The 110496-nt window shown below is 71.1% G+C and carries 89 protein-coding genes and 2 pseudogenes (1 of these 91 only partly in view); 47 read left to right on the forward strand and 44 right to left on the reverse strand.

Annotated elements, in window-relative coordinates; genetic code table 11:
• Positions 1-1939 carry the 5' portion of a S8 family peptidase gene (locus ACFOY2_RS16635; protein WP_379528923.1) on the reverse strand. 1895 nt of this gene lie to the left of the window's left edge, so 1939 of the gene's 3834 nt are visible here — the first part of the coding sequence; it begins with the start codon at positions 1937-1939; its stop codon lies off the left edge, out of view.
• A 115-nt stretch (positions 1940-2054) separates the two neighbouring features.
• Between ACFOY2_RS16635 and ACFOY2_RS16640 the strand changes: the two genes are divergently transcribed.
• The 3 genes from ACFOY2_RS16640 (at position 2055) to ACFOY2_RS16650 (ending at position 4875) form a co-directional block, all read left to right on the forward strand.
• On the forward strand, positions 2055-3002 hold the full coding sequence (locus tag ACFOY2_RS16640) for a helix-turn-helix domain-containing protein (RefSeq protein ID WP_379528924.1): 948 nt from the start codon (positions 2055-2057) through the stop codon (positions 3000-3002).
• Positions 2999-3946 (forward strand): hypothetical protein, encoded by a 948-nt coding sequence (locus tag ACFOY2_RS16645; RefSeq protein WP_379528925.1) that lies wholly within the window; start codon positions 2999-3001, stop codon positions 3944-3946. Before ACFOY2_RS16640 ends, ACFOY2_RS16645 begins: the two co-directional genes overlap by 4 nt.
• An 89-nt stretch (positions 3947-4035) precedes the next feature.
• Entirely contained in the window at positions 4036-4875 is an 840-nt protein-coding gene (locus ACFOY2_RS16650) for an SAM-dependent methyltransferase (protein ID WP_379528926.1), read from the forward strand.
• Positions 4876-4899: 24 nt separating this feature from the next.
• On the opposite strand, the gene ACFOY2_RS16655 is transcribed toward ACFOY2_RS16650, so the two are convergent.
• The gene (locus ACFOY2_RS16655; protein ID WP_379528927.1) at positions 4900-5934 is read right to left on the reverse strand and encodes a helix-turn-helix domain-containing protein; all 1035 of its coding nucleotides are present in this window, start codon (positions 5932-5934) and stop codon (positions 4900-4902) included.
• 414 nt (positions 5935-6348) lie between these two features.
• On the opposite strand from ACFOY2_RS16655, the gene ACFOY2_RS16660 reads away from it, so the two are divergent.
• Positions 6349-6891, forward strand: a complete 543-nt coding sequence (locus ACFOY2_RS16660) for an ATP-binding protein (RefSeq protein ID WP_379528928.1) — start codon at positions 6349-6351, stop codon at positions 6889-6891.
• Positions 6892-6948: 57 nt separating this feature from the next.
• Here ACFOY2_RS16660 and ACFOY2_RS16665 read toward each other — a convergent pair whose 3' ends face one another.
• On the reverse strand, positions 6949-7797 hold the full coding sequence (locus ACFOY2_RS16665) for a PaaX family transcriptional regulator (protein WP_379528929.1): 849 nt from the start codon (positions 7795-7797) through the stop codon (positions 6949-6951).
• Between the two features lie 163 nt (positions 7798-7960).
• On the opposite strand from ACFOY2_RS16665, the gene boxC reads away from it, so the two are divergent.
• The 7 genes from boxC to ACFOY2_RS16700 all read left to right on the forward strand — a co-directional run bounded on the left by boxC (position 7961) and on the right by ACFOY2_RS16700 (position 17249).
• Complete coding sequence (gene boxC / locus ACFOY2_RS16670) at positions 7961-9634, forward strand: 2,3-epoxybenzoyl-CoA dihydrolase (protein WP_379528930.1); 1674 nt, start codon at positions 7961-7963, stop codon at positions 9632-9634.
• A gap of 291 nt (positions 9635-9925) precedes the next feature.
• On the forward strand, positions 9926-10669 hold the full coding sequence (locus tag ACFOY2_RS16675; protein ID WP_379528931.1) for a hypothetical protein: 744 nt from the start codon (positions 9926-9928) through the stop codon (positions 10667-10669).
• A 676-nt stretch (positions 10670-11345) separates the two neighbouring features.
• On the forward strand, positions 11346-12386 hold the full coding sequence (locus ACFOY2_RS16680) for a TerC/Alx family metal homeostasis membrane protein (RefSeq protein ID WP_379528932.1): 1041 nt from the start codon (positions 11346-11348) through the stop codon (positions 12384-12386).
• 229 nt (positions 12387-12615) lie between these two features.
• Positions 12616-13974, forward strand: a complete 1359-nt coding sequence (locus tag ACFOY2_RS16685) for a cytochrome ubiquinol oxidase subunit I (protein WP_379528933.1) — start codon at positions 12616-12618, stop codon at positions 13972-13974.
• A 2-nt stretch (positions 13975-13976) separates the two neighbouring features.
• Positions 13977-14978, forward strand: coding sequence for a cytochrome d ubiquinol oxidase subunit II (locus ACFOY2_RS16690; protein ID WP_379528934.1), 1002 nt, complete (start codon positions 13977-13979; stop codon positions 14976-14978).
• A gap of 95 nt (positions 14979-15073) precedes the next feature.
• Entirely contained in the window at positions 15074-15523 is a 450-nt protein-coding gene (locus ACFOY2_RS16695; protein WP_379528935.1) for an Hsp20/alpha crystallin family protein, read from the forward strand.
• A 136-nt stretch (positions 15524-15659) separates the two neighbouring features.
• Positions 15660-17249, forward strand: coding sequence for an ABC-F family ATP-binding cassette domain-containing protein (locus ACFOY2_RS16700; protein ID WP_379528936.1), 1590 nt, complete (start codon positions 15660-15662; stop codon positions 17247-17249).
• Positions 17250-17296: 47 nt separating this feature from the next.
• Here ACFOY2_RS16700 and ACFOY2_RS16705 read toward each other — a convergent pair whose 3' ends face one another.
• The 5 genes from ACFOY2_RS16705 to ACFOY2_RS16725 are packed head-to-tail and all read right to left on the reverse strand — an operon-like array spanning position 17297 to position 24214.
• Positions 17297-19942, reverse strand: a complete 2646-nt coding sequence (locus tag ACFOY2_RS16705) for a sugar-binding protein (RefSeq protein WP_379528937.1) — start codon at positions 19940-19942, stop codon at positions 17297-17299.
• Between the two features lie 16 nt (positions 19943-19958).
• Complete coding sequence (locus ACFOY2_RS16710; protein ID WP_379528938.1) at positions 19959-20759, reverse strand: carbohydrate ABC transporter permease; 801 nt, start codon at positions 20757-20759, stop codon at positions 19959-19961.
• Positions 20756-21634, reverse strand: coding sequence for a carbohydrate ABC transporter permease (locus ACFOY2_RS16715; protein WP_379528939.1), 879 nt, complete (start codon positions 21632-21634; stop codon positions 20756-20758). Before ACFOY2_RS16715 ends, ACFOY2_RS16710 begins: the two co-directional genes overlap by 4 nt.
• 2 nt (positions 21635-21636) lie before the next feature.
• Complete coding sequence (locus ACFOY2_RS16720) at positions 21637-23007, reverse strand: ABC transporter substrate-binding protein (RefSeq protein WP_379528940.1); 1371 nt, start codon at positions 23005-23007, stop codon at positions 21637-21639.
• 4 nt (positions 23008-23011) lie between these two features.
• Complete coding sequence (locus ACFOY2_RS16725) at positions 23012-24214, reverse strand: carbohydrate kinase family protein (protein WP_379528941.1); 1203 nt, start codon at positions 24212-24214, stop codon at positions 23012-23014.
• A gap of 132 nt (positions 24215-24346) precedes the next feature.
• Between ACFOY2_RS16725 and ACFOY2_RS16730 the strand changes: the two genes are divergently transcribed.
• Complete coding sequence (locus ACFOY2_RS16730; protein ID WP_379528942.1) at positions 24347-25105, forward strand: DeoR/GlpR family DNA-binding transcription regulator; 759 nt, start codon at positions 24347-24349, stop codon at positions 25103-25105.
• Positions 25106-25115: 10 nt separating this feature from the next.
• A complete protein-coding gene (locus ACFOY2_RS16735) occupies positions 25116-26456 on the forward strand; it encodes a 6-phospho-beta-glucosidase (RefSeq protein ID WP_379528943.1) in 1341 nt (446 codons plus the stop codon).
• 16 nt (positions 26457-26472) lie between these two features.
• Here the strand turns inward: ACFOY2_RS16735 and ACFOY2_RS16740 are convergent, their stop codons facing one another.
• The 4 genes from ACFOY2_RS16740 to ACFOY2_RS16755 form a co-directional block, all read right to left on the reverse strand.
• The gene (locus ACFOY2_RS16740; RefSeq protein ID WP_379528944.1) at positions 26473-26787 is read right to left on the reverse strand and encodes a hypothetical protein; all 315 of its coding nucleotides are present in this window, start codon (positions 26785-26787) and stop codon (positions 26473-26475) included.
• A complete protein-coding gene (locus ACFOY2_RS16745; protein WP_379528945.1) occupies positions 26784-26930 on the reverse strand; it encodes a hypothetical protein in 147 nt (48 codons plus the stop codon). Before ACFOY2_RS16745 ends, ACFOY2_RS16740 begins: the two co-directional genes overlap by 4 nt.
• 80 nt (positions 26931-27010) lie before the next feature.
• Positions 27011-27547: a hypothetical protein gene (locus ACFOY2_RS16750; RefSeq protein ID WP_379528946.1), complete on the reverse strand. Its 537-nt coding sequence runs from the start codon at positions 27545-27547 to the stop codon at positions 27011-27013.
• Between the two features lie 147 nt (positions 27548-27694).
• Positions 27695-27973, reverse strand: coding sequence for a hypothetical protein (locus ACFOY2_RS16755; protein WP_379528947.1), 279 nt, complete (start codon positions 27971-27973; stop codon positions 27695-27697).
• 171 nt (positions 27974-28144) lie between these two features.
• Here ACFOY2_RS16755 and ACFOY2_RS16760 point away from each other — a divergent pair, with 171 nt between their 5' ends.
• Positions 28145-29146: a glutathione S-transferase C-terminal domain-containing protein gene (locus ACFOY2_RS16760; protein WP_379528948.1), complete on the forward strand. Its 1002-nt coding sequence runs from the start codon at positions 28145-28147 to the stop codon at positions 29144-29146.
• A gap of 23 nt (positions 29147-29169) precedes the next feature.
• Here the strand turns inward: ACFOY2_RS16760 and ACFOY2_RS16765 are convergent, their stop codons facing one another.
• The gene (locus ACFOY2_RS16765) at positions 29170-32022 is read right to left on the reverse strand and encodes a helix-turn-helix transcriptional regulator (protein ID WP_379528949.1); all 2853 of its coding nucleotides are present in this window, start codon (positions 32020-32022) and stop codon (positions 29170-29172) included.
• A gap of 262 nt (positions 32023-32284) precedes the next feature.
• On the opposite strand from ACFOY2_RS16765, the gene ACFOY2_RS16770 reads away from it, so the two are divergent.
• The 3 genes from ACFOY2_RS16770 to ACFOY2_RS16780 all read left to right on the forward strand — a co-directional run bounded on the left by ACFOY2_RS16770 (position 32285) and on the right by ACFOY2_RS16780 (position 38240).
• Positions 32285-36385: a HAMP domain-containing protein gene (locus ACFOY2_RS16770; protein WP_379528950.1), complete on the forward strand. Its 4101-nt coding sequence runs from the start codon at positions 32285-32287 to the stop codon at positions 36383-36385.
• Between the two features lie 165 nt (positions 36386-36550).
• Positions 36551-37456 carry a sensor histidine kinase gene (locus ACFOY2_RS16775; RefSeq protein ID WP_379528951.1) on the forward strand — a complete coding sequence of 302 codons (906 nt, stop codon included), beginning with the start codon at positions 36551-36553 and terminating at the stop codon, positions 37454-37456.
• A 64-nt stretch (positions 37457-37520) separates the two neighbouring features.
• Positions 37521-38240 (forward strand): SGNH/GDSL hydrolase family protein, encoded by a 720-nt coding sequence (locus ACFOY2_RS16780; protein WP_379528952.1) that lies wholly within the window; start codon positions 37521-37523, stop codon positions 38238-38240.
• Positions 38241-38250: 10 nt separating this feature from the next.
• Here the strand turns inward: ACFOY2_RS16780 and rhaS are convergent, their stop codons facing one another.
• From rhaS to ACFOY2_RS16805, 5 genes are all read right to left on the reverse strand, one after another.
• Positions 38251-39339, reverse strand: a complete 1089-nt coding sequence (rhaS, locus tag ACFOY2_RS16785) for a rhamnose ABC transporter substrate-binding protein (RefSeq protein WP_379528953.1) — start codon at positions 39337-39339, stop codon at positions 38251-38253.
• Positions 39336-40307: an ABC transporter permease gene (locus ACFOY2_RS16790; protein WP_379528954.1), complete on the reverse strand. Its 972-nt coding sequence runs from the start codon at positions 40305-40307 to the stop codon at positions 39336-39338. Before ACFOY2_RS16790 ends, rhaS begins: the two co-directional genes overlap by 4 nt.
• Complete coding sequence (locus ACFOY2_RS16795) at positions 40297-41331, reverse strand: ABC transporter permease (RefSeq protein WP_379528955.1); 1035 nt, start codon at positions 41329-41331, stop codon at positions 40297-40299. Before ACFOY2_RS16795 ends, ACFOY2_RS16790 begins: the two co-directional genes overlap by 11 nt.
• Positions 41332-41392: 61 nt before the next feature.
• On the reverse strand, positions 41393-42901 hold the full coding sequence (locus ACFOY2_RS16800; protein ID WP_379528956.1) for a sugar ABC transporter ATP-binding protein: 1509 nt from the start codon (positions 42899-42901) through the stop codon (positions 41393-41395).
• Between the two features lie 210 nt (positions 42902-43111).
• The gene (locus ACFOY2_RS16805) at positions 43112-44077 is read right to left on the reverse strand and encodes a hypothetical protein (RefSeq protein WP_379528957.1); all 966 of its coding nucleotides are present in this window, start codon (positions 44075-44077) and stop codon (positions 43112-43114) included.
• Positions 44078-44680: 603 nt separating this feature from the next.
• Here ACFOY2_RS16805 and ACFOY2_RS16810 point away from each other — a divergent pair.
• From ACFOY2_RS16810 to ACFOY2_RS16850, 9 genes are all read left to right on the forward strand, one after another.
• The gene (locus ACFOY2_RS16810; RefSeq protein ID WP_379528958.1) at positions 44681-46084 is read left to right on the forward strand and encodes a hypothetical protein; all 1404 of its coding nucleotides are present in this window, start codon (positions 44681-44683) and stop codon (positions 46082-46084) included.
• A 116-nt stretch (positions 46085-46200) separates the two neighbouring features.
• On the forward strand, positions 46201-47265 hold the full coding sequence (locus ACFOY2_RS16815) for a hypothetical protein (protein WP_379528959.1): 1065 nt from the start codon (positions 46201-46203) through the stop codon (positions 47263-47265).
• A gap of 126 nt (positions 47266-47391) precedes the next feature.
• The gene (locus tag ACFOY2_RS16820; RefSeq protein ID WP_379528960.1) at positions 47392-48159 is read left to right on the forward strand and encodes a GntR family transcriptional regulator; all 768 of its coding nucleotides are present in this window, start codon (positions 47392-47394) and stop codon (positions 48157-48159) included.
• A 99-nt stretch (positions 48160-48258) separates the two neighbouring features.
• The gene (locus ACFOY2_RS16825; RefSeq protein WP_379528961.1) at positions 48259-50364 is read left to right on the forward strand and encodes a GH36-type glycosyl hydrolase domain-containing protein; all 2106 of its coding nucleotides are present in this window, start codon (positions 48259-48261) and stop codon (positions 50362-50364) included.
• The gene (locus tag ACFOY2_RS16830) at positions 50361-51215 is read left to right on the forward strand and encodes an ROK family protein (protein ID WP_379528962.1); all 855 of its coding nucleotides are present in this window, start codon (positions 50361-50363) and stop codon (positions 51213-51215) included. The genes ACFOY2_RS16825 and ACFOY2_RS16830 overlap by 4 nt, the downstream gene beginning before the upstream one ends.
• Positions 51212-51976: a sugar isomerase domain-containing protein gene (locus ACFOY2_RS16835; RefSeq protein ID WP_379528963.1), complete on the forward strand. Its 765-nt coding sequence runs from the start codon at positions 51212-51214 to the stop codon at positions 51974-51976. The genes ACFOY2_RS16830 and ACFOY2_RS16835 overlap by 4 nt, the downstream gene beginning before the upstream one ends.
• Complete coding sequence (locus ACFOY2_RS16840) at positions 51973-52665, forward strand: SDR family NAD(P)-dependent oxidoreductase (RefSeq protein ID WP_379528964.1); 693 nt, start codon at positions 51973-51975, stop codon at positions 52663-52665. The genes ACFOY2_RS16835 and ACFOY2_RS16840 overlap by 4 nt, the downstream gene beginning before the upstream one ends.
• Positions 52662-53885 carry an FAD-dependent oxidoreductase gene (locus ACFOY2_RS16845; RefSeq protein WP_379528965.1) on the forward strand — a complete coding sequence of 408 codons (1224 nt, stop codon included), beginning with the start codon at positions 52662-52664 and terminating at the stop codon, positions 53883-53885. Before ACFOY2_RS16840 ends, ACFOY2_RS16845 begins: the two co-directional genes overlap by 4 nt.
• Positions 53885-54832 (forward strand): phosphotriesterase family protein, encoded by a 948-nt coding sequence (locus ACFOY2_RS16850; RefSeq protein ID WP_379529014.1) that lies wholly within the window; start codon positions 53885-53887, stop codon positions 54830-54832. Before ACFOY2_RS16845 ends, ACFOY2_RS16850 begins: the two co-directional genes overlap by 1 nt.
• A gap of 82 nt (positions 54833-54914) precedes the next feature.
• Here ACFOY2_RS16850 and ACFOY2_RS16855 read toward each other — a convergent pair whose 3' ends face one another.
• Positions 54915-55739 carry an alpha/beta hydrolase family protein gene (locus ACFOY2_RS16855; RefSeq protein WP_379528966.1) on the reverse strand — a complete coding sequence of 275 codons (825 nt, stop codon included), beginning with the start codon at positions 55737-55739 and terminating at the stop codon, positions 54915-54917.
• 76 nt (positions 55740-55815) lie between these two features.
• On the opposite strand from ACFOY2_RS16855, the gene ACFOY2_RS16860 reads away from it, so the two are divergent.
• The gene (locus tag ACFOY2_RS16860; protein ID WP_379528967.1) at positions 55816-57135 is read left to right on the forward strand and encodes a M28 family peptidase; all 1320 of its coding nucleotides are present in this window, start codon (positions 55816-55818) and stop codon (positions 57133-57135) included.
• 14 nt (positions 57136-57149) lie between these two features.
• Here ACFOY2_RS16860 and ACFOY2_RS16865 read toward each other — a convergent pair whose 3' ends face one another.
• A complete protein-coding gene (locus ACFOY2_RS16865; protein ID WP_379528968.1) occupies positions 57150-59282 on the reverse strand; it encodes a DEAD/DEAH box helicase in 2133 nt (710 codons plus the stop codon).
• A gap of 119 nt (positions 59283-59401) precedes the next feature.
• On the opposite strand from ACFOY2_RS16865, the gene ACFOY2_RS16870 reads away from it, so the two are divergent.
• From ACFOY2_RS16870 to ACFOY2_RS16890, 5 genes are read left to right on the forward strand one after another with little or no spacing between them, the layout of a single operon-like run.
• A complete protein-coding gene (locus ACFOY2_RS16870) occupies positions 59402-60946 on the forward strand; it encodes an ABC transporter substrate-binding protein (RefSeq protein WP_379528969.1) in 1545 nt (514 codons plus the stop codon).
• Positions 60943-61920: an ABC transporter permease gene (locus tag ACFOY2_RS16875; RefSeq protein ID WP_379528970.1), complete on the forward strand. Its 978-nt coding sequence runs from the start codon at positions 60943-60945 to the stop codon at positions 61918-61920. The genes ACFOY2_RS16870 and ACFOY2_RS16875 overlap by 4 nt, the downstream gene beginning before the upstream one ends.
• Positions 61920-62786 carry an ABC transporter permease gene (locus ACFOY2_RS16880; RefSeq protein ID WP_379528971.1) on the forward strand — a complete coding sequence of 289 codons (867 nt, stop codon included), beginning with the start codon at positions 61920-61922 and terminating at the stop codon, positions 62784-62786. Before ACFOY2_RS16875 ends, ACFOY2_RS16880 begins: the two co-directional genes overlap by 1 nt.
• Entirely contained in the window at positions 62783-63712 is a 930-nt protein-coding gene (locus ACFOY2_RS16885) for an ABC transporter ATP-binding protein (protein ID WP_379528972.1), read from the forward strand. The genes ACFOY2_RS16880 and ACFOY2_RS16885 overlap by 4 nt, the downstream gene beginning before the upstream one ends.
• Complete coding sequence (locus ACFOY2_RS16890) at positions 63705-64358, forward strand: ABC transporter ATP-binding protein (RefSeq protein ID WP_379528973.1); 654 nt, start codon at positions 63705-63707, stop codon at positions 64356-64358. Before ACFOY2_RS16885 ends, ACFOY2_RS16890 begins: the two co-directional genes overlap by 8 nt.
• Here ACFOY2_RS16890 and ACFOY2_RS16895 read toward each other — a convergent pair.
• From ACFOY2_RS16895 to ACFOY2_RS16915, 5 genes are all read right to left on the reverse strand, one after another.
• A complete protein-coding gene (locus tag ACFOY2_RS16895; protein ID WP_379528974.1) occupies positions 64355-64723 on the reverse strand; it encodes an STAS domain-containing protein in 369 nt (122 codons plus the stop codon). The two genes, ACFOY2_RS16890 and ACFOY2_RS16895, sit on opposite strands and share 4 nt — an antisense overlap.
• Before the next feature lie 112 nt (positions 64724-64835).
• A complete protein-coding gene (locus ACFOY2_RS16900; RefSeq protein WP_379528975.1) occupies positions 64836-66269 on the reverse strand; it encodes an MFS transporter in 1434 nt (477 codons plus the stop codon).
• Between the two features lie 151 nt (positions 66270-66420).
• Positions 66421-67152, reverse strand: a complete 732-nt coding sequence (locus tag ACFOY2_RS16905) for an alpha/beta hydrolase family protein (RefSeq protein WP_379528976.1) — start codon at positions 67150-67152, stop codon at positions 66421-66423.
• A gap of 151 nt (positions 67153-67303) precedes the next feature.
• Positions 67304-67915, reverse strand: coding sequence for a TetR/AcrR family transcriptional regulator (locus ACFOY2_RS16910; RefSeq protein ID WP_379528977.1), 612 nt, complete (start codon positions 67913-67915; stop codon positions 67304-67306).
• Between the two features lie 60 nt (positions 67916-67975).
• Positions 67976-68419 carry a CBS domain-containing protein gene (locus ACFOY2_RS16915; protein ID WP_379528978.1) on the reverse strand — a complete coding sequence of 148 codons (444 nt, stop codon included), beginning with the start codon at positions 68417-68419 and terminating at the stop codon, positions 67976-67978.
• 98 nt (positions 68420-68517) lie between these two features.
• Here ACFOY2_RS16915 and ACFOY2_RS16920 point away from each other — a divergent pair.
• From ACFOY2_RS16920 to ACFOY2_RS16930, 3 genes and pseudogenes are all read left to right on the forward strand, one after another.
• Positions 68518-69539, forward strand: a pseudogene (locus ACFOY2_RS16920) (IS5 family transposase).
• A 225-nt stretch (positions 69540-69764) separates the two neighbouring features.
• Positions 69765-70097, forward strand: coding sequence for a hypothetical protein (locus ACFOY2_RS16925; RefSeq protein WP_379528979.1), 333 nt, complete (start codon positions 69765-69767; stop codon positions 70095-70097).
• A 5-nt stretch (positions 70098-70102) separates the two neighbouring features.
• A pseudogene (locus ACFOY2_RS16930) lies at positions 70103-70875 on the forward strand (IS5 family transposase); the annotation flags it as partial.
• A 136-nt stretch (positions 70876-71011) separates the two neighbouring features.
• On the opposite strand, the gene ACFOY2_RS16935 reads toward ACFOY2_RS16930, so the two are convergent.
• Complete coding sequence (locus ACFOY2_RS16935; RefSeq protein WP_379528980.1) at positions 71012-71560, reverse strand: NADAR family protein; 549 nt, start codon at positions 71558-71560, stop codon at positions 71012-71014.
• 272 nt (positions 71561-71832) lie between these two features.
• Between ACFOY2_RS16935 and ACFOY2_RS16940 the strand changes: the two genes are divergently transcribed.
• Together ACFOY2_RS16940 and ACFOY2_RS16945 are read left to right on the forward strand one after the other, a co-directional pair.
• Entirely contained in the window at positions 71833-73167 is a 1335-nt protein-coding gene (locus ACFOY2_RS16940; protein ID WP_379528981.1) for a TrkH family potassium uptake protein, read from the forward strand.
• Positions 73160-73822, forward strand: a complete 663-nt coding sequence (locus ACFOY2_RS16945; protein ID WP_379528982.1) for a potassium channel family protein — start codon at positions 73160-73162, stop codon at positions 73820-73822. Before ACFOY2_RS16940 ends, ACFOY2_RS16945 begins: the two co-directional genes overlap by 8 nt.
• A gap of 107 nt (positions 73823-73929) precedes the next feature.
• Here the strand turns inward: ACFOY2_RS16945 and ACFOY2_RS16950 are convergent, their stop codons facing one another.
• Genes ACFOY2_RS16950 through ACFOY2_RS16960 form a run of 3 tightly spaced genes read right to left on the reverse strand, consistent with a single transcriptional unit; the run spans position 73930 to position 76411 of the window.
• Positions 73930-74472 (reverse strand): RNA 2'-phosphotransferase, encoded by a 543-nt coding sequence (locus ACFOY2_RS16950; protein ID WP_379528983.1) that lies wholly within the window; start codon positions 74470-74472, stop codon positions 73930-73932.
• 22 nt (positions 74473-74494) lie between these two features.
• A complete protein-coding gene (locus ACFOY2_RS16955) occupies positions 74495-75391 on the reverse strand; it encodes an ADP-ribosylglycohydrolase family protein (RefSeq protein ID WP_379528984.1) in 897 nt (298 codons plus the stop codon).
• Between the two features lie 6 nt (positions 75392-75397).
• Positions 75398-76411 (reverse strand): ArsR/SmtB family transcription factor, encoded by a 1014-nt coding sequence (locus ACFOY2_RS16960; protein WP_379528985.1) that lies wholly within the window; start codon positions 76409-76411, stop codon positions 75398-75400.
• Positions 76412-76481: 70 nt separating this feature from the next.
• Between ACFOY2_RS16960 and ACFOY2_RS16965 the strand changes: the two genes are divergently transcribed.
• Both ACFOY2_RS16965 and ACFOY2_RS16970 read left to right on the forward strand, forming a co-directional pair.
• A complete protein-coding gene (locus ACFOY2_RS16965) occupies positions 76482-77669 on the forward strand; it encodes an MFS transporter (protein WP_379528986.1) in 1188 nt (395 codons plus the stop codon).
• A gap of 77 nt (positions 77670-77746) precedes the next feature.
• The gene (locus ACFOY2_RS16970) at positions 77747-80671 is read left to right on the forward strand and encodes an FAD-binding and (Fe-S)-binding domain-containing protein (RefSeq protein ID WP_379528987.1); all 2925 of its coding nucleotides are present in this window, start codon (positions 77747-77749) and stop codon (positions 80669-80671) included.
• 55 nt (positions 80672-80726) lie between these two features.
• Here ACFOY2_RS16970 and ACFOY2_RS16975 read toward each other — a convergent pair whose 3' ends face one another.
• The 5 genes from ACFOY2_RS16975 to ACFOY2_RS16995 form a co-directional block, all read right to left on the reverse strand.
• Positions 80727-81467, reverse strand: coding sequence for a hypothetical protein (locus ACFOY2_RS16975; RefSeq protein ID WP_379528988.1), 741 nt, complete (start codon positions 81465-81467; stop codon positions 80727-80729).
• Positions 81468-81481: 14 nt separating this feature from the next.
• Positions 81482-82102, reverse strand: a complete 621-nt coding sequence (locus tag ACFOY2_RS16980; protein ID WP_379528989.1) for a hypothetical protein — start codon at positions 82100-82102, stop codon at positions 81482-81484.
• Between the two features lie 106 nt (positions 82103-82208).
• A complete protein-coding gene (gene recD2 / locus ACFOY2_RS16985) occupies positions 82209-84344 on the reverse strand; it encodes an SF1B family DNA helicase RecD2 (RefSeq protein ID WP_379528990.1) in 2136 nt (711 codons plus the stop codon).
• Positions 84345-84378: 34 nt separating this feature from the next.
• Positions 84379-85632 (reverse strand): erythromycin esterase family protein, encoded by a 1254-nt coding sequence (locus ACFOY2_RS16990; RefSeq protein ID WP_379528991.1) that lies wholly within the window; start codon positions 85630-85632, stop codon positions 84379-84381.
• The gene (locus ACFOY2_RS16995) at positions 85629-86795 is read right to left on the reverse strand and encodes an acetate/propionate family kinase (RefSeq protein ID WP_379528992.1); all 1167 of its coding nucleotides are present in this window, start codon (positions 86793-86795) and stop codon (positions 85629-85631) included. The genes ACFOY2_RS16990 and ACFOY2_RS16995 overlap by 4 nt, the downstream gene beginning before the upstream one ends.
• Before the next feature lie 88 nt (positions 86796-86883).
• Between ACFOY2_RS16995 and ACFOY2_RS17000 the strand changes: the two genes are divergently transcribed.
• From ACFOY2_RS17000 to ACFOY2_RS17015, 4 genes are read left to right on the forward strand one after another with little or no spacing between them, the layout of a single operon-like run.
• On the forward strand, positions 86884-87372 hold the full coding sequence (locus tag ACFOY2_RS17000; RefSeq protein WP_357809588.1) for a 2Fe-2S iron-sulfur cluster-binding protein: 489 nt from the start codon (positions 86884-86886) through the stop codon (positions 87370-87372).
• Positions 87369-88337: an FAD binding domain-containing protein gene (locus tag ACFOY2_RS17005; RefSeq protein WP_379528993.1), complete on the forward strand. Its 969-nt coding sequence runs from the start codon at positions 87369-87371 to the stop codon at positions 88335-88337. Before ACFOY2_RS17000 ends, ACFOY2_RS17005 begins: the two co-directional genes overlap by 4 nt.
• Positions 88334-90373, forward strand: coding sequence for a xanthine dehydrogenase family protein molybdopterin-binding subunit (locus tag ACFOY2_RS17010; RefSeq protein WP_379528994.1), 2040 nt, complete (start codon positions 88334-88336; stop codon positions 90371-90373). The genes ACFOY2_RS17005 and ACFOY2_RS17010 overlap by 4 nt, the downstream gene beginning before the upstream one ends.
• 44 nt (positions 90374-90417) lie before the next feature.
• Entirely contained in the window at positions 90418-90924 is a 507-nt protein-coding gene (locus ACFOY2_RS17015) for a DUF6328 family protein (RefSeq protein ID WP_379528995.1), read from the forward strand.
• Here the strand turns inward: ACFOY2_RS17015 and ACFOY2_RS17020 are convergent.
• The 8 genes from ACFOY2_RS17020 to ACFOY2_RS17055 form a co-directional block, all read right to left on the reverse strand.
• On the reverse strand, positions 90864-91193 hold the full coding sequence (locus ACFOY2_RS17020) for a cation:proton antiporter (protein WP_379528996.1): 330 nt from the start codon (positions 91191-91193) through the stop codon (positions 90864-90866). The genes ACFOY2_RS17015 and ACFOY2_RS17020 overlap by 61 nt on opposite strands.
• Positions 91190-91450 carry a monovalent cation/H+ antiporter complex subunit F gene (locus ACFOY2_RS17025; protein ID WP_379528997.1) on the reverse strand — a complete coding sequence of 87 codons (261 nt, stop codon included), beginning with the start codon at positions 91448-91450 and terminating at the stop codon, positions 91190-91192. The genes ACFOY2_RS17020 and ACFOY2_RS17025 overlap by 4 nt, the downstream gene beginning before the upstream one ends.
• Positions 91447-91977, reverse strand: a complete 531-nt coding sequence (locus ACFOY2_RS17030) for a Na+/H+ antiporter subunit E (protein WP_379528998.1) — start codon at positions 91975-91977, stop codon at positions 91447-91449. The genes ACFOY2_RS17025 and ACFOY2_RS17030 overlap by 4 nt, the downstream gene beginning before the upstream one ends.
• The gene (locus ACFOY2_RS17035; protein ID WP_379528999.1) at positions 91974-93533 is read right to left on the reverse strand and encodes a Na+/H+ antiporter subunit D; all 1560 of its coding nucleotides are present in this window, start codon (positions 93531-93533) and stop codon (positions 91974-91976) included. The genes ACFOY2_RS17030 and ACFOY2_RS17035 overlap by 4 nt, the downstream gene beginning before the upstream one ends.
• Entirely contained in the window at positions 93533-94378 is an 846-nt protein-coding gene (locus tag ACFOY2_RS17040; protein WP_379529000.1) for a Na(+)/H(+) antiporter subunit C, read from the reverse strand. The genes ACFOY2_RS17035 and ACFOY2_RS17040 overlap by 1 nt, the downstream gene beginning before the upstream one ends.
• On the reverse strand, positions 94375-97137 hold the full coding sequence (locus tag ACFOY2_RS17045) for a Na+/H+ antiporter subunit A (protein WP_379529001.1): 2763 nt from the start codon (positions 97135-97137) through the stop codon (positions 94375-94377). The genes ACFOY2_RS17040 and ACFOY2_RS17045 overlap by 4 nt, the downstream gene beginning before the upstream one ends.
• Before the next feature lie 295 nt (positions 97138-97432).
• Positions 97433-99814, reverse strand: coding sequence for an ATP-binding cassette domain-containing protein (locus ACFOY2_RS17050; RefSeq protein ID WP_379529002.1), 2382 nt, complete (start codon positions 99812-99814; stop codon positions 97433-97435).
• A 97-nt stretch (positions 99815-99911) separates the two neighbouring features.
• On the reverse strand, positions 99912-100259 hold the full coding sequence (locus tag ACFOY2_RS17055) for a VOC family protein (RefSeq protein ID WP_379529003.1): 348 nt from the start codon (positions 100257-100259) through the stop codon (positions 99912-99914).
• A 249-nt stretch (positions 100260-100508) separates the two neighbouring features.
• On the opposite strand from ACFOY2_RS17055, the gene ACFOY2_RS17060 reads away from it, so the two are divergent.
• Genes ACFOY2_RS17060 through ACFOY2_RS17075 form a run of 4 tightly spaced genes read left to right on the forward strand, consistent with a single transcriptional unit; the run spans position 100509 to position 108775 of the window.
• Positions 100509-102047 carry a TIGR02677 family protein gene (locus tag ACFOY2_RS17060; RefSeq protein WP_379529004.1) on the forward strand — a complete coding sequence of 513 codons (1539 nt, stop codon included), beginning with the start codon at positions 100509-100511 and terminating at the stop codon, positions 102045-102047.
• Positions 102044-103225, forward strand: a complete 1182-nt coding sequence (locus ACFOY2_RS17065; RefSeq protein WP_379529005.1) for a TIGR02678 family protein — start codon at positions 102044-102046, stop codon at positions 103223-103225. Before ACFOY2_RS17060 ends, ACFOY2_RS17065 begins: the two co-directional genes overlap by 4 nt.
• A 58-nt stretch (positions 103226-103283) precedes the next feature.
• Positions 103284-107618: a TIGR02680 family protein gene (locus tag ACFOY2_RS17070; protein ID WP_379529006.1), complete on the forward strand. Its 4335-nt coding sequence runs from the start codon at positions 103284-103286 to the stop codon at positions 107616-107618.
• Entirely contained in the window at positions 107615-108775 is a 1161-nt protein-coding gene (locus ACFOY2_RS17075; RefSeq protein ID WP_379529007.1) for a TIGR02679 family protein, read from the forward strand. Before ACFOY2_RS17070 ends, ACFOY2_RS17075 begins: the two co-directional genes overlap by 4 nt.
• A 102-nt stretch (positions 108776-108877) precedes the next feature.
• Here ACFOY2_RS17075 and ACFOY2_RS17080 read toward each other — a convergent pair whose 3' ends face one another.
• Complete coding sequence (locus ACFOY2_RS17080; protein WP_379529008.1) at positions 108878-109120, reverse strand: hypothetical protein; 243 nt, start codon at positions 109118-109120, stop codon at positions 108878-108880.
• Positions 109117-110169: a carbohydrate kinase family protein gene (locus ACFOY2_RS17085; protein WP_379529009.1), complete on the reverse strand. Its 1053-nt coding sequence runs from the start codon at positions 110167-110169 to the stop codon at positions 109117-109119. Before ACFOY2_RS17085 ends, ACFOY2_RS17080 begins: the two co-directional genes overlap by 4 nt.
• Between the last annotated feature and the right edge of the window lie 327 nt (positions 110170-110496).

Raw genomic sequence — 110496 nt, forward strand, 5'->3', positions numbered from 1 at the left:
CCAGCGCGGACATCACGCTGTAGGTGCCGGGGTAGACGACCGTCTCGCTCTCGGCGCCCGACGGCGGAAGGTAGACGGAGACGAGGTCGTCACGGTCGTCGGTCCGCAGCAGCATCCACGGGATCTCCGTCGGGCTGGTGGCCCCGTCCGGCAGCACCAGTCGCGTGCGCACGGTGAGCCTCTTCGGTTCGACGAACGCGCCGACGGCCGAACTCACCTGGGTCTGGCCGTCCGAGGCCTGGACGAAGCCCTCGTACCAGGTGTCGGGCCCCTTCGGGTCGAACGTGACCGTCACCTGCGCGCTCCCGCGCGCGGGGACGGTGACCGTGTTCCTGTCGACCGACAGCGTGCTCTTCGGGAGGGCGCCGCCGCGGTGGGCCGTGACGCCGGTGCTCAGCGTCAGCGTCACGGGCTGGTCGCCGTCGTTGACGTAGGTGAGCGGCCTGGTCACCGGGCCGCTCTGCGGCGAGGACAGGAAGCCGAAGTCGAGGCTGCCCTCCGCCCGTACCCGCTGCTTGACGGCGCGCGCCACGTCCACGCGCCCGGCGCCCTGCTCGTAGGCGCCCGCCTCGCTACGCTTGGCGGTGCTCGTCAGGGCGGCCTTGAGCTTGGCGTTGTTCCAGTCGGGATGCTGGCCTGCCAGCAGCGCGGCGGCGCCGGCGACATGCGGGGTGGCCATCGAGGTCCCCGAGGCGCTGGTGTGGGTGTCGTCCACCGGCGCGCCCATGGACGTGCCGCGCGCGCGGGCGGCGACGATGTCCACGCCGGGCGCGGAAAGGTCGGGCTTGAGGCCGTAGTTCACGGCCGTGGGCCCCCTGCTGGAGAAGGAGGCCGTCTTGTCGGCCCCGTCCACCGCGGCGACGGTCAGCGCGGACGGCGCCGTGCCGGGCGAGCCGATCGTCCGGCTGGCCGTGTCGTTGCCCGCGGCCACCACGAACAGCGCCCCCGACTCCTTGCTGAGCCGCTCCAGCGCCTGGTCGGTCGGGCTGTCAGGGCCGGGGCAGCAGCCGCCGAGGCTCATGTTGACCACCCGGGCCTGCTGGGAGACCGCCCACTCCATGCCGGAGATGATCTCGGACTCGTAGCCGCTGCCGCGGTTGTTGAGAACCTTGCCCACCAGCAGCGAGGCCTTGGGCGCGACGCCGGTGTAGCGGCCGCCGTTGCCCGCGATGATGGAGGCGACGTGCGTGCCGTGGCCGTGGCCGTCCTGCGCGCTCGTCTCCGAGGTGAAGTTGGCCGTGGCCGCGATCCGGCCCGCCAGGTCGGGGTGCTCGGCGTCCACGCCGGTGTCGAGCACGGCCACCTTGACGCCCTCGCCGCTCAGCCCGGCCGCCCACGCCTCCGGCGCGCCGATCTGCTTGACGCTCTCGTCGAGCGTGGCCCGTACCCTGCGGTCCAACCAGACCTTGCCCTTCCCCGCCCGAGCCAGGTCGAGCGCGGACAGGAACGTCCCGGCGTCCTTCTTGTCCACCTTCACGGCGGAGGCGTCGATGCTGGACAGCGGGCGCGCCGCGGCGCGAATGCGCTGCACGGACGCGCCCTGCACGATCACCGGCAGGCCGGCGCTCTCGGCGTCGTCGTATCCGTTGTCGGCCAGGTAGGCCACGTCGAACAGGCCGCGGTCCAGGCGGCCCGCCGACAGCAGGTCCATCACGTCGGTGGGGTAGACGAAGTAAGAGTTCCGTTCGCGGACGGACATGAAGGACACCGGCCTCCCGTCGGGCCGCTTGGCCGGCTCGACCTGGGGCTGCGGGCTGCCGTCCGGGCCGGTGGTGTAGGTCACCACGTCCCCGGTGATCAGGGTGATCTTCTTCGGGCCCTGGCCTCCGATGCCGGCGATCGGCGCGGCAGGTGGCGGGGCCGGAGGGGCAGTCGAGGTCGGAACGGCCATTCCGGTGGAAAGCAGCACGCCCAACGTGGCAAGCAACCGACGGATCATGGTTCTCCTCGGTGGTGATCAAATCCCCGGGAACCATGACAGATCGCAGTAAAGTCGCGGAAGGAGAAATCTTGTCCTATTCCCGTCATAGACGGAAAGAGGACATGCTGTGATCATGTTAGAGGTCATCGGGCTGTCATCCGCGGCACAGACCCTGTACGCGGCGCTGGTGGAACGCTCGCCCGCCACGCTCGCCGAGCTGGGACACGACACCGCCACCGCCGCCCGCCTGGAAGAGCTCGGACTGGTCACCCGGCTGCCCGGGGACCCGCCCCGGTACGTCGCCGTCTCCCCTGAACTCGCCCTGGACGTGCTGATCCAGGCCCGCACGCAGCAACTCACCGAGGCCAGGCACCGCATCGCCCAGCTCGCCGCGCGCTTCCACCGCTCCGCGCCCGAGCAGGATTCGGCCAACCTGGTCGAGGTGGTCATGGGCAGACAAGCCGTCAGCCGGCGGTTCGAACGGCTCCAGCGCGAGGCGCGGCGGCAGGTCAGGGTCTTCGACGCGCCCCCGTACGCGACCGGGGCCGCCGGCAACGCCGTCGAGTTCGAGCTGCTGGCGCGCGGCGTGGAGTACCGGGTCCTGTACGACCGGCGCGCCGTGGAGGCGCCGGGCACGCTGGCGACCATCATCGGCTACCTCGGCGCGGGCGAGCAGGCCAGGGTCGGCGAAGTCCCGGTCAAGCTGGTGCTCAGCGACCACCCCATGGCGATCCTGCCGCTGCGGCACGACGAGCACGCCGTGGAGTCCGCGCTGGTGGTGCACGACTCGACCCTGCTCGGCGCGTTGTCGGAGCTGTTCGAGATGTACTGGGAGCGGGCGGCGCCGCTGCACGTCAGGCGGGGCCGCCTGGCCGAGGCGACCGGCGCGGCCGAGGCCAGGCGCGACCTGCTCCCGCTGCTGGCCGCCGGGCTGAGCGACACGGCCATCGCCGCGCACCTCGGCTGGAGCGACCGGACGGTACGCCGCCACGTCCGCGCCATGATGACCCGGCTCGACGCGCAGACCAGGTTCCAGGCCGGCTACCAGGTGGTCATGCGCGGCTGGCTGGCCGAGCCGTGAGCGGGCTCGGCGCGATCGGGCTCGGCCCTGACGAGGAGGCCCTGTACGAGGTGCTGCTCGACCGCTCGCCGGCCACCCTCGACCGGCTCGCCGCGGCCTGGCCAAGGCCGGACCTGGTCCCCCTGCTCGCAGGCCTGGAGGCCAAGGGGCTGCTCGGCGTCACGCCGGGCCCGCCGCCCCGCTACACCGCCGTCGCCCCCGACGTCGCGCTCGACGTGCTCCTGCTCGCCGCGGAACGCGAGCTGATCAAGGCCAGGGAACGGGCCCGCGAGCTGGAAGAGGCGTTCCAGGAACGGGCGAGGGAGCGTACGCCGCCGGTCGTCGTCGAGGTCGTCACCGGTCAGCGGGCGGTCGAGCAGCGCCACGCGCAGATCCAGCGCGCGGCCCGGCGGCAGCTCCGCAGCCTGTCCAAACGGCCGTACTTCGACCGGCTGGGCAGCGTGGCCGCGCAGCGGGAGCTGCTGGAGCGCGGCATCTCCAGCCGCATGATCTACGAGCAGGACTTCGTGGCCAGCACCGGCGCGCTGCGGCTGATCGACGAGATGATCGAGGCCGGCCAGCAGGCCAGAGTGCTGCCGAGCCTGCCGATGAAGCTCTACATCGTGGACGACAAACTCGCGCTGCTGCTGCTCAGCCACGAGCCCGCCGACGCGGTCGCGGCGCTCGTCATCCACCCGTCGGGGCTGCTGGAGGCGCTGATCAGGCTCTTCGAGGGGTTCTGGCAGCGGGCTCTGCCCCTGGGCCTGACCTCGGCCCGCGACCCGGCCAGGGACGACGCCCGGTTGATCGCCCTGCTGCTGTCCGGGCTCACGGACGAGGCCATCGCCCGCCAGCTCGGGGTCGGCCATCGTACGGCCGAGCGGCGCATCGCGGAGCTGATGGGCCGGCTCGGCGCGCGCACGCGGTTCCAGGCCGGGCTGCTGGCCGCGCTGGCCAGGGAGTAGCCATGCCCGCCTCCTGAGCCCCGTTGACAAGGTCGGGGGCCGGGGAGCAGACTCCAAACAAAAGGAACATTCTTTTTTTGGAGGATCTCATGAACCCGACCTCCCTCGACGGCATCGGCGAGACCGCCGTCGTGGTCGCCGCGCTGCGCGCCCTGGAGAGCGCCCGCCCCGACCATCTCTTCCTCGACCCGTACGCCGAGCGCTTCGTGGAAGCCGTCGCCGGGGACGGCTACTGGGAGAAGGCGCCCTCCGGCTGGGCGGGCTTCGCCGAAGTGCTGGCAGGACAGGTGGCGGTACGCACCCGCTACCTCGACGAGGCGCTGCTGCGGGCCTCGGCCGAGGGGTGCGGGCAGGTCGTGCTGCTGGCCTCGGGGATGGACGCGCGCGCGTACCGGCTGGACTGGCCGGCCGGTACACGCGTCTACGAGATCGACTTCGCCGAGGTGCTGGCGTTCAAGGCGGGCGTGCTCAAGGGTGCCGAGCCGCTGTGCGAGCACGTGCAGGTCCCCGCCGACCTGCGCACCGACTGGCCGGGCGCGCTGCGCGAGGCCGGGTTCTCACCGGAGCGGCCGACGGCCTGGCTCGCCGAGGGCATGCTGTACGCCCTGCCGCCCGAGGCCGCCGACGTGCTGCTCGACCGGGTGAGCCGGCTCTCGGCCCCCGGCAGCGTCCTGGCCGCCGACCACGCCCCCGACAGTCCCGTGCTGCGCGAATCCAGGGCCGCGCTCTCCCCGGACCTGGTCGACCTCTGGCTGGGCGGGCCCCGCCAGGATCTCGGCGGCTGGCTGCGTGGGCGGGGATGGACGGCGGAGGTGCGGGAGGTGAACGAGGTGGCCGCGCAGTACGGCCGTCCGGCGCCGCCCGCCTTCGACCCGGCCAGGGACGGTTCGGGTCCCGGCTGGCTCTTCACCGCCCGCCTCACTTGTTGAGTCCGGCGCTCCCGGCCTGTCGCGCTAAAGGTCCAGGTCGTCCATGGCGCTGGTCCGCAGCGACTCGTTGATCGCCCTTGACAGCACCTGCGCGCGGAAGTCCCGTGGCGAGACCCCGTAGGCGATGCGGAAGGCCCGGCTGAAGGCCGAGGAATGGCTGAACCCCCAGCGTGAGGCGATGACGTGGATGGGGACCGTCGCGAGCGCCGGGTCGGCCAGGTCACGGCGGGCGCGACGCAGCCGGTGGTTCCTGATCCACGCCGACACCGTCTCGCCCCGGTCCTGGAAGAGCCGGTGCAGGTAGCTGACCGAGATGTGGTGGGCGGCGGCGATCGAGTGGGGCGTGAGCTCGGGGTCGTCCAGGTTCTGCAGGACGAACGTCTGGATGCTCACCGTCAACGCCTGCCGCCCGGCTCCCGGCAGGGGCATGGGATCGGTTTCGACGGTGGCGGAGAAGAACGCCGACACCAGATCGATGAGCACCATCCCCAGCCGCAGTCCGTCAGAAGGGCTGAGGGCCCGCCGCGCCTCGGCCAGGTCGCGCAGGAAGCCGTACAGCACGGCGCCCACCCCGTCGGCGGCGGGCAGCCCCCGGCCCAGGACCGCGTCCATCTGCCCGGCGGACATGGGAAGCAGCGGCTTGGGGATGGTGGCCAGGGCCATCACGACCGGTTCCGGCTCGCCGCCCCCGGGGATGGTGAGTTCCCGGATGCGGGCGAAGTCGTGCGCGTACAGGTCGCCGACGCCCATCTCGCTGTGCCTGCCGCCCCACACGACCCGCAGGGTGCCCCGCAACAGCGCGACGACCTGGACCACCTCGTGCTCCAGCAGCGGGGGCGGTTCGAGGGGGCGCGTGAGCGTCAGCGGTCGCAGCCGCTTGACCTCCAGCCGTACCAGCCCGAGGTCCATGCCGGCCTCGAGGGTGAACGGGCCCTCCTGGTGCTCGACCGCGACCTGGCACCTCATGGCCTTCCAGAGCTGCTCGTGCCAGCGGTCGTCGTTCAGCCCCCGGGACCCCTGGAAGGCCTTGCGCTCGACGAGACTGTCCACGTGATACACGCGGCTAGGTTCCTTCGCAATAAAAATGAATAAAGCCCACCTTGAACCCCCGATGTCATCTATTTCTGCATTTCTCACGCTATGTTCCCACTGAGCGCTGAAATGCCGCTGAAATGCCGCTGAAGCATTTTCCGGCTTGACTGAAGCAGGCCGCTGAAGGCACAGGAGACGTATGGCCGAACCGGGCGCTCACGCCCGACGGCCCCGCGCCGCGCTGAGCCGGGGACCGCGACTGTACGTGCCCCGGGTGAAGGACGGGGTGAAACACGCGCGGGCGGGGCGACTGCGGCCGGGGCCCGGTTTTTGTTACGCTTACCAGCGCGTTCGGGGTTCCGCTGTTTGCCGAGGTGACGGCGAGGGAAGCTGACAGGCGCCCGCGTACCCCTTCTCCGATTTCCGGCAGGCGAGACGGTCATGAGCGAGGAATTTCACCGGTGCTGTCCCATCAGCGCTGACCTCGCCCTGGTCCGGGAGCTGGTCGACACCTGCGGCCGGCGCGTCGGGCTGAGCGGCCGGCGGCTTGCGGACCTGGTGCTCGCCGTCAACGAGGCGGTCACCAACGTGCTCGACCACGGCGGCGCGGGCGGGCGGCTCGTCGTGCGCGGCGCCGGCGACGCGATCGACGTCGAGGTTCTCGACACCGCGGGCGGGCTGACCCGCGACCACCTGGCCGGCGCCACCCTCGACCCGACCGCCTCGCACGGCTTCGGGCTGTGGCTGGTCCAGCATCTGTGCGACGCGATCTGCCTGGAGCAGACCGACGCCGGGTCGCGGCTGACCCTGCACATGCACCGCCGGCCGGCGACCGTCGTGCCCGGCCGCTCCGCGTGCCGCATCTGCGACATGGCCGGCCACAACGGCGCCGGCGCGGACGGTCCCTGGTGCGAATACGGGTTCCAGGTGTCCGTGCGCGCCCTCACCTCACCCGGGCGGGAAGAGCGGGCGGCCGACGGCTGAGCGGATATTTCCGCTACATCTGGCGTGATGGCAGCGACGAGGTTGTGGTGGGAATTGTCAGTGGCGGGCGGCGGCTTCCTCGTCCATGCGGTCCCACTCGCTCTGGGCGCGGCGGTGCCAGCGGTTGTGCAGATCGTGGAAGACGGCCGCGGCCCGCGGGCCAGGCCAGGCGTGGTCGAGCAGCTCCGCGGGCAGGTCGGGGTCGAGGAAGGGGAAACGCCGCCACTCCTGGATGAGCAGCACCTGGTTGACGAACGCCTCCCGGCCGGAGGCCACCGCCAGGCCGTCGAAGCGCTCGATGAAGGTCGCGTAGCGTTTCTCGACGTCGTCGAGGTCCCAGGCGGCCGTGATGAGCTTGGTGGTATCGCCGACGTCCGCCGACGGGCCCGTCCACGCGAAGGCCCGGTCGGTGAGGTCGAGCTCGCGGACGACCTCGCGGACCGCGGCCTCCTTGGAGGCGTCGGGGACGACCCAGAGCGTGGGCGCGGGGGAGCCGAGGCCGAGCCAGGTGAGCCTGGTGCGCAGGCGGTGGCGGAGCCGGCGCTGGGTCTCGGGCACGCCGACGGTGAGGACGAGCCAGCGGCCGTCCCAGGCGTGCGGGCGGCGCATGAAGCCGTAGATGCGCTCCGTGCCCTCGCGCAGCAGCCGGTCGCCGGCCCCGGTCAGGTTCCATCGCACCTTGCGGCCGTGGCGTTCCGAGTCGAGCAGGCCCTCGGCGGCGGTGCGCGACAGCGCCTGCCTGGCGGACTTCTCCTCCACGCCGAGGGCCCCGAGAGCGTGGACGAGGGTGCCCGTCCACACCTCGCCCCTGCGCGGCAGCACGAACTCGCCGAGCACCGTGAGCAGGATCGAACGGGCGCCGGCGGACGTCTTCTCGCGCGGGCGCTGTGAGGGCTCGGCCGCCACGTCTGCTCTCCTGTCGTTCGACACGGTCGTGACGCGAATTCTGCCAGGCGGCGCACGTTCACCGTGCCATCCGCGCGCCCCATGAGACAAGCGCTACAAACTCTTGACGGTACACCGTAGTCGCGTCGAATAATAGGGAAGGTCGCAGCGATCGGAGCACGCCTTGACCATCACCGCACAAACCCCGCCCATGGTCCGCTTCGCGACCTCGCCCGATCGCTATCGCCACTGGAGCCTCGCGGTGGACGGGCCGGTGGCCACCCTCACGCTGCGCGTGGACGAGCAGGGCGGCCTGGTGCCCGGCTACGAGTTGAAGATGAACTCCTACGACCTGGGCGTGGACATCGAGCTGTACGACGTCGTCCAGCGGCTGCGCTTCGAGCACCCCGGCGTCAAGGCGGTCGTGCTGACCGGCGGCCTGGACCGGATGTTCTGCGCCGGGGCCAACATCCGCATGCTCGCCCAGTCCACGCACGCGTGGAAGGTGAACTTCTGCAAGTTCACCAACGAGACCCGCAACGCCATCGAGGAGGCCGCCGAGCACTCCGGCCAGACCTGGATCGCCGCGCTCAACGGCACCGCCGCCGGTGGCGGCTACGAGCTGGCGCTGGCCTGCGACCAGATCGTCCTGGTCGACGACGGCTCGACGGCCGTCTCGCTGCCCGAGGTGCCGCTGCTCGGCGTGCTGCCGGGCACCGGAGGGCTGACCCGGGTGGTGGACAAGCGGCACGTGCGCAAGGACCGCGCCGACGTGTTCGCGACCAGGCCGGAGGGCGTACGCGGCGCCACGGCCGTCGAGTGGGGGCTGGTGGACGCGGCCGTGCCGCGCAACGCCTTCGCCGCCGAGGTGGCCGGGCGCGCCGAGACGGCGGTGGCGGCGTCCCGGCGGCCTTCGGACGCCCAGGGGGTGAGCCTGACGCCGCTCGACCGCGTCGCCAAGGGCGATGTCATCACATATCCGTACGTGACGGCGCACCTCGACCGGACGAACCACCTGGTCGAGATCACCGTGTCGGGCCCCCGCGAAGGCCCGCCGAGCGACCCGGCGGCCCAGGGCGCCGCCTACTGGTCGCTCGCCATGACCCGCGCCCTCGACGACCTGATCCTGCACCTGCGCACGAACGAGCCCGACCTCGGCATCTGGGTCCTGCGCGCGATCGGCGACCCGGAACGGGTGCTGGCCCATGACGCCCAGCTCATGGAGTCGGCCGGCGACTGGTTCGTCAACGAGGTGCGCCACTACTACAAGCGCACGCTCAAACGCCTCGACGTCACCAGCCGCAGCCTCGTGGCCGTCATCGACCCCGGCACGGCCTTCGCCGGACTGCTGGCCGAGGTGGCCCTGGCCGCCGACCGGCAGTACATGCTGGAGGGCGTCTACGAGGACCGCGACGACGACGCCGCGCCCGCCGCGATCGTCCTCACCCCGTCCAACGACGGCCTCTTCCCGATGGGCAACGGCCTGTCCCGGCTGGGGTCACGGTTCTGGGGCCACGACGCGGACCTGGCGGCCGTGCGGGCCAGGCTGGGCGAGCCGCTGGAGGCCGCGGCCGCCGCCGGGCTCGGCCTGGTGACCATGGCGCTCGACGACATCGACTTCGAGGAGGAAGTGCGCATCGCGCTGGAAGAGCGCGCCTCGCTGTCGCCCGACGCGCTGACCGGCATGGAGGCCAACCACCGTTTCGCCGGCCCGGAAACCTTGGAGACGAAGATCTTCGGCCGGCTCACCGCCTGGCAGAACTGGATCTTCGTGCGCCCGAACGCCTCCGGCCCCGACGGCGCTCTGCGCCGCTACGGCACCGGTAGAAAGGGCGACTACGACCTCAAACGCGTCTGACGATAATTAACAGGACGCGACCCCGATATTGACACTTTTTCACCGGCTCTTGCCCCAGTAAGGGGAATTCGGGTTCGGCGTGGCGATGTGAAGAGAGTCGCGGTAACTGTAACCATCGTACCGATCTTGTCGGCTCGCTCGGCGGGCATGAGCGGGCCGCTCCCGGCCCGGCGCACAAGTCGCGAGCCACGCGTCGCCTTCGCAAAGGAACGGTATATGTCCACGTCCATTCGCCGCCCGGAGACAGGAACCCCGACCGCCCGGTCGAAGGCGTGCGCCACGATGAGAAGAATGGCCACGCTGACCCTGCGCGGCTCTCTTTCCGTCGCGATGGTCGCCTGCATGGTGCCGGGGGCGAGCGCGGACACCGACCCGGACACCAAGAACAAGACCAAAACCAAGACCGAGCCCGAGGCGGAGCCGGAGACCGAGCCCGAGGCCGAGAACGAGAACGAAGCCGAGAACGAGACCGAAAACAGGGAGCGCCGCCGCCGCCGTCACCACTTCCACCACCACGACATCGGTCACGGACGGTGCTCGCCGCGCACGTTCTTCAGGATCCATATGGTCTCGCCGCGCAACTTCTTCCTCCCCCGCACCCGCTACATCGACGGCCCCGGCGGCTCGATGACGGTGTCGGTCACGCGGGAACACGAGGTGGTGGCGTTCATCGAAACCGAGCGCGAGCAGCAGAGGGAGACCAGGTTCACCGCCGAGTCCACCCCCACCGCCGAGTTCACCCCCAGTGAGGTGGTCAGGCGGCTGAGGAGGCTGGGCCTGCCGCACCTGGAGGAGCGGCACATGGTCTTCAGCGGTCACGAATACACGCGGGAAGTCAAAAAGGGAATGTACGGCAACATGTGGTACCGCGTGTTCGGGTACCGCGTCGGCTGGTCGGCCTGGTCGGTGGTCGGCACGTGCCGGGAGGTCGAAGTCGCCAGGGGCATCGCCAACGTGCCCGCCCGGGTGGAGGGCTGGCGATACTGGGAGACCAAGCATCCGACCTTCAAGCGCCGTCTGCTGTCCCTCAAGTAAGACCTCAGGTCGCAAGTGGTTTAAAGGGGGTTTCCTGAAGAGGTTGGGGGTAAGTGGGGGTGGATGGCCCGCGCGCTGGGACGCGCAGCCGCCCGGCGCCCAACCCGAGGACATTCCATGAAGGGGGGCACCATGGCTATCGGTCTGCCCACCGCGTTGATCCGCCTGCCAACTCCTGAGCTTCCAGGATCGCCCAGGCCGGTGGACGGCAATGGCGACAGCGGTTCACGCGCGCGTCGCCGTCGGCGTCGCCGCACCTGAGCAAGGCTGATCTCGGCCTTTTACCGGGCCGGCCCTCCGCCCCGGCCCGCCCTTACGGGCGAGTCTGGGTACGGGGGCGCCTCATGTACGGCCCGGCCTCCCACGTACGCGGCGCTGTTCCGCAGGTTTCCCGAGCTGCGGCCGGCGGTCCTGGACGAGGTGCCGCTCCCTGCGGACGTGGCTGTTTACGGGGTTCACCGGCTGCCTGCCGCGTTCTGAGGCACGTCCGGGTGTGCCCAGATTTATGGTCATAGTGGAGTGATTTGCGGTTATCGCCTAGTCTGATCCCTGGCGAGGGGAGTACTTCCCAAGTGCCGATCCGGTCAGTACGGACGTACCGAGCGTCCCCGGACGGCCGCCCGTGATCCCCGGGTGAAGGAGACCTCGAACGACTAACTGCGTTCGAGGAGGTTTCATGTCCCTGGGGACATTTTTGTCTGCCCCTGAACAACAGGGGAGCATCGCCGACACCACTCTGTGGATCGTCACCGTCGCCGGCCTGGTCCTGTTGCTGGCGATCGACATCTTCCTGACCCGGCGCCCGCACGAGGTCCACATGCGCGAGGCCGTGGGCTGGTCGGTGTTCTACCTGCTGCTGCCCGTGGCGTTCGGCTTCTACCTGTGGGCCGCCTTCGGGGGGACCGCGTCTGTCGAGTTCTTCACCGGATACGTGGTGGAGAAGTCGCTGTCGGTGGACAACCTGTTCGTCTTCATGCTGCTGCTGACGGCCTTCGCGGTGCCGGCCGCGCTGGCCCAGCGGGTGCTCCTGTACGGCATCGTCGGCGCCCTGGTGCTTCGGGTGATCTTCATCGCGCTCGGGGCGGCGGCGCTCCGGAGCGGCACGTGGGCGTTCCTGCTGTTCGGGCTGGTTCTCGTGCTGACGGCCGCCAAAGTGCTCAAAGAAGCGCTCAAGGGTGACGAACAACACGTCGACATCGACTCCATGCGCAGCGTACGGCTGCTGCGCCGATTCGTCCCCGTCACCGGCGACTACCGGGGCTTCCGGCTGATCGTGCGGGAGCAGGGGAAACTGGCGATCACGCCGCTGGCCCTGGCCACCGTGGCCGTGTTCGCCACCGACATCGTCTTCGCCGTCGACTCGGTGCCCGCCGTCTACGGAGTCACCGAGGACCCCTTCCTCGTCTTCGCCACCAACGCCTTCGCCCTGCTGGGGCTGCGGGCGCTGTACTTCGTGCTCCAGGACGTCCTGGCCCGGCTGCGCCACCTCAACTTCGGGCTGGCCGTCATCCTGGCCTTCATCGGGGTCAAGCTGGTGCTGCACTGGGCGCACGGGGTCTGGACGTGGGTGCCGGAGATCCCGACGCTCGCGTCGCTCGGGGTCATCATCGCCGTCCTGGTCACGGTCACCCTCACCAGCCTGCGCGCAGAACGCCGCGACCGCGCCGCCTCCGAACCCCCTGATCCCCGCCCCACCGAACGCTCCGCCGACCACTGACGGGGGCGCCGCCCGGCCCGGGTGCACGGTGAGGACTCGCGATGTCGCCGCCGCCCGCACCCGAGCGGGCGGCGCTTCCGCGAGCAGGGGAAGGCCGGGTCTGCCGGTCGCGCGGGCCAGGAACTCGCGGATCACATGGTGTCGTCCCAGGTCGAGTGGGTACGGGCCGGACACGATCAGCTACGCTGGGTAATCGGCCGGGTCGTACACCGCGAGGAGCCGCACTTCCATGATCCTTCAGTTGGCGGCGAGCCCCGCCGACCTCATGGCGGCGCGCATGCAGATGGCGCTCTCGCTGGGCTGGCACATCGTCGTCGCCTGTCTCGGGGTGGGCATGCCGGCCGTCACCCTGCTCGCCGAATGGCGCGGCCACCGCACGGGCGACGTCCACTACCGGTTGCTGGCCCGCCGGTGGGCCAGGGCGCTGGGCGTGCTGTTCGCCGTCGGGGCGGTGTCGGGGACGATCCTGTCGTTCGAGATGGGGCTGCTGTGGCCGGGCCTGATGGGCGTGTACGGCGAGCTCATCGGCCTGCCGTTCTCGCTGGAGGGCATCGCGTTCTTCATCGAGGCGATCTTCCTGGGCGTCTACCTGTACGCCTGGGACCGGCTGCCGCCCAGGGCGCACCTGCTGTCGGGCCTGCCGATCGTGCTGGCCGGGGTGGCCAGCGCGTTCTTCGTCGTCTCGGCGAACGCCTGGATGCAGCGGCCCTCGGGCTTCGCGGTCGAGGGCGGCCGGGTCGTCGACGCGCGTCCGTGGGAGGCGATGTTCAACCCGGCCACCCCGGCGCTGACCGTCCACATGATCCTTGCCGCGTTCATGGTGAGCGGGTTTCTCATGGCCGGCGTGTACGCGGTGGCCATGCTGCGCGGCCGGCGTGACCGTTACCACCGGCTCGGCCTGCTGCTGCCGCTGACCGTCGCCGCGATCGTCACCCCGGTGCAGATCGGCGTCGGCGACTGGGCCGCCCACCGCGTGGCCGACAACCAGCCGGTCAAGCTCGCCGCCATGGAGGGGGTGTTCACCACCGCGCGCGCGGTGCCGCTGCACCTGGGCGGCATCGCGGTCGACGGCGAGCTGAGGTACGCGCTGGAGATCCCGTACGGGCTGTCGCTGCTGGCCCACTGGAACCCGAACGCGAAGATCATCGGCCTGGACGCGACCCCGCCGGCCGACTGGCCGCCCGTCAACATCGTGCACTGGGCCTTCCAGATCATGGTGGGGCTCGGCCTGGCCCTGCTCCTGCTGTCCATCTGGCTGGCGCTGGCCTGGAGACGACGGCGTGACCTGCCGCGCTCGCGCTGGTTCCTGCGGGGGACGGCGGCCTCCGGCGTGGCCGCGGTCGCGGCGCTGGAGGCCGGGTGGGTGGTCACCGAGGTCGGGCGGCAGCCGTGGATCGCGTTCGGCGTGCTGCGCACCGCGCAGGCCGTCAACCCGGTGCCCGGTCTGGTGTACGGGTTCGCGCTGGTGACGGCGGTCTACGTGGTGCTCACCGTGGCCACCGTCTACGTGCTGCGCCGCCTGGCCCGCGACGTCCCCGTGCCGGTCGCGCCGCAGGAGCCCGACGTCACCGGGTTCAAGGTCGTGTGACCATGTCGCTCGCGGAGATCCTGCTGGTCGTCCTGTGGGTCGGGCTGACCGCGTACGTATTGTTCGCCGGCGCGGACTTCGGCGGCGGCGTCTGGGACCTGCTCGCGGGCGGCGCCGAGGCGGGACGGCGGCAGCGGACGCTGGTGGAGCACTCCATCGGCCCGGTCTGGGAGGCCAACCACGTGTGGCTGATCTTCGTCATCGTGCTCATGTGGACCGGCATCCCGCCGGTGTTCGCGGCCGTCGCCTCGACCCTCTACATCCCGTTCACGCTGGTGGCGCTGGGCATCATCGGGCGCGGGGCCGCGTTCGCCTTCCGCAAGGTCACCACCCGGCTGTGGCAGCAGCGGCTGTTCGGCGCCACGTTCGCCTTCTCCTCCGTCGTCACCCCGTTCTTCCTCGGGACGGCGGCCGGCGCCATCGCCTCCGGCCGGGTGCCGCCCGGCATCGCCAAGGGCGACCTGGTACGAAGCTGGACCAACCCCACCTCGCTGGCGGCCGGCGCGCTGGCCGTCGGCACCGCCGCCTACCTGGCCGCCGTCTACCTGACCCGCGACGCCCAGCGCGCGGGGCAGCAGGACCTGGTCGACGCCTTCCGCAGGCGGGCCCTGATCTGCGGCGTCGTCGTCGGGGCGCTGTCCGCGATCGGCCTGCTCGTCCTGTGGGCCGACGCGCCCGCCCTGTTCACCGAGCTGACCTCGGGGCGGGCCCTGCCGTTGCTGGTGTTGTCGGTGGTGGCCGGGCTGGCCTCGCTGGTGCTGCTGTGGCGGCGCGCCTATGTGGCCGTGCGCGTCACCGCCGCGCTGGCCGTGACCGGGCTGTTGTGGGGGTGGGGCGTGGGCCAGTACCCGACGTTGCTGCCCGGCCTCACGCTCGCCCAGGCCGCCGCCACGGACGCGGTCCTGGCGGCCAGCCTGGGCTCGCTCGCCGTGGGCGCGATCCTGCTGATCCCGTCGCTGTGGTGGCTTTACGCCACCTTCCAGCGCGACAAGACGGCCTCCTGACCACGGCCCTGCTCAACTACACACTTGGGGGATGTGGCGCCCGTACCTCTGGACAAATGTGGTCAATGGGGAACGAGAATGCCAAGGAGGTCGTCATGACCATGCTCGCTCTGCACCGCAGAGGAGGAGAGACCTACCCGGCGCGCGAGTTCGAAGACGTCTACGACCGCCTCGGGCAGCTCATGAACGCGGCCCTCGGAGAGTTCGTCGAGGACGGGCGCATGGGGGCCTGGATGCCCATGGCGGACATCTCGGAGACCGAGGAATCCTACGTCGTGGAGATCGACGTCCCGGGCGCGTCCAAGAACCAGATCGACGTCCAGCTCTCGGAGCGCGAGCTGATCGTCACGGGGGAGATCGACGAGCAGGAGCGTGAGCGCCGCCACCGCAAGATGCGCAGGACCGGCCGTTTCGAGCTGCGCGCGATGCTTCCCGGCGACGTCGACGCCGACCGCGTGGACGCGCACCTGTGCGACGGCGTGTTGACCATCACCATTCCGAAGGCCGCCGCCGCCAAGCCCCGCCACATCGAGGTCAGCGTCTGAGACCGGGAGCGGAGCTGACGAAAACCGGTTGCGCCCCTTCGTACACTGAGATCATGCCTACGCTCCGAACTTCCTGAACAGGACACCCGCTTCCACGCCACCCGTGTGTCCTTCAGCCCTTCCGGAGCGTTCTCCCTTGATCACCCTTCGTGGTGTCGACGTGCGCGTCGACGCCCGCCTGCTGCTGTCCGACGTCACCGCCCACATCGCCGCCGGCGACCGCATCGGCCTGGTCGGCCGCAACGGCGCCGGCAAGACCACCCTCATGAAGATCCTCGCCGGGCAGGTCCTGCCCTCGGCCGGCGAGATCGTCCGCACCGGCCCCGTCGGCTACCTGCCGCAGGATCCGGCCGCCGCCGCCCCCGAGTCCGCCGTCATCGGACGCATCCTGTCCGCCCGCGGCCTCGACCGGGCGCTGCGCGCCCTGCGGGCCGCCGAGATCGCCCTCGGCGAGACGGGCGATGAGCGTTCCATGGCCCGGTACGTCACCGCCGAGGCCGAGTTCCAGGCCCGCGGCGGGTACGCGGCCGAGGCCGAGGGCGCCCGCGTCGCCGCCGGGCTCGGCCTGCCCGACCCGGTCCTGGCCCAGCCGCTCGGCACCCTGTCGGGCGGGCAGCGCCGCCGCGCCGAGCTGGCCAGGGTGCTCTTCGCCGAGCCGGGGATCATGCTGCTCGACGAGCCGACCAACCACCTCGACGGCGACTCCGTCGCCTGGCTGCGCTCGTTCCTGACCGGCTACTCCGGCGGCCTGGTCGTGATCAGCCATGACACCGGGCTGCTGGCCGACGTGGTCAACCGGGTCTGGCGCGTCGACGCCGACCTCGCCGCACTGGAGGTGCGCAACACCGGCTGGCACACCTACCTGGCCGACCGGGAGGCCGAGGACCGGCGCAGGACCCGGCAGCGGGCCGCCGCCGAGCGCAAGGCCGCCGCGCTGCACGCCCAGGCCGATCGCATGCGCTCCAAGGTGTCCACCGCGACCAGGGCCAGGGACATGGCCCGCCGCGCCGACCGCATGCTCGCCCAGGCACAGCCCGTACGCCGGGCGGAGAAGGTGGCCCGCTTCCGGCTGCCCGAACCCGCGCCCTGCGGCCGGATGCCGCTCGGCGCCATCAGCCTGACCAAGTCCTACGGCCCCCTGCCCGTGCTGACCGGCGTCGACCTGGCCGTCGATCGGGGAAGCCGGCTGGTGGTGCTCGGGCTCAACGGGGCCGGCAAGACCACGCTGCTGAAGCTGCTGGCCGGGCACGAACGGCCCGACTCAGGACGGGTCGTGCCCGGCCACGGGCTGCGATTGGGGTACTTCGCCCAGGAACACGACACCCTCGACCCGGCCCACACCGTCGGCGCTCACCTGGCCGCCGCCGCCCCGCACCTCGGCGACGGCGAGGCCAGGACGATCCTCGGGTCGTTCCTGTTCGGCGGCGACGACGTGGACAAACCCGTCGGGGTGCTGTCGGGCGGCGAGAAGACCCGGCTGGCGCTGGCGGGGCTGGTCAGCTCGCGCGCCAACGTGCTGCTGCTCGACGAGCCGACCAACAACCTCGACCCGGCCTCGAAGGCCGAGGTGCTGGCCGCCGTGGGGGCGTACCAGGGGGCCGTGGTGATGGTCACCCACGATCAGGAGGCCGTCGAGGCCCTGCGCCCCGACCGCGTCCTGCTGCTGCCGGACGGCGTGGAGGACCTGTGGAACGCCGGCTACGCCGACCTGATCACCCTGGTGTAGACGGTGACGGCCGTGGTGGTGCGCAACGTGGCGCACCACCCGGATCGTCAACGTACGGGCACCTGTGAGGCCGTCGTGCCCCCGCCGGAGGCCTCCCAGCCGGCGACCACGGCGGGGGAGGCCGTCAGGGCGCGGGTCAGCGGCACGGTGACGGTCGTGGTGCCCTTGGCCGGGACGGTGACGACCCGGCTGCCCGCCGTGCCCTGCCCGTCGCGGACGTACAGGTGCGCCTTGCCGGGCGCGCCCGCGTGCAGCGTCACCTTCACCCCGTCACGGGTGGGTTTGGCCGCGGTGACCCGGCCGCTCTCCGACGCCTTCGCCGCGGGCCCGCCGGCCAGTGGCACCCCCACGCGGACGGCCTGCTCCAGCGACTGCGGCGAGTCCAGGCTGGACAGGGCGGTGTCCGGGATCACCGGGTCGGGCGCGGGCCGGTCGGCGGGCGGCCGGTAGCCGTCCAGCCGGGCCACGCCCCACCGGTACGGGTCGCCCTGCACCCCGCCCCACGTGGACCACCCGATCCGGGTCTGGCCGGTCTTGTCCTGGGTGTCGGAGTCGTACACCAGGATGTTCAGGCCCAGGTGCTCGGGATCGACGCTCCCCGGCAGGGCCTGCATCGGGATGGACAGCTCCACGGTGTACTCGCCGGCCGAGACCTTGGAGGCGATCCGCACGCCCGTGGCGGCGCCCTGCCGGTTGTCGGCGTCACGCAGGGCGCACGGCGGCCCTTCGGCCGTCACCGGCAGCACCGCCGTCTTGAACGTCGTCGAGGTGTTCTCGGAGGCGCCGCGCGGATCGACGGCGATCTCCACCGCGTCCGTGCGCCAGTGCCGCTTGCAGTCGGAGGCGGGCAGCCGGGTGCCGAGCACGTCGTCCTTCACGTGGGCCAGCACGTAGAGCGTGTCGTCGTGCCAGGACAGCTTGGCCGTGCCCGAGCAGTCGGCCGCCGACGAGCACGCGGTGCCCTCCCACAGGCGGCCGATGTCCAGGGCGGGGCCCGGGTACTCGCCGCCGGACTCGGCGCCGTCGACCGAGGGCGCCGACGCGGCCTGGGGGATGGTCGTCGCCGGGACGAGTTCCAGCGCGGCCCGGCTCGTGCTCGTGCCGTCCACGGTGATCGTGTACGCGTAGTCGCCGCCCTCGTTGGACGTCTTCAGCGACGGGTCGGAATTGGTGACGGTGAACGGCACGGTCGTCGCGGCCCCGGCGGCCAGGTTCTGGTAGGGGGCCTCCGCGCGGTCGGCGGTGAAGCCCGCCGGCAGGTCCAGGCGCACGGTGCCGGACCGGGCGGCGTCGCTGACGTTGGTGACCACGACGCCGACCTGGCGGGCGCCGCCCGACGGGAGCGTGAGCACCGGGGTGACCAGGCCGCGAAGCTGCGGCACGCCGACGTCCGCGGTCCACTTCTCGTACTGGGCGACCTGGGGCAGGAGCTGCTGCCCACCGCGTACGGCGGGGCTGACCTCGACCTGCCTGTCGGTGTAGCCCCGGCCCTTCTCGGTGGTCAGGGTGGCCGCGACGCGGACCCGCGCGCCCGTTCCCGGCCTCACCTCGAACGTCGCCGACCCCGTCCGCCCGGCGGCGAGCCTGCCGAGGTCGCCGGACCCGCTGACCCGCCAGCCGTCCGGCACCCGCAGCGCCACCGACGAGCGGCCCAGCGCCTCGCTTGGCGGCGCCGTCGCGGTGACCTCGACGGTGAACGGCGTCCCAGGGCGCACGTCGAAGGTGCTGGTGCGCAGGCCGAACAGCGTGCCCAGCGGGACGGTGCCGTTCGGCCTGGTCAGCGCGCCGTCGAGGATCGCCGTCGGCGCGCCCGCGGCCGGTGTGCCCGGTTCGGGGAACGGCACCCGCGCGTCCACCTGGGTGAAGAAGTCGCAGCCGAGCTGGGCGGGGTCGGTGGGCACGTCGGGGAAGACGGCCCAGCCCTGGGAGGCGTAGGCCCGCTGGGCGTCGCGTTCGACGGCGGCCCACGTCTTGCCCTGGCCTCGGGAGGGGCGTCCGCTCCACACGCCGTACACGTTCTGGGCCGGGTTGGCGGGCTGGAAGGTCGTGGCGCAGTCGGGGCCGCTGCGCGAGGTGCCGCGCAGGCCGCCGAGCAGCAGCCGGGACGGCGCGAACGGGCGCAGCCCCTCGCGGCTGATCTGCGCGGGGAACGCCTTGGGGTCGGCCGCGGCGTAGAACGCCTCGACGGCCAGCCGCGCCGCCTCCTGGTGGTTGCCGTGGTTGCCGGGGGAGGGCGCCGGGTCCATGGTCAGGATGATCTCCGGCCTGGTCCTGCGGATGACCCGGACGACCTTCTCCAGGGTGTCGCCGCCCCAGACCTGGTCGGTCAGCGGCGCGCTGACCGTGTAGTAGAAGTCGACGTCGTCGAGGTTGAACACCTCGCGCACGCCCGCCCTGGCCACCGCCGAGCGCTCCTCGGCCTCGCGCAGCAGGCCGAGCGCCGGGCCCTCCTCGGGGCCGACGGCGTTGCCGCCGCCCTCGCCGCGGGTGACGGTGACGACGCCGGTGCGCACGCGGTGTTCCTCATTCCATTGCCCGAGCGTCGAGAGGCTGAACGCCTCGTCGTCGGGGTGGGCGCCGACGAACAGCGCGTCGAGGTCGACAGGGCCGGTGTCGGCCGCAGTGGGTACGGCGGGAAGGACCGAGAGAACGGCCGCGGCGGCGACTGCCACCAGACGGCGAGGGATGGGCATGCGACCTCCACAGGATCTACTCGCGGACCGCCCCCTGGAGCAGTCCGCGGATGAAATGACGCTGGAGGAACAGGTAGAAGATCACGACCGGGGTCGCGACGATGACCGAGCCGGCCGCGAGCAGGGTGAAGCCGGAGGTGTACTGGCCCTGGAAGAAGGCCAGCCCCAGCGGCGCGGTCCGCAGCGACTCGCTGGTCACCATGATCAGCGGGATCAGGAACTCGTTCCACGTCCACATGAACACCAGGACGGTGAGGGTGACGACCGCTGGCCGGGCCGGGGGGACCAGCACCTGCCACAGGATCCGCCAGGTCGAGGCGCCGTCGATGCGGGCGGCCTCGACGATCGCCCGGTTGGAGGCGCGGAAGTAGGCCCGCATCCAGAACGTGCCGAACGCCACCGACAGCGCCACCTGCGGCAGCGCGACCGCCCAGAACGTGTCGGTCAGGCCGAGCGTGCGCAGGTCGAAGTAGAGCGGGACGGCGATGGCCTCGCTCGGCATCATGATCCCCAGCATGAACAGGTAGAACAGCACCGCCTGGCCGCGGAAGCGCATCGTGCCGAACGCGTACCCGCTCATGATCGACAGCACCACGCTGACGACCACGACGAACGACGACACCGCCAGGCTGCTGCGCAGGTAGGTGTCGAAGCGGCCGATCTCCCACGCCGCCGCGAAGTTGCCCAGCCCGGCGGTGCCGCCACTGTCGGCGGGCCCGAACGCGGCCACCAGGATCGTCACGATCGGGAAGAGCGCGAACGCGGCGAACACCGACAGGATCACGTAGTTGGCCAGCCGCTCGCCGCGCGAGATCACGACATCCTCCTGTCGGCGAACCGGTTGATTCCAAACGAGATCACGAAGATGACGGCGGTGAGGGTGACGCCGATGGCCGCCGCCGAGCCGATCTGGCTCAGCCCGAAGGCCCGGTGGTAGACCTCGTACGACGGCACCGACGTGGACTCGCCAGGCCCGCCGCGCGTGGTGATGTACACCAGGTCGAAGGTGCGCAGAGCGGCGATCACGGTCAGCGTCAGGGCGACGGCGATCTCCCCGCGCACCGACGGCAGCGTCACCGCGAAGAACTCCCTGACCGCGCCCGCCCCGTCGAGCCTGGCCGCCTCGTACAACTCGGCGGGGATGCGGCTCATCCCGGCCAGCAGCAGCACGGTCACCAGCCCGGTCTCGAACCACGTGCCGACCACCCCGACCGCGGGCAGCGCGAAGGTGTAGTCGCCGAGCCAGCCGCGCGTCAGCGAGCCGAGCCCGAGCGCCTCCAGCAGCGTGTTCAGCGTGCCGTCGGGGGCGTACACGCGCCGCCAGGCCACCGCCACCACGACCATGGCGATCACCTGCGGCAGGAACACCACCGTGCGGAAGAAGCCGAGCCCGCGCACCTTGGCGTGGTTGAGGATGGCGGCCAGCGCCAGCCCGATGACCAGCGGCACGACCGCGTAGAACACCATGAGCACCAGCGCGTGGACGAAGGCGGCGCGCAGCCCTTCGTCGGCGACGATCGCGGCGTAGTTGTCCAGCCCCACCCACCGGCCGAGCGACAGCCCGTCCCAGTCGTAGAGCGACAACTGCACGGCGCGCCCGATCGGATAGAGCAGGAACACCGCGTAGACGGCGAAGGCCGGCAGCAGGTAGAGATAGGCGACGCGGCGAGGCTCCCCCGGAGGCCGGGCCATGCTCAGCCGTTGCTCTCGGCGAAGGTCTTGTAGTCCTTGTCCAGTGTGGTCAGGAACTCCTGCGGTGTGGCCTTCTTGGCCAGCAGGTCCTGCAGCGCCGCGCCGAGCGTGTCGGCGAACGTCGGGGTGGCGTAGTCCAGGTAGGGCACCAGCCCGTTCTGGGCCGTCACCGTGCCGAAGGCGGTGAAGACGTCCTGCTGCGCGCCCGCCGGGACGCTCTGCTTGGCCGTGTCGGCGACCGGCAGGTTGCCGGTGTCGGTGAGCACCTTCATCGCCTCCGCGTTGGTGATGAAGTCGATGTAGGCCGCCGCCGCGTCCGGATTGGGGCTCTTGGCGGTGATCGCGAACGGCAGTCCGGTGCCGCCGGTCGCCACGGGCGGCGCGTCGGCGGCGGCGCCGGGCGGCGCCATGAAGCCCAGGTCCTCGCCCAGCGCCTTGCTCAGGTCGGCCATGAGCCAGGTGCCCGCGATCATGAACACGCCCTCGCCCTTGCCGAACGCCTGCCAGGCCGGGTCGTAGCCCTGGCCGTTGAACCCCTTGTTGAAGTAGCCCTGGTCGACCCAGGAGACGAGCTGCTCGGCGGCCTTGGTGTTCTCCGGCGTGCTCCACGAGGCGCCCTTGCGGCCGAAGGCCAGCGTGCTGATCTGGTCGGCGGGCACGCCTCGGCTCTGCACGGTGCCGAACACGTGGATGGCCGGCCACTTGTCGAGGTTGCCGAGCTGCATCGGCACTTGGCCGGCGGCCTTGGCCTTGGCCAGCGCGGCCTCGAACTCCGCCCACGTCTTGGGCGGCTGCAGGCCGAGCTCGGTGAGCTTGGCGCGGTTGTAGTAGAGGCCGACGACCTCGCCGACCTGTGGCAGGCCGTACAGGTTGCCCTCGCCGAACAGCTTGCCGTCGGCGCTGTAGCTCGAATAGCGCAGCACCGACTGCGGGTAGCGCTGTTTCCATCCGTACGCCTGCGCGTAGGCGTCCAGCGGGCGGAGCTGCCCGGCCTTGACGAAGGCGCCCATCGACGATCGGCCGTTGTTGGCCTCGACGACGTCGGGGGGTTCGTTGCCGCTCAGGGCCAGGCGCAGGGTCGTGTTGAGGTCGTCGAAGGAGCGGGAAACCCGATTGATCCGGATATTTGGGTACTTCGCCTGGAACGCCGCGTTCAGCTGCTTCATCTGGGCCGCCTGACCGCCGCGTACCTCCTGGTCCCAGACGGTGAGGGTGACGTTGCCGAGGGCTGCGGCGTCGGTGCGCACCGGCGCGGCGCTCGGAGCGGCGGAGGTGGCGGCGGGCGGGAGGGAGGAACCGGGGGCGCACGCGACGAGGGCCAGGGCGCTCATGGCGAGCACGGCGAGGGGCCGCGTCCGCGTCGGGCCGATCATGGTGTTACTCCTTCTGCGCGGGGAAAAGGGGCGTGTCGGGATCCTCGTCCTCGGGCTCCTCCGGCTCCCTTCCCGGGGTCGCGAGGGGCATGCCCACGTCGGCGTACCGGGCGATGGTGGCGGCCGCGCGGTGCACCGCGCCCACCGGCACGGTCGGCACCAGCCGGTCGAGGAAGGCGTAACGGCGGGCCAGCGAGCTGCCGTAGGCGCCGCTGTGGCGGGCCGCCGCCCGCACCTCGTGCCACCAGTCGGCGATGTCGCCCCATCCCGGCGCGGCCAGCGAGCCGCCGAACTGCTGCACCGCCAGCGCCGCGCAGACCTCGGCGAAGGCGAGCCGGTCGCTCAGCGGCCACCGGCTCAGCGTGCCGAGCACGAATCCCGCGCCGAAGACGTCGCCCGCCCCCGTCGGGTCGAGCGCCGTCACCCGAGGCGCGGGCACGAACGCCTCCTCGCCCGTCACGGAGTCGATGGCCATCGCGCCGTTGGCCCCGTCGGTCACCACCGCCAGGGGAACCTGGTCGGCGATCGCGTAGAGCGCGTCGCGGGGGGTGTCGGTGCCGGTGTAGGCCATGGCCTCGGTCGCGTTCGGCATGAACGCGTGGCAGATCTTGAGCTGGTCGAGCACGTCGGACGACCAGGCGCCCGACGGGTCCCAGCCCACGTCCGCGAACAGCAGCGCGCCGTTGCGGTGCGCCAGTTCGGCCCAGTTGCGCTGGCTGCCGGGCGCGTCGAGCGGCTCGTCGGCGGAGAGCGTCACGATCACGGCCTTGGACCGCGGCGGCGAGCCGATCATCTCCGACGCCGACATCGGCGCGGGGTGCCCGTGCGTCACCATGCTCCGGTCGCGGTCGACCGCCATGGAGACCGTCACCGGCGAGTGCCAATGCTCGAATCTGCGCGAACGTGACAGATCAACCGACTCCTGCTCCTCCAGCGTGCGCCAGCAGAAGTCGCCGTAGTCGTCGTCGCCGAACGCGGCGGCCAGCGAGGTGCGCAGGCCCAGCCGGCTGGTCGCGATGGCGAGGTTGGCGATGCCGCCGGGGCACGAGCCCATGCCCTCGGCCCAGATCTCCGTGCCCGACTCGGGCATCGACGGCAGGCCGGTGAAGATGATGTCGAGGAACACGGTGCCCGCCAAGAACACGTCGATCTGCGGGCACTCAGGACTACGCGAATCGGCGAGAGGGTCGTACGGCTGGACAGACACGGGAATGGAGCCTCCTCGACACACCGAGATGTGCGCAATCTTGCATGTTTACTCGCACACTTCAAGTGTTTCACGCGGGCGATTGGCGGAAGATGCTTACTTGTGCGCGAAATTGACTGATAGAATCCGGCCGTGCTTCAGCGCCTCAGGCATGCCGAGATCATGCGCCGGGTCCGACTTTCCGGGGCCACCAGCGTCAGCGATCTCGCCAGCCAGCTCGGCGTGAGCCCGTCCACCATACGCAGGGACCTCGAGGTGCTCGACCGCGACGGCACCCTGCGGCGCGTCAGAGGCGGCGCCCTGGCCAGCGTCGACGCCGACGCCGACCGGCCCTTCGCCGAAGTGGCGGCGACCGATGAGCACGACAAGGAGACCGTGGCCGCGCGCGCCGCCGAACTGGTCGCCGACGGCGAGGTGATCCTGCTCGACATCGGCACCACCACCATGCGCCTGGCCCGCCACCTGCGCGGGCGCCGCGTCACCGTCGTCACCTCCAGCCTCGCCGTCCTCGACGCGCTGCGCGCCGACCCGGAGGTCGAACTGCTGCTGCTCGGCGGCATGGTCCGCCGCCCCTACCACTCGCTGGTCGGCGTGCTCACCGAGGCGGCGCTGAGCCAGGTGGTCGCCGACCGCGTCTTCCTCGGGGCCAGCGGCGTGCGGCCCGACGGGCAACTCGTCGACACCACGCTCGCCGAAGTGCCGCTGAAACGCGCCATGATCGCGGCGGCCGGGCAGGTGGTGCTGCTCGTGGACCGGCACAAGTTCCCCGGCACCGGCGCCCTGCGGGTGTGCGGTCCCGAGGACATCGACATGATCGTCACGAACGCGGGCGCCGACGAGGCGACACTGCGACATTGCGCCGCGGCGGGTGCCGAGGTGCTGCTCACCTGAAGGGGTGTCGATGAAACTGGCCGTTCTCGGGGGCGGCGGCTTCCGGGTCCCGCTCGTGTACGGCGCTCTGCTGCGCGAGTCGTCCAAGCCGCGCGTGGAGGAGGTGGTGCTCCACGACGTGTCCACAGAGCGCCTGGAGGCCATCCGCCATGTGCTGCGCCAGCTCGCAGCCGGGCACGACGACCCGCCGGAGGTGCGGATCACCACCGACCTCGACACCGCGCTGCGCGATGCGTCCTTCGTCTTCTCGGCCGTCCGCGTCGGCGGCCTGGCCGGCCGCACCGCCGACGAGCGGGTCGCGCTGGAGCTGGGCCTGGTGGGCCAGGAGACCACCGGCCCCGGCGGCGTCTCCTACGGCCTGCGGACCGTCCCCGTCGCGGTCCACGTGGCCGAACGCGTGGCCGCCCTCGCCCCCGACGCGTGGGTCATCAACTTCACCAACCCCGCCGGCATGATCACCGAGGCCATGCGGCGGGTGCTCGGCGACCGCGTGATCGGCATCTGCGACTCGCCCATCGGGCTGATCCGCCGGGCCGCCGCCGCGCTCGGGCTCGACCCGGCCCGCGTGTCACCCGACTACGTCGGGCTCAACCACCTCGGCTGGCTGCGCGGGCTCACCTACCAGGGACGCGACGTGCTGCCCGGCCTGCTCGCCGACGACGCGGCGCTGCGGCGGGTCGAGGAGGCCCGCGTCTTCGGGCCCGACTGGGTGCGCACGCTGGGCGCACTGCCCAACGAGTACCTGTACTACTACTACTTCACCCGGGAGTCCGTGGCCGCGACCACCGGCCAGACCAGGGGAGAGGCCCTGCTGGAGCAGCAGGACGACTTCTACGCGGCCGTGCTCGCCCGGCCCGGAGAAGCCCTGGACGAATGGGGCAGAGCCCGCCATCGTCGCGACACGACCTACATGGCCGAAATGCGCGACCTGACCGACGCCGGCGAGCGCGACACCGCCGACCTGGAGGCGGGCGGGTACGAGGGCATCGCGCTGGCCCTCATGGCCGCCATCGCCAGGGGCGAGCCCGCCACCATGATCCTCAACGTGCGCAACGGCGCCGCCGTGCCCGGCCTGCCCGCCGACGCGGTCGTGGAGATCCCGTGCGCGGTGGACGGCGCCGGCGTCAAACCCCTGGCCACCCGGCCGCTCCCAGGCCGCTTCCTCGGGCTGATGCAGCAGGTCAAGGCCGTGGAACAGACGACCATCGAGGCCGCGCTGTCGGGCTCGCCCCGGCTGGCGGTCGAGGCGTTCGCGCTGCACCCGCTGGTCGACTCGGTCTCAACGGCCCGCAAGCTCCTCGACGGCTACCGGGCCCGCATCCCCGAACTGGCCGCCGTCCTGCACGCGTGAGCCCTCCTGCGGCTGCTCATGTGGCATCTTGTTTGTCGACACACCTGCACGGGACCGAGACGAGCGTTCCGGCCTCTTCGTCGATGTGCGTCACCCGCCGCGAGCCGAGGCAGAGGCGGCAGCCGAGAGTGGCGGCGATCCATGGGTCGGACCAGACCCTGTGCTCCCAGGCCGGCGGCAGAGGAGGCGGCGGCGTGTCGCCACGTTCGGCGGGCTCGTTGCCGCCGCCGACCGAGCCTTGGCCGCCGCAGAACTGGCACGCCAGGAACAGGCTGCCGACCTGCTGCCCGCGGTGGCCCTCGCATTCGGGGCAGGTGATGCGGTCGCTCACTTACGGCCGGTCCCACTGCATGTCTTGCATGACACCCACTTGGCTTGCTGGTTCGAGTCGCCGTTCTGGTCGATCCACTCACCGCCGGCGCCCAGGCACACGCCGCAGACGGGCGCGGGCTCCGCTTCCTCGTCCTTCGTCATACCCGGACGGTAGTCGCGTGAACGCGCCGTGTCGCCCGCTTCAGGAAGTCAGTCCGCTCACCGACGCACCCCGTGGGGTGTCACGGCCGTGTGGACACGGCGTCAGGAACCAGAGGAAGGATCCAGGCGTCGAAGCGTTCCTGAAACTCGGCCGCCGCGGCTTCGATGACGTCGTCCGGGTCGTCCGCGGGGGAGAGGCCGAACTGCTCGCCGAGCCAGGCAAGGTACTTCTCGCGAGCCGCGCTCTCCTCTTCTTCCTCCTCCTCATAGAAGACGTACTGCCAGTCGCAGGCGATCGGGCAGTCGAGGGCGCCCAGGAAACGGAAGAACTCCCGCAGATCACGGGCGATGAGGTGGATCCCGCCCTCATGTCCCATCAGGACGATCGGGACGGTGGCCAGATCGCCGCGGTCGTCGAGCCGCCACAGGCAGAACAGGGAACCTCCGTGGTCGGCGTACGCGAAAGGAAGCAGCCGGGCGATGAGTTCGGGGTCATCGAGGAACGCGTTGCGTCCATAGTCGGTCAGCCCACCCCAGTGCGTGAAGTCCTCGCCCGTGGCGTCGACGAACGCCTTGAAGAGATTCAACTCGGGAATCGGTGAGTAAGCATCCGTCATGCGGGACCTCCCTGGGGTCGAATGAGCGCCGTTCACGCGTTTGCCTCGGAGATCGTGCGCAGGGTGGCATAGAAGTCGTCGTTGGACCCGTCCTCGCGAGTTTCGGTGTCGCGCAGGCATCGGAGAGTGGGACGGACCGGCACGAGATCAGTCCTCCCACTCGCCGACGCCGCCCAGCCGGTCGATCTTCTCAGGTGACAGGCCGGTGAGCGCGGCGACGCTCGAACTGAGCGAGCCGTCCAACACCTTCATAGACTCGATCATGCCTTTGCGAACCTCCTCACGGCGCTGTTCCAGGTAGTTTCTGACGGCCTCGGACACGAAGTCCTTTTTGGTCATGCCAAGGAAATGCGCGGCTTGAGAGATCAACTCGTCGGTCGCCGGGTCGATCTTCAAGGGCGCTTGACGTTTCGCAGCAGCAGTCATGCCTATCGCTCCCTCCCTTCCATGGTACCTAAGTACCTCAGGCTTTCCTGCGTCGCCGACTCGTTCTCGAATCTCCTTGAGCGTGGACCTCCTGGGGGCGGCGTCATTGACAGCGATGCCAGGTTTTCCTACTGTTTGGATAGGTATTCGTTCCGCTCAGGCGAGGTGCCCATGACCGCCTCCACCGAGGTGCCGAACTACGCCAGCCCCGTCGACCTGGAGGCCCACGGCCCTTACGGTCCCGGCCGGATGGACACCGGCAAGGGGTTCAACCGCCCGGCCTATCCCTTCCAGGGCCGCGTCACCGCTGACGGGTCGAGCGGCTACCGCGCTGAGCCCGGCCGCTACCACCTCTATGTCTCCTGGGGCTGCCCGTGGGCCCAGCGCACCGCGATCGTCCGCAAGCTCAAGGGCCTGGAGCGGGTCGTGACGCTCTCGTACGTGGACGACGAACGCGACAGTCGCGGCTGGGCCTTCCGCGAACGCCGCGGGGCCGACCCGGTGAACAACTTCGCTTTCCTGCGACAGGCCTACGACGCCACGGAACCCGGTTATCCGGGCCACATCTCCGTGCCCGTCCTCTGGGACCGCGAGACCCGCAAGATCGTCAGCAACAACTTCCCCGACATCACGATCGACCTGGCCACGGCGTTCGAGGAATGGGCGGACACCTCGGTCGACCTCTACCCGCTGGACCTGCGCCCGCGCATCGACGAGCTCAACGAGGAGATCTACCACTCCGTCAACAACAGCCCCTACAAGGTCGCCGGCGCGACGAACCAGCACGACTACGACGAGCACCGTCAACGTGTCGTCACAGCGCTCGAACGGCTGGAGGAGCGGCTGGCCGGGCAGCGCTTCCTGTTCGGCGACCGGATCACCGAGGCGGACGTGCGGCTGTGGCCGACGCTGGGCAGGTTCGACCTCGCCTACAACCCCATGGCCGGGATCAGCGAGCGCTCCCTGACGGACTTCCCGCACCTTTGGGCGTACGCGCGCGACCTCTACCAGCGGCCCGCCTTCCGCGAGACGACCGACTTCGCGGCGTTCCTCCTGCTGTCGAAGGGGCCGGCGCCGTCGTTCCTCAACGGCGGCCCCGAACGCCTCACCGTCGAACCGGCGCAGGCCGACTGGGACGCTCCGCACCATCGCGAACGGCTCACGCAGGGCTGACCTGACGCCGCCCGGGGAAGTGGTCAGCCGTCATTCGCCGAAGTCTCCTGAGGCGGGGCGTTGCGCGCCAACTCCACCCGGGAGGTTATGCCGAGTTTGCGGAAGACCTGGCGCAGGTGGAACGAGACCGTATGAGGGGAGAGGAACATCTGGGTGGCCACCTGACGATTGGTGAGTCCTTGGGAGACGAAGGCCGCGACGCTGCGTTCGGTGTCGGTGAGGCTGTCCCATCCGGTGTCGGGCCGATCCGCGTAGGTCCAGTGGCGGCGGCGTACGCCCAGTTTGCGCAGCCGGGCGCGCGTCCTGGCCGCGTCCCGCAGCGCGCCGATCTTCACATAGCCGTCGGCTGCCTCGTCGAACCTGGCGATGGCGGCCTTGGTGTCACTGTCGCAGGCGCCGTCAGGAACGTCGGAGATCAGCAGGACTCCCAGATCTTCCGCGGCGGAGGCGGCCCCCCACGGGTCGCTGTGGTGTGCTGCCGCCTGGGCCAGCGCTGTGGCGTCCCCATGGAGGATGCCGTGCGCGTGGGCGGCCGAGGCGGCCAGAGAGGGGAAGCCGGGGTTGTCGTGCGCGATCTGCCGGGCCGTCTCCACGATGCGCGTGGCGGCCGAGCGGCGTCCGGCTGCCAGGGCGGTACGGGTCATCCAGGCCGCCGCGTTCGGTTCGAGCATGAGCATCCAACGCCGAGTCCTGAGGTCGGAGTAGCAGGTGTCAAGCGCTTCCATCGCCCGCTCCGGGCCACTCTGGGCCTCACTGACCAGCGCGCCGACCCAGGTGCTCCAGACCGACCCGTACATGGGGCCGTGCGCCGCCAGCTGTTTGGCCTCGATGTGCTCGATGTGCCCGGCGGCCGCCTCCACGTTGCCGCGGCGCAACTCGAGGATGGCCAGGATCGCCAGCCCGAGCAGCGCGTAGGCGTAGGCGCCCATCTCCTCGGTGGCCTTCAATCCCGCCCCGGCCTCCGCGGCGGCATCGTCGGGGCGGCCGGTGGCCAGCGACAGGCAGGCCCGGAAGAATGCCGGGCTGGCGACATGGGAGGTCGGCCCATAGGTCTCAGAGTCCGCGGCGGCGGCCTGAATGACGCTCTCGGCCTCCGCGTACCATCCCACCCCCAAGAGGCAGCGGATCAGGAACAGTCGCGGGTGAGCGCGCCGGGCGGCGGCGGACCCGGTGCTCGCGACGCGTACGGCCTCGTGGACGTCGCGGAAGGCGTCGGCGGCCCGCGCCTCCTCCCAGGCGATGTGTGACTTGAGCAGCAGCGCGCCGACCAGGGCGGTGTCCTTGTGCCCTGCCCGGTCCGTGAGGACTGCGTTCGCCCGGGCCCGGCCCCGCCCGAAGTCGTGCAACGCCAGCAGCCCGTGGAAGACCGTGAGTTCGGTGACGCCGCGCAGTTCGTCGTCGAGGCCGTGCTGCGCGAGCAGCCCCTCGGCCTCGGCCACGGCTTCGGCCGCGCGGCCGCTCTGCAGCAGGACGGATGCCAGTTCGCACCGCATACGATCGGTCCACGGCCCCGGCGGAGCCCGCCGCAGCGCCGCCCGCGCGGATTCGATCGCTTCTGTGAGCCGTCCGGCGGCCGTCAGCGCCTCTACGGCCGTCGCCGTACGGGCGAGAAGATCGGGGTCGGCCGCGCCGGTGAGTTCGAGCGCCCGCATGGCGAGGTCCACCGCGGACTGCGGCGAGTAGGGCAGTACCGCCTGTGCGGCTCGGTCCAGCCCGTCGAGTGCCCGGGTGTCGCCGATCCTGGCGCAGCGCATGAAGTGCGCGGCGGCGGGCACGACCGCGCCGCGTCGCATCAGCATGCATCCGGCCTGTCGCTGTAGTGCCGTGCGCACAGGCTCGGAGATCATGTCCGTGACGACCCGCCACAGCAGGTCGTGCCGGAACGTCAGGCGGTCCACGGCGGGCACGACGATACCCGCGCGGACCGCCTCGGCCAGTCCCGGCAGCAGTGCGTCGACCGGTTCGCCGATCAGCTCGGCCAGATCGTCGACGGAGAACGAGCGGCCCAGGATCCCGGCCACCTGGATCAGCCGTCTGGTCGGCGCGGACAGGCCGACCAGGGGGCTTCGCGCGCCCACCTGAACGGATGCCGGCGAGGTCAGCCGCGCGCTGCCCCCGGCGACCTTGACCATGCCCTCGAGCTTGCACGTTCTCAGCATCTCGACGAGCAGGAACGGATTTCCTTTCGCCTCTGCCGCCATCTCCAGGATGTCCGGCCCAGGTGCCGCGCCCAGGGTGTCGAAGGCGATCTCGGCCACCGCCAGGTCGTCCAGCGGCCCGAGGATGATCCGGTCGGCGCCCTCCCGCTCCAGCAGTTCGAACAGCCTTTCCACGCCAGGGTCGCCGATCGCGCTGGTACGGGCCAGAATCCACCCGAGCGGATACGAGGTGAGCTCCGGCAGCAGTGATCGGAGCACCAGTTGGGTGGTCGGATCGGCCCAGTGCAGGTCGTCCAGGGTGATCAGGATCGGCCCTCGCCCGACCCGCTCCTCCAGGAGGGCGCGCAGCCGTTCGACCAGCGCCAGCCGTAGATCGGCCGCCGACCCCGTCGTGGGGTCCGGTGACATGAGGGCCGGCTCGTCGAGCGCCGTCACCAGCGGGGCCAGGGGTGCCAGACGTCCGAGTTCGTCGGCCGCGCCGTGGGCGACCGCGATCTCGGTTCGCAGGGCGGCTTCGGTGGCCTTGCGGAGCAGGAGGGTCTTGCCCATGCCCGAGCAGCCCTCGACCAGCACGACGCCGCCCTGGCCTGTCTCGATGGCCCGCAGGAGAGCGGCGACGGGGCGCCATTCGCGAGCTCGGCCACGCCAGCCAGGCTGGGACAACGGCGCCTCGGTGTCCGCACCGACCGTATATGGGCGGTTATCCCCCTGGTTCACCCCCATAGGTCCATCACACAACAGGCTCACACCGCGCGCAACATTCCCGGGTTCGGCCCGCCGGCAACGTTGATCTCATGAAACACCGCACACTACACGAATGTGGGATATGCCAGGTTTTCCAGTGAGCCATAATGGGGTGATGTGAATTGATAAACGTCATTTAAATCCAAAATATTATCAAAGAATGGCAAAAGGTGTGGATGTAGATATAGCGTGGATAACTTGAATGAACGGACACCGATGAAGGGGGACTACGTCGATGGGTGTCCAGAGTTCCACCGCTCCTCCCCAGGCGATTCGTTCGGTCGAGCTGCGCCCGCTGCTGGCCGCGATGGAGGCCCTGCGGGACGGGGACTTCCGGGTCCGGCTGCCGATCGACCAGGACGGCATGCCCGCCGAGCTCGCCGCCGTCTTCAACCAGATCGCCGACCGCAATCTGCACTTCGTGGACGAGCTGAGCCGGGTCCGCCGCGAGGTCGTGCGTCACGGCCGGCTCGACGAGCGGCTGTCGGCCAGCCCCGGCCAGGGCGCCTGGGCGGCCACCGTGGGCACGGCGAACTCCCTGGTCGACGTGCTGGTCGTACCGACCGCGAACGCGACGCGCGTCCTGGAGGCGGTCGCGGGAGGCGACCTCACCCAGCGGGTCGACCTGCACGACGACAGCCGGCCGCTGTGTGGCAGCCTGCGCCGGCTCGGGGAGACGGTCAACCAGATGGTCGACCAGCTCTCACTGTTCACGGGTGAGGTCACCCGGGTGGCCCGCGAGGTCGGCGCGGAAGGACGTCTCGGCGGTCGCGCCGAGGTCAACGAGCTGTCCGGCAGCTGGCGGGACGTGACGGATGCCGTCAACACGATGGCCGGCAGGCTCACCGCCCAGGTGCGGGACATCGCCGTGGTGACGACCGCGGTCGCGCGCGGCGATCTGACGCGGTCGGTGACCGTCGAGGCGACGGGTGAGCTGCTGGAGCTGAAGCTCACCGTCAACACGATGGTCGATCAGCTTTCCGCGTTCGCCGACGAGGTGACCCGGGTGGCCCGCGAGGTCGGCACCGAGGGACAACTGGGCGGTCAGGCGCAGGTGCGCGGAGTGTCCGGGGTGTGGAAGGACCTCACCGACAACGTTAACTTCATGGCCCTCAACCTCACCACGCAGGTGCGCAATATCGCCGAGGTGACGACGTCGGTCGCGAACGGTGATTTGTCGAAGCAGATCACTGTGGATGCTCAGGGTGAGATTCTGCAGTTGAAGAACACGGTCAACACGATGGTCGATCAGTTGTCGGCGTTCGCGGATGAGGTGACGCGGGTGGCTCGTGAGGTCGGTACGGACGGGCGGCTCGGCGGGCGTGCGCACGTGCGCGGGGTGTCGGGTGTGTGGAAGGACCTGACCGAGAACGTCAACTTCATGGCGGACAACCTGACCTCGCAGGTGCGGAACATCGCTCAGGTCGCGACCGCGGTGGCGCAGGGTGATCTGGGGAAGAAGATCGATGTCGACGCGCGTGGTGAGATTCTGGAGTTGAAGTCGACGATCAACACGATGGTGGACACGTTGTCGTCGTTCTCGTCCGAGGTGACGAGGGTGGCCCGCGAGGTCGGCACCGAGGGCAACCTGGGTGGTCAGGCGCAGGTGCGTGGGGTGTCGGGTGTGTGGAAGGACCTGACGGACAACGTCAACGAGCTCGCGCTCAACCTCACCACGCAGGTGCGCAATATCGCCGAGGTGACGACGTCGGTCGCGAACGGTGATTTGTCGAAGCAGATCACTGTGGATGCTCAGGGTGAGATTCTGCAGTTGAAGAACACGGTCAACACGATGGTCGACCAGTTGTCGGCGTTCGCGGATGAGGTGACGCGGGTGGCTCGTGAGGTCGGTACGGACGGGCGGCTCGGCGGGCGTGCGCGTGTGCGCGGGGTGTCGGGTGTGTGGAAGGACCTGACGGACAACGTCAACTTCATGGCGGACAATCTGACCTCGCAGGTGCGGAACATCGCTCAGGTCGCGACCGCGGTGGCGCAGGGTGATCTGGGGAAGAAGATCGATGTCGACGCGCGTGGTGAGATTCTGGAGTTGAAGTCGACGATCAACACGATGGTGGACACGTTGTCGTCGTTCTCGTCCGAGGTGACGAGGGTGGCCCGCGAGGTCGGCACCGAGGGCAACCTGGGTGGTCAGGCGCAGGTGCGTGGGGTGTCGGGTGTGTGGAAGGACCTGACGGACAACGTCAACGAGCTCGCGCTCAACCTCACCACGCAGGTCCGCGCCATCGCCGAGGTGACCTCCGCCGTCACGCAGGGTGACATGTCCCGAGTCATTGCCGTTGAGACCCGCGGTGAGGTCTCCGAGCTGAAGGACAACATCAACCAGATGGTCTCCAACCTCCGGGAGACCACCCGGGCCAAGGACTGGCTGGAGTCCAACCTCACCCGCCTGGCCGGGCTGATGCAGGGGCACCGTGACCTCACGGAGGTCGCCGACCTGGTGCTGCGCGAGCTCACCCCGCTGGTCAACGCACAGTACGGCGCGTTCTTCCTGGCTGACACCGACAGTGAGGGCGGGCCCGGGAGGGGGCTCGCCTACATCGCCGGCTACGGTTCGCAGGGCCGGACCGTGGACACCACGGGAATGCCCGGCCATGGCCTCGTGCAGCAGGCCGTCCAGGAGAAGAAGCGCATCCTCGTGGCGGACGCCCCGTCCGACTACATCAAGATCCGCTCGGGCCTCGGGGAGGGCACGCCGACGAGCGTCGTCATCATCCCGATCCCCTTCGAGGACAAGGTGCTCGGCGTCATCGAGCTGGCCTCGTTCAGCCGCTTCTCCGACGTGCACCTGGCCTTCTTCGACCAGTTCGTCGACACCATCGGTGTCGCGATCAACACCATCATCGCCAACTCGCGTACGGAGGCGCTGCTCAGCGAGTCGCAGCGGCTGACGACCCAGCTTCAGGAACGCTCCGTGGAGCTGCAGGCGCAGCAAGCCGAGCTGCAGCGCTCCAACGAGCAGCTTGGGGAGAAGGCGGCGCTGTTGTCGTCCGCCTCGCAATACAAATCGGAATTCCTCGCGAACATGTCGCACGAGCTGCGCTCCCCGCTGAGCTCACTGCTCATCTACGCCCGGCTGCTGACCGACAACGCCGAGGGCCACCTGTCCCCGGAAGAGGAGCAGTTCGCGCACAACATCTACTGGTCGGGCTCCGATCTGCTGCAGCTGATCAACGACATTCTCGACCTGTCGAAGGTCGAGGCCGGCCGGATGGACATCCGGCCGAAGTACCTGCCGCTGGCCACGCTGCTCGACTACGTGAACACCACCTTCCGGCCCATCGCCACCGACCACGGCCTCGCCTTCGACATCGAGGTGTCCGAGGAAGCGCCGCACGACCTCTACTCCGACGGGCAGCGGCTCCAGCAGATCCTGCGCAACCTGCTGTCCAACGCGTTCAAGTTCACTTCCGAGGGCCACGTCAAGCTGCGCGTGGAGCGGGCGGCCGACATCGACGACGAGTCTCTGAGCTCGGCCGAGGACGTGATCGCCTTCACGGTCGAGGACACCGGCATCGGCATCCCGCATGAGAAGCTCACCACGATCTTCGAGGCGTTCGAGCAGGTGCACGGGCCCGGCGGCCACACCAGCGGCACCGGTCTCGGCCTGTCCATCAGCCGCGAGCTCGCCGGCCTGCTCGGCGGCAAGATCGTGGCCGAGAGCGGGCTGGGCCGTGGCAGCAGGTTCACGCTCTACGTGCCTGTGGTCCGCCCACTCCCGGAGGATCGGGGGGAACTGCCCCCGGACCATGTGGAGGCGGCGACAGCCGCACCCGCGCAGGCGGAACCGGTGCCTGCGGAGCCGCCGCCCGTCGCCGCCGCGACCGACGGCCAGGTGGCCGACCTGACCGTCCACCGCGGGCCCGCCGACCGCAGGACCCGACCGTATCGAACAGGTGAGCCCAAAACTGATCGTGCGGCGGAGGTGTTGCCGGGCGCCCAGGTCCTCATCGTCGATGACGACGCCCGCCTGGTCACGGCGCTCACCCACGTCCTCGGACGGGCGGGGATGTCGGTGATACACGCCGCGAACGGCGAGGAGGGCCTTGAGGCGCTCGCACGCCACCCGAAGGTGTCGCTCGTCCTGATGGACATCATGATGCCCGTGATGGATGGCTACGAGGCCATGAGGGCGATCCGCAGCGATCCCCGTCACGCCGATCTCCCGATCATCGCGCTGACCGCCAAGGTCATCGCCGGGGAGCGGGAGAAGGCGCTCGCCGCCGGTGCCAACGAGTACGTGCACAAACCGGCCGATGTGAGCCTGTTGCTCAACGTCGCCTGTGACCTGCTGGATACGGGCGGCACCGAGGAGTAACCTCATGTGACTCCAGGGGCCAGAGTGCGAATTCGGGGCGAATTCTTACCGCCGACCTGCACGGATGTGTGATGTGCGGCGGCGGGGCATCGATGAGAATCAATCTCAGGATCATGTGCCCGGATCCGGTACCGGCGGAGCTGGGCGAAGTGAGGATGCCCCACAATGGATCGCCTGACGAAGTTGCGCCAGTACGTCGACGCTCTCGGCACCCCGGGAACCGCGAACGGCCACGAACACCGTTGGCCCGTGCACGACGAACTCCTGACGTTTCCCGGCGAGGACGAGGTCACCCGGCTCACCCGATCTGTCACTCGCTGTATGGGGCGGCTGGAACAGTCGCTCCAGCGGCAGCGCCGGTTCGCCTCCGACGTCTCACACGAACTCCGCAACCCCATCGCCGGTCTGCGTGTCCGCTTGGAGGAGGCGCGGCTGAACCCACGCCAGACGTGCGTGGAGGAACTGATCGATCAGGCGTTGTCCGACGTCCAGCGGCTGGAGGCGATCGTCACCGACCTGCTCCTGCTGTCACGGATCGAGGCGGCGGGGAACGAGAGCAGGCACAACGGCGCCAGGAAGCCGGAGTTGGTCGACCTGGCGGAGTTGGTGGCCTCGGAGATCCGCCGCCGGCCGGACCGGCTCAGCAACGAGTTGCGGCTCGAGCCCGGGGCGATGGTCATGGGCATCCGCAACGACCTCGTCCGCGTGCTCACCAACCTGCTGGACAACGCCCAGCGGCACGCGACGCGCGAGGTCGAGGTCGAGGTACGCCGCAACGGAAGCGGCGTCGAGCTGATCGTCTCCGACGATGGCGAAGGGATCGCCGAGGCCGACCGCGAACGGATCTTCGAGCGGTTCGTCCGGCTTGACGCCTCCCGCAAGCGTGACCTCGACGGCACGGGGCTCGGCCTGGCGATCACCCATGAGATCGCCAGAGCCCATCACGGCACGATCGAGGTGGGCAAATCCGCCAGCGGCGGGGCCCGCTTCGTGTTCCGGCTCCCGCTGGCGGACGGTCTGGCGTCGTCCAGGCAGGTCCACTCGTACGATCTCGCCGAGGGATCGCGCTGAAGACCGCGCACGTCCGAGGGCGGAGAATCACTTAGGATCACCCTCCACTGATGTGGAGGGAATCGTGACAGTGAGCCGAGAAGGTTCGGGGGCCTGGGTCGCCACGTGGACCGCGATGCCGCAGCGGGCCGAGCCCGCCGACCTGCCGCCCGCCCCCTACACCACGTCCGCGCTGGCGCTGCTGGGCGACTCGCTCACCGACGGGCGCGGGTCCACCACCAACCGCAACGACCGCTGGCCCGACCAGCTCTTCGACCGCCTGCACAGCACGGGCATCGCCGTCGCCAACCAGGCCGCGGGCGGCAACCGGGTGCTCTCCGACGGACTCGGCCCGAGCGCCCTGGCCCGGTTCGACCGCGACATCCTCGCGCTGAGCGGCCTGCGGTGGCTGATCGTGTTCGAGGGCGTCAACGACCTCGGCACGGCCGAACCGGGCCAGGCCGCCCAGAAGCAGGCCGCCGACGACCTCATCGCCGCCTACGAGCAGATCATCGTCCGGGCCCAGGCTCACGACCTGCTCGTGTACGGGGCCACGCTCACCCCCTTCGGCGGCAACGATCCCTACGACGAGGGGCATCGGGAGGCGGCGCGGCAGGCGGTCAACGACTGGATCCGCACCGGCGGCGGGTTCGACGCCGTGATCGACTTCGACCGGGCCGTACGCGACCCGGCCGAACCGGGGCGGCTCCTGCCGCGGTTCGACATCGGTGACCACCTGCATCTGAGCCCGGCCGGGTACAAAGCCCTCGCCGAGGCCGTCCCCGCCCGGCTGTTCGACCGGTAGGGGAGCGCGGTCAGAAGTCGTACTCGTCGATGTTGGACTTGTCGAACGTGAACGGCGGCCCCAGGATGATCTCCCCGCCCGCCCCGATGGTCCGCTCGCCGAGCTTCCCGGCCGTGAACTTCTCCCCTTCGCCGCCGCTGATCTGCCCCGACACCAGCGCCGCCGCCGCATAGGACGCCAGGTATCCCAGATCCTTCGGATTCCACAGGGCGAACTTGCTCACGGTCCCGTCCTTGACGAACTTGCGCATCTGGTTCGGCGTCCCGAGCCCGGTCAGCGTCACCTTCCCCTTGTACTTGGAGCCGGAGATGTAGCGAGCCGCCGCCGAGACCCCCACGGTGGTCGGCGAGATGATGCCCTTCAGGTTCGGGTAGGCCTGCAGCAGCCCCTGCGTCTGCTGGAAGGACTTCTGGTCGTCGTCGTCCCCGTAGGCGATCTTGACCAGCTTCATCTTGGCGTGTTCCGGCTTCTTCAGCTCGTCCTGCATGAACTCGATCCAGGTGTTCTGGTTCGTGGCGTTGGCCGTGGCCGACAGGATCGCGATCTCGCCCTCGCCGCCGATCAGCTCCGACAGCAGTCGCACCTGGCTGCGGCCGACGTCCTCGGAGCTGGCCTGGTTGATGAAGATGTCCCGGCAGTCCTTGCTGGTGTCGGAGTCGTACGCGACGACCTTGATGCCTTTGGAGCGGGCCTGCCGCAGCGGGCCGCACACGGCGTTCGGGTCGTTGGCGGCGATGAGGATGGCGTCCTGGCCCTGCTGGGCGAGGGTGTTGATGTAGGAGACCTGTGAGGACGCCGACGCGTCGGAGGGGCCGACCTCCTTGGCCTCGGCCTTGAACTCCTTGGCCGCCTCGATGCCGGCCTCGTCGACGATCGTCTCGTACGGGTTGTTGATCTGTTTGGGCAGGAAGGCCAGTTTCAGCCCTTCCTTGATCGGCGCGTCGGGGTTCGCCGAGGCGGAGGCAGCGCCGGAGGCGGCCGGTGCGGGGGCCTGCGTCCGCACCGACTCCTTGGTGGTGCCGCCGCACGCGGCCAGGCTCAGGACCAGGGCGCTCACCATCGCGAGCGCCGAGGGCCGGGATCTCACCGAGAGAGTCACTGGAGGAACCTTTCAACGGGGGGCCTGCGGGCCAGTGTGATCAACCGCGGGGTGAGCACCGAGATGATCAGCAGCAGGCCGGTGACGATGGCCTGGATCTCGGTGGTGACGTCGTTCAGCATGAGCAGGTTGCGCAGCACCCCGATGAGCAGCACACCGGCGATCACCCCGCCGAGTGTGCCCTTGCCGCCGTCGAAGTCCACGCCGCCGAGCAGCACCGCGGCGATCACGGTGAGCTCCAGCCCGGCGCCGTTGTCGGCGCGGGCACTGCCGTAACGCAGCGTGAAGACGATCCCGGCGAACGCGGCCACCAGCCCCGACACCGTGAACAGCAGCAGCTTGATCCGCTTGACGCCGATCCCGGCGAAGAACGCGGTGTCCTCCGAACTGCCGATCGCGAACAGCGACCGCCCGAACCCGGTGGCGTGCAGCAGCAGCGCCGTCGCCACCGCCAGCACCGCGAACAGCGCGACCTGGTAAGGGACCGGCAGCCCCGGCACGTTGCCGGTGAGCGCGGTGTACTGCGGCGGGAACTCCGAGACGGCCTCGGTGCCGAGCACGACGTAGGCCAGGCCTCGGTAGAGGGTCAGCGTCCCGATGGTGACGGCCAGCGACGGCAGCCCGAGCCGGGTCACCAGCAGCCCGTTGACCAGCCCGCACACCACGCCCACCACCAGCACGAGCGGGATGATCGTCTCGAACGGCACCCCGGCGTCCCACAGGTACCCGGTGAGCGCACTGGCCAGCCCGAGCACCGAGGCGACCGACAGGTCGACCTGGCCGCACACGACCAGCAACGTCATCGGCAGCGCGATCAGCGCGATCTCGCCCAGGTCGCCCAGGGCGAAGGCGAGGTTGTCGGCGTTGCCGAAGTTCGGGTCGGCGCCGAGGCCGCCGAAGAAGACGACGACGAGCAGGGCGGTGACGACGACGTCCCACCGCAGGAAACGGCCGAGGTTACCAGGCATGGCGGGCGTTCCTCCTGCGCAGGGCCCTGGTCATCCGGACGGCGAGCAGCCGGTCCACGCTGATCGCCAGCAGCAGCAGGAAGCCGATGAGCGCGTCCTGCCAGAAGGCGTTCACCTTCAGGACGACCAGCACGCTGCCGATCGTGGTCAGCAGCAGCGCGCCGAGCGCGGCCCCGTACACCGTCCCGACGCCGCCGACGATGGCCACGCCGCCCACGACGACGGCGCTGACCACCTTCAACTCCCAGCCGTGCGCGTTGTCGGCGATCACGGTGCCGAAGCGGGCCAGCCACAACACCCCGGCGACGCCGGCGAGCAACCCGCTCATCACGTACGCCGTCAGCACCCGCCGCCGGATGGGCACGCCCGCCAGGCGGGCCGCCTCCGGGTTGGACCCGATCGCGTAGAACTCCCTGCCGGACGGGTAGGAGCGCAGGTAGTAGCCGACGGCCAGCATCACCAGCACCGCGATCAGCGGCAGGTACGGGACGCCCAGGACGTTCCCGCTGCCGAGATCGAGCAGGGGCTGGGGGACGTCGGCGGCGTTGATCTGCTGACCGTGCGCGAGATAGTGGTCCAGGCCCTGGATCACGTAGAGCGTGCCGAGGGTGACGACCAGGGCGGGCACCCCGCACAGGCTGACCAGCAGGCCGTTCACCAGCCCGCACACCGCGCCGATGGCCAGGCCGAGCAGCACGGCGGCGAGCAGGCCGTGCCCGGCCTCCGAGACGTACTTGCCGGTGACGAACGCGACCAGGCCCACCACCGAGCCGACCGACAGGTCGATGTTGCGGGTGATGACCACGAGCGTCTGGCCGATCGCGAGCAGCGCCAGGATGGAGGCGTTGAGGAAGATGTCCTCGATGCCCTGGGCCGACAGGAAGCGCGGGTTGGCGATCGCGGTGGCCGCCACGAGGACGACGAGCGCGCCGAGGATGCTCAGCTCCCTGGCGCGCAGCACCAGATCGAGCAGGCTCCGTCCACCCCCTGGCCGAGTCGGCGCCGTCGACGTGGTGGCCACCATTATGCGGCCTCCTTCGTCGGCCTCATGATTCCTTGCTCATTGATGACCTCGACAAGCTCGGTCATACGGTGTCCTTCCGCTGCCCGGTGGCGGCGCTCATCACCGACTCCTCGCCGGCCTGGCTCCTGGGCAGTTCGGCGGCCAGCCGGCCCTCGTGCATGACCAGGATCCGGTCGGCCATGGCCAGCACCTCGGGCAGGTCGGAGGAGATCATGAGCACGGCCAGGCCCTGCGCGGCCAGCTCCGACAGCAGCCGGTGCACCTCGGCCTTGGTGGCGACGTCGATGCCCCGGGTCGGCTCGTCCACGATCAGCACCGTGGGGCCGGTGGAGAGCCACTTGGCCAGCACGACCTTCTGCTGGTTCCCGCCGGACAGGACGCCGGCAGGATCGCCGGTCCTGCCGTACTTGAGCTGGAAGCGCACGGCCCAGTCGGCGGCGTTGGCGCGTTCGAGCGCCCGCGAGATGAACGGCCCGCGCCGCAGCGCCCGCAGGCGCGTCAGGCCGAGGTTCCGCTCGATCGACATCTCCATGATCAGCCCCTGCTGGCGGCGGTCCTCGGGGACGAGCGCCAGCCCGGCGGCCATCGCCGCCATGGGGCTCGCGGGGCGCAGCGGCCGCCCGCTCACCTCGACGGTCCCGGCGTCGGGCCGGTCGACGCCGAAGATCGCCCGTGCGACCTCGGTCCGGCCCGCGCCGACCAGGCCGGCCAGGGCGACGATCTCCCCGCGCCGCACCTCGAAGGAGATGTCGGTGAACGCGCCCTCGCGGGTGAGCCTGGACACCTTCAGCACGACCTCGCCCGGCGTGACCTCCTGCTTGGGGTAGAGGTCGTCCAGCTCCCGCCCGACCATCCGGGTGACCAGGTCGTCGGCCGTCAGCCCGGCCACGGGCTCGCAGGCCACGCGGCGTCCGTCGCGCAGCGTCGTGACCGTCTGGCAGAGCTCGAAGATCTCCTCCAGCCGGTGCGAGATGAACAGCAGCGCGCACCCGTGCTCCCGCAGCGCCCTGACCACCGAGAACAGCCGGGCCGTCTCCTGCGCGGTGAGCGCCGCGGTGGGCTCGTCCATGATCAGCACCTTGGCGTCCCGCGAGATCGCCTTGGCGATCTCCACGACCTGCTGGTCGGCGATGGACAGGCCGCGCGCGGGCCGCCGAGGATCGAGGCTGACGCCCAGCCGGGCGAACAGCTCCGCGGTACGGGCGTGCATGGCCTTCCTGTCGATCCGGCCGAGCCCGGCGCGCGGCTGGCGGCCCATGAAGATGTTCTCGGCCACCGACAGGTCGGGGAAGAGCGTCGGCTCCTGGTAGATGACCGCGATGCCGGCGTGCTGGGCGTCGGCCGGGCCGTGGAAGACGACGGGGCGGCCGTTCAGCAGGATCTGCCCTGAGTCGGGGCGGTGCACTCCGGCGAACGTCTTGACCAGGGTGGACTTGCCCGCCCCGTTCTCCCCGGCCAGGGCGTGCACCTCGCCGGCGCGCAGTTCGAGGCTCACGCCGTCGAGCGCGCGTACCGCTCCGAAGGTCTTGCTCACCTCGACGAGCGCCAGCACCGGGGCCGGTTCGCTCACCTGCGGGCTCCAGATCTCATGTCCTTGACCTCTCGGCAAAAACGTTTTACTGAACCCGGACGGTAAGTTGACCGTGAGGTTTCGTCAAGGCTCAGGGACGCGGCAAAATCTTGAGCTTGACACGTTTTAAATGGAAGATCGGGTGATTCGCCGCGACAGCCGGTTCTTCACCGTTCTTGCCATGGGCGCTGCAAGATCTCGCCTCGTGCGTCAGGCCTTGTCGCGCGGCCAGGTGAGCTTCGGCCACGTGGGCTTGCCCGACGGCTTCATGCCGGGCATCTTGCCCGGCCAGTGGTACTCCACGCGCACCTTGTAGAAGTCGGGCTCGCGCGGCTTGCCGTTACGGTCGAGCGGCGGGGTCTGCTCGACCTCGGTGTAGGCGGGCAGCATCGAACGCGGGTCGATGTAGTAGACGACGTGGTAGCCGGTGCCCAGCCCGCCGTTGTAAAAGTAGGGATGCGACTCCGGGTCCAGCCCGGTCTTCTTGAACGACCACATGAGCATCTGCCCGCCGTAGTAGATCCCGTCGCTCTGCTTGACCGCCTTGTAGTCCACGACCAGCCGCAGGTACTGCTTGCCCTTGACCTCGGTCAGCCGGGCCTCGCCCGGGTTGACGAATCCCTTCTGCTCGCTCTGCAGATCCTTCACCCACGTGTCGGCCTGGGCCTCGGTCAGGCCGCCGGCGGTCAGGCCGTCGCTGACGAAGCGCCAGGCGCGTTTCTCCTGGCAGAAGGAGTCTGTGGGGCGCGGGTCGTACCACCGCTTCACCGAGGAGCTGTAGTTGTGGGAGCCGCCCTTCAGGCAGAGCATGAGCGGGCTGCCGGCGTCGGCCGAGCCCCACAACATCTGCCACTCCTTGGCCTTGTAGTCGAACGCGCTCTCCCAGCGGTAGCCGGGCTCGTTGTTGTCGTACTCGTCCTTCTCGGTGTACGACTCCTGCGTGGTGTGCAGGACAGGCTGCGTGACGAGCTTCTTGAAGCTGGCGTAGAACAGCGCCGTGGCGTCCACCCCGCGGACGTCGCTCTCGTTCAGCGTGCCCTTGCCCAGCACCTCCAGGGTGCTCGGGTCGCCCGCCTGCGCGGTGGCCCCGCCGGTGGTCCGCTGCCACAGGAACCACCCGCCGCCGCCGAGTGCGGCCACCACCACGAGCGACAGCACCACCACGAGCGCGACCACCCCGCCCCGGCTCCGCTTGGGCGGGCGCGGGGGCGGATAGCCATGGGGCGGCGGTGGATAGCCGTGAGGTGGTGGCGGCGGGGGCGGATAGCCGTGGGGCGGCGGTGGAGGTGGCGGCCCCGGCGGCCCCCCGTGCCTGTGCTGATCGTTCGGTCCCCCCGACCACTGCGCCATACGTCCCACTCCTTCGTGCTCCCTGGCCGGGTCACGCTAGCAACAGCACCACACGCTTCGAAAATGCTTCAAATCTTCACGAAGCCATCCCGCCGTTGACAGATGCGGGCGGTGGTGCTCCCAGGCGATCCGGATCGGCGTCTGCGCCGGGGAGGGCGAGCCCGGCCGAACGCGCCGGCGGCGGCGTCCGCGGCGGAGCCCGCCGCCACATTCGTCTGTTTCGGCTGGGGATGACGAGAAATTACCGTTTGGCGAGGAAATGTCAGAATTGTGAATTGTGGTGGGAAATTGGACCCTGGGCAAGGTCGAAATCCGGGAGTACCATAAGGCGGCAATTCGCGCGGTTTCAGCCCTCCCGGGGCCTCCTGCGCCCGGGTGCGCGCGACATTTGATCCGCATCGGCGGACACAGCACGGAGGGGTGGGGAAATTGAGCGTTTACGGCGGCCTCGAGTTCACCGAGGATTCCATCCAGACCACACTGCTGTCCTTTCCCGGAAACGTCAATCCAGGCGCCGCGGTCGCGCCGGTCGCGACGATCCCGGTCGGCGGGCAGACGATCGGCGTCTATGCCGTCAACCCCGCGAACGTCGGCTGGCTGGGCGCGCAGCGCAGCACCGACCACGAGGTTCTGCAGGCCGGACGGGTCCGGCTCACCAACGACACCATCACCTCGGAATGGATCGTCGAGGGGCACCGGGTCAACGGCCTGACCGTCGAGACGATGATGGCGAACATGCGCGACGACGTCGCCAGCGTCGTCGCCCTGCGCCAGCAACTGCGCAACGCCATCGCGACGGTGCGGGCGAACCACCCGAACGACTACATCGTCCTCGCCCCCGGTGCGGATCACGACATATATCCGCCCGGCCCAACCGGCCTTTTCGTTTACGCGCCCAGCGGCGACGCCAATGGCGCGGCGCAAATCACCGTACAGTACTCGAAAGTCGACACCATCCGCCGGATCTGCCTGCTGAACGCGTCCAAATACCTGCCGGGAAAGAAGGTTGAAACGGGCGACGACGTCGATTTCGTGGCCGACACGATGGGCGTCATGCAGAAGGCCAGGTACACGCAGATCGTCGGGCAGTCCGCCACTGCCAACGCGGAGAACCTGCTGCAGGAACTGATCAAGCTCGCCACCCCCATCGCCGGCGTCCCGGGCGTGATCCTTTCCAAGGAGACCGTCGGCCTCATCATGCTCATGATCGTCAACGATGCGATGGCGACGACGATGCGGCGTTACGCGGCCACCTTCGGCCAGACCGCCGACAAGAACATGCAGCGCTTCTTCCCCAAATCACGACGTCGCGAATACGTCATGGCCCTTGCCAAACGCCCCATCGACAACGTGTACTTCACCGCCCTGCGGACGAACCTCACCAACGCCGCCGCGGCCATGGCCCAACTGGTCTGGAACAGCTGCGACTTCACCGCCCTCGACGTCGCCCGCACCCAGGAAACGATGGTCCCGGATTCAGGCGCGCTGGGACCGGCGCAGGCCCTGGCCCAGACGCAGAAGCGGGGTCGCGACGGCGGGAAGGTCCTGGACATGGAGATCACCGGGCTCAAGAACGCCGTCCTGGGAGAGGACGGCGGACTCCTGTCCACCCGGATCGACCGGGCCGCCCGCGCCTACACCGACTGCACGAACAACGACGCCGATCATTACACCGGGGGAGTCGGCAACGTGATCAGGTCCCTGGCTTTCACGCCGGTGGTGCAGCACTCCTACGGCGCGGTGTACGAGCTCCGCAACCAGGAAGTCCCCATCACCCTGGACAGCAGGGAAGAGGTTCTGACCATCATGCGGAAGCTGTTCGGCGCCGCCTGACGCTTCTCCAGGCCCCTGTCCGTTCCCTGATCGGCGGACAGGGGCCTCCCTTTGGCCGCGTTGACGGTTCTCGGAGGGCGGAGCGGCCTGGTGCCCGAGCTGGCTATGGTCAGGGCATGGAGGAAGAGATCATCCAGGTGCTCGGCGGCCCGGCGGTCATGACGGAGCCCCTGACACACAACGCGCTCAACGGTGTGACCGCGGGCATCTGGCGGGTTCGCACGCAGGACCGCTCGGCTGTCCTCAAAGTGCTCACCAAGCGGAAGAACGGGCACGAGGGATGGGAGCCCTCCACCGACCCCCGGCACTGGAACTACTGGCGCAGAGAAGCCGACGTCTACGCCGACGACCTGCCCGCGCGGTGGTCGGGCAGCGGCGTGCGCGCGCCCCGGCTGCTGGAGCTGGTCGAACGGGCGGACGGCGACCTGGCGCTGTGGATCGAGGACGTGGCCGGGCGACCGGCCACCTCCTGGGAGCTCGACCGGCACGGGCTGCTCGGCTACCAGCTCGGCCTGGCTCAGGGCGGCGCGGCGCGGGGGGAGCGGGGCTGGACGAGCCGATCGTTCCTGCGGGACTACGTGGACTCCAAGCGCGTGCCGTACGAGTCGCTGGAGGACGACGACGCCTGGCGGCACCCCCTGATCAGCGAGAACTTCCCGCCCGGGCTGCGGGCCGAGTTGCTGCGGCTGCATCGCGACCGCGACTGGCTGCTGAGCGTCATGGAGTCGCTGCCTCGCACGCTGTGCCACCTCGATCTGTGGCCCAGCAACGCGATCGACGCGGACGGCGAGAGCGTACTGCTCGACTGGGCTTTCGTGGGTGATGGGGCGCTGGGTGAGGACATCGGCAACCACATCCCGGACAGCGTCTTCGACCTGTACGTCCCCGCCGCCCGGCTGCCCGACCTGGACGCGGCCGTTTTCGGCGGGTACGTCCGCGGGCTGCGGGAGGCCGGTTGGCGCGGAGACGAGCGCCAGGTTCGGCTCGCCGTCTGCGCCTCGGCCGTCAAGTACGACTGGCTGGTGCCGTGGCTGCTGCGGCACATCGACCGCCGGCCCAGGGCGTACGGCGGCCAGGATGCCGTGGACGCCGTCCGCCTCTTCCGCGAGCGCGGCGCCGCCATGCTGTTCCTCACCGGCTGGGCCGACGAAGCCCGCCGCCTCTCCGACGCGATCGGCTGACCCCGCCCAAGAGCCGATCGCCCTGGGAAACCGGTCGCCGCGCTCAAAAGCCCACGATCGGAATGGTTGACACGTTCTCGTTGAACCAGAAAAGATACGGTCGTCCGTACAACTGAGCGGAGACGTATGACCGACTGGGAACGCAGGTTGTCGCTCGACCCGTCAGCCGCCGTGCCGCTCTACTACCAGTTGCGCGAGCGCCTGCGCGCGGTCATCCGCGACTGCGAGCCGAACACCCTGATTCCCGCGGAAAAGGACCTGATGGCCTACGCGGGAGTGAGCAGGGCGACGGCCCGGCGGGCGATCGGCGACCTGGTGCAGGAGGGGCTGCTGGTCGCCAGGCAGGGGAGCGGCACCTACACCGCGCCGCTGGCCGTGGTGCCGGAGCTGGGGTCGCGGCCGGTCGGGTTCACCGAGACGATGGCCAGGCTGGGCAGGAAGCCCACGACGCAGTTGCTCAGCGCCCATGTCCAGCGGGCCGAGCCCGGTGTCGCCGTCGCGCTCGGCGTCCAGGAGGGCCATGAGGTCGTCTTCGGGCTGCTGCTGCGCCTGCTCGACGGCGTGCCCTGCATGGTCGAGAGCGCCCACCTGCCGGTCGAGCTGGTTCCCGGCATCCTGGACGAGGACCTCACCGGCTCCCTGTACGACCTGCTGCGCACCAAGTACGGCCTCACCCCCGCGAGCGGCAGGGAGACGATCGGCGCGGTCAACGCCGACTACCGGCTCGCCGAACTGCTGCGCGTGCCCATGGCCGCCGCGCTGCTGGCCACGGCCCGCAGCACGTGCACCGAGAGCGGGATCGCCCTGGAATACACCATTCGCCACGCGCGCGGTGATCTCACCGTGTTCTCCGTGGAGCTCAACGACGCCAAGAACGCCCTCATGGGTCAGTGAACGCCCGTCTCGGGAGGTCGAGCATCCGTGGTGACGTGCTCGGAACCCCCGCCACGCTGACGTTCCTGTCGCGGGGCTGACCTTGGGAGGGATGCGGAAATGAGCGCCTATGGGGAATGGACGACGGTGCACGGGCTGCCCGCGTTCGCGTACACGCTGGACCAGGAGCGGGATTCGCGCGCCGAGTGGGATCCCGTGCTGGACCCGCCTACGCGGCGGCACGTCGCGCACATGGGCAACCGGCGGATCACGCTGGTGTCGGACAACTACGGGCTGAGCGATCTGTTCGACGAGCACACGGGGTTGTCGTGGCTGACGCGTGGCACCGGGGTGACCCGGATCGGCGGGCTTTCCACTGATATTTCGGGATCTGAGCGGGTCTTTGGGCCCACGTATGCGATTGTCCGGGTTGCCGATGAGCGGGTGGCACTGGAACGCACGGTCCTGTGCCCTGAGGGCGAGCAGCCGTGGGTACTCATCCGGCTCCGGGTCCGCAACCTGCTCGACACACCGGTACGGCTGACGCTCACCGAGGAGTGGGCGACCAGAGCGGCCAGGGCCGAGCTCATCACCGGCGCCGTGGACACCGAGGATCCCGGGCTGGAGCTGGAACTGATCGGCCCGCCCTGGACGCGGTCCGGCCGGGCGGAGGCGACAGGCAAACCCACCGTACGCCTCAGCCAGGTGGAGTCCGGCCACGCGCAGGCGATGGGTGCGGCCTCCGCGCGGTTCGACGAGGTGACAGCGGCGGGGGCGCTTCGGGTGGAGGTGGCCTTTGAGCTGGGGGCGGGTGGTGAGCGGGTGCTGGACTTCCGCTGCGGCCTGCTCGACCCCTTACCCGAGGGGACCGACCTCGGCGCGCTGTTCGAGCGAAGCCTGGAGGGCCTGCGCGCCCGGCTGCCGCGTGCCTGCGCCGCCCAGGCGCCCGAGGCCGAGCGGGAGATCCCCTGGCACGCCGCCCTGCTCACCGGCGCGGCCTGCGCCGACGGCGTGCTCGGCGGCCACACGCTCGACCAGGGCTCCTGCTACTCCTTCAGGCACGGCTTCAACGGCGCCGCCCGCGACCCTCTCCAGCACGCGCTCCCGCTCGTCTACATCGAGCCCGACCTGGCCCTGTCGGTGCTGCGCAACACGTGCGCATGGGGCGGACCCGACGGCGACCTGCCTTATGCGCTCGGACCCGACAAGAAACCATGGACCGACCTGTTCCGTCCGTCGGACCAGAACCTGTGGGCCCTGTGGCTGGCCGCCGAGTACCTGAGCGCGACCGGTGACGAGGCCGCCTTCCGGGCGAACGTCCCGTACCACCCGATTCACGAGGCCCCCGAGACGCCGCTGCAGGAGAACCTGCGCAGACAGTTCCGATTCCTCGCCGACGTGATCGGACGGGGCGAGCACGGACACCTGCGCATACTCAACGCCGACTGGAACGACCTGGCCGTCTCCGAGAGCGGCGTGCCCCGCGAGGTGATGATCGCCGAGGGCGAGTCCGTCCTGAACTCCGCCATGGCCGCCTGGGTCCTGCCGCGCTACGCGAGGCTGGCCGAGCGGCTCGGCGACGCCGCGACCGCCGCCGAGGCCCGCAAACTGGGCGAGGAACTGCGCGAACTGGTCGCGGGGGAGTGGAACGGCCGCTGGTACCGCCGCGCGTACGGGCCTGGAGCGGTCGTCGGCGACGATGACCTGTGGCTGGAGGTGCAGCCTTGGGCGGTTCTGTGCGGAGCCGCCCCGCCTGAGCGGGCCGTGGAGCTGTTGCGGACGATCGAGCGCACCTGTGCGGCCGAGTCCCCTTTGGGCGCCCGGCTGCGCTGGCCCCCGGGCGACGGCTACGGCCCCGGCGGGGTCGGCACGATCTGGTACGCGATCAACATGACGCTGGTGTGGGCCGCCGCGGAACACCTGCCCGAGCTGGCCTGGGACTGGTGGCGGCGGATGACGCTGGCCGCGCACACGGCCGCCTACCCGGACATCTGGGAGGGCACGTTGTCAGGCCCCGACGCCTACCTGGCCCCCGAGACCGGCCGCCCAGGACGCACGTGGGACCTGGCCGACGTGGGCGTCGCCATGCAGGCCTACCCCGTCGCGAACCTGCACAGCCACTCCCAGCCGCTGCTGGCCTACCTGCGGCTGCTCGGCGTCGAGCCCTTCAGACGCCCGCGCGGCGGCGCCCGCTTCGCCTCCCGGGTGCTGGAGGTCGGTTCGTGACCCGCCTGCTCGGGATCGACGTCGGCGGCACGTACACGAAATGGGTGGTGGTGGACGGGGACGCGGTCGCCGGCTCCGGCACCGTCCCCACGCCGCCGGGGCCGGAGGAGACGGTGCGACTGGTGGCCTCGCTGGCCGAGGACGCCGGCTCCATCGGGATCGGGCTTCCCGGGCACGTGGACCGCGAGAGCGGAACCGCCCTGTTCGTCCCCAATCCTCCGGGTGACTGGGACGGCTACCCCGTGGGCGCCCGGCTGCGCGCGCTGGCCGGGGTCCCCGTCGCCGTCGTCAACGACGCCCGCGCGTTCGCGCTCGCCGAGCTGGAACTGGGCGCGGCCCGAGGACTGGCCGACGTGCTGTTCGCGGTGCTCGGCACCGGCGTGGGCGGGGCGGTGGCGCTGCGCGGAGCCGTGCTCGTCGGGCCGCGCGACAACCTCGGCGAGATCGGGCACGTCACGGTCGACCCCTGGGGGCCGGCCTGCTGCTGCGGCAACAGGGGCTGCGTGGAGACCTTCGCCGCAGGGCCGGGCATCGTGCGGGCCTTCGGCTCGGGCACGGCGGCGCAGGTCGCCGAGGCGGCCAGGGCGGGTGACGGGCGGGCGGCCCGGGCGTTCGAGCGGGCCGGCTGGGCGCTCGGCGTCGGGCTGGGGGACGCGGCCGCGTTCTTCGGCGTCGGCTCGGCGGTCGTGGGCGGCGGCGTGTCCGGCGCGCTCGACCTCATGCGCCTCGCCCTGGACGCCGAACTCGCACGAAGACGACCGATGACCGGCGACATCACGGTGCTGCCCGCCGTGCTCGGCCCGATGGCCGGGGCCATCGGCGCCGCACTCTACGGGAGGAGATCTGGATGAAGTGGATAAGCCACGCCATGGAGCTGCTCGGCGAGATCGAACGGACACAGGAGGACGCCCTCGCCGGGGCCGCCCGCATCACCTCAGACGCCATCCTCGGCGGAGGAGTGGTGCACACGTTCGGTACCGGGCATTCGCGGATGGGTGTGGAGGAGATGTTCCCCCGCTACGGCTCCTATCCCGGCTTCCACCCCATCGTCGAGCTGTCCACGACGTTCTACACGCAGGTGGCCGGCTCGAACGGGATGCGGCAGGCCATGTTCATCGAACGCGTCGAAGGGCTGGCCGAGGCCATCTTGGCCAACTACGAGCTGCGGCCGAGCGACGCGGCCATCGTGTTCAGCGTCAGCGGGCTCAACGCCGTGCCCATCGAGATGGCGATGGGCCTGCGCAAGGCGGGCCTGTCCGTGGTGGCCGTGACCTCGATGAACGAGACCATGGCCGTCGAGCCGGGACACCCCAGCGGCACCAGGCTCGCCGACCACGCCGACGTCGTGATCGACCTGTGCACCCCGGTCGGGGACGCCCTGTGCCAGGTCGAGGGGCTGGCCGAGCCGGTCGGCCCGGGCAGCACGCTGGCCGCCGTCTCCGTCGTCAACGAGATCAAGGTCCGCACGGCCGAGCTGCTCGTCGCGGGCGGCTGGAGGCCGCCGGTCATCTCCAGCGCCAAGCTCGTCGGCCGCTCCCGCTCCGACGAGCTGTTCGAGGCCGCCTACCTCGAACACGCCCGCCGCGCCTGCGCCGTGCTCAGGAAGGCATGAGCGCCGTCCTGGTGGCCGGCTCGGACGGCGGCATCGGCCGCGCCTGCGTGGCGGCGGTCGAGGCGTCCGGGACGCCGGTGCACGGCGTGGACCTGTCCGGCGGCATCGACGTCACCGCGCCGGGCGGGATCGAGAAGGCGCTGGCCCAGGCCACGTCCGCGCACGGGCGGATCGCCGGGGTGGTGCACGCGGTCGGCATGTCCGGCAGGTCGCTCGGCGACGGCGGCGTGGCCGAGTGCACCGACGAGGCCTGGCACGAGGTGCACCGGGTCAACCACGAGTCGGTGTTCCGGCTGCTGCGCGCGGCGATTCCCGCGCTGCAGGACGGCGGGTCGATCGTGGTGATCGGCTCCACGCTCGGCACGTCGATCGACGACGACTTCCGCACGGTGGCCTACGCCTCGGCCAAGGGCGCGCTGATCCCGCTGATCAGAACCGCCGCCCGCGAGGCCGCGCCGCGCGGTGTGCGGGTCAACCTGGTCGCGGCCGGCCTCGTGGCCACACCGATGAGCGTTCGTGCGCGATCGTCGGCTTCCATCCGGGCCAGGATGCCCGCGCTGATGCCGCTCGGCGCGAGCCCCTGCCTGCCGGAGGAGGTCGCGCAGGCCGTGTTGTGGCTGCTCTCGCCGTCGTCGGGGCGGACCACGGGCGCGGTCATTCCCGTCGACGGAGGGTGGCATCTGCGATGAACGTTGCGTGGGAAGGCGACGTGGTCGTCGCGGGCGGCGGCAGCGCGGGGTGCGCGGCGGCCGTCGCGGCGGCGCGGTCCGGAGCGTCGTGCCTGCTGGTGGAGCCCGCGGGCTTCCTCGGCGGCACGGGCGTGGCCGTGCTCGACACCTTCTACGGCTTCTACGCCCCCGGCCCGGTCTCGCGCCGGGTCGTCGGCGGCGTCGGCTGGGAGGTGTGCGAGCGGCTCCTGTCCGCCGGGGCCGCCTTCGAGCGACCCAACACCTACGGGGCGGGCACCGGCGTCACGTATGAGCCGGAGGAGCTCAAGCTCGTCTGGGACGAGCTCACCTCGGACGCCGAGGTGCTGCTGCACGCGCGGGTGTGCGCGTATGTGCCGGGCGTCGGCGTCGAGGTGGAGACCGTGGCGGGCCGGTTCCTGGTCAAGGCCCGCGTGGTCGTGGACGCGACCGGCGACGGAGAGGTGGCCTGGCGGGCCGGGGCCGCGCTGGAGCGCCCGAGCATGGATTCGCAGCCCATGACGGCCACGTTCCGGCTCGGCGGGGTGGACCTGTCGGCCACCGGCACGGCCGAGCTGCACGCGCTCATGGCCGACGCCGACCTGCCCAGGCGGGAGGGCTCCGTGCACAGGACCGTCAACGACGGGATCGTGCACACGAACCTGACCAGAGTGAGCGGACTCGACCCGACCGACCCGTTCGAGCTGTCCCGTGCAGAACGCGAGGGACGTGCGCAGGTACGCGAGTACGTCCGCTTCCTGCGGGCCAAGGTGCCCGGATACGAGTCGGCGGTGCTGCTGAGCACGTCGGTGCGGATCGGCGTGCGGGAATCCCGGCGTCTCATCGGCCGATACGTCCTGACTTCTGAGGATGTGTTAGTCGGCAGGGACTTCCCCGACACGATCGCCCGATGCGGCGCGCCCATCGAGGACCACGCCGCGGGATCGGGCACCCGATGGGAGTACGTGCACGACTTCGGGACCTACGGGATCCCGTACCGGTGCCTGCTTCCCGCCGGCGTCGACGGGCTGATCGTCGCCGGGCGGTGCCTGTCGGCCACGCACGACGCCCACGCCTCCGCCCGGTCGATGGGGCAGTGCATGGCGATGGGGCAGGCGGCCGGGACGGCCGCGGCGCTGGCCGTACAGGTGGGGGTGGAGCCCGCGGCAGTGGACGTGGAGCTGCTGCGCGCCCGGCTACGTGAGGAAGGGGCATTGTTGTGATGGTTCGGACCGTGCTGGGGGACGTCGAGGAGATCGGCGTCACCTATGCGCATGAGCACCTGTTCATGACCGGTGACTGGCCTGTCCGCAACGAACCCGACTACCGGCTCGACTCCCTGGACGCGGCCGTCGCCGAGGTGGCCGCCGGCCGGCGGCTCGGGCTGTCCGCGGTGGTGGAGATGACGCCGCTGGGGTTCGGCCGTAGCCCGTCGCTGATGAAGGCGCTGGCCGAGCGCACCGGGCTGCACGTGATCGCGGTGACCGGCTTTCACAAGAGCACGTACTACAGCGACGCCCACTGGCTGCACCGCTACGCGCCCGAGGAGATCGCGGAGCTGCTGGTGGCCGAGATCGAGCTCGGCATGGACGAGTACGGGCTGGTCGGGCCGCTGGTGAAACGGTCGTCCGCGCGGGCGGGGGCCATCAAGGTCGCGACCTCCTACCATTGCTTCGGGCGCGGGGTGGAACGGCTGATCGGCGCGGTGGCCGCCGCCGCGCTGCGCACCGGCGTGCCGGTCGTCACCCACTGCGACAAGGGCACGATGGGGCACGAACTGCTGGACGCGCTGGCCGGACATGGTGTGGAGGGCGAGCGGGTGGTGCTCGGGCACATCGACCACAACCTCGACGCCGGATATCTCGCCTCACTAGCGGAAAGAGGCGCCTATCTGGCCTTCGACCGTCCCGGGCGGATCAAGTACGGTCCGGACAGCGACGTCATCACCCTCGTCGCCGACCTGGCGGGGCGCGGGCTGGGTGATCGGCTGCTGTTCGGCACGGACCTGGCCCGGCGATCGTACTGGCCCGCGCTCGGGGGCGGGCCGGGGCTGACGTACCTGCTGGAACGGTTCGTACCGAGGCTGGAGGCGGCGGGGCTGGGGGACGTCGCCAAGGCGGCGCTCACCGCCAACCCCCGCACCGCCTTCGCCCTGCGCCCACCCCGCTGACCCCGCCGCCATGACTCCGGCCCGGCGGTGCTGGTCGCCCCGCTCCCGCGCGCGGGTGACGGCGGGTGGTCGGCGGCGGGAGTCAGGGGAGGTTCTTCTGGGTTTGCTGCTGCCAGGCCGTGTTGGTGTTGAGTTCGGGTGACGATCCCGCGAACGCGTCCCGCGCATACGTATCGCCCTGGAGCCGGTACATCAGCCACGCCGTCACGTACCCCAGGAACCCGCCGCCCGTGCCCTGGATCGTGTTGTGGCCGGCGCCTTTGAGCAGCGCCTTGGCCGCCGCACCCGGGACCTGCCCGTAGTACGTCCGCAGCGCCGAGTTCGGGGAGATGATCGTGTCGTTGGCGCCGCTGACGAACAGCACCGGGCAGGTGAGCCGGCTCACCGAGAACGCGTCACCCGGGCTCACCCAGATCGGCGCCGGCAGCGCGATGGGGACCACGGTGTCGATCAGGCCGCCGGACTCGGTGGCGGTGTTCACCGCCCCGCCCGCTCCCTGGGAGTGGCCGACCGCCCCGACCCTGGTCACGTCGAGTTTGCCGGAGAAGACGCTGGAACTGTCGGTGTTCCTGGCGATGAGGTACTGGGCCGCGTCGATCATCTCGGACCCGGTGCCCGTCGTGGTGTCGGTGGAGGCGACCACGGCGAACCCCCAGGAGGCGAACTGGGTGAGCAGCCCCGAGTACTGCGTGGGCACCGCGCCGGTCCCGTTGCCCCAGGTGATGATCGGATGCTTGACGCCGCCCGCGCCGAGATCGGCCGGGTAGTAGAGCTTGTATCCGGGCGCGTCGGCGGTCGCGACCGTCCACGGGCCCGCGACCTTGTAGTGCGCCTCGATGGTGTCCGCGGCCTGGGCCGGGCCGGCCAGGAGCCCCAGGAAGAGTACGGCGGCGACGACGAGCTTCATACGGCCTCCCGCATGTGTACGGATGACCGAAACTTTCTCTTCACAGTGGGGACATGTCAATGGTTGGATCGTGGGCATGGAGCACCTGCCTTCCGCCGCTGAGATGCTCGCCTGGATCGAGACCGTCGTGGGCAGGGGCATCCGCCGTCCCGGCTACCCGGCGGACGCGTGGACCGAGCGGTGGCTGGCGCAGCGCCTGAAGGAGTTCGGCCTGGAGGTCAGGCTCGAACCGGTCGAGGTACGCCGCTGGCGGCCGGGTGCCGGGCTGCTCCGCCTCGACGACGGCACCTCGTGGACAGGGATGCCGCTGCCGTACACCGCGCCGACCCTCGGCCTGCGGGGCCGGGTCGCCCGCCTCGCCGACGCCCGGCCCGGCGACATCGTCGTGGACGAACTCGCCTTCACCGAGTTGCCGCAGTCGTACGTCAAGACGCTCGCGACCTCCGCGTACGATCCCGAGGGCGTTTTCGACACCCTCGTCCAGACGATCCCGTTCGGCCCGCGGATGATGGAGGTCGTCGAGCCCGCCCTCGCCGCCGGCGCGGCAGGCTTCGTCGGCGCGCTGACCGGCCTGCCCTGGGACACCCGCGACTACTACGTGCCCTACGACGCGATCGAGCGCCCGATCCCCGCCCTGTGGTTGTCGGGGACGGACGCCCGCCGGCTCCTCACCCGCCTCCCGTGCGAGGCCGAGTTGATCGCCGGGTCCGCGATCGACACGGTGACCACGCACAACGTGGTCGCCACGCTGCCGGGCGGCTCGCCCCACACGGTCATCGTCGCCTCCCACCACGACGCCCCCTGGGCCTCGGCCGTCGAGGACGCCTCCGGCCTGGCTCTCGTCCTGGCCACCGCCCGCCACTGGGCCCGCGTCCCGGAGCGGGAACGCCCCCACAACCTGACGTTCCTGCTCACCTCCGGACACATGGCCCACGCGGCGGGCACCAGGGCCTTCATCGACCGCCACCGCTCCGAGCTCGCCGACGTCGTGCTGGAACTGCACCTGGAGCACGCCGCGCGCCGCTGCGAGCCGGTGGACGGCACGCTCGTGCCGACCGACGACCCCGAGGTGCGCTGGTGGTTCACGACACGGGCGCCCCGGCTGGAACGGCTGGTCGAACGGACGCTGGAGGCGGAGGACCTGCGGCGCTCGTTCGTCCTGCCCCCCGACGTGTTCTCGCCGATGCCGCCGACGGACGGCGCGTTCTTCCACCCGGAAGGGGTGCCGCTGGTGCACTTCCTGTCGGCGCCGATGTACCTGTTCGACTCGGCGGACACGATCGACAAGGTCGACGTGGCGGGGCTGGAGCCGCTGGCCCGCGCGGCCGTGAGGATCGTGGCCGGCACCGCCGGTTGGACCCCCGACGACCTCAGGACCGCCTCGGTCGATCTCTAGGACGATCTTGCCGTTCACCAGTCGCCGTCCCGCTCGACCGGCGCGGAGCCGGGCAGCAGGCGGCGCTGCTCCTCCTCGATGATCTGCCGGGCCAGCGACTGCTCCGACACGTCCACCGCGTCGGCCGAGGATTCGGCCAGGTCGCTGCGCCGGGCGTAGGCGTCGAAGAGTTCGGACTTGCGGCCCAGGATGGCGAGCATGCGCTGGTCGACCGAGTCCACGGTGAGCAGCCGGTGCACCTGCACCCTGCGCACCTGCCCCAGCCGGTGGGCGCGGCCCACGGCCTGGGTCTCCATGCTCGGCTTGACCTGCGGCTCGCACATGATCACCACGGACGCGGCCTGCAGGTTGAGCCCGACGCCGCCGGCCTGCACCTGGCTGAGCAGCACCGCGTGCCCCTTGGCCACCGTGAACGCGTCCACCATCTCCTGCCGCCGCACCGCGCTGACCTCGCCCGACAGCGGCCCGTGGGCCCGCCCGTCCAGCGCCGCCCCCACGGCGGCGAGCACCGCGCGGAAGTAGGAGAAGACCACCACCTTGAGCCCGTTGGCCTCGGCGTCCTCGACGAGCTCAAGCAGGCGTTTGAGCTTGGCCGAGGTGGCGGGCTCGGCGTAGGCGGCGCGGCGCATGGCCATGAAGTTGCCCGCGGCGACGGCCCGCCGGTAGGCCTCGAAATCGGAGCCGCTGAAGGCGACCCATTCGTCGGCCTCCACCCGCTCGGGCAGTTCCGTGAGCACGTCCTCCTGGTTGCGCCGCAGGTAGACGGGCGCGACCGCCTTGCGGAAGGACTGCGCCCCCGCCACCACCTCGCTGCTGCGCAGCCCGGTGGCCAGCTCAGGCCGCAGGTACGACACCAGCGTCCTGAACTCCTCGACCCGGTTCTCCATCGGCGTGCCGGTCAGGAACAACACCCGCGCGGTGCGCCCGCACCAGGAGGCGACGGCCTTGGAGCGCTTGGTCGCCGGGTTCTTGACGTAGTGGGCCTCGTCCACGACCAGCATGGCGACCTCGACCTGGGCGTCCAGCCGGTGGAGGCCGTCGAGGGTGGCCACCGCGACGCCGCCGCCGCGTACCCAGTCCTCCTGCGCGGCGAGCCGGTCGGGGCCGTGCAGCGGGCAGGCCCGCAGCGTGCTGCGTGACTCGATCTCGCGCACCCAGTTGATCAGCACGCTGGTCGGGCAGGCGACCAGGAAATGTGTGGCGCCGCCTGCCGCCAGGTGCGCCAGCGCGGCGATGGCCTCGATCGACTTGCCCAGCCCCATCTCGTCGCCGAGGATGACCCGCTCCTGGGCCAGCGAGAAGCGGGCGCCGAACGCCTGGTAGCCGCGGAGCGACACCCGGCGGCGGGCGTCGTCGAGCGGCTGCGCCGCGACCTTGGCCGCCAGGTCGTCGGGCAGCAGCCCCTGGCCCGTCCCGACGGGCTCCCCGGCCAGCTCGGCGAGCAGGCCGAAGTATTCGGGCGAGCGTGACTCGAAGTCGGCCCACGCCTCGAACGCGCGCGCCGCCGGCCGCATCAGGTCCACGGTGACCTGCGCGAGCAGCAGCCGCCTTTCCTGGGTGCCGTCGAGCAGGCCGGCGATCTCCTCGACCGCCGCGCGGGCCCGCCGGCGGCGCTCGGGCAGCGTGAACAGCATCCGCAACCTGCTGCGCGCGGGCCGCGCCGCCGCCAGCAGCGGTGTGAGCCGCCGGTCGAGGTCGCGGGCGGCCTCCAGAGCGCGCGGCAGGTCGGGGCCGACGCGCACCAGCCGGTGCAGGGCGATCACGAGGTCGCTCGCCGGGCGGTCGCGCCGCTCCACGTCGATGCGGACGGCGGCCGCCTCTGCCGCCGCCTGCTCGATCTGACGGGCCGCCGCGTGGATCTGCCCTGCCGTCCGCGCCCCGATCCCCGGCAGTGACTGTAATTGGTACGGCGAGGTCTCCAGCACCCGTGCGACCGTCGTGTACCCGGCCTGCTCCAGCGCGCCGATGCGCAGCCGCCCGTCGGTCACGTCCTTCAGCCGCGAGACCGGCACCGACTCCAGCCCCGCCTTCGCCGCCGCCACCCGCACGGCGTCGAGCGCGGCCACCACCTGGCGGTGCACGGTGGCGTGCTCGTCCAGCAGGGACCGCGCGTCGGCGAGAAGACGGTCGGCGTCGCTGAGTTCCACCAAACCAAGGATGCCGTAAAGCCCGGTCTCGGGCGCCGAGGACATCTGCGGCGGGAGTCACCATGTTGTAATTGCGAGGAGGTTGCAATAACCAATAGATCCGCTTTAAGGTCACCTGCATGAGGCGAAGATTCGCACTGTTCGGGGTGTTCGTCCTAATGCTCAGCGCGTGCTCGGCTCCGTCGGAGCCCACAGCCGCCCCGGCGAGGGACGACACGGCCGTGTTGGGGTTGGGCCCGGAGCCCGACTCGCTCAACCCCGTGCTCGGCTACGCGCCGGACGGGGGCTCGCTGATGTTCGACGGGCTCGTGCGCCGTACTCCCGACCTGAAGCTCCAGCCCGCGCTGGCCGAGTCGCTGCCGGAGGCGAAGGGCCAGGAGGTGCGCTTCACCCTCCGCCAGGGCGTCACCTTCCACAACGGCAAGGCACTGACCAGCGCCGACGTCGTCTACACCTACGAGCAGGTGCTGAAGCCCGCCAACAACTCCCCGCTCAGGGGCGACTACGCGGCCATCGAGAAGGTCACCGCGCCCGACGCCCGCACGGTCGTCTTCCACCTGGCCTACCCCTACGCGCCCATCCTGCAGCGCACCACGCTCGGGATCGTCCCCGAGAGCTCCGGCCTGTCCGCCGACCCCGTCGGCACCGGCCCGTACACGTTCGTGTCGTGGGCCAAGGGCGACAAGATCACGTTCAAGGCCAACGACCGCTACTGGGGACAGGCGCCCGCGGTCAAGAACCTGGTGCTCGCCTACACCGCCGACGACAACGCGCGGGCCACCCGGATGGCGGCCGGCGAGTTCACCGCCACCGAACTGCCGCCCAAGGCGGTCGCCCGGTTCAGGAACCAGCAGGGCATGACCGTCCACGAGGTGCCCACCGCCGACTACAGGGGCGTCATGTTCCCCATGGACCAGCCCGTCACCGGCGACCTGGCCATCCGCAAGGCGCTCAGCCTGGCCGTGGACCGCTCCGCCATGGTGTCGGCCATCCTGGCCGGCGCGGGCAGCCCCGCGTTCGGCCCTGTCGCGCCCGGCACCGACTGGCACAACCCGGCCGTGACCGGATCGGGCTCGCCCGACCGCGCCAAAGCCGTGGCCACGCTGGAGCAGGCCGGATGGAAGGCCGGGACGGACGGCATCAGGGCCAAGGACGGCACCGCCGCCCGGTTCACACTCATGTACCCGGCAGGCGACTCGCTGCGCAAGGAACTCGCCCTCGCCGTGGCCTCCGACGCCAAGCAGGTCGGCATCGACGTGCGGCTCGCCGGGCTCGACTGGGACGCCATCGACCAGCGGCTGTCCAAGGACGCGCTGATCATGGGCTTCGGCGCCCCGTACGACCCCGACTACACCAACTACGAGCTGTTCCACTCCTCCTTCGCCGGCCAGGGCTACTTCAACCCGGGCCGCTACGACAACCCCGAGGTGGACCGCCTCTTCGAGACCGGCCGCCGCACCTCCGACCAGGCCGCCCGCAAGCGCGCCTACGACGAGGCGCAGCAGCGCATCAGCGACGACGCCGTCTGGCTGTACCTGGTTTACCTCAAGCACACCTACGTCGTCCGTGGCGAGTGGACCGGCATCACCGTCGGCGTCGAAGGACACGAGCACGTCACCGGCGGCCTGCTCGGCACGATCGTGAACTGGAAGCCCGCCTCGTGACCTGGGCGCGCATCGTGGCGTGGCGGCTGGCGTTCGCCGTGCCGCTGCTGCTGGCGGTGACGTTCGGGATGTTCGCGCTGGCCAAGGCGTCCCCGTTCGACCCCGTACGGCAGTACCTGGGCGAACGCGCCATGGTCACCAGCCCCGAGATCGTCGCCGAGATCAGGGCGAACTGGGGCCTGGACGAACCGCTCGTCCAGCAGTACGCGACCTGGCTCGGCAACCTGCTCACCGGCGACCTCGGCGAGTCCCGTTCGCTGCGGCTGCCGGTCGCCCAGGTGATCGGCGAGCGGCTGGGCTGGACGCTGCTGGTCGTCGCCTGCGCGCTGGCGGTGATGCTGGCGGCCGGGCTCGTCCTCGGCACGCTGGCCGCCTGGCGGCGCGACTCGTGGGTGGACCGGCTCATCACCGGCACGGCGTTCACCAACGAGGCCGCGCCCGTCTTCTGGGTGGGGCTGCTGGCCATCTGGGTGTTCTCCGTGACGCTGGGCTGGCTGCCCGCAGGAGGGCTCACCGACGCCGCCTCCGCCACGGTGACGCTGCCCGACCTGGCGCGGCACCTGGTGCTGCCCGCCGCGGTGCTGGCGATCTCGCAGTCGTCGTGGCTGCTGCTGTTCGTGCGGGAGTCGGTCATCGGCGTGCTTCGGGAGGACTTCGTGACGGGGGCGCGGGCCCGGGGGCTGCGCGAGCGCACCGTGCTGGTGCGGCACGCGCTGCGGTCGGCGTTGTTGCCGTTCATCACGATCATGGGGGCGCGGGTGCCCGAGCTGGTGACCGGGGCCATCCTGGTCGAGAGCGTCTTCTCGTGGCCAGGCGTGGCCGGGACCACGATCAAGGCGGCGCTGGCGGTGGACTTCCCGCTGCTGGCGGCGCTCACGCTGCTGGCGACCGTCGCGGTGGTGGTGGGCAACCTGGTGGCGGATCTGGCGTACACGGTGGCCGATCCGCGCGTGCGCGTGCTCGGGGTGAGCTGATGGAATCCGCGACGACGCAGAGCACGGGATCGGTGCGCCAGGCTCGCGGACCCGGACGCTACCGGCTCGCCTTCGCCACGCTCGCCGTCCTGGTGGCGGCCGTGGTGCTGGTGCCGCTGATCGTCCAGCTCGACCAGCAACTGGTGGACCTGCGCGCGGCCGGCCTGCCGCCGTCGCCCGCCCACCCGTTCGGCACCGACGAGGTCGGCCGGGACGTGCTCGTCCGCTCGATCTACGGGCTGCGCGTCTCGCTCCTGATCGGCCTGGTGGCGGCGGTGGCAGGCGTGACCGTCGGCGGCCTGATCGGGCTCGTCGCGGGAGCCGTGGGCGGGATCGCCGACCGGCTGCTGATGCGGGTCGTGGACGGGTTCAACTCGCTGCCGCACCTGCTGTTCGGCATCTTCATCGTGGCCCTGTTCGCGCCCAGCGCCACGGCGGTGGTCGTCTCCGTGGCCGTCACCCACTGGACGAGCGCCGCCCGCATCGTCCGCTCCGAGGTGCTGTCGTTGCGGGGCAGGCCGTTCGTGGACGCCGCCATCTCCGGCGGGTCGAGCAGGTCCCGGATCGTGGTCCGGCACTTCCTGCCCAACCTGGCGCCGCAACTCCTGCTGGCGACCGTGCTGATGGTCCCGCACGCGATCTGGCACGAGACCGCGCTCAGCTTCCTCGGGCTCGGCCTGCCCGCCCACCTGGCCTCGCTCGGCAACATGATCAACGATGGCCAGCGGTCGCTGCTCGCCGGCGACTGGTGGTCCAGCCTCTTCCCCGGGCTGCTGATCCTGCTGCCGACGCTGGCGGTGTCGGGGGTCGCCCAGTACGTACGCGATCGCGCGAATCCGCGCTGGAGATCGGAGCTGGTCCTGTGAACCTGCGCCTGGACGGGCTGTCGGTGCGCTTCCACATACCGGGGGCGGTGGTGCACGCGGTCACGGACGCCCGCTTCGAGCTGCGGGCCGGGCGCTGCCTGGCCGTGGTGGGGGAGTCGGGGTGCGGCAAGTCGGTGATGGCGCACGCGCTGCTCGGCCTGCTGCCCGGCAACGCGACGGTGAGCGGGCACGCCTGGCTGGGGGATTCCGACGACGCCATCGACCTGGTCGCGGCCACGGAGAAGGTGCTGGCCAGGCAGGTACGGGGCCGGATGGTCGGGCTCGTCCCGCAGAGCCCGGCCGCCCATCTCACCCCGGTGCGCACGGCCCGCGCCCAGCTCGCCGAGACGCTGCGCGAGCTCGGCCGTGCGGAAACACCGGAGGAGCTCGCGGAACGGGCCGGGCTGCGCCCGCAGGACCTGGACCGCTACCCGCACCAGCTCTCCGGCGGCATGGCCCAGCGCGTCGCCAACGCCCTGGCCCTGGCAGGGGACCCGCCGCTGATCCTGGCCGACGAACCCACCACCGGCCTCGACCGCCCCCTGGTGGAGGCGACCATGGCCGAACTGCGCCGCCTGTGCGACGAGGGCAGGACGGTGCTGATCATCACGCACGACCTGCGCGCCGCCGAGCGGGTGGCCGACGACATCGCCGTCATGTACGCCAGCCGCATCGTGGAGCTCTCAGAGGCGGGGACGTTCTTCGCCGGGCCCCGGCACCCGTACGCGAAAGGGCTGCTCGACGCGTTGCCATCACGCCGGTTCGTGCCGATCCCCGGCCGGCCGCCCGAGCTCACCCGACTGCCCGACGGCTGCGCGTTCCTGCCGCGCTGCTCATGGGCGACGCGGGCGTGCGACGAACGGCCGCCATGGCGTCGCGCGGGGGCGGCGGCGACGGCCGAGAGGGTGGCGTGTCACCATGCTTGAGGCCACCGGCGTCACCGTCGCTTTCGGCCGGCACCGGGTGCTCGACGGGGTGAGCCTGTCCGTACGGCCCGGTGAGGTCGTCGGCCTGGCCGGGCCCAGCGGGTGCGGCAAGTCCACGCTGGCCCGCGTCCTCGCCCTGCTCCTGCGGCCGTCGGCGGGCACGGTCGGCATCGACGGGCGGGCGGTGACGCGCTGGCGGCACCGCGCGCCGCAACGCACGTCCATCGGGCTGATCTTCCAGCAGCCCCGGCTGGCCGTCGACCCTCGTTTCACCTTGCTCGACGTGATCACCGAGCCGCTGCGCGCCGCCCGGCGGCCGCTGGAGCGGGCGACCAGGCTGGCCGAGGAGCTGGGGCTGACGCCCGAGTTGTTCGTCCGGCGGCCGCACGAGGTGTCGGACGGCCAGCTCCAGCGGGCGTGCGTGGCGCGGGCGCTGGCGCTCGAACCCCGGTACCTGATCTGCGATGAGATGACCACCATGCTCGACGCCTCGACCCAGGCTCACCTCGTCGCCCGGATCGAGGCCTATCGGGAGCGTACGGGCGCGGGGGTGCTGGCCATCAGCCACGACGCCGAGCTGCTCGACCGCTGGTCGGGCGGGAACGTTCAGGAATGGCAACCCCGGCCGACGGAAATTGCCGGCTAAAAGGAGCGTTCCGGCGCAGAGGCGCGCGCGGCGGTTATCGCATCTTCCACGCTGTCATGCACCGGCACATGGTTCGACACACCCGTTATCTCAAAAAGGCGAGTGGGCAAGGGCTGCGCGGAGGCGAGATGGACCGCGCCGCCGTGCCGAAGCCGGTCGGTGGTGCAGGTCAGCAGCACGTGCAGCCCCGAACTGTCCATGAACGGCACCCGTGACAGGTCGAACACGAGCCGTTCGCCCGGCGACGACCGCGCCTTCGCGACGTACGCCTCGAACTCTCCGCGGTTGGTGGCGTCCATCTCGCCGCACACGGCGATCACGGTCACCCCGGGAAGTCGCTGGTGCGACAGCGTTAAAGGCGACATCAACGACTTCTCCGCTTTTGCCCGGCGAACGTGACCATCAATGAAGAATAGACCGCCGGAGTCGTCAGCGATATCCCGATTTCACCCGCGAGATATCTCGATGGGGTGTCGCTCAGTGACCGTGGCCGTGGCCGACGAACGCCCCGGCCGGCTTGCCCGGCGGTACCAGCACCGACGAGACGACGGCCGCGACGCCCGCCGCCACGGCGCACACCGTCAGCCCCGAGACGAAACCGCTCACGCCCGCCGCCGAACCCGGCACGAGGCTCGCCGCCGCCACCGTCGACACGACGGCGACGCCGATCGAGCCGCCGAGCTCGTGGAAGGTGTTGATGACGCCGGAGGCGACGCCGTTCTCGCCGGGAGGGATGTTCGCCATGGTCGTCGTGGTGGCCGTCACGAACGCGGGCCCGATGCCCAGCGCCGCCAGCACGAATCCGGGCAGGAGCGTGGTGTAGGCGTCGGCGTCGGGGGAGATGCGCGTCATCAAGGCCGCCCCCGCCGCCGTCAGCACGAACGCCACCACCGCCACGGGCCGCCCGCCGACCTTGCCGATGAGGTGCCCGCCGAGGTGCGCCCCGATCGTGATCGCCACCGCCACGGGCAGGAACATCAGCCCGGTCCGCAGAGCGCTGAACCCCAGCACGTGCTGCAGGTAGAGCGAGCTGAGGAAGAACAGGCTCAGCATCAGCCCGGTCGCCAGCAGCATCACGAACGTCCCCGAGAGCACGGGGCGGCGGGCCAGCGTCTCGGCGCGCATCAGCGGCGAGCGTACCGACCGCTGGATCACCACGAACAGCGCGTACAGCACCACCGCGCCGGCGAGCGGCAGCAGCGTGCCCGCCGCGCCCCACCCGGCCTCGCCCGCCGTCACCAGCCCGTAGATCAGCAGCGCCGTCGCCACCGTGACGACCAGCGCGCCAGGCACGTCGACCCGTTCCCGCCGGCCGGGGACCGAGGGGACGAGGGCGGGCACCGCGGCCAGCACCAGCAGCCCGATCGGGACGTTGACGAAGAACACCCACGTCCACCCGGGCCCCTCGGTCAGCAGGCCGCCGAGCAGCACGCCCAGGGCCGCCCCCGTCCCGCCGATGGCGGCCCAGACGCCCAGCGCCCGCCCGCGTCGTTCGCCGTGGAAGGCGGTGGTGATGACGGCGAGGGCCGAGGGCGACAGCAGCGCCGCGCCCACGCCCTGCGCCCCGCGCCCGGCGATCAGCATCGCGCCGCTGCCGGCCAGCCCGCAGACCAGCGACGCCGCCGTGAACACGGCCAGGCCGGCGAGCAGCGTGCCCCGCGCGCCGAAGGCGTCGGCCAGCCGTCCGCCGAGCACCATGAGGCCGCCGAAGCAGAGGGTGTAGGTGGTCACGACCCAGGTCAGCGCCTCACGCCCGAGGCCGAGGTCGTCGCCGATGGTCGGCAGGGCCACCTGGACGACGGTGATGTCGATGATCAGCATGAACTGGGCCAGGCAGAGCAGCACCAGCACACCCCAGCCGCCGCCGGTGGCGCCGGTCCGGGGTGGGGCGTGCCCGATAGGGGAAGTCATCGATAAACTCCTAACTCGAACATTGATGTTCAAGTTAACACACCGTACGCCGGTAGGGTGTCACGTCATGAACACGAGACCGTCGGGCGCGAAGCCTCACGCGAACGCGCCGGCCGGGAACCAGGCCCGACCGGCGCGTCGTGAATGTGCCCTATCCGAGGTGCCGGGTGAAGAAACGCAGCGAGCTGCCGGTCTCGAACTCGGGGATCTCCCCATGCTTGCCGGGGTTGGCGTGCAGCGTCTTGTCAGCCGAGGCCAGAGCGTCGAACAGCGCCAGGCCATGGACCCGCGGCACCTTGTCGTCGTCCCACTGGAGCAGGAACCGCACCGGGACGGTGACCCGGGCGGCGGTCTCGGCCAGCCCGTGTACACCGTGCAGGCCCAGCACCGCGGCGCGGACCCGGGGCTCCGCCGCGACGAAGGGGGCGCCGAGCCCGCAGCCCATCGACATGCCCCAGTAGCCCATCGGGCCGACGCCGACGACGTCGAGTTCCTGAACCGCGGTCACGACCGCCTGCCATTCCGGGACGGTTTGGCCGGCGAGGAATGTGTGCATGGTGGCGAGCTGGGTGGAGTTGTCCCCACCCGCGAGGAGGGCGGCCCGCAACTCGGCCGCGACCCGCGCGAACTCCTCGGATTTCGGCCGGTCTCCGTGGTTGGGCGCATCGACCGCGACCACCGCGAAACCGCCCTCGGTGACGAAGCGATGCGCGCGGGCCACGATGCCCGGAGTCTTCTTGTGCTGCCCGCCGCCGTGGCCCATCAGGATCAGGGGACGAGCTCCGACGGCGTCTTCCGGAGTCCACAACACGCCGGGTATCTCGCCGAGGGTGAATTGTTGTTCGGTGACGCCGTTCAACGACGTCCGGGAGGTGAAGCGCACAGCGTTTCACGCCTTTCGGGAGGCCTTCTGCGGGCGCTCCCTAGACCATGCGAGGCAGGGAGCCCCGACCTGTCACAACGTTGATCGGTCTCACCTCCTCAGTTCGCGGCCATGCACGGCGACGCCCGAACGTATCACACAGCCAGGGAGATCAGCTCGGTGCGGTGGTCTCGGCCCGAGAGAGCAGGGACAACATCGTCTCGACCAGGACGCGTTCGACGTCCGTGGCCGCCAGACGGCCGGCCTCCCGTTCCTGGGCGGCGCTGTGGATGATGGAGAAGAACGTGGTGACCAGCCACGGCAGCGGCAGATCGGTGCGGAAGGCCCCTTCACGCTGCCCCCGTTCGATCAGCCGCCGCACCCGGCGCAACGGCCGATCGTGGTGTTCCCTGATGCGTTCGGTGGCCAGCACCCGGTCGGCGGCCACGAACAGCCGCCGGTGCCGGTCGAGGACCTCCCAGGACGTGCGGAGCAGCCCCGCCATGGCCTCCCGCGCCGGTGCGGTGTCGAGGGACTCGTCCTGCAGCGCCGCGTCCGCCAGGCCCACCGCGTGATCGAGAACGGCGTCCACCAGCGCCTCCCGCGACGGGAAGTGCCCATACAGCGTCACCCGGCCCACCCCGGCGGCCTTGGCGACGTCGGCCACGCTGGCGGCGGGGTCGGCGCCCAGCAGCCGGGTGCCCGCCTCCAGGATCGCGGCGATGTTGCGCTCGGCGTCCGCGCGCCGGGCGGGTACGGGCTGTCGAGCCGCGGTCTTGGCCATGCGACCACCTTACGACGCGGCGGGCCGGCGACTCGACGGGCGGACAGGTCCCCTGGCGGGCTACAACTCCAGGACGTGATCGAGCAGCGACTGCAGGGTGACCGCGCCGATCAGGCGTCTGTTGTCCATCACCGCCACCAGCGGGCTCCGCGTTCTGGCCATCAACGCGGCCAGTTCGAGCACGGTGGCGTCCAGGTCGGTCACCGGCAGCTGGCGCGGCTGTTCCGGCAGGCATTCGCGGACGGTCCTGCCCCCGAGTTGGCGCAGGAACAGGTCGGCGTGCGCCTCGTCCACGACCCGGGCGAGCGCGGGGTCGTCCTGGCAGTAGCGCGGCACGGCCAGGCGCAGCACCTGGGTGCCCGGCAGGATGCTGAGCGGCCGGCCCTTGTCGTCGAGCAGGATGAGGCCGGGCAGGTCGCGCTCGGCGAGCAGCCTGGCGGCCTCCAGGGCCGGGGTGTCCAGGGTGACCGTCGGGAACTCGACGGCGAGATCGCGTGCGCGCATCAGTGGCCTCCGACCGACAGCCTACCTAGGGCCTGTACGGAGTTGAGATCAGAGGGATTGCCTGCGGTATGGCCGAGGGTCCTGGTAGGCCATCGGGCATGGCGCGCGGAGACCTCACTGACGAGGAATGGTCCTTGATCGAGCCTCACTTGCCGCTGGGTGAGCGGGGCCCGATCCCGGATCTGCGAGGCTGTTCAACGCGGTGATGTGGCGGTTTTCGTACCGGCAGCCCGTGGCGGGACTTGCCGATCGAGTACGGGCCATGGTCCAGCGTCTACGATCGGTTCCGCTCCTAGGCGCTGAACGGCGTGTTCGAGCAGCTGATGCAGGCGATGATCGCTGAGACCGCAGCTCGTGGGCAGGCCGACCTCGACCTGGTCAGCATCGACTCCACCACCGCCCGCGCCCACCATCATGCCGCCGGAATGGTCTTGGACGGCGAACTGAGCGCCGCGCTGGAAGAAGCCGCCATACAGGAAAAGGGGCTATGCCAAAGGGGCAAAACGCCCGCAACAGCGATCCCGACGGCGACGGGGACGGCGGCGAGGGAAACGCACGACGGCAGCTACGACGCCGGCACCGGTTCCGGCTGAAGGCGGCCAAACTGGGCCGCTCGCGAGGCGGCCTGACCAGCAAGGTGCATCTGTCGGTCGATGGTCGATGCCGTCCGCTGTCGCTCGTCCTGACGGCCGGTCAGGCCGGAGACAGCCCGCAGTTCCGCGCCGTGCTGGAGCGCATCAAGATCCGCCTGCCGATCGGCCGTCCGCGCACCAGGCCGGACGCGGTGGCCGCCGACAAGGCCTACTCCTCCCGCGGAAACCGTGTCTACCTGCGCCGACGCCGGATCAAGGCGGTCATCCCGGAGAAGGCCGACCAGGCGGCCAACCGCAAGAAACGCGGTTCTCGCGGCGGCCGGCCGGTCACCCATGATCCCGATCTCTACAAGCAGCGCAACACGGCCGAACGCTGCATCAACCGGATGAAGGAGTGGCGCGGGCCGGCCTTCCGGTTCGACAAGACGCCTGACAGCTATCTGGCCAGCCTGCACCTACGCGGAGCCGTCTTATGGATCCGAAGGCCTCCAACCAGCCTAGAGATCCGAACCCCACACAGGCTCTAGTGCCCAGCAGGGCTAATCCCGAGCAGGACGAGCGTGCCCCAAAAAGCCAGGAAGGGGTTCCGTCGACGACACCTCGGCTGGCACCTCCGGTTCGAAGAGGTCATAGCCTCTTGCACGGAGCATGCCTGCGGCGCGTTGAGGACTCGTCTCTCCCGGCCAGTTCTCGACTGGCTCCCACAGGCCGTAGGTCCACGTGGTGAGGTTCTTGCGGGTGCTGGAGCCGCCGTGACGGCGAAGCAGGACGCCATCGGCCCGCAGCAGGAACTGGCCCGTCACAAACCCACCGATGTCGTCATCATTGAAGTCGAAGCAATAGTCCCAGTGACGCACGCTATCGGGTGTGCTCATGGCGCGAGTCTACAGGCGGAGATCGCCAGTGGTCAGATCTGCACCAGCAGCAATCCGCTGGGAATGCAGCGACTGCTGAATGCGGCCTGGTGGGATGCCGACGCCATGGCGATAACCTGCGTGCCTATGTGGTTGAACACCTGGGTGCATGTGATGGTGTACTGTGATCGGCCGCCGAACGCGAACAACTCACCTGCCGCGGGTTCCTGAACGATCGGTTCCGCTCCTGGGCGCTGGCCGGCGTGTTTGAGCACCTGATGCAGGCGATGATCGCCGAGGCCACAGCTCGTGGGCAGGCCAGCCTCGACCTGGTCAGCGTCGACTCCACCACCGCCCGCGCCCACCATCATGCCGCCGGGATGGTCTTGGACGGTGAGCTGAGCGCCGCGCTGGAAGAAGCCGCCATGCAGGAAAAGGGGCTACGCCAAAGGGGCAAAACGCCCGCGACGGCGACGGACGAAGGCAGCTACGACACCGGCACCGGTTCCGGCTGAAGGCGGCCAAACTGGGCCGTTCGCGGGGCGGCCTGACCAGCAAAGTGCATCTGGCGGCCGACCATCGATGCCGTCTGCTGTCTTTCATCCTGACTGTCGGCCAGGCCGGAGACAGCCCGCAGTTCCGCGCTGTGCTGGAGCGCATCAAGATCCGTCTGCCCATCGGCCGTCCGCGCACCCGGCCGGACGCGGTGGCCGGCGCCGACAAGGCCTACTCCTCCCGCGGAAACCGCGTCTACCTGCGCCGACGCCGGATCAAGGCGGTCATCCCCGAGAAGGCAGACCAAGCGGCCAACCGTAAGAAGCGCGGATCCCACGGCGGCCGGCCGGTCACTCATAATCTCGATCTCTACAAGCAGCGCAACACGGCCGAACGCTGCATCAACCGGATGAAGGAGTGGCGCGGTCTGGCCCTCCGGTTCGATAAGACACCCGAAAGCTATGTGGCTGGCCTGCACCTACGCGGAGCCGTCTTATGGATGCGAAGCCTCTGACCGGCCTAGAGATCCGAACTCCATACAGGCCCTAGTTCTCCCCTTGTCGATCTTTGAGATTCCTGCTTTTGGTGGGCTTCGTCGCGGTGCGGGGGAAAGCGTGGCGGATGTCGCTCAGCCGGGAGGCGGTGACGACTTACCGGAGGAGGTCGCGGGCGGCCATCAGGGCGAAGCCGAGCAGGTTCAGCCCCTGCCAGGTCGCCGGTGAGGCGGCGCGCTCGTCGGAGGCCGTCAGGCCGATGCCCCAGACCCGGTCCTGTGGGCTGGCCTCGACGAGCACCCGCCTGCCGGTTTCGAGCAGGAACGTTCGCAGATCCGCGTGCTGCCCGAACTTGGCCACGCTTCCCCGTACCACGATGTCGAAGCGGCGGGCCTCCCATGTCGCCTCGTCGAACGCCCGCACCGTTCGTCCCAGTTTCTTGGCCTCGCCCGGATGCCCGGCGGCGAGGATCTTGCCGGCGTTCTCCTCGTCCCCGAACAGCCACGCCTTGTGCGCCATCATGTAGTGCTCGGCCGAGGCGAAGGTGTGCCCGTCCTCGGTGAACGAGACCGGCCACCACTGGCTCAGGCATCCGGGCCCGACGCTGCCGTCGCGGGAAGGCTGATGTCCCCAGAAATAGAGATATTTCAGGGAATGCCCGGATGATTCCGCAGTTATGGCCTCTTCGACGGTCATGGGAAGCATGCCCTTACGTTGCCACATCGGCGGCCCGCCCGAGTTCTTCCGCGCCCTGGCCTGACGGGAACTCTGATCAGGCGCGAAACGTCAAGAACGCGTAAGGGCGCATGGTTGTCGCGTCAAGGGCCCGTAGTTTCGCTGGCGTTCCCGAGGGCTGTTACCGTAGTGCGCGGTGCGCCGGGAAGTCGGGTCGGCAGGGGTTGTCGGCTGGAGTTCTTCGCGGAGGCGTTCTTCGATGTGTGACCCGAAATGCAAAATCTGAGGGGCGAAGTCCGGCCATGAGCGTGCCGTCGTTCCGGCATCCCGCCCAAATCGTGGCCGCCGGGTTCTTCCTCGCCGTGATGATCGGCACCCTTCTGCTCATGCTCCCGATCGCCACTACCGACCGCCAGTCGGCCGACTGGGTGGTCGCGCTGTTCACGGCGACCTCGGCGGTCTGCGTGACCGGGCTGGTGCTGGTCGACACCGCCTCCCACTGGTCGATGTTCGGCGAGGTGGTGATCGCCGGGCTGGTCCAGGTAGGCGGCCTGGGGATCATGACGATGGCCACCGTGTTCACCCTGCTCGTCGCCGGACGGCTGGGGCTGCGGGCCCGGATCGCGGCCCAGGTCGAGACCAAGACGCTGAGCATGAGCGACGTTCGCCGCGTCGTACGGAAGGTCGTGCTGTTCAGCCTCGTGTGCGAGGCCATCGCCGCCGTCGTGCTGGCCGCGCGCTTCATGATCGGCTACGGCGAGCCGTTCGGCCGCGCCGTCTACCTGGGTGCCTTCCACTCGGTCACGGCCTTCAACAACGCGGGCTTCGCGCTGTGGCCCGACAACCTCATGCGGTTCGTCACCGACCCGTGGATCTGCCTGACGATCGCCATCGCCGTCATCGTCGGCGGGCTCGGCTTCCCCGTGGTGTTCGAGCTGGCCCGAACCTGGCGGCACCCGCGCAAGTGGACCGTGCTGACCCGCATCACCGTGGGCGTGTCCGTCACGCTGCTGGGCCTGGGCACCATGGTCTTCCTGATGACCGAATGGCGCAATCCGGCCACGCTGGGCGCCCTCGACGACCCGGGCAAGCTGCTGGCCGCGTTCTTCGCCGCGGTCATGCCACGCTCGGCCGGGTTCAACACCCTCGACATCGCCCAGATGGAGCCGTCGAGCTGGCTGGCCATGGACCTGCTGATGTTCATCGGCGGGGGCAGCGCGGGCACCGCGGGCGGGCTCAAGGTCACGACGCTCGGCCTGCTGGCCTTCGTCGTGTGGGCGGAGATGCGCGGCGAGAGCCGGGTCAACGTCGGCCACCGCAGGCTCCCCGACGCCACCCAGCGCCAGGCCGTCACGATCACCACGCTGGGGGTCGTGCTCGTCGCGATCTCCACGTACGTGCTGCTCACGATCACCCCGCACAGCCTGGACCAGGTGCTGTTCGAAGTGATCGCGGCCTTCGGCACGGCGGGGCTGTCCACCGGCATCACCGCGAGCCTGGGCACGGCCGGTCACCTGCTGCTGGCGGTGCTGATGTTCATCGGCAGGATCGGCCCGCTCACCCTGGGGTCCGCGCTGGCGCTCAACCGGCGCACCCGCCACTACGAGCTACCCGAGGAGCGAGTCCCCGTTGGCTGAGCACAAGAGTCCCCCCGTAGTGGTCATCGGCCTGGGCCGGTTCGGCACGTCGCTGGCCCTGGAGCTCGTCCGGCGCGGCACCGAGGTCCTCGCCATCGACCACCGGCCCAAGATCACCCAGGGGCTGTCCGGGCAGATCACGCAGATCGCCACCGCGGACGCCACCGACATGGAGGCGCTGCGCCAGCTCGGCGTGCCCGACTTCTACCAGGCGGTGGTCGCCGTCGGCAGCGACATCGAGGCCAGCATCCTGACCACGTCGCTGCTGGTCGAGCTGGAGGTCAACGACATCTGGGCCAAGGCGATCAGCACCCAGCACGGCCGCATCCTGAGCCGCATCGGCGCCCACCACGTCGTCTTCCCCGAACACGACATGGGCGAGCGGGTCGCCCACCTGGTGAGCGGGCGCATGCTCGACTACATGCAGGTCGACGAGAACTTCGCGCTGGCCAAGACCAGCCCGCCCAAGGAGTACGTCGGCGTCCCGCTCGGCACGTCCAACCTGCGCCGCAAGTACGGCGTCACCATCGTGGCCGTCAAACCGCCCGGTGAGGAGTTCACCTACGCCACGGCCGATACCGAGCTGTCCTACGGCGACATCATCCTCGTCTCCGGCCGCACCGAGGAGGTCGAACGCTTCTCCGAACTCCCCTGAGCGCGGGGCCGTCTCGCGAGCCGGGCCGTCCTTGAGGGTGCGGCCGTCTTGGGAGCCGGGCCGTCCCTGAAGGCGGAGCCGTTCCCGGAACGCAGGCAGGCGGCCGGTCAGGTCGGGAAGCGCAGGTAGGCGGGCGGAACGAGATCGGCCAGCCACACCCCGTTGTCGCTGCGCCGGAACGGATGCCCGTCACCGTGCATCGTCCCCGCCGCCACCACCAGCACCACGGGAACGCCCCGCCGGGCCCCCACCCGCATGGCCGTCTCCCGATCGGGCGACAGGTGCACGTGGTGCCGGTTCATCGGCCGCAGCCCCTCCTTCTTGATCGCCGCCACGAACCGCCCGATCGTGCCGTGGTAGAGCACCTCAGGCGGCTCCAGCGCGGGCAGCCCCAGCTCGACCGGGACGGAATGCCCCTGGCTGGCCCGGATCCGCCCGTCCTCGACCGCGTACCTGCGCTTGTCGTTGGCCGCGACGACCTCCCGCAGTTCCTCGGCCGTGATCGGGAACCCGTGCTCGGCAGTCGCCCGCAGCAGCACATCGACGGGCACCCAGCCGCCTGCGTCGAGGGTGATGCCGATGCGCTGCGGATTGTGCCGCAGATGTTTGGCCAGGTACTTCGAGATGCGCACCATGCGTCGTTCGTCCATCACGTCCATGGTCCCGCGCCGGTCAATCCGTTTTCCCCGGTTCCGGCACGTTCGCCCACGCCGCCGGCGGCTCGCACGAACGCAGCCACGCGGCCGGCGGCGCGGCCCGGACGCCGACGATCCCGCCGACGATGGCGCAGGTCGTATCGATGTCCCCGCCCGCCGCCGCGGTGGTCCAGAAGGCCGTCGCGTAGTCGTCCAGGTTGCGGGCCGCCGCCCAGATGGTGAACGGGACCGTGTCATGGGCCGAGACGGCCCGGCCGTTGCCGAGCACGCGGGCAGCCGTGACCGGATCGCCGATCGTCAGCAGGCGCCGGGCCTGGACGATGCCGTCGCGTACCATGCCGCGCGGCGTGTGGTCCAGGACCTGGTCGATGAAGCGCCCCGGACTCGGCACGGACCCCGAGGAGTTGACCGCGGTCGCGACGGCCACCGCGATCGCGCCCGCCGCCGCCTCCGGATGCGTGTGCGTGACCTCGGCCGACAGCCGGGCCTGCGCCGCCGTCCTGGGCAGGTTGTAGGCGAACCAGGCGCCCACCGGCGCCACCCGCATCGCCGCGCCGTTCCCCCATGAGCCCTTGCCGTCGAACAGCCCGGACGCCAGTTCCCGCCAGTTCCCGCCCTCGCGTACGAGGCGGAGCATGCGGTTGGTCGCGGGCCCGTAGCCGCGGTCGAAGTCGTGGCGCTCGGCGAAGCTGCGCGCCAGCAGGTTCTGATCGACCTGACCGGTGTCGACCAGGACGCGGTAGATCGAGCAGGCCATCTCGGTGTCGTCGGTCCACTGCCACGGCCCCGGTGGGAGCGTGCGGTCGGAGAGTGCCTGGCGGTTGGCGGGGACGAAGAACTGGGAGCCGAGCGCGTCGCCCACGAGGAGGCCGTAAAGGGAAGCAGTTGCCTGTATCAAAGAATCGGCTGACATTTCGCGTCATTGTGGCACATATGGTGACTGGGCCCGCACCAGTACGTCCCCCGCCTCCGTCCGGTAGTAGAGCACCGATCGCCCGGCCCGCCTGCGGCCTACCAGGTTCGCCTCCAGCAGCACCTTCAGATGCCGCCCCACGGACCCCAGCCCCTGGCCGGTGAGCGCCACGAGTTGCGTCGTGCTCTTCGGCGCGTCCAGCAGCACCAGCACGCCCGCCCGCGCGGGCCCCAGCAACCGCCCCAGCGCCTCCGGCGCCCCGCTCCCGATGTCCGCCAGCGTCCCCGAGCACGGGTACACCACCGCCGACCGGAGCGAGCCGTCCCACGACACCCAGGTCTGGCGCGGCGTGACCGGCACGAACAGCAACCGCGCCCCCGACAGCTCCCGAGGCGGGTGGTCGTCGGCGTGGACCCGCAGCCGCCCGTCCCCGAGCCAGCGCATTCCCGGCCGCAGCCCGTCCAGCGCGGCGGCCCAGCCGCCCCGGCCGAGCCGCGCCGTGCGGGCGACGGCGTCCGCCTCGATGACGCGCCGCCGCCGCTCCCAGTACGGCAGCACCGACTCCCGCCACACCCACTCCAACAGCTCGGCCAGGCGTCCGGGCAGGTCGGAGCGGTTGAGCGGGGCCGGGAGCGGGCCGCCGAGCGACTCCGCCAAGTCGTCGCGGGCCACCTCAGGCGGCGTGTGGCGGACGTGGGCCAGTTCGTCCTCGAAGGAGGGCTCGCCGTCGCCGGCAGGCGTGGGGGTGAGGAAGGTGGCGTTCCAGGTGGGCCGCAGCGCGGAGCGGACGAGGAGCGCCGTGATCGGGTCGGCCGCCAGCCGCGCCCGGTAGGACGGCAGGTGGGCCTCCAGCCAGGCGCGCTCGCCCGGATGCGCCGCCGTGCCCCGCTCCAGCGTCTTCAGCGTCGCGACGGCCTCGGCCAGCGGCGAGAGCACGAAGCGGCTGCCCGCGAGCGTGTCCGCGTTGATCTGCCACCAGCCCAATGCCGTCGCCTTCCCGTGAAACCGTTGACCGCCCACCAGCCGAATGCTTTCGCCTCCCCGCGAAACATTAACGCCAACGCCGCCCCGACGCCGAGACTCCAGGCTCATGCGCACCTATCGGGAGCTGTTCGGGGCTCCGGAGTTCACGCCGCTCTTCCTGGCCTCGGCCGGGCAGGTGGCCGCCCAGACGGTCGGCGGGCTGGCCCTGGGCACCCTCGTCTTCGCCGCGACGGGCTCGCCACTGCTGTCGGGGCTGGCCATGTTCGGACCGGCGCTCGGCCAGGTGGCCGGCGCGATGACACTGCTGTCGGCGGCCGACCGGCTGCCGCCGCGCGCGAGCCTGGCCGGGCTGGCGCTGCTGGCCGGGTTCGGCACCGCCGTCCTGGCGGTCCCCGGGCTGCCGGTCTGGGCGGTGCTCGCCGTCGTCCTGGGGCAAGGGGTGTTCGCCTGCCTGGGCGGCGGCGTCCGCTACGGGCTGCTCAACGAGCTCCTGACGGCCGAGGGGTACCTGCTCGGCCGCTCCGCGCTCAACATGGCCTCGGGCGTCGTGCAGATCGCCGGCTTCGCGATCGGCGGCGGGCTCGTCCACGTCCTGTCGCCGCGCGGCACGCTACTCGCGGCGGCCGCCCTGTACGCGCTCACCGCCGCCGTCGCCGCCCTGGGACTCACCGGCCGCGGGCCCCGCGCCACCGGCAGGCCCTCACCGGCCCAGACATGGCGGAACAACGCGCTGCTGTGGTCGGAGCGGCCCCGCCGCCGCGTCTACCTGGCACTCTGGCTCCCGAACGGCCTGATCGTGGGCTGCGAGTCGCTGTTCATCCCCTACGCTCCAGAACACGCGGGCCTGCTCTTCGCCTGCGCGGCCTCCGGCATGCTGGCCGGTGACATCCTGGCCGGACGGTTCCTGCCTCCTGCCTGGCGGTTACGCCTCGTGGCGCCCCTGTACCTGCTGCTCGCGGCCCCGTATGTGATCGTCGCCCTGGGCCAGGGCGTGCCCGTCGCGGCGGCGGCCATCGCGGTCGCCTCCGTCGGCTACGCCGCCACCCTGCTCCTCCAGGAGCGCCTCATGGCGCTGACCCCCACGGAGCTGAGCGGGCACGCGCTCGGCCTGCACTCCTCCGGCATGATCACCACGCAGGGCCTGGCCGCGGCCCTCGCCGGCGCCCTGGCCGAGTACCTGACGCCCGCGACGGCGATGGGCGTGCTCGCCGTGGCCTCCGCCGCGCTCACCCTCGCGCTCGGCGTCCCGGGTGGCGCGGCGCGTCCGCGCGTCCGTGGAAGGTCGCGGTTGTGAACCGGCCACGCCGATCTCCTCGGAGATTAGAACGAGGCTTGGCATCCGGTTGGTGCGCCCCTGGGTAGGTGCGCAACATGGACAGCCTGGTCGAAGCACCCGCCCGCCGCATGCCCGCGCCGCCTCGCGAGATCGACGTCGACACCCTGCGCCGCCGTCTGGAAGAGGCCGTCGACGGCGAGGTGCGCTTCGACGACGGCAGCCGCGGCCTCTACGCGCGCGACGCCTCCAACTACCGGCAGGTCCCGATCGGCGTCGTGGTGCCGCGCACGCTGGAGGCCGGGGCGGCGGCGGTCGCGGTGTGCCGCTCCCGCGACGTGCCGGTGCTCTCGCGCGGCGGCGGCACCAGCCTGGCCGGGCAGTGCTGCAACACGGCCCTGGTGATCGACTGGACGAAGCACTGCAACCGGGTCGAGTCGGTGGACGTGGCCCGCCGCCGCGTCACGGTGCAGGCCGGGGCCGTGCTCGACGCGGTCAACCACGTGCTGGCGGCCGACGGGCTCATGGTCGGGCCCCAGCCGTCCAGCCATCCGGCCTGCACGATCGGCGGCATGATCGGCAACGACTCGTGCGGGGCCTCCGCGCAGGCGTACGGGAAGATGGCCGACTCGGTGCTGCGCCTGGAGATCCTCACCTACGACGGCGTGCGCGCGTGGGTGGGGCCCACGAACGAGGAGGAGTACGCGCGCATCCAGGCGGCGGGCGGGCGGCTCGCCGAGATCTACCGGCGGCTGCGCGAACTGCGCGACGAGACCATGGAGCTGGTCCGCACCCGTTTCCCCAAGCTGGAGCGGCGCGTGTCCGGCTACAACCTCGACCAGCTCCTGCCCGAGAACGGCTTCAACCTGGCCCGCGCCCTCGTCGGCAGCGAGGGCACCCTGGTGACCGTGCTCCGCGCCGAGCTGGCCGTGGTCCCCAAGCCGGCCGCCAGGGCGGTGGCGGTGCTGGGGTTCGAGGACATCTTCAAGGCCGCCGACGCCGTCCCCCAGGTGGCCGGGCACCGGCCGCTCGCGCTGGAGGCCATGGACGAGACCCTGTACCGGCTGGCGAGCGAGGAACGGCGCGGCGATCTCGCGCTGCGCGACCTGCCCGCCGGGGCGGGGTGGCTGCTGGTGCAGTTCGGCGGCGACACGCCCGAGCAGGCGGGCGAGCGGGCCGAGGAGCTGATGCGCGACATGGGCCCGCACGTCACCCACTGCTTCCTCGGCAACCAGGCCGAGGAGGACCGGCTGTGGCGGCTGCGGGAGTCGGGGCTGGGCGTCGAGGCGTACCCGCCGACGGGGCGGCAGACCTACGAGGGGTGGTCGGACGCGGCCGTCCCGCCCGAGCGGCTGGGCGCGTACCTGCGTGACTACGAGCAGTTGCTGCGCCGCCACGGCTACGCCGACTCCGCCCTGTACGGGCACTTCGGCCAGGGCTGCGTGCACGGGCGGCTCCCGATCGACCTGCACACCGACGACGGGATCGCGAAATATCGGGCGTTCGCCGAGGAGGCCGCCGACCTGGTCGCCTCCTACGGCGGCTCGCTGTCCGGCGAGCACGGCGACGGCCAGGCGCTGGCCGAGCTGCTGCCGAGGATGTTCGGCCAGGAGATCGTCGAGGCGTTCGGCCGCTTCAAGGCCGTCTTCGACCCCAGGAACCGGATGAACCCCGGCAAGGTCGTCCACCCGCGCCGCCTCGACGAAAACCTGGCCCAGCGGCACTTCTACCCTCTGGAGCCCGCGCGCAAGTACTTCGACTACCCCGACGACCACGGACGTTTCGGCCACGCCGCCGCCCGCTGCGTCGGCACCGGCCAATGCCGCAAACACACCTTCGAGGGTGGCGTGATGTGCCCCAGCTACCGGGTGACCCGCGAGGAGAAGCACTCCACACGCGGGCGCGCCCGGCTGCTGGAGGAGATGGTACGCGGCGACCTCATCACCGACGGCTGGCGCTCGCGGGCCGTCCACGAGGCGCTCGACCTCTGCCTGGCCTGCAAGGGCTGCAAGTCGGAGTGCCCGGTGAACGTGGACATGGCCACCTACAAGGCCGAGTTCCTGGCCCACCACTACCGGCTCAGGCTCCGTCCGCGCGCCCACTACTCGATGGGCTGGCTGCCGCTCTGGGCGGCCCTGGCCTCCGGCGCGCCCGGCGCGGTGAACGCCCTGACCCGGGCCCCCGGGCTGTCACGGCTGGTCAAGGCCGTCGCGGGGGTGGCCAAGGAAAGGGAGCTGCCCAAGTTCGCGGGGCAGAGGTTCATCGACTGGTTCAACCGGCGGGTGCCCGAGGGGCCGGGCACGCGGGGACGGGTGGTGTTGTGGGCCGACACGTTCACCAACAGCTTCGACCCGCACATCGGGCAGGCCGCGGTGCGGGTCCTGGAGGCGGCGGGATTCGAGGTGCGGGTGCCGCCGGTGACGTTGTGCTGCGGTCTGACGTGGATCTCCACGGGGCAACTCGGGATCGCGCGGCGCGTGCTGGCCCGCAGCGTGCGGGCGCTGCGGCCGTGGGCCGAGGCGGGGGTGCCGGTGGTGGGGCTGGAGCCGAGCTGCACGGCCGTCTTCCGCTCAGACGGGCCCGAACTGCTCAACACGCCCGACACGCGACTGGTCTCCGAGCGGACGCTGACGCTGGCCGAGCTGCTCCAGACGCGGGCGGGCGACTGGCGTCCGGGTTCGGCGGGCGGGCAGGCGGTGGCGCAGGTGCACTGCCACCAGAGCGCCATCATGGGCTACGACGCCGACCGGGCTGTGCTCGACCGGTTCGGGATCCGTACGTCGGTGCTCGATTCCGGCTGCTGCGGCCAGGCCGGAAATTTCGGTTTTGAACGCGGCCACTACGACGTCTCCGTCGCCTGCGCCGAAGAAGCGCTCTGGCCCGCCGTACGGGCGGCCGGGCCGGACGAGGCGATCCTGGCGGACGGCTTCTCCTGCCGCACCCAGATCGCCGCCGCCCACACCGGCCGCCGCGCCCGCCACCTCGCCGAACTCCTCGACACGGCCCTCCACCCACAGGCATGATGACCCGCCCGCGCGGGCCCGGCGGTGCGGGTCGTGAGGGAAGGGCGGGCCAGGACTACTCGACGGGCCCGTTCACCTGCTCCCAGCGTTCGTCCGCGGGCAGGTCGCGATGCTCGGCCGCCTTCGGATCGGGCGCCGTCGCCTTGAGCAGCGCGACCAGGGCGTCGGCGGGCTGTCCGACCACCCGCGCCGCCATCGAGTCGTCGTCCTCCGATGCGGCGGCCCTGGCGGCGTCGAGAGTGCGGGCCGTGCCCTGCGACTCGCCCTGCCCGATCACGCCCTCGTCGTAGGGCAGCGTCCCTCCGGGGCCCAGCGGTCCCCAGCCGGTGCTGTAGTGGGACAGCGCCATCAGGTAGGTGTGCCCGCTCTCGATCCGGGAGCTGTCGTCGGGGGCGATCCGCCCCCGTTCCGAGCCGCTGAACTGCCAGCCCGCCAGCTCCATGGTCACGGAGGACGGCAACGGCGCCGAACCCTCCCGGCTCCACAGCACCCGCTGGATCGCCAGGGTGCCGGACCGCCCGATGTACCCCTCCCCGGCCTGCACCTCCTCGGCGGAGGCCGGGATCTCCTGCTCGGAGACCAGCTTCACCTCGGCCACGTGGTCGGCGTAGCTCGCCCAATCGACGGGCAGGACGGACGGCAGGATGGAGTCACCGTGCGCGATCGTCACCTCCTCGCCCGCGCTCGCGGCCGAAGCCGCCGGGTGGCTCCCGGCCGAGACCGCCGAGAAATAGGCGCCCGCTCCGACGACCACCACCGCGGCCGCCGCTGCCAGCAGGCTCTTCCACGCTCGCATGTGCCGCACCTTCCCTAGTACGTGGCGTTGATCATGTCGACGTTCTGCGCGCCCAGGTGCTCCGAGGCCGATGGCGTGGTCATGCAGCCCAGCCTCGAATCGGAGTTGTCCAGCGGGCGGTAGGCGTTCTTGCCGTGCGTCAGGCCCACGGCGTGCCCTGTCTCGTGACAGACGGTGCTCTTGGGCGGCGTGGACGACTTGAACCGCACGTAGTGCTGGTCACAGGCGTAGGGTTTGGAGTCGACCCGGTCGTTGCACCACGCGAAGCCCACGTATCCACTGGGGATGCTGCCCTGGAAGTAGACGATGTCGGTCTCGCCGCTGCCGGACCACACGACCGTGGACTTGTAGCTGAAGTTGAGATCGGTCGAGTTGAACCGGCCGGCGGCCACGTTGATCCGCGACTTCGCCTCGGCCGAGAGGCCGGAGGTGTTGTAGTAGTAGGTGACCGTACGGTTGTCGGTCTGGCAGAAGCCGGCCCTCACCAACGCGGCGCTGCTCGGGCAGTTCCACGTGGTGTTGATCGTCGGGTACATGTTGTCGGTGATCGGCGCGGCGGCGGCGGGCAGGCTGATGAGCCCCATCAGGGTCAGGGCCGTGGCGATCCCGCCGAATCGGCGTAATGTTCTGCGCAACGCGGGGTTCCTCCATGATCGAAGTCGGACGCGCACCACAACTGTGCCCGTGCGCCCCCGGTCATGTCGTTGGCCGTCGATGGCCACTAATTGACGCACAGTCCACTCAGGACTCCAGGCTCAGCTCCAGGCGGCGGGCGAGGCCGGTGTTGCGGCGGCGGCCCAGCCGGTGGACCGCCAGCTCCAGCGCCTCCCGCTGCCCCACCAGCACCACCCACGCCTTGGCCCGGGTCACCAGCGTGTACAGCAGCTTGCGCCGCAGCATGATCCCGCCGGACTCCGCCACGATCGGCGCGACCACGAACGGGTACTCGCTGCCCTGCGAGCGGTGCACGCTGATCGCGTAGGCGTGCGTCAGGTCGTCGAGCTCGTCGAAGCCGTAATTGACACTCTTGCCGTCGTCGGTGCGGATCTCGACCGCGCGCTCCTCGCGGACGACCGCCGTCACCGTGCCGGTCTCGCCGTTGAAGACGCCTTTGTCGTAGTTGTTGCGGATGGGCATCACGCGGTCGCCCACCCGGAACACCGTGGCCCCCGACCAGTGCTCGGCCTTGTCGTCGGCGGCCGGGTTGAGCTGGTCCTGGATCAGCCGCCCGAGCGCGGTGGCGCCCGTCTCGCCCTTGCGCATCGGGCACAGCACCTGCACCTGGCCCGGCTCGACGTTCTGCTTGCGCGGGATGGCGACCATGGCCAGGTGGGCGACCCGTCGCGCGACCTGCTCGGGGTCGTCGAGCTCCTCGAACCAGAACCCGCCCCCGCCGGGCGTCATCGGCATGCGGCCGGCGCGGATGAGGTGGGCGGCCTCGACGATGCCGCTGCCGTCGGCCTGACGGAAGACGTGGGTGAGCTGGACCCTCGGGACGGTCATGACGCGCAGCAGGTCGGCCAGCACGTCGCCGGGGCCGATGCTGGGGAGCTGGTCGCTGTCGCCGATGAACAGCAGGTGGCTGCCCGACGGCACGGCGGCGGTGAGCCGGGTGGCCAGGTGGAGATCGAGCATGGACGCCTCGTCGACCACGATGAGGTCGGCCCGCGCCGGGCTCTCGTCGTCGAACAGCGTCTCGGGGTCGGGGTCGGGCTGGTGGGCGAGCATGCGGTGCACGGTCATCGCCGGCAGGCCGGTCAGCTCGGACAGGCGCTTGGCCGCCTTGCCCGTGGGCGCCGTGAGCGTCACCGTGCCGCCCCCGGCTTTGACGGTGGTCGCGATGGCCTTGACCGTGTGGCTCTTGCCGCTTCCCGGGCCGCCGGTGAGGATCGAGACGGTGCTGGTCAGGGCCATGTTGACGGCCGCGCGCTGGTCGTCGTGGAGGCCGGGGTCCTCGCGGTAGGGGCGCAGGGGCAGGGTGGAGGGGGCCCGCATGAGCCGGGTGACCTCGGCCGTCAGCGCCACCTCGCGGCTGTGGACGTGCTTTGCGTAGGCCACCTCGCGCCCCGGCTGGGCGGGGTCGGTCTCCACGACCAGCCGGCGGTCGGCGATGAGCGCGTCGACCGCCGGACGGACGAGATCGGGGTCCTGCTCGATCAGCTCCGCCGTCTCGCGCACCAGCGCCGGCAGCGGCACGAAGCAGTGCCCTTCGCGGCTGCCGGCCGCCTCCAGCCGGTCGAGCAGCGCCGCCTTGACCCGCTGCGGGCTGCGCTCCGGCACCCCCGACTGCAGCGCGATCTTGTCGGCGATCCTGAACGCGATGCCCCGCACCCGCCCGATCAGCCGGTATGGGTCGGTCGCGAGCACCTCGTCGGCGTCCTGCCCGAACACCTGGTAGATCTTGGCCGCCAGCAGCGGGCTGACCCCGAGCCCCTGCAGCGTCACCATCAGCGCGGCGATCGACTTCTGCTCCCGCCACGCCTCGACGATCTGCCCCTGGCGCAGCGGCCCGATGTTGAGGACCTCGGTCAGCCGCCCGGGCTCGCTGTCGATCACCTTGAGCGTGGCCTCGCCGAAGTGGTCGACGATCGCGTACGCCAGCCTCGGCCCGATGCCCCTGATCAGCCCAGAGCCCAGATAGACGCGGATGGCCCGCACCGACGACGGCGCCACCCGCTCGCACCCGCCGACGGCGAAGCGCCTGCCGTAACGCTGGTGCCTGCCCCATTCGCCGGTCAGCCGCAGCGTCTCGCCCGGTTGCACCCCGGCCAGCGCCCGCCCGGTGGCCACGAAGTCGGGCTCGCCGTCGGCGCTCATGCGCGCGACGGTGTATTCGTCCTCGCGGACGTAGACGAGCTGCTCGACCGACGCCTCCACACCTGAGATCAAACCACCCGCCACCGACAGTCGTTCACATGGCGGTCGGGTACGTCTCCAGTTCGGCGTCGCCCCACGGCTCGCCGTGCAGCGGATGCAGGGCCGTGGTGTGCTCCAGCCAGACGAACGCGTCGTAGCGGCGCCCCGCCGCCGTGGGCACGTAGTTCCCCCAGCCCTCCCGCTCGGGGTGGTAGACGACGCCGATGGCCCGGTGTCCCAGCGGCTCGTCGAACCAGGGGGCGCGGGGCTCGTCAGGCGCGAGGAACAGCGCCCGGCCTTCTGGCAGGTCCGCCTCGTGCAGCAGCGCCTCCAGGGACGCGGGACGGGCGGGCGGCACCCGCATGACCCGGTGCTGCGCGCCCCACCGGTCCGCGGCCACCACCGACCCTCGGTGGGTGCCGAACCCGACCAGCACCGCCCGGTCGCCGTGCCGTTCGCGGGCGAGTTGTCCCAAAGTGGTCATGCCGGCCGCGGCCATGTCCGTGGCGCGGGCGTCGCCGACGTGCGTGTTGTGCGCCCACACGACGCCCTTGGAACCCTCGGCGGCCAGCCGGTCCATGGTGTCGGCCATGTGGAGGTCCCTGATGTTCCACGACTCGGGGCCGCCGCGCATCATGGCCCGGTAGTAGCGCTCGGCGCCCGCGACGATCTCGGCGTTCTGCCGCACCCCGAGGTCCTCGGGCGCGGCCCGCCTGACCGCGGAGAGCAGGTTCACCACCTCCTCCTCGCACGTCTCGGGGACCAGGCGGGTGGCCAGGCCGTACTGCCGCGGGTCGTGGCCGTAGGCCTCGAAGCAGCGCAGGGCCTCCGTCACCTCCCGCGTGCGGCCCGGCAGGTGGGCGGCGGCGTAGCGGCGCACGGCGCGCAGCGAGTCCCACAGGCTGTAGACGTCCAGGCCGTGGAAGCCGCAGCGCTCGTGCGGCGGCAGGTCGGCGTTCCAGCGCCGCAGCCACCGGCAGAAGTCGGCGACCTCCTCGTTGGCCCACATGAACGTCGGCCAGCGCTCGAAGCCGTAGAGGGACTCGAAGGGGTCGAGGTCGTTGGTGACGGCGCGGTTCACGCGTTCGCAGTCGGGCCAGTCGCCCTCGACGCCGACGAACCCGAACTCCTTCTCCATGATCAACCGGCGGGTCAGGGTGGCCCGCCAGGCGTAGAAGTCGTGCGTGCCGTGGCTGGCCTCGCCGATGAGCACGAACCGGGCATCCCCGATCCGGTCGAGCAGCGGGCCGAGGTCGTGGGCGGTGTTCAGCGGCAGAGCCGAGCGCCGCACGTCGTCGGGGTTCGTCATTCGTCCTCCTCCGCGAGCACCTGGAGGCATTCCCGGGCGAGCTGGAGCTCCTCCCGCACTTGGACCACCATGACGGGGACGGCGTCGTCGTACGCGCTGACCGGCCCGTCGTCGTGGCGGTTGCCGAGTGCGGGGGGCCGGATGCCGAGCAGGCCCAGGCGGCGGCAGACGGCCTCGCGCACCTCGGGCTGGTCCCAGCCGATCTCGCCGGTGAACACGAGCGCGTCGATCCGCCTCAGCGAGGTGGCCGCGGCGGCGATCTCGCGGCTCACCCGGTGGCAGAAGACCTTCAGTGCCAAGGACGCGGCCGCGTCGCCGTCGCGTTCGGCGGCCACGAGGTCGCGCGTGTCCCCGGACCTGCCGTCCGACAGGCCCAGCAGCCCGGAGCGCCGTTCCAGGCCCTCCTTCAGCTCGGCGAGGCTCAGGCGGTCCTCCGAGAGCAGCCACATCAGCATCCCCGGGTCCACGCTGCCCGAGCGCTTGCTCATGGGCACGCCCTCCAGCGGCGTGAACCCCATCGAGGTGTCCAGGCTGCGCCCGTCCTCCACCGCGCACACCGAGCTCCCGCCGCCCAGGTGCGCCAGCACCAGCGACAGCTCGCCGGGCGGCCGGCCGAGCAGCTCGGCCACGCGGTCCACGGCCCACGCGTAGGACAGGCCGTGGAAGCCGTAGCGGCGCAGCCCGTACCGCTCGCGCCACTCCCGGGGCAGGGGGTAGACGGCGGCCTCCTCCGGCAGGCCCGCGTGGAAGGCGGTGTCGGGGCAGAGCGCGTGCGGGACGGCCGGGAGCTGCTCGCGGGCCGCGTCCACCAGGGCCAGCGCCGGCGGCAGGTGCAGCGGGGCCAAGCCGGTGATCCCGCGCAGCGCCTCGACCGTCTCGTCGTCGGCGGCGACCGGGGCGCGCACGAGGCTGCCCCCGTGCACCAGCCGGTGCGCCACGGCCCTGATGTCGCGGTCGAAATGGCCGCCGAGGAACGCCGACAGCTCCTGCCCGGCGGCCCGCGGATCGACGGCCCGCTCGGCGTAGGCGCTGTCCAGCACGCTGCCGCCCTGGACGAGGTCCAGACGGAGGCTCGAAGAACCGGCGTTGACGGTGAGTATCGCCGCCGACTCCGTCACCTGCTCGTCGAAGGCCCGGCCCATGCCCGCTCGGCTACCCGTCACCGCACCCACAAAACGGACACGTTTTGGCAGGTCACCCCTTTACGGCCCCCAGAGGTTGTCCGGGGGCGGATCGGGTAGGCGAGCGCCTATGGAAATCACCCTGCAGGTGAACGGCGTGCCGCGCACGGCAGACGTGGATCCCCGCATCTCGCTGCTCGACCTGCTGCGCGAGCGGCTGGGCCTGATCGGCGCCAAGAAAGGGTGCGACCACGGCCAGTGCGGGGCCTGCACGGTCCTGATCGACGGGCGGCGGGCCAACGCCTGCCTGGCGCTGGCGGTGGCCGTGGCCGGTTCGGCGATCACCACGGTCGAGGGGCTGGCACACGGGGACGAACTGCATCCGCTGCAGGCCGCCTTCATCGAGCACGACGCCTTCCAGTGCGGCTACTGCACGCCGGGACAGCTCTGCTCGGCGGCCGGGATGCTGGGCGAGCCGGGGCCGAGCGCCGTCACCGGGGACCTCGCCGCCGATCCGGGGCTGACACCGGAGGAGATCCGCGAGCGGATGAGCGGCAACCTGTGCCGGTGCGGCGCCTACGTCAACATCGTCACCGCGATCGCGCAGGTGGCGCCGTGAAACCCTTCGACTACGCCCGCGCCGCCACCGCCTCCGAGGCCGTCAGCAGTTTCAGGCCGGGCACCATGTACCTGGGCGGCGGCACCAACCTGGTCGACCTCATGCGGCTCGGCGTGGCCCGCCCCGATCACCTTCTCGACGTGAGTCGCCTGCCGCTCGCCGACATCGAGCAGGTCCGCGACCGCCTGCGTGTCGGCGCCGCCGTGCGCAACAGCGACCTGGCGGCCCACCCGCTGGTCCGCGCCCGCTACCCGGCGCTGGCCCGCTCCGTGCTGGCCGGCGCCTCCGGCCAGGTCCGCAACATGGCGACCGTGGCGGGCAACCTGCTGCAACGCACCCGCTGCCCGTACTTCCAGGACGTGACCAGGCCGTGCAACAAGCGCGACCCCGGCTCCGGCTGCCCGGCCATCGAGGGCGACCACAGCGGCCTGGCCGTCCTCGGCGCCTCCGGCGCGTGCGTGGCCACCCACCCCTCCGACATGGCCGTGGCCCTGGCCGCGCTGGACGCCGAAGTGCACCTCACCGGCCCCGGCGGCGACCGGATCATCCCGATTCCCGGGCTGCACCGCCTGCCGGGCGACACCCCGGAGCACGACACCGTCCTGCACCCCGGCGACCTGATCACCGCCGTCGAGCTGCCCGAGCCGCCGTCGGGCCGCCAGGTCTACCGCAAGGTCCGCGAGCGGGCGTCGTTCGCGTTCGCGCTGGTGTCGATCGCCGCCGTGCTCGACGTCCGCGACGGTGTGGTCGGCGAGTGCCGCATCGCGCTCGGCGGCGTCGCGCACGCCCCGTGGCGGGCCGAACGCGCCGAGCGGGCGCTGATCGGCGGCCCGGCGACCGGTGAGGCGTTCCTGGCCGCCGCCGAGGCCGAACTGGAGCAGGCCAGGCCGCTGCCGCGCAACGCCTACAAGGTGCCGCTGGCCCGCAACCTGATCGTCCGCACGCTGGAGGAGCTGGCCGCATGAACCGCATCGAGGGCCGCGTCAAGGTCACCGGGCTGGCCACCTACGCCGCCGAGTACCCGGTCGCGGGCATGACCTACTGCTTCCCCGTGCAGTCCGCGATCGCCAGGGGCCGCATCGTCGGCGTCGACGCCACGCGGGCCCTGGCGATGCCCGGCGTGCTGGCCGTGCTGTCCTGCGAGGAGCCGCCCAAACTGGCCGAGGACGCCGACGGCGAGCTGGCGCTGTTCCAGAGCCGCGAGGTCTGCTACCGGGGCCAGCTCGTGGCGGCCGTCGTCGCCGACAGCTTTGACAACGCCCGCGCCGCCGCCGACGCCGTCAGCGTCGAGTACGAGCCCGCCGTCCACGACGTGACCCTCAGCGCCGACCATCCCGGCCTCTACCGGCCGGAGGTCGTCAACCCGAACTTCCCCTCCGACACCGGCAAGGGCGATGTCGAGGCGGGGCTGGCCGAGGCCGCGTACACCGTTGAGGTGACCTACACCACGCCCGTCCTGCACAACAACCCGATGGAGCCGCACGCGTCCGTGGCCGTGTGGGACGAGGAGGGCCGGCTGCTGATCTACGACACGGCGCAGGGCGCCTCCTGGGCCCGAAACGCCATCGCCGCGATCCTCGGCATGCCCGCCGAGCAGGTGCGCGTGGTGTCCAGGCACGTCGGCGGCGGCTTCGGCGCCAAGGGCACCCCCCGGCCGCAGGCCGTGCTCGCCGCCCTGGCCGCCAGGGCCGTGGGCCGCCCGGTCAAGATCGTGCTCACCCGGCAGCAGATGTTCGACGTCACCGGCTACCGCACGCCGACGATCCAGCGGCTGCGGCTCGGCGCCGACGCCGACGGGCGGCTGACGGCGCTTGAGCATGTCGCCTACGAGCAGAGCTCCAGGCTGGTGGAGTTCGCCGAGCAGACCGCGACCCCCTCGCGCGTCATGTACGCCGCGCCCGCCCTGCGCACCGCACACCGGCTGGTCCGGCTGGACGTCGCCACCCCGTCGTGGATGCGCGCCCCCGGCGAGTGCCCCGGCATGTACGCGCTGGAGTCCGCCATGGACGAACTCGCCTACGCCGCCGGCATCGACCCCGTCGAGCTGCGCGTCCGCAACGAACCCGAGACCGAGCCGGGCAGCGGGCTGCCGTTCAGCTCCCGCAACCTGGTCGCCTGCCTGCGCGAGGGCGCCCGCCGCTTCGGCTGGGAGACGCGCGACCCGGCGCCGGGCGTCAGGCGCGAGGGGGAGTGGCTGATCGGCACCGGCGTGGCCGCCTCCACCTACCCGGCCAGGCGCATGCCGTCGAAGGCCGTGGTCACCGTCCAGGGCGACGACTTCCTCGTCAAGGTGGCCGCCACCGACATCGGCACCGGCGCCCGCACGGTGCTCACCAAGATCGCGGCCTCGACGCTCGGCGTCGTCCCCGACCGGGTGCACGTCGAGCTCGGCGACAGCGACCTGCCCGACGCGCCCGTGGCCGGCGGCTCCATGGGCACGGCCTCGTGGGGGTCGGCCATCGTGCGCGCCTGCGAGGAGCTCAAAAGCAACGGCAAGGAGGGCCGCGCCGACACCGCCGAGGAGATCGCCGCCGACGCCCGGCTGGCCAGGCACGCCTTCGGCGCCCAGTTCGCCGAGGTCCGCGTCAACGCCTTCACCGGCGAGATCCGGGTGCCGCGCCTGCTCGGCGTGTTCGCCGCCGGCCACATCCTCGACGACACGCTGGCCAGGTCGCAGTTCATCGGCGGCATGACGATGGGCCTGGGCATGGCGCTGATGGAGGAGACGCTCACCGACGCCGAGTTCGGCGGGTTCCTGCGGCGCGACCTGGCCCAGTACCACGTGCCCGCCTGCGCCGACGTGCCGCTGGTGGAGGCGGTCTGGCTGGAGGAGCAGGACGCCGGCCTCAACCCCATGGGCAGCAAGGGCATCGGCGAGATCGGCATCGTCGGCACGGCCGCCGCCATCGGCAACGCCGTCTACCACGCGACCGGCCACCGCGTACGGGACCTCCCCATCACCCCGCCCAAGATCCTCATGCCGAGGTTTCAGCCGCAGTAGCCAAGGAAGAGGAAGGTCCCCGGCGAGCGGGCGTGGAGGCGGAGTTGAAGAACGAATCGCGGGCGGAACGCGCCGACCGGAACTTCGTGGAACTTCTGCAAGGGGCCCGCGTGGCGGTGACCGGCGTGCAGGTGCTGTTCGCGTTCCTGCTGACCGTGCCCTTCTCCTCGGGCTTCACCCGGCTCGACGCGGCCGACCGGTGGCTGTACTACGCGGCGCTGGTCAGCGCCGCGATCGCGTCGATCTGCTACATCGCGCCGACCGCCCAGCACCGGGTGCTGTTCAGGCAGGGCCGCAAGGAGACGCTGGTACGCCGCTCCAACCTCTACGGCCTGTTAGGGGCGCTCGCCCTGGCCGTGTCGATGACCACGGCCGCCATGCTCGTCATCGACTACCTCTTCGACGTCGCGCTCGCCTCGATCACGGCCGGGCTCCTCGCGCTGCTGGCCCTGTGGACGTGGTTCGGCCAGCCGGCACTCGACCGCTCCGATCAGTCCTCCTCATCCTCCGGAGGCGGCGGCAGCGCGGTGCCGTCGTCCTCACGGGACTGACGCTGGTAGGCGGCCCGCGCCACCATGTACGCGGCCACCGACACCGTGATCACCTGCGAGGCGCCCGCGAGCAGCAGCGGCCCGGCGTAAGCCCAGGTGGGCCGGTGCAGCCACATCGCCAGCAGCACCAGCAGCACGCCGAGCACCTGCGGCTTGGAGCCGGCGTGCATGCGGTCCAGCGTGGTGCGGAAGCGCACAAGACCGGCCCCCGCCGACAGCGCCAGCCCCGCGCCCAGCAGCATGCAGACGGCCGCCGCCGTGTCCATCATCGGGACCTGCCGGTGAAGAACCTGGCCAATGACACCGACCCGACGAACCCCAGCAGCGACAGCACCAGCAGGATCGGCAGATCAGAATAGTCGTCCCTGGCCACCGCGAACGCCCCGACGCCGCACATCGACAACGACGTCAGCACGTCCAGCGCCACCGCCCGATCCAGCATCGACGGCCCGCGCCACACGCGGTAGAGCGTGGCCGCCGCCCCGCAGCCGAGCAGGGCGAGCGTCATCAGATAGACGATCGTCACAGCACCTCCTCCAGATCGCGCCGGGTGCCGAACGCCGCCACGATGCGCGACTCCAGCCCGGCCACCTCCGCCCTGACCGTCTCGCTGGCGTCCCCGGGCAGGCCCAGCACGTGCAGGACCAGTTCCCGCCGCTCGGCGTAGGCCTCCACGACGAGGCTGCCCGGCACGGTGGACAGCGCGATCATGATCATCACGGTCATCGACTCCGACGACGTGCGCAGCCGCACGCGCACGATCTGCGTCGGCACCACGCCGGGCCGCACGGTCCACACCACCACCCGCACGGTCGAGACCACCAGGTCCCACCCGAAACAGACCAGGAACCGCACCAGCGGCACCGGCCTGACCCTGAAGCCCGGGTCGATGATCGGCAGCGGCAGCAACCACGTCACCACCAAGGCGGCCGCCAGCCCGCCCAGCACGTTCCCCGCCGACGCCTCGCCCCACAACGTCACCCACACCCATGTCAGCCAGGCGACCAGCGGCAGCGGCACCCGCCTGCCGAACACTCTCGGCGCCACGTTCACCGCGACCTCCCCAGAACCGCAGAGATGTACGGGTCGCGCGCCTTCAGCTCCCCGGCCGCCCGGTGTGTCAGGGCCGTCAGCGGCCCCGCGAACACCGTGAACGACAGCCCGAGCACGACCAGCGCCGCCACCGACACGGGCAGCGCGACCGGCAGGCTGGTCGTGGTCACGGTCGGGTCCTGGCCCGTGTACTCCTCGCTCTCCACGACCGTGCCCATCCGCTCCTCGCGCCGGCCACGCCAGAACGCCTTGCCCCACGTCTTGGCGACCGCGTACAGCGTGAGCAGGCTCGTGACCAGGCCCGCGGCCACCACCGTGACCGGCAGCCAGCCGCCCGCGGCCAGGCCCGCCTGCACCAGCATCAACTTGCCCACAAACCCCGACATCGGCGGGATGCCGGACAGGTTCATGGCGGGCACGAAGAACAGCACGGCCAGCAGCGGCGTGGCCGTCATCAGGCCGCCGAGCCGGTTCACCGACGTGGTGCCGGTGCGCCGCTCGATCATCCCGGTGACCAGGAACAGGCTCGTCTGCACGGTGATGTGGTGCACGATGTAGAAGATCGCCCCCGCCAGGCTCGCCAGCGTGGCCAGGGCCACCCCGAACACCATGTAGCCGATGTGGCTGACCAGCGTGAAAGAGAGCATGCGCTTGAGGTCGGTCTGCGCGACCGCGCCGAGCACGCCCGCCAGCATGGTCGCCAGCGCTGCCCACATCAGCAACGTCGACACCGGCCCCCCGGGGAACAGCAGCGCCTCCAGCCTGATGATCGAATAGACGCCGACCTTGGTGAGCAGCCCGGCGAACACGGCCGTGGCGGGCGCGGGCGCGGTCGGATAGGAGTCGGGCAGCCACGCCGACATGGGGAAGATCGCCGCCTTGATCGCGAAAGCCAGCAGCAGCGTCAGCTCCACCAGCAGCTTCACCTGCTCCGGCAGCGGGGCGAACCGCTCGGCGAGCTGCGCCAGCGACAGCGTCCCCGTGGCCGCGTAGGTGATGGCCAGCGCGATCAGGAACAACATCGACGAGGCCAGGGCCATGAGCGTGTACGTGGCGCCGGCCCTGATCCTCGACTCGGTGCCGCCGAAGGTGAGCAGCACGTACGAGCCGCTCAGCAGCAGCTCGAACGCCACGAACAGGTTGAACAGGTCACCCGACAGGAACGCGTCGGCCACCCCCGCCACCATCACCAGGAACGCCGGATGGAAGATCGCCATGGGGGCGTCGTGCTCCTGCTCGTCATAGGCGTTGGCGACCGAGTACACCATCACGCACAACGTCACCGCCGAGGACACCAGCAACACCAGCGTCGAGAGCCGGTCGGCCACCAGGCAGATGCCGATCGGCGGCGGCCAGCCGCCCATGTCGGCCACCAGCGGCCCGTGCGTGTCCGCCGCGACCAGCAGCAGCACCGACACCACGAGCGAGACGGCCAGCGTCACGACGCTGATGAGCGACTGCAGCCGGCGAAGACGCCCCCCGATCGCCAGCTTCACCCCGGCGGCCAGCAGCGGCAGCAGCACCGGCACGCACACCAGGCTCTCCAGGCCCGCCATCAGCCGTCCGGGCTTTCGAGCTCGGGGTCCTGTGCCAGGGCCTGCCGCTCCAGCTCCTGCCTGATGGCCGCCCGCATCTGCTTGCGCGCCTCGCGCTGACGCGCCTTGAGCCGCCTGCGCAGCGCCTTCTCCCTGTCGGCCTGCGCCTCCCGCGCCCTGACGTGCTCCGCGCGCAGCTCCTCGATGCGCTCCAGGTTGTGCCGCGCGGTGGCGTCCTCGTCGGTGTCCTCGAAGCGCTCGCGCAGCTTCTCGCGCTCGTCGGCGTCCTCGAAACGGGCCCGCAGCTCCTCCTCCGACACGCCCTCCTGCCTGCGCCGCTCCATCCACTGCGCCAGCTCGCTGTGCACCCTGGCGATGCGCTGCTCCAGGTCGGCCTCGCGCAGCCGCTCCCGTTCCGCCTGCTCGGACTCCAGGTTGGCCAGCTCGGCCCGCTGCTCGGCCACGAGCCGCCGATAGGCGTCCTGCCGGGCGCGGACGGCGTCGCTCAGCTCGCCGCGCCTGGCGCGCAGCCGCACGCGCCGGTCCTCGGTGTCGTCCTGGACCTCGTCGCTGCCGGTGAGCTGCCACGACCGGTGCACCATGGCCAGCAGGAACGCGGTCACCCCCAAGGTGATCACGATGGCCGTCAGCACCATGGCCTGCGGCAGCGGATCGGCCATGCCAGGGGCGCCGACGAAGGGCGGACGTCCCGGCTCGCCGCCCGAGGTCACGATCAGCAGGTTCACGCCGTTGCCGAGCACGATCACGCCCGCGAGCACGCGTACCAGACTGCGTTCGAGCAGCAGCGTCACCCCGGTCGCGATCAGCGCGAAGCAGGCCAGGAACGGCAGCAGCGTGACCGTCACGAACCCTCCTTCGTCGCGTCGATCTGGCGGTCCAGCTCGGCGCCGAGACCGCGCAGCACGTCCTGCACCATGCCGACGACGGAGATGTACACGCCGAGGTCGAACAGCAGCCCCGTGGACAGGTGCACGTGGCCGACCAGCGGCACGGTCACGTCCGTGGCCAGCATCTCCAGCGCCGCCGTGCCGAACACCAGCCCCACCAGCGCCGTGCCGGTCGCCAGCGTCAGCCCGATCCCCATCAGCACGCCCGCGTGCACCGGCACGGCCTCGGCCAGCTCGTTGCGCCCCGCCGCCAGATAGCGGACGGTGATCGCCAGCCCGGCCACGATGCCGCCCGCGAACCCGCCGCCGACGGCGCTGTGCCCGATGACCAGCAGGAACACCGACAGCACCAGCACCGTGTGGAAGGTCAGCCTGGCCGCCACCTCGAAGGCCAGCGCCCGCTGCCCGCGCGGCAGCGTGGCGGCCAGCCAGCGGGTGCCCCGGTCAGGAGGATGCTCGACCCGCTCGATCCGATACGACCTGCGCCGCAGGAACACCAGGCTCGTCACGCCCATGGTCAGCACGACCAGCACCGTGACCTCGCCCATGGTGTCCCAGGCGCGGATGTCGAGGATCAGCGCGCTGACGATGTTGCGCGCGCCCGCCTGCTCGGCCGCCGGCCCCATGAGGTCGCCGACCGGCTCGGCGCGGCGGGCGCCCGTCGCCAGCATGCCCGCGCCCGTGACCACCACGCCCACGGCCAGGCCCAGCGCCAGCCGGAACCAGAACGGCAGCCGCCCCTTGACCGGGTCGATCGGCAGCCTGCGCAGGACCAGCGCGAACATCACCAGGCTGAACGTCTCGGCCAGGAACTGGGTCAGCGCCAGGTCGGGGGAGCCGTGGGCCAGGAACAGCAGCGCGGTGCCGTAGCCGGTGAGGCCGACGACGAGGGCCAGCAGGATGGAGGCGCGCGAGAGCAGCGTCAGCACGGCCGAGACCAGCATCAGCACGACGACGACCGGCTGCTCGACGCGCTGCCAGGCGACGACCGGCACGTCCAGGTGGGGCGGGCCTCCGTAGGAGAGGGAGAACACGCCGAGGCCGACCGTGGCCAGCAGCGTGAGCATCAGGTAGTCGGGTACGGAGCCGCGCTGGTAGAGGCCGGTGAGCTGGATCGCGAAACGGTCGAGGCGGCGCACGAGCGACCAGAAGATCTGCCCGGAGTCGACCACGTGCCAGGCCGTCCCGGCCCGCGCCACCGGCTCCCTGACCAGGAAGAGCAGCACACCGGCCGCCAGGGCCGCGGCCGACAGCAGCAGCGCGGGGGTGAAACCGGGCCACAGGACGAGATGGGCCGCATGCCCAGGCTCACGATACGTCACGATATATCTGGACATTGTGGTGCGGTATTGGGGCGCCAACGGCGCCAGCGCCAACCCCAGCCCGGACAGCAGCGCGGCCGGCCAGAACATCGCCGCCGGCACCGGCCGCACCCGTCGCGCCGCCACCCCCGGCTTACCGGCGAAGGCACCCCACAGGAAGCGCAGCGTGTACGCCGCCGTCAGCGCCGACCCTGCCACCACCCCCGCCAGCAGGACCGGCGCGTCCAGCAGCGACTCCAGCGCCGCCTCCTTCGCGACGAACCCCGCCAGCGGCGGCACCCCCGCCATCGACGCCCCTGCCAGCACCGCCGTCGCGCACACCCACGGCATCGCCCGGCCCACCCCGCCGAGCCGATCCAGCTCCCTGGTGCCCGCCGCGCGGTCGACGATCCCCACCACCAGGAACAACGCGGCCTTGAACAGCGCGTGCGCCACCAGCATGGCCGTCCCCGCCAGCGCCGCGCCCTGGTTCGCCGCGCCGAACAGCACCGTCAGCAAACCGAGCTGGCTGACCGTGCCGTAGGCCAGCAGCCGCTTGAGATCGGTCTCCCGCAGCGCCCGCCAGCCGCCCAGCAGCATCGTCATCACGCCGAGCGGCACCGCCACCGCCCGCCACACCGCCGCGTCGCCGAACGCGGGGCCCAGCCTGGCCAGCAGGTACACGCCCGCCTTCACCATGGCCGCGGCGTGCAGGTAGGCCGACACGGGCGTGGGGGCGGCCATCGCGGCCGGCAGCCAGGTGCTGAACGGGAAGATCGCCGACTTCGCCAGCGCCCCGGTCAGGATCAGCACCAGGGCTACGGGGGCGGCGTGCGGCGGGTTCGCCAGGATCCGCGACACCTGGTAGGTGCCGGCCGCCTGACCGACGAGCACGAACCCGGCCAGCATGGCCAGGCCCCCGAACGTCGTCACCGACAGCGCCTTCATCGCCGCCTGGCGGCTCGCCCGGCTGCGCGGGTCGTAGCCGATGAGCAGGTAGGAGAAGACGGTGGTCAGCTCCCAGAAGACGTAGAGCAGGAGCAGGTCGTCGGCCGTCACCAGCCCCAGCATCGACCCGGCGAAGGCGACCATGAACCCGCCGTACCTGCCGAGCCCTTCCTCACGCTCGGGGAAATAGCGGGCGCTGTAGCACAGCACCAGCACGCCGACGCCCGTGACCAGCAGCGCCATCACCACGGCCAGCGGGTCGAACCGGAAGGACAGCTCCAGGCCCAGTACCGGCGCCCACGCGGTGCTCTCCCGCTCCGGCAGCCCCCGGTAGGCCACCCAGACGATGTACACGAACGCGGCGGCCGGTGGGAGCGCCAGCACCGCGAAGGCGGCGGCGCGCATCCGGCCGACCAGCCAAGGAGCGAAGACCGCCGCCACCGCGTGCAGGACCAGCAGCGACTCCATGGGCTCCTCTGGCGGGAATCTCCGGCTACGTCCGCCAATCTCTCCCGCCGCCCGGCCGCCGCCGCGCAGGCACGTCCGGGGTTGACCCGAACCTCACTCCGGCTTCAGCATGATCTGGCGTGGAACCCTGGGCGTTTACGCCCGGGAGGAGACGGCAGCGTGGGAGGGCGTCCAGGCCCGGGTGGTTCCGTGACCGTTGGTCCACGTGCTCAACCGTGATCAGGTAGCGGTCGATCTGTCGCTTCGGGCTTCTCGTTTCACCGCCGCGCCGACCGAGCGCCTGGCGAGGCTGTGGTCAGGCGCCGACGTAGGCCGCGAGGTGCTCGCCGGTGAGGGTGGAGCGGGCGGCGACGAGGTCGGCGGGCGTGCCCTCGAAGACGATCCGGCCGCCGTCGTGGCCGGCGCCGGGGCCGAGGTCGACGATCCAGTCGGCGTGCGCCATGACCGCCTGGTGGTGCTCGATGACGATGACCGACTTGCCGGAGTCGACGAGCCGGTCGAGCAGACCGAGCAGGTGCTCGACGTCGGCGAGGTGCAGGCCGGTGGTCGGCTCGTCGAGGATGTACACGCCGCCCTTCTCGGCCATGTGGGTGGCCAGCTTGAGCCGCTGCCGCTCGCCGCCGGACAGCGTGGTGAGCGGCTGGCCGAGGCTGAGGTAGCCGAGCCCGACGTCGGCGAGCCTGCCGAGGATGGCGTGCGCGGCCGGCGTGCGCGCCTCACCGGCGCCGAAGAACTCCTCGGCCTCGGTCACCGACATCGCGAGCACCTCGCTGATGTCACGGTCGCCGAGGCGGTGGTTCAGCACCGAGGCCTCGAACCGCTTCCCCTCGCACTCCTCGCAGGTGGAGGCGACACTGGCCATGATCGCCAGGTCGGTGTAGACGACGCCGGCGCCGTTGCAATTGGGGCAGGCGCCCTCGGAGTTGGCGCTGAACAGCGCCGGCTTCACGCCGTTGGCCTTCGCGAACGCCTTGCGGATCGGGTCGAGCAGCCCGGTGTAGGTCGCCGGGTTGCTCCGCCGCGAGCCGCGGATCGGGGTCTGGTCGACCGACACCACACCGGTGTCCGAGGGGATCGATCCGTGCACGAGCGAGCTCTTGCCCGAGCCGGCGACGCCGGTGACGACGACGAGCACCCCGAGCGGGAGGTCGACGTCGACGTCACGCAGGTTGTTCGCCGTCGCGCCGCGGATCTCCAGCGTGCCGGTGGGCTTGCGCACCGTCTCCTTGAGCGCGGCCCGGTCGTCGAGATGGCGGCCGGTGATGGTGCCGCTGTCCCGCAGTTCCTTGACGGTGCCCTCGAAGCAGATGGTTCCGCCCGCCGTGCCGGCGCCGGGGCCGAGGTCGACGACGTGGTCGGCGATCGCGATCGTCTCCGGCTTGTGCTCCACGACGAGCACGGTGTTGCCCTTGTCACGCAGCCGCAGCAGCAGGTCGTTCATCCGCTGGATGTCATGGGGGTGCAGGCCGATGGTGGGCTCGTCGAAGACGTAGGTGACCTCGGTGAGCGAGGAGCCGAGGTGGCGGATCATCTTGACGCGCTGCGCCTCGCCGCCCGACAGCGTCCCCGACGGCCGGTCGAGCGAGAGGTAGCCCAGGCCGATCTCCACGAACGAGTCGAGGGTGTGCCGCAGTGTGGAGAGCAGCGGCGCCACCGACGGCTCGTCGAGGCCGCCGGCCCATTCGGCCAGGTCGCTGATCTGCATCGCGCAGGCGTCGGCGATGTTGATCCCGTTGATCTTCGACGACCTGGCCTCCGCGCTGAGCCGCGTTCCGCCGCAGTCGGGACAGGCGGTGAAGGTGACCGCCCGCTCCACGAACGCCCGGATGTGCGGCTGCATCGCCTCCTTGTCCTTGGACAGGAACGACTTCTGGATCTTGGGGATCAGCCCCTCGTAGGTGAGGTTCACGCCCTCGACCTTCACCTTGGTCGGCTCCTTGTGGAGGAAGTCCCGCATCTCCTTCTCGGTGAACTCGCGGATCGGCTTGTGCGGGTCGAGGAAGCCCGACTCGGCGTAGGTCCGCACCGTCCACCAGCTGTCGGACTTCCAGCCGGGGATGGTGAACGCGCCCTCGGCGATCGACTTGGAGTCGTCGTAGAGCTGGGTCAGGTCGATGTCGGAGATCTTGCCCCGGCCCTCGCAGCGCGTGCACATGCCGCCGGTGCGGGTGAAGGTCTGTTTCACGGCCTTGGTGGCACCACCGCGTTCGACCGTGATCGCGCCGCTCGCCCTGACCGAGGGGACGTTGAAGGAGAAGGCGTTGGGCGAGCCGATGTGCGGCTGCCCGAGCCGGCTGAACAGGATGCGCAGCATCGCGTTGGCGTCGGTGGCGGTGCCGACCGTGGAGCGGGGGTCGGCGCCCATCCGCTGCTGGTCGACGATGATCGCCGTCGTCAGCCCTTCGAGCACGTCGACCTCGGGCCGCGCCAGCGTCGGCATGAAGCCCTGGACGAAGGTGCTGTAGGTCTCGTTGATCAGCCGCTGCGACTCCGCGGCGATCGTGTCGAACACCAGCGAGCTCTTGCCCGAGCCCGAGACGCCGGTGAACACCGTCAGCCGGCGCTTCGGGATCTCGACGCTGACGTCCTTGAGGTTGTTCTCGCGCGCGCCGTGCACGCGGATCATGTCGTGGCTGTCGGCGGTGTACGGCGCGGGCGACCGCGGGTCCGTCCTCATCGTGTCTCCATCTGTCGGGCCGCGGTCGTCGCCTGGCCGGTTATAGCCATATTTGAGTAGTATGTCGGTTTTTCTGGATGATCGCGCCGCGCGGTCATCAGTCCTGAAGCAGTCCGAGGACGTTGCCGTCGGGGTCGGTGACGGTGGCCACCAGCCGGCCGCCGCCGACGTCGTGCGCGGGCTCCTTCACGACGGCGCCCGCGGCGGTGAGCTCGGCCAGTTTCGCCTCGATGTCCGGCACGTGCCAGTAGGCCACCGGGGAGGTCATGCCCTGCGGCCCGCCGCCCGGCACCAGCCCGATGTGCTGGCCCTCGGCCTCGAAGCCGACATAGTACGGCCCGTCGGCAAGCGGCTGGACGCCGAGCAGGGCGGCGTACACCGCCTTGGCCTTGGCCAGGTCGGATACCGGGTGCAGCACGGTCTTGATTCCTTGGGTGGAAGACATGGTCACTCCTGATCGTCGTATGGGGGAAACGTGTGAACCGTGATGTCCACGACGGTTACGTTAGCCGCGGCCCGCTGACCAGCGCTTCTCGATTCCTGCTCGGTCTGGCCACCCTGGTGCCGGGCGGACCCGGGTTCCCATGACGCCGCCCCGGCCGCGTGATCTGCGCGCAAACAGGGACCGTGCTGTCGGGGTCTCCCGCTACGGTGGCGGTGGTCGGTAATCCTGCGGCGAGGGGAGAACTGGGCGATGGCGGAGCTGCCACGGGTGCCGCCGGAGATGTTCCGATTCACCACCACGGATCGGGCTGATCTGCACACCGCGGTCCTCTACGCCTTCGGCGACGCCAACGAGCGCCTTGAGACCGCGCTGACGGTCGACGAGGTGCGCGAGCGGCTGCGCGCCGTCGGCTGGTACGCCCCGGTCGGCGACCAGGACCTCGGGGGCACGCTCAAGCAGCTCGTGGGGTGGGGGCTGCTCGACGTGATCTTCAACCACGCCGGCAGCTTCGCCACCGCGGAGGAGTACGAACGCAAAAACCTCCACTATTCGCTGACCAAACGGGGCGAAGCCGCGTTCGCCGGGGTGCAGCACGCCATGGCGATGCTCGCCTCCGCCGGCGCCCTGCAGACCGCCGTGCTCGACGCGATCGCCGACCGGCTCGGCGAGCTGGAACAGCTCCTGCGCGACCCCGACCCCGGGCGCAACCGGCGCGTCTTCACCAGCCTGCAAGAGCTGGAGGGCCACCTCGACGGCTTGCGCAACAACACCAAGCAGTTCAACGGCGAGCTGCAGCGGCTGCTGCGCGTCGAGGGCACCGACCTGACCACCTTCCACGAGGTCAAGGCCGCCACGGTGGCCTACCTCCAAGAGTTCGTGACCAACCTGGAGCAGCGCGGCGACGCCATCGCCGTCGCGCTCGACGCCGTGGCCGCCCACGGCGTCAGCGTGCTGCACGCCCGCGCCCTCGACGGCGCCGACCTGCCGCGCGTCCCCGGCGCCGATCACGCCACGCCCTGGCTGGCGGCCAGGGCGGCGCGCTGGGACGGGCTGCGGCTGTGGTTCGCGCCCGACGACGGAGGCGTGCCGAGGGTGCGGCAACTCCACGACGTGGCCCGGCGTGCCATCGTGTCGTTGCTGCAGGTGCTCGACCGCATCACCGACTCGCGCCGCCGCTCCTCCAGCGCCGCCGCCGACTTCCGCACGCTGGCCCGCTGGTTCGCCGCCGCCCCCAGCGAGGACGACGCCCACCGGCTCTGGGACGCCGCGTTCGGCCTCGGGTCCGCCAGGCACGCGCATCTCGGCCACGCCGACGCCGAGCTCATCCCCGCGGGGGTGCCGTGGGCGGAGGCCGAGCCGGTGCACGTCTCGGCGTTGCTGCGCTCACGCGGCCGCACCGAGCGGATGGGGCGCACCGGCAAGGTCCGCGACGTGGTGGCGCTGCGGGCCGAGCGCAGAGCCCGCGCCGAGAAGGAACGGGCCGAGCTGGAGGCCGCCTGGTCGGCCCTGGCCACCACGGGCGCCATGCGGCTGTCACAGATGGGAGAGCTCGACCACGACACGTTCGGACGGCTGCTCGACCTGCTCGGGCGGGCGCTGGCCGAGCGGCCCGACTCCACCGGGTTCCGCCGCGCCGTCACCTCCGACGGGCGGGTCGAGATCGTCCTGCGGGCGCCCGACGACGAGAGCGTGGCGGTGCTGCGTACGCCAGAAGGCTGGTTTCGCGGCCCCGACTACCTCATCGACGTGCGCTCGCTCGGGCGCGCCAGGCAGGTGGCGGGCGCATGAGCAGCCTGGCCAACCAGCTCGTCAGGGCGGAGAAGGAGGAGATCGCGCGCGCGATCAGAACCCTCCTCGGCCGCCCCCTGGTGTCCCAGCACGACGACCCCGCCGCCTTCGACCTGATCAGGAAACGGCGCCAGCCGCTGACCCAGTGGTTCGACTACTTCTGCGGCTGGCGGCTGGTCGTGGAGCCCCGCCAGGGCTACGCCCGCCTGGTCAAGGTCCGCACCGAGCCAGGAGCCACCCGGCCCGCGCGCCGCCGCCGCACCACCAGAACCCCCTTCGACCGGCGCCGCTACACACTGCTGTGCCTGTGCGCGGCCGAGCTGCTCACCTCGCCGGTCACCACGATCGGCATGCTCGCCCAGCGCGTGGTCCAGGCCGCCGCGGTCGAGGAGGAGGTGCCCGGGTTCGACCCGGTACGCGCCGACGAACGCGCCGCGTTCGTGGACGCGCTCAAACTCCTCGAACACCACGGCGCGATCAACGCCATGGACGGCGCCACCGACTCCTACCTCGACGACGAGGACGCCAAGGTGCTCTACCGCGTCGACACCACCCGCGTGATCAGGCTCCTGGCCGCCCCCGTGCCGCCCTCCAGAGCCGCCGACCCCCAGCGGCTCACCACCGAGACCCGCTACGGCGGCGAAGAACCCACCGAGACCCAGCGCAACCTGTGGGCCAGACACTCGCTCATCCGCCGCCTGCTCGACGAACCCGTCGTCTACCGCGACGAGCTGACCCCCGCCCAGTCCGCCTACGCGGCCTCGCTCACCGGCCGCCAGATCATCCGCCGCGCCGCCGAGGAGGCCGGGTTCGTGCTCGAAGAGCGCGCGGAGGGGTTCCTGCTCATCGACACCGACGCCACCGCGACCGACACCAAGTTCCCCGACGACGGCAGCCACGCCAAGGTGGCCGCCCTGCTCATGCTCGACCTGCTCGTCTCCTCCGGCCCGGTGAGCGCCGCCCGGCTCGACCGCGAGGCCGCCGGGCTGCTGCGCCGCTTCCCCCAATGGGCCAAGGCCTACCAGTCGGACGGCGGCGGCTCGCGCCTGGCCGCCGACGCGTTCGAGGTGCTCGCGCTGTTCGGGCTGGCCCGCCGCACCGGCGACCAGATCACCGCACTGCCCGCCGCGGCCCGCTACCGGGTCGATCGCGGCACGGCCGCCCAGGAGGAATCATGACCGAGCTTGTCGAGGGCATCAGTAAGCAAGGAATCATGAGGCCGACGAAGGAGGGCTCATGACCGTCACCGAGCTCACGCCCAACCGGGTCGCGCAGGGGCTCGACGCCCGATGGACGCCCGTACGCGCCGGGATTCTCAACGTGTGGCGCTACTACGACGAGGTGTTCGAGTTCCACCGGGGCAGGCTGCTGCTGCGCGGGCCCAACGGCAGCGGCAAGTCCAAGGTGCTGGAGCTGCTGCTGCCGTACGTGCTCGACGCCAGCCTCAAGCCGAGCAGGCTGTCCACGTTCGGCGGCACCGAGCGCACCATGCACTGGAACCTCATGGGCGACGGCGCCACCGGCACCACCCGGGTCGGCTACGTCTGGCTGGAGTTCCAGCACTCCGACGGCCGCTGGTTCACCTGCGGCGCCCGGCTCCAGGCCACCGTCCACACCAAGAACGTCACGGCCGCGTACTTCACCACGACCGCTCGCGTCGCTCCTTCGGGAGGCCGAGGGCTGGGCAGTGGCTCTGATGGTGTCACGCTCGGGGGCCCAGACGGCGTCGTCCGGCTCACCGGGGACGTCGGCCAGCCCCTCACCAAGGCGCAGCTCGTCGAAGAGCTGGGCGCGACCGGCAAGGTCCACGAGTCCGCCGAGGCCTACCGCGTCGTCGTCCGCCAGACGCTCTACCGCGCGCTCAACGAGCAGCGCTACGACTCGCTGCTGACCGCGCTGCGCCAGCTCCGCACCCCCAAGCTCTCCGAACGCCTCGACCCCGGACTGCTGTCCGACCTGCTGTCCAGCGCCCTGCCGCCGCTCGGCGAAGGCGAGATCCACGAGATCGCCGAGGGGTTCGAGCGCCTCGACCGGCAGCGCGAGGAGCTGCGTCTGCTCGACCGCGACGTTGAGGAGGCCGACCGGCTCGCCACCAGGCAGCGCGGGTACGCCCAGCGCGTCCTGCGGGCCGCGGCCGCCGCCGTGACGTCGGCCGGATACACCCTGGAGTCGCTGGCCGCCGAGGCCAAGGCCAAGCGGGGCGCGCTCAAGGAGGCCGAGCAGGAGCTGCACGCGGCGACCGTACGGCTGGGGGAGGAGGAGGCGCAGGAGCTGGCCCTGTCCGCCCAGATCGACGGGCTCAAGGAGAGTACCGCCTACAAGGCGGGCAGCGACCTGCACCGGCTCCGCACCCAGGCGCAGTCCGCCCACGAGACGGCGGCCCGGCTGCGTGACCAGGCCGGCGTCGCGGCCCGCGCCGCCGCCACCAAGGAGGAACTGGCGGCCGTCGCCGAAGCCGGCGCCCGCGCGGCGTCCGGCCTCTCCGACCGTGCCCGTACCGAAGCCCGCCAGGCGGCCGAACGCGCGGGGCTGCTGGGGGTGCACGAGGAGAGCGAACGAGGACAAACCGGCCGCACCGCCACGGACGGCACAGACCCCCGCCACCCCCGCGACACCGCCCCTCGCACACCCGACACCCCGAAGGGCACCGCCCCTCCCACGTCTGGCACGCCAAAGGACAGCGTCCATCGCACGCCCGGCACCCCGGAGGACAGCGCCCATCGTGCGCCCGGCGCTTCGTCGGACGGTGCTCTTCAGAGATCGGCCGCTGGGGACGTGACCGCCCCCGAGGGGGCCACCGGCCACGCCGTGGTCTCTTCGGCGGCGGCCGACAGTGAGGAGGCTGTGCGGCGGGCGCGGGAGCTGCTGCGGGCCGCCGTCACCGCCAGGGCCGCCCAGATCAGGGAGGTTCGCGCCGGAGCCCAGCACCACCAGGAGGCGATCAACCTCCGCACCACCGCCGAGCACGACCGCGACCGCGTCCGCGACGACCTCGCCGCCGCCCAGACGGCCCACGACCAGGCCGAACGCGAACGCGACGACCGCCTGCGCGACCTGGCCGCCGCCCTGGCCGAATGGGCGGCCCGCTGCACCCAGCTCCAGCTCGCCCCCGACGAGCTGGCGAGCCTGGCCGACCGGTTCGAGCAGGCCGACGAGCTGGTCGGCGTCGCCAGAACCACCGCCGCCGTCCGCCTGGCCGCCCAGGAGCAGCACCTGACCGGCATCCGCGAGAACACGCTGGCCGAACGCGCTGAGCTGGCCAGGGAACGCGAACGCCTCGACGGCCAGACCGTCCTCGAACCACCGGCCCCCCATACCAGGGCCGAGGGTGCCAGGTCGGGACGTCCCGGCACCCCGCTGTGGCGGGCCGTGGCGTTCAGGTCGGGGCTCGACCCCGTCGCGCAGGCGGGGGTGGAAGCCGCACTCGAGGCCGCCGGCCTGCTCGACCTGTGGTTGCGGCCGGACGGCGGGTTCGACCCGGGGGAGCACGACGCGTTCGCCGTGGCCGCGCTCGCCCGGCCCGCCCCCGGCTACAGCCTCGCCGACGTCCTGCACGCCGAGGCCGGCTCGCCGCCGGCGGCGGACGCCGTGTTGCGCGGCATCGCGTTCGCGCCCACCGCGATCGGCGTCGACCATCCCGCGGTCGTCGGGGCCGACGGCACCTGGCGGCTCGGCCTTGCGGCGGGCCGCTGGGTCAAGCCCGAGCCCTCCTACATCGGCGCCACCGCCCGCGAACGCGCCAGACGCCGTCGTATCGCCGAGCTCGACGACCAGCTCGCCGAGTTCGCCGGCCGCCTGGCCGAGTGCGACCACCTGCTCGCCGACCTCGCGGGGTCGCGCGAGATGCTGGCCGCCGAGCTGCGCCGCAGGCCCGACAGGAAGCCGTACGCCGCGGCGGTCGAGGTTCTCGACGGGGCCGTGAAGAAGGTGGCGCTGCTCGACGACCAGCTCCGGGCGTACGAGGAGCGGCTGCACGAGCGGGAGAAGGGGGTCGGCAGGTCGCTGCGGCGGCTCACCGAGCTGGCGGCCGGGCACGCGCTGCCCACCGCGCTGCCCGCGCTCGACGACCTGGAGCAGGCCCTGCGCACCGCCGAGGCGACCGGCACCGTCTGGCACGCCAGGCACGCCGCCGCCAACGGGGCCGGGGAACGCGCCGACCTCGCCGCCGAGACCGCCCGCGAATACGAGGAGCTCGCGGTCAAGGCCGTCGAACGCGCGGAGGAGGCCGCGGCCGACGCCGTGGTGCTGGCGGAGAAGTTGTCCGCCATCGAGTCGACCATCGGCGCCGAGCACCTGCGCGTCCTCGAACAACTTCACGACGCCCAGACCGCCTACCAGGCCTGTCGCCGCCTCATCAAGTCCTGCAACGACGAGCTCTCCCGGCTCAACGCCCGGCTCGGGCAGCTCCGCGGCGAGCTCGCCACCGCCGAGGAGAAGCACGCAGAGGCGGGACGGGCGCGTGACGTGGTCTCCGAACGGTTCCGGCGCCTGGCGGGCGGCCACCTGCCCGCCGACGCGCGGATGACGGTCGAGTTGTCGGCCGACGCCGGGGTGCGGGCCGTGCTGGAGTCGGCCAGGGCCGTGGCCGAGCGGCTGTCGGCGGTGCCGTACGAGCAGAAGAACGTCAGGGAGGCCGAGGCCAGGCTGCAGGACGCCTTCCACCACGCCAGGGAAATCCTGGCCAACCGGGCGGATCTGGAGCTTGCCCCCGAAGACGACGTACAGGTGCTCACCGCCACCGTCAACGGTGTCAGAGCGGGCGCCACGGCGCTCAGCGCGGCACTGCGCAAGGAGCGCGACGAGCGGCGTTCCGACATCACGGAGGCCGAGCGCGACCTGTTCGACCGTACACTCGCCGGAGACACCCGCCGCCACCTCGCCGACCGCATCCGGCAGGCGACCGCGCTGGTGGAGGGCATGAACCAGCGCCTCGAACGCGTCCGCACCGCCTCCCGGGTGGCCGTGCGGCTCGTGTGGCAGGTCGACCCGACGCAGTCCGCCGGTACGCGCGCCGCCCGCGACCTGCTGCTCCGCGACCCCGCCGGGCTGAACGAGGCCGACAGGGAAGCCCTGTACGTCTTCTTCCGCGACCGGGTGGAGGAGGCGCGGGCCGACAACTCCTCGGCGAGCTGGGAGGACCAGCTCATGAAGGTGCTCGACTACACGGCCTGGCACCGGTTCATGGTCAAACTGGACCGAGGCGACGGGCAGGGGTGGCAGGACCTCACCAGGAAACTGCACGGGGCGCTGTCGGGCGGGGAGAAGGCGATCGCGCTGCACCTGCCGCTGTTCGCCGCCGTGGCCGCCCACTACCAGACCGACGCCGGCTGTCCGCGGTTCATCCTGCTGGACGAGGTGTTCGTGGGGGTGGACAAGACGAACCGGGGGCAGGTGTTCGATCTGCTGGTGGATCTGGGACTGGACCTGGTGCTCACGTCGGACCATGAGTGGTGCGAGTACCGGGAACTGGACGGGATCGCGATCCACCAGTTGATCACGGGCGACGGGGACGACGCGGTGACCACGGCCCGTTTCGTCTGGAACGGCTACCGAACAGTCCCAACCGAATGACCATCCCTGAGCGGTTGCGCGCGGCGGGGTTGCGGCCCGTGTGGCAGGCGTTGCACGAGCGGCTTTCCTCTGGACACCACGTCAGCCGGGTGAAGGTGACCGGGCTGGGTGAGGAGGAGCAGGCGGCCGTCGCCGACCTTCTCGGCCTCGACCGCTACCCGGGTCCGTCGTTCACGCTCGACGTGGCCCGCCTGGAACGCGTGCTGGGCGGCGGCGGGCTCGACGTGCGCACCGTCACCGAGACGATCGTCGGCCCGCTTGACGACCGCAGGCGCAGGCGGGCCGAGCGGAACCTCGAACGCGAGGCGTTGCTGGAATGGTTCGAGCGGCACCCGGTGGTGGCGGCCCAGCCCGCGCTGCTGGCCCTGTCGGCCGTTCGAGCCGGTCGTGACCTGCTCGAACACGCCCTCGCCGTGCTGGCCGCGCTCCCCGCGGCGGGTCGGCCGCTGGCGGCGGTGGCGGCCGACGTCACCGGCGATCCGCATGCCCTCGACGACGGCACCCGCCTGTCCGGGCTGGTCATGAAGGCGTTGTCGGTCCTCTACGATGTCCCGCCGCCGGAGGGCGCCCAGGCCCGGCGCGCGCTGTGGGAACGAGCGGGCGTGGCCTGCGACGCCCTGTCCACGACCGTTCTGGTCGCCGGTTTACGACCCGCCGGTGACGGAGCCCTGGCCAGAGTCCTACGAATCTGGGACGGCCGGCCCAGCGTGATCACGCTCGCCCAGCTCCAGCAGGACACCTTGGAGCTGCGGGAACGAGACGTACACGTGGTGGAGAACCCGACCGTGCTGGCACTCGCCCAGCAGCGGTTCGGCACGTCCTGCCCGCCCATCGTCTGCACCTCCGGCTGGCCGAACAGCGCGGCCATCCGCCTGCTGCGCTCGCTCCCCGGAACCCGCCTGCACTACCACGGCGACTTCGACGGCGAGGGGCTGCGGATCGCCGCCTACACGATGGCCAAGACGGGAGCCGAGCCCTGGCGCATGTCCGCGGCCGACTACCTGACGGCGCTCGAAGACCGGTCCCGCGTGACTCTCCCGCCCGGCCGGGTCACGGACGCGCCCTGGGACCCCGACCTCGCCCCGGCCATGCGCTCCGAAGGCCTCGCCGTCCCCGAGGAACTGGTCGCGCAACGCCTCCTCGACGATCTCGCCTGAGAAACCCAGCGTCGGCGCGACCGTCGTCCGCCCGGGTCCGCCCGCGACGAAGGGCGAAGCCGACACGCTACGGCTCCGGCCTGGCCGGACCGACCGTCGGTGTCAGGAGCGGGGTCGGGGTGGCTGAACGAGCCCGGCCACGGCGCTCACCACCGCCGCCCGGCGGCTGGCGAGATCATGGAAATTGAACTCCGGTTGCAGCGCCTTCAGCGACCAGGCGGCGCTGTCCCAGCTGATCACCACACCGATCACCATGGCCATGAGTTCCGCGGGCGGGATGTCGTTGCGAAGCTTGCCCGCTCTGCCCTGGCTGACCAGGCGTCTGAGCGTGGCGCGGCCGGTCACCGTTCGGTGATCTCATCAGCCCAGGGCGGGTTCGCTCCCGCGACCGCGCAGGTCAGGGCGGCCACCCGGGATGCGAACTTCGCCGCCGCAACGGCCGTGGTCAGGTCGAGCCCGTCGAGGCGGCCACCCAGCAGGCTCTTCGAGTCGAGCGCGTGCAGCAGGCCGGCCGTGAACGAGTCGCCCGCGCCGACCGTGTCCACGACCTCGACCCGCGGCGCCCGAACGGTCGCCCGCTGTCCGTCGAGCGACACCAGCGCGCCCGCCGCGCCCCTGGTGACGACGATGAGGCGGGCTCCGGCGGCGTGCCAGGCGTCGCAGGCGCGTTCCGCCGGCGTGCCGGGCAGGAGGAACTCGAGGTCGTCCATGCTGAGTTTGAGGATGTCGGCCCACTCGCACCAGCGGGTCACCTGGTAGTCGTCCCTGGCGGCGAGGCTGGGGCGGACGTTCGGGTCGATCGAGATCGTCGCGCGTCCGGCGGCGGCCTTCACGAACTCCTCCACCGTCGTCCGTCCTGGGGCCTTGACCAGCGCCAGGGAGCCGGTGTGCAGGCAGGCGGCCCGGCCGAGGCGTGCCGGGTCCAGCTCGGACGGCGTCCACTGCCAGTCGGCGGTGCCCTCGGCGTAGAAGGTGTACGTGGCCTGGCCTCCCTGATCGAGGGCGGCGACCGCGAGCGTGCTCGGCTCGTCGGCCTCGACGGACGCCGACAGGTCGACGCCGGAGGAGGTGAGGTGGTCGCGGAACAGCCCGCCGAACACGTCACGCGAGACGCGCCCGAGGAAACGTGTCGGGGTACCGAGCCGCGCCAGCGCCACGGCGGTGTTGGCGGGGCCGCCACCGGGCAGCACCCGCAGCTCCAACCTGGCCGCCGCGGTGACTGCACGTGCCTGGTCTTCTGGCGCGCGCACACCGAGGCCCGAGGCGGTCGCGGGTCCGTGCTCCGGTCGGGGCCCGGAAGCGGCGCTGGGGTCAGGGGACGAAGCGGCGAGAAGGGGGATGGGGGGCCGGGAGGTGAAGCCGTCGGCGACGCACTCACCCAGGACAGCGATCATCGAGCCCACCTTTTCGCCACGTTGCCGATTCGTTACGGCAGTAGGGCATTGACCTTTCTCGGATCGGAGTCCATCATCGCAGCACAGCGGATGTCAACGTTGACATATTTCAACGATGACAGCGAATCCTCCCTGATAGGAACCGCCCGTCAACGACCCCCTCCTGAAGGAGGGGGCTTGAAGTGCCGCCTGGTGCTTTGAAGCCCCGCGTTGACCAGCCCTAGTCATCGTCTTTGGAGGTGCAATTCCAGATGGCTATCTTTCACGCAGGACCGCAGACCCACCAGCGAATGCTTCCTCAGTTCGCTGCTCTGGAATCCGTGGGAG

The sequence above is a fragment of the Nonomuraea purpurea genome, from assembly GCF_042650645.1.
GTDB lineage: Bacteria > Actinomycetota > Actinomycetes > Streptosporangiales > Streptosporangiaceae > Nonomuraea > Nonomuraea purpurea.

What these genes read in the sequence shown, in the direction of transcription:
- ACFOY2_RS16685 (WP_379528933.1), top strand. Translation starts at nt 12,616, where the DNA reads ATGATCCTTCAGTTGGCGGCGAGCCCCGCCGACCTCATGGCGGCGCGC.
- ACFOY2_RS17065 (WP_379529005.1), top strand. Translation starts at nt 102,044, where the DNA reads ATGAGCAGCCTGGCCAACCAGCTCGTCAGGGCGGAGAAGGAGGAGATC.
- ACFOY2_RS16935 (WP_379528980.1), bottom strand. Translation starts at nt 71,560, where the DNA reads ATGCTTCCCATGACCGTCGAAGAGGCCATAACTGCGGAATCATCCGGG.
- ACFOY2_RS16820 (WP_379528960.1), top strand. Translation starts at nt 47,392, where the DNA reads ATGACCGACTGGGAACGCAGGTTGTCGCTCGACCCGTCAGCCGCCGTG.
- ACFOY2_RS17045 (WP_379529001.1), bottom strand. Translation starts at nt 97,137, where the DNA reads ATGGAGTCGCTGCTGGTCCTGCACGCGGTGGCGGCGGTCTTCGCTCCT.
- ACFOY2_RS16900 (WP_379528975.1), bottom strand. Translation starts at nt 66,269, where the DNA reads ATGACTTCCCCTATCGGGCACGCCCCACCCCGGACCGGCGCCACCGGC.
- ACFOY2_RS16745 (WP_379528945.1), bottom strand. Translation starts at nt 26,930, where the DNA reads ATGACGAAGGACGAGGAAGCGGAGCCCGCGCCCGTCTGCGGCGTGTGC.
- ACFOY2_RS16965 (WP_379528986.1), top strand. Translation starts at nt 76,482, where the DNA reads ATGCGCACCTATCGGGAGCTGTTCGGGGCTCCGGAGTTCACGCCGCTC.
- ACFOY2_RS16715 (WP_379528939.1), bottom strand. Translation starts at nt 21,634, where the DNA reads ATGGCCCGGCCTCCGGGGGAGCCTCGCCGCGTCGCCTATCTCTACCTG.
- ACFOY2_RS16855 (WP_379528966.1), bottom strand. Translation starts at nt 55,739, where the DNA reads ATGAAGCTCGTCGTCGCCGCCGTACTCTTCCTGGGGCTCCTGGCCGGC.
- ACFOY2_RS16675 (WP_379528931.1), top strand. Translation starts at nt 9,926, where the DNA reads ATGGCCACGCTGACCCTGCGCGGCTCTCTTTCCGTCGCGATGGTCGCC.
- ACFOY2_RS16845 (WP_379528965.1), top strand. Translation starts at nt 52,662, where the DNA reads ATGAACGTTGCGTGGGAAGGCGACGTGGTCGTCGCGGGCGGCGGCAGC.
- ACFOY2_RS16955 (WP_379528984.1), bottom strand. Translation starts at nt 75,391, where the DNA reads ATGTCAGCCGATTCTTTGATACAGGCAACTGCTTCCCTTTACGGCCTC.
- ACFOY2_RS16840 (WP_379528964.1), top strand. Translation starts at nt 51,973, where the DNA reads ATGAGCGCCGTCCTGGTGGCCGGCTCGGACGGCGGCATCGGCCGCGCC.
- ACFOY2_RS16835 (WP_379528963.1), top strand. Translation starts at nt 51,212, where the DNA reads ATGAAGTGGATAAGCCACGCCATGGAGCTGCTCGGCGAGATCGAACGG.
- ACFOY2_RS17060 (WP_379529004.1), top strand. Translation starts at nt 100,509, where the DNA reads ATGGCGGAGCTGCCACGGGTGCCGCCGGAGATGTTCCGATTCACCACC.
- ACFOY2_RS16695 (WP_379528935.1), top strand. Translation starts at nt 15,074, where the DNA reads ATGACCATGCTCGCTCTGCACCGCAGAGGAGGAGAGACCTACCCGGCG.
- ACFOY2_RS16790 (WP_379528954.1), bottom strand. Translation starts at nt 40,307, where the DNA reads ATGCCTGGTAACCTCGGCCGTTTCCTGCGGTGGGACGTCGTCGTCACC.
- ACFOY2_RS16735 (WP_379528943.1), top strand. Translation starts at nt 25,116, where the DNA reads ATGAAACTGGCCGTTCTCGGGGGCGGCGGCTTCCGGGTCCCGCTCGTG.
- ACFOY2_RS16910 (WP_379528977.1), bottom strand. Translation starts at nt 67,915, where the DNA reads ATGGCCAAGACCGCGGCTCGACAGCCCGTACCCGCCCGGCGCGCGGAC.
- ACFOY2_RS17000 (WP_357809588.1), top strand. Translation starts at nt 86,884, where the DNA reads ATGGAAATCACCCTGCAGGTGAACGGCGTGCCGCGCACGGCAGACGTG.
- ACFOY2_RS16720 (WP_379528940.1), bottom strand. Translation starts at nt 23,007, where the DNA reads ATGATCGGCCCGACGCGGACGCGGCCCCTCGCCGTGCTCGCCATGAGC.
- ACFOY2_RS16880 (WP_379528971.1), top strand. Translation starts at nt 61,920, where the DNA reads ATGGAATCCGCGACGACGCAGAGCACGGGATCGGTGCGCCAGGCTCGC.
- ACFOY2_RS16815 (WP_379528959.1), top strand. Translation starts at nt 46,201, where the DNA reads ATGGAGGAAGAGATCATCCAGGTGCTCGGCGGCCCGGCGGTCATGACG.
- ACFOY2_RS16850 (WP_379529014.1), top strand. Translation starts at nt 53,885, where the DNA reads ATGGTTCGGACCGTGCTGGGGGACGTCGAGGAGATCGGCGTCACCTAT.
- ACFOY2_RS16915 (WP_379528978.1), bottom strand. Translation starts at nt 68,419, where the DNA reads ATGCGCGCACGCGATCTCGCCGTCGAGTTCCCGACGGTCACCCTGGAC.
- ACFOY2_RS17050 (WP_379529002.1), bottom strand. Translation starts at nt 99,814, where the DNA reads ATGAGGACGGACCCGCGGTCGCCCGCGCCGTACACCGCCGACAGCCAC.
- ACFOY2_RS16870 (WP_379528969.1), top strand. Translation starts at nt 59,402, where the DNA reads ATGAGGCGAAGATTCGCACTGTTCGGGGTGTTCGTCCTAATGCTCAGC.
- ACFOY2_RS16825 (WP_379528961.1), top strand. Translation starts at nt 48,259, where the DNA reads ATGAGCGCCTATGGGGAATGGACGACGGTGCACGGGCTGCCCGCGTTC.
- ACFOY2_RS16640 (WP_379528924.1), top strand. Translation starts at nt 2,055, where the DNA reads ATGTTAGAGGTCATCGGGCTGTCATCCGCGGCACAGACCCTGTACGCG.
- ACFOY2_RS16755 (WP_379528947.1), bottom strand. Translation starts at nt 27,973, where the DNA reads ATGACTGCTGCTGCGAAACGTCAAGCGCCCTTGAAGATCGACCCGGCG.
- ACFOY2_RS17010 (WP_379528994.1), top strand. Translation starts at nt 88,334, where the DNA reads ATGAACCGCATCGAGGGCCGCGTCAAGGTCACCGGGCTGGCCACCTAC.
- ACFOY2_RS16690 (WP_379528934.1), top strand. Translation starts at nt 13,977, where the DNA reads ATGTCGCTCGCGGAGATCCTGCTGGTCGTCCTGTGGGTCGGGCTGACC.
- ACFOY2_RS17035 (WP_379528999.1), bottom strand. Translation starts at nt 93,533, where the DNA reads ATGGCGGGCCTGGAGAGCCTGGTGTGCGTGCCGGTGCTGCTGCCGCTG.
- ACFOY2_RS16770 (WP_379528950.1), top strand. Translation starts at nt 32,285, where the DNA reads ATGGGTGTCCAGAGTTCCACCGCTCCTCCCCAGGCGATTCGTTCGGTC.
- ACFOY2_RS16940 (WP_379528981.1), top strand. Translation starts at nt 71,833, where the DNA reads ATGAGCGTGCCGTCGTTCCGGCATCCCGCCCAAATCGTGGCCGCCGGG.
- ACFOY2_RS16795 (WP_379528955.1), bottom strand. Translation starts at nt 41,331, where the DNA reads ATGGTGGCCACCACGTCGACGGCGCCGACTCGGCCAGGGGGTGGACGG.
- ACFOY2_RS17070 (WP_379529006.1), top strand. Translation starts at nt 103,284, where the DNA reads ATGACCGTCACCGAGCTCACGCCCAACCGGGTCGCGCAGGGGCTCGAC.
- ACFOY2_RS16760 (WP_379528948.1), top strand. Translation starts at nt 28,145, where the DNA reads ATGACCGCCTCCACCGAGGTGCCGAACTACGCCAGCCCCGTCGACCTG.
- ACFOY2_RS16680 (WP_379528932.1), top strand. Translation starts at nt 11,346, where the DNA reads ATGTCCCTGGGGACATTTTTGTCTGCCCCTGAACAACAGGGGAGCATC.
- ACFOY2_RS17085 (WP_379529009.1), bottom strand. Translation starts at nt 110,169, where the DNA reads ATGATCGCTGTCCTGGGTGAGTGCGTCGCCGACGGCTTCACCTCCCGG.
- ACFOY2_RS16970 (WP_379528987.1), top strand. Translation starts at nt 77,747, where the DNA reads ATGGACAGCCTGGTCGAAGCACCCGCCCGCCGCATGCCCGCGCCGCCT.
- ACFOY2_RS16775 (WP_379528951.1), top strand. Translation starts at nt 36,551, where the DNA reads ATGGATCGCCTGACGAAGTTGCGCCAGTACGTCGACGCTCTCGGCACC.
- ACFOY2_RS16650 (WP_379528926.1), top strand. Translation starts at nt 4,036, where the DNA reads ATGAACCCGACCTCCCTCGACGGCATCGGCGAGACCGCCGTCGTGGTC.
- ACFOY2_RS16660 (WP_379528928.1), top strand. Translation starts at nt 6,349, where the DNA reads ATGAGCGAGGAATTTCACCGGTGCTGTCCCATCAGCGCTGACCTCGCC.
- ACFOY2_RS16895 (WP_379528974.1), bottom strand. Translation starts at nt 64,723, where the DNA reads ATGTCGCCTTTAACGCTGTCGCACCAGCGACTTCCCGGGGTGACCGTG.
- ACFOY2_RS17055 (WP_379529003.1), bottom strand. Translation starts at nt 100,259, where the DNA reads ATGTCTTCCACCCAAGGAATCAAGACCGTGCTGCACCCGGTATCCGAC.
- ACFOY2_RS16890 (WP_379528973.1), top strand. Translation starts at nt 63,705, where the DNA reads ATGCTTGAGGCCACCGGCGTCACCGTCGCTTTCGGCCGGCACCGGGTG.
- ACFOY2_RS17075 (WP_379529007.1), top strand. Translation starts at nt 107,615, where the DNA reads ATGACCATCCCTGAGCGGTTGCGCGCGGCGGGGTTGCGGCCCGTGTGG.
- ACFOY2_RS16950 (WP_379528983.1), bottom strand. Translation starts at nt 74,472, where the DNA reads ATGGACGAACGACGCATGGTGCGCATCTCGAAGTACCTGGCCAAACAT.
- ACFOY2_RS16975 (WP_379528988.1), bottom strand. Translation starts at nt 81,467, where the DNA reads ATGCGAGCGTGGAAGAGCCTGCTGGCAGCGGCGGCCGCGGTGGTGGTC.
- ACFOY2_RS17020 (WP_379528996.1), bottom strand. Translation starts at nt 91,193, where the DNA reads ATGATGGACACGGCGGCGGCCGTCTGCATGCTGCTGGGCGCGGGGCTG.
- ACFOY2_RS16860 (WP_379528967.1), top strand. Translation starts at nt 55,816, where the DNA reads ATGGAGCACCTGCCTTCCGCCGCTGAGATGCTCGCCTGGATCGAGACC.
- ACFOY2_RS16990 (WP_379528991.1), bottom strand. Translation starts at nt 85,632, where the DNA reads ATGACGAACCCCGACGACGTGCGGCGCTCGGCTCTGCCGCTGAACACC.
- ACFOY2_RS16750 (WP_379528946.1), bottom strand. Translation starts at nt 27,547, where the DNA reads ATGACGGATGCTTACTCACCGATTCCCGAGTTGAATCTCTTCAAGGCG.
- ACFOY2_RS16705 (WP_379528937.1), bottom strand. Translation starts at nt 19,942, where the DNA reads ATGCCCATCCCTCGCCGTCTGGTGGCAGTCGCCGCCGCGGCCGTTCTC.